The 115,343-nt window shown below is 65.9% G+C and carries 92 protein-coding genes, 2 tRNA genes, 1 pseudogene and 1 riboswitch (2 of these 96 running past the window's edge); of the genes and pseudogenes, 30 read left to right on the top strand and 65 right to left on the bottom strand.

Annotated elements, in window-relative coordinates:
• The 8 genes from alr to rnr form a co-directional block, all read right to left on the bottom strand.
• Positions 1–17: the 5' portion of an alanine racemase gene (gene alr / locus ACQ5BL_RS14250; protein ID WP_243804427.1), read on the bottom strand. 1,060 nt of this gene lie to the left of the window's left edge; only the first 17 of its 1,077 coding nucleotides appear in the window; its start codon is at positions 15–17; the stop codon falls past the left edge of the window.
• 68 nt (positions 18–85) lie between these two features.
• A complete protein-coding gene (gene dnaB, locus ACQ5BL_RS14245) occupies positions 86–1,480 on the bottom strand; it encodes a replicative DNA helicase (protein WP_207882325.1) in 1,395 nt (464 codons plus the stop codon).
• Positions 1,481–1,607: 127 nt separating this feature from the next.
• A complete protein-coding gene (gene rplI / locus ACQ5BL_RS14240; RefSeq protein WP_015479134.1) occupies positions 1,608–2,054 on the bottom strand; it encodes a 50S ribosomal protein L9 in 447 nt (148 codons plus the stop codon).
• Between the two features lie 21 nt (positions 2,055–2,075).
• Positions 2,076–2,945 carry a hypothetical protein gene (locus tag ACQ5BL_RS14235; protein WP_243804425.1) on the bottom strand — a complete coding sequence of 290 codons (870 nt, stop codon included), beginning with the start codon at positions 2,943–2,945 and terminating at the stop codon, positions 2,076–2,078.
• A 34-nt stretch (positions 2,946–2,979) separates the two neighbouring features.
• A complete protein-coding gene (gene rpsR, locus ACQ5BL_RS14230; RefSeq protein ID WP_003095634.1) occupies positions 2,980–3,210 on the bottom strand; it encodes a 30S ribosomal protein S18 in 231 nt (76 codons plus the stop codon).
• Positions 3,211–3,239: 29 nt separating this feature from the next.
• Positions 3,240–3,656, bottom strand: coding sequence for a 30S ribosomal protein S6 (gene rpsF / locus ACQ5BL_RS14225; protein WP_054906367.1), 417 nt, complete (start codon positions 3,654–3,656; stop codon positions 3,240–3,242).
• 281 nt (positions 3,657–3,937) lie between these two features.
• Entirely contained in the window at positions 3,938–4,690 is a 753-nt protein-coding gene (rlmB, locus tag ACQ5BL_RS14220) for a 23S rRNA (guanosine(2251)-2'-O)-methyltransferase RlmB (protein WP_430293171.1), read from the bottom strand.
• Positions 4,687–7,452, bottom strand: coding sequence for a ribonuclease R (gene rnr, locus ACQ5BL_RS14215; RefSeq protein WP_243804423.1), 2,766 nt, complete (start codon positions 7,450–7,452; stop codon positions 4,687–4,689). Before rnr ends, rlmB begins: the two co-directional genes overlap by 4 nt.
• Before the next feature lie 205 nt (positions 7,453–7,657).
• Here rnr and ACQ5BL_RS14210 point away from each other — a divergent pair.
• Positions 7,658–7,744, top strand: a tRNA-Leu gene (locus ACQ5BL_RS14210).
• A gap of 146 nt (positions 7,745–7,890) precedes the next feature.
• Positions 7,891–7,977, top strand: a tRNA-Leu gene (locus ACQ5BL_RS14205).
• A 156-nt stretch (positions 7,978–8,133) separates the two neighbouring features.
• Here ACQ5BL_RS14205 and ACQ5BL_RS14200 read toward each other — a convergent pair.
• The 14 genes and pseudogenes from ACQ5BL_RS14200 to ACQ5BL_RS14135 form a co-directional block, all read right to left on the bottom strand.
• On the bottom strand, positions 8,134–9,018 hold the full coding sequence (locus tag ACQ5BL_RS14200; protein WP_430293182.1) for a methyl-accepting chemotaxis protein: 885 nt from the start codon (positions 9,016–9,018) through the stop codon (positions 8,134–8,136).
• Positions 8,992–9,189: pseudogene (locus ACQ5BL_RS14195) on the bottom strand (HAMP domain-containing protein); the annotation flags it as partial. The gene ACQ5BL_RS14200 and the pseudogene ACQ5BL_RS14195, both read right to left, overlap by 27 nt.
• A gap of 1,023 nt (positions 9,190–10,212) precedes the next feature.
• A complete protein-coding gene (locus ACQ5BL_RS14190) occupies positions 10,213–11,508 on the bottom strand; it encodes an adenylosuccinate synthase (protein WP_207882315.1) in 1,296 nt (431 codons plus the stop codon).
• Between the two features lie 66 nt (positions 11,509–11,574).
• Positions 11,575–12,753, bottom strand: coding sequence for an ATP phosphoribosyltransferase regulatory subunit (locus tag ACQ5BL_RS14185; protein WP_207882313.1), 1,179 nt, complete (start codon positions 12,751–12,753; stop codon positions 11,575–11,577).
• A gap of 31 nt (positions 12,754–12,784) precedes the next feature.
• Positions 12,785–12,970 (bottom strand): DUF2065 domain-containing protein, encoded by a 186-nt coding sequence (locus tag ACQ5BL_RS14180; RefSeq protein ID WP_037012084.1) that lies wholly within the window; start codon positions 12,968–12,970, stop codon positions 12,785–12,787.
• Between the two features lie 341 nt (positions 12,971–13,311).
• The gene (gene hflC / locus ACQ5BL_RS14175; protein ID WP_207882311.1) at positions 13,312–14,181 is read right to left on the bottom strand and encodes a protease modulator HflC; all 870 of its coding nucleotides are present in this window, start codon (positions 14,179–14,181) and stop codon (positions 13,312–13,314) included.
• Positions 14,181–15,353: an FtsH protease activity modulator HflK gene (gene hflK, locus ACQ5BL_RS14170; RefSeq protein ID WP_243804418.1), complete on the bottom strand. Its 1,173-nt coding sequence runs from the start codon at positions 15,351–15,353 to the stop codon at positions 14,181–14,183. Before hflK ends, hflC begins: the two co-directional genes overlap by 1 nt.
• 95 nt (positions 15,354–15,448) lie before the next feature.
• Positions 15,449–16,750 carry a ribosome rescue GTPase HflX gene (gene hflX, locus ACQ5BL_RS14165; protein WP_207882307.1) on the bottom strand — a complete coding sequence of 434 codons (1,302 nt, stop codon included), beginning with the start codon at positions 16,748–16,750 and terminating at the stop codon, positions 15,449–15,451.
• Between the two features lie 12 nt (positions 16,751–16,762).
• Positions 16,763–17,011: an RNA chaperone Hfq gene (gene hfq / locus ACQ5BL_RS14160; protein ID WP_015479145.1), complete on the bottom strand. Its 249-nt coding sequence runs from the start codon at positions 17,009–17,011 to the stop codon at positions 16,763–16,765.
• A 105-nt stretch (positions 17,012–17,116) separates the two neighbouring features.
• A complete protein-coding gene (gene miaA, locus ACQ5BL_RS14155; RefSeq protein ID WP_243804415.1) occupies positions 17,117–18,079 on the bottom strand; it encodes a tRNA (adenosine(37)-N6)-dimethylallyltransferase MiaA in 963 nt (320 codons plus the stop codon).
• Between the two features lie 78 nt (positions 18,080–18,157).
• Positions 18,158–20,077 carry a DNA mismatch repair endonuclease MutL gene (mutL, locus tag ACQ5BL_RS14150; RefSeq protein ID WP_243804413.1) on the bottom strand — a complete coding sequence of 640 codons (1,920 nt, stop codon included), beginning with the start codon at positions 20,075–20,077 and terminating at the stop codon, positions 18,158–18,160.
• Positions 20,074–21,504, bottom strand: coding sequence for an N-acetylmuramoyl-L-alanine amidase AmiB (gene amiB, locus ACQ5BL_RS14145; protein ID WP_243804411.1), 1,431 nt, complete (start codon positions 21,502–21,504; stop codon positions 20,074–20,076). The genes mutL and amiB overlap by 4 nt, the downstream gene beginning before the upstream one ends.
• Positions 21,505–21,512: 8 nt before the next feature.
• On the bottom strand, positions 21,513–21,980 hold the full coding sequence (gene tsaE / locus ACQ5BL_RS14140) for a tRNA (adenosine(37)-N6)-threonylcarbamoyltransferase complex ATPase subunit type 1 TsaE (RefSeq protein ID WP_243804409.1): 468 nt from the start codon (positions 21,978–21,980) through the stop codon (positions 21,513–21,515).
• Entirely contained in the window at positions 21,968–23,467 is a 1,500-nt protein-coding gene (locus ACQ5BL_RS14135; RefSeq protein WP_243804406.1) for an NAD(P)H-hydrate dehydratase, read from the bottom strand. Before ACQ5BL_RS14135 ends, tsaE begins: the two co-directional genes overlap by 13 nt.
• Positions 23,468–23,712: 245 nt before the next feature.
• On the opposite strand from ACQ5BL_RS14135, the gene queG reads away from it, so the two are divergent.
• Positions 23,713–24,786, top strand: a complete 1,074-nt coding sequence (gene queG, locus ACQ5BL_RS14130; protein ID WP_243804404.1) for a tRNA epoxyqueuosine(34) reductase QueG — start codon at positions 23,713–23,715, stop codon at positions 24,784–24,786.
• Between the two features lie 70 nt (positions 24,787–24,856).
• On the opposite strand, the gene orn is transcribed toward queG, so the two are convergent.
• On the bottom strand, positions 24,857–25,399 hold the full coding sequence (gene orn, locus ACQ5BL_RS14125) for an oligoribonuclease (RefSeq protein WP_243804401.1): 543 nt from the start codon (positions 25,397–25,399) through the stop codon (positions 24,857–24,859).
• 89 nt (positions 25,400–25,488) lie between these two features.
• On the opposite strand from orn, the gene rsgA reads away from it, so the two are divergent.
• Positions 25,489–26,520, top strand: a complete 1,032-nt coding sequence (gene rsgA / locus ACQ5BL_RS14120; RefSeq protein ID WP_243804399.1) for a small ribosomal subunit biogenesis GTPase RsgA — start codon at positions 25,489–25,491, stop codon at positions 26,518–26,520.
• Positions 26,521–26,666: 146 nt separating this feature from the next.
• Here the strand turns inward: rsgA and motB are convergent, their stop codons facing one another.
• Positions 26,667–27,692 (bottom strand): flagellar motor protein MotB, encoded by a 1,026-nt coding sequence (gene motB, locus ACQ5BL_RS14115; RefSeq protein ID WP_243804397.1) that lies wholly within the window; start codon positions 27,690–27,692, stop codon positions 26,667–26,669.
• 3 nt (positions 27,693–27,695) lie between these two features.
• A complete protein-coding gene (gene motA / locus ACQ5BL_RS14110) occupies positions 27,696–28,547 on the bottom strand; it encodes a flagellar motor stator protein MotA (protein WP_207882288.1) in 852 nt (283 codons plus the stop codon).
• A gap of 121 nt (positions 28,548–28,668) precedes the next feature.
• Here motA and ACQ5BL_RS14105 point away from each other — a divergent pair, with 121 nt between their 5' ends.
• The 6 genes from ACQ5BL_RS14105 to ACQ5BL_RS14080 all read left to right on the top strand — a co-directional run bounded on the left by ACQ5BL_RS14105 (position 28,669) and on the right by ACQ5BL_RS14080 (position 37,139).
• Complete coding sequence (locus ACQ5BL_RS14105) at positions 28,669–30,195, top strand: HDOD domain-containing protein (RefSeq protein WP_243804395.1); 1,527 nt, start codon at positions 28,669–28,671, stop codon at positions 30,193–30,195.
• 138 nt (positions 30,196–30,333) lie between these two features.
• Entirely contained in the window at positions 30,334–31,149 is an 816-nt protein-coding gene (gene rhdA, locus ACQ5BL_RS14100) for a thiosulfate sulfurtransferase (protein WP_243804393.1), read from the top strand.
• A gap of 3 nt (positions 31,150–31,152) precedes the next feature.
• Positions 31,153–32,022 (top strand): archaetidylserine decarboxylase, encoded by an 870-nt coding sequence (asd, locus tag ACQ5BL_RS14095; RefSeq protein ID WP_243804391.1) that lies wholly within the window; start codon positions 31,153–31,155, stop codon positions 32,020–32,022.
• Positions 32,023–32,099: 77 nt separating this feature from the next.
• On the top strand, positions 32,100–33,077 hold the full coding sequence (locus ACQ5BL_RS14090; RefSeq protein ID WP_243804388.1) for an HPP family protein: 978 nt from the start codon (positions 32,100–32,102) through the stop codon (positions 33,075–33,077).
• A 128-nt stretch (positions 33,078–33,205) separates the two neighbouring features.
• The gene (locus tag ACQ5BL_RS14085; RefSeq protein ID WP_243804386.1) at positions 33,206–35,002 is read left to right on the top strand and encodes a molecular chaperone; all 1,797 of its coding nucleotides are present in this window, start codon (positions 33,206–33,208) and stop codon (positions 35,000–35,002) included.
• A gap of 64 nt (positions 35,003–35,066) precedes the next feature.
• Positions 35,067–37,139: an EAL domain-containing response regulator gene (locus ACQ5BL_RS14080; RefSeq protein WP_207882278.1), complete on the top strand. Its 2,073-nt coding sequence runs from the start codon at positions 35,067–35,069 to the stop codon at positions 37,137–37,139.
• 164 nt (positions 37,140–37,303) lie between these two features.
• Here ACQ5BL_RS14080 and serB read toward each other — a convergent pair whose 3' ends face one another.
• Positions 37,304–38,524 carry a phosphoserine phosphatase SerB gene (serB, locus tag ACQ5BL_RS14075; protein WP_243804384.1) on the bottom strand — a complete coding sequence of 407 codons (1,221 nt, stop codon included), beginning with the start codon at positions 38,522–38,524 and terminating at the stop codon, positions 37,304–37,306.
• A 211-nt stretch (positions 38,525–38,735) separates the two neighbouring features.
• Between serB and ACQ5BL_RS14070 the strand changes: the two genes are divergently transcribed.
• Positions 38,736–40,304, top strand: a complete 1,569-nt coding sequence (locus tag ACQ5BL_RS14070) for an AhpA/YtjB family protein (RefSeq protein ID WP_243804381.1) — start codon at positions 38,736–38,738, stop codon at positions 40,302–40,304.
• 51 nt (positions 40,305–40,355) lie between these two features.
• Complete coding sequence (locus ACQ5BL_RS14065) at positions 40,356–40,892, top strand: metal-dependent hydrolase (protein ID WP_243804379.1); 537 nt, start codon at positions 40,356–40,358, stop codon at positions 40,890–40,892.
• On the opposite strand, the gene ACQ5BL_RS14060 is transcribed toward ACQ5BL_RS14065, so the two are convergent.
• The 11 genes from ACQ5BL_RS14060 to ACQ5BL_RS14010 all read right to left on the bottom strand — a co-directional run bounded on the left by ACQ5BL_RS14060 (position 40,806) and on the right by ACQ5BL_RS14010 (position 53,264).
• Positions 40,806–42,125, bottom strand: coding sequence for a calcineurin (locus ACQ5BL_RS14060; protein WP_243804377.1), 1,320 nt, complete (start codon positions 42,123–42,125; stop codon positions 40,806–40,808). The genes ACQ5BL_RS14065 and ACQ5BL_RS14060 overlap by 87 nt on opposite strands.
• Complete coding sequence (locus ACQ5BL_RS14055; RefSeq protein ID WP_243804375.1) at positions 42,122–43,723, bottom strand: ArnT family glycosyltransferase; 1,602 nt, start codon at positions 43,721–43,723, stop codon at positions 42,122–42,124. The genes ACQ5BL_RS14060 and ACQ5BL_RS14055 overlap by 4 nt, the downstream gene beginning before the upstream one ends.
• A 222-nt stretch (positions 43,724–43,945) precedes the next feature.
• On the bottom strand, positions 43,946–44,665 hold the full coding sequence (locus ACQ5BL_RS14050; protein ID WP_243804373.1) for a PqiC family protein: 720 nt from the start codon (positions 44,663–44,665) through the stop codon (positions 43,946–43,948).
• A 150-nt stretch (positions 44,666–44,815) separates the two neighbouring features.
• Positions 44,816–47,080: a DNA topoisomerase IV subunit A gene (gene parC / locus ACQ5BL_RS14045; RefSeq protein WP_243804371.1), complete on the bottom strand. Its 2,265-nt coding sequence runs from the start codon at positions 47,078–47,080 to the stop codon at positions 44,816–44,818.
• Between the two features lie 7 nt (positions 47,081–47,087).
• Complete coding sequence (locus ACQ5BL_RS14040; protein WP_243804369.1) at positions 47,088–47,612, bottom strand: retropepsin-like aspartic protease family protein; 525 nt, start codon at positions 47,610–47,612, stop codon at positions 47,088–47,090.
• Complete coding sequence (locus ACQ5BL_RS14035) at positions 47,609–48,613, bottom strand: esterase-like activity of phytase family protein (RefSeq protein ID WP_243804367.1); 1,005 nt, start codon at positions 48,611–48,613, stop codon at positions 47,609–47,611. Before ACQ5BL_RS14035 ends, ACQ5BL_RS14040 begins: the two co-directional genes overlap by 4 nt.
• Complete coding sequence (parE, locus tag ACQ5BL_RS14030; RefSeq protein WP_243804365.1) at positions 48,613–50,508, bottom strand: DNA topoisomerase IV subunit B; 1,896 nt, start codon at positions 50,506–50,508, stop codon at positions 48,613–48,615. Before parE ends, ACQ5BL_RS14035 begins: the two co-directional genes overlap by 1 nt.
• Positions 50,509–50,519: 11 nt before the next feature.
• The gene (locus ACQ5BL_RS14025; RefSeq protein ID WP_243804363.1) at positions 50,520–51,143 is read right to left on the bottom strand and encodes a YqiA/YcfP family alpha/beta fold hydrolase; all 624 of its coding nucleotides are present in this window, start codon (positions 51,141–51,143) and stop codon (positions 50,520–50,522) included.
• A gap of 79 nt (positions 51,144–51,222) precedes the next feature.
• Positions 51,223–52,041, bottom strand: a complete 819-nt coding sequence (gene cpdA / locus ACQ5BL_RS14020; protein ID WP_279577147.1) for a 3',5'-cyclic-AMP phosphodiesterase — start codon at positions 52,039–52,041, stop codon at positions 51,223–51,225.
• 156 nt (positions 52,042–52,197) lie between these two features.
• Positions 52,198–52,656, bottom strand: coding sequence for a DUF1249 domain-containing protein (locus tag ACQ5BL_RS14015; RefSeq protein ID WP_207882254.1), 459 nt, complete (start codon positions 52,654–52,656; stop codon positions 52,198–52,200).
• Positions 52,647–53,264 carry an NUDIX domain-containing protein gene (locus tag ACQ5BL_RS14010; protein WP_243804361.1) on the bottom strand — a complete coding sequence of 206 codons (618 nt, stop codon included), beginning with the start codon at positions 53,262–53,264 and terminating at the stop codon, positions 52,647–52,649. Before ACQ5BL_RS14010 ends, ACQ5BL_RS14015 begins: the two co-directional genes overlap by 10 nt.
• Before the next feature lie 207 nt (positions 53,265–53,471).
• Between ACQ5BL_RS14010 and ACQ5BL_RS14005 the strand changes: the two genes are divergently transcribed.
• Positions 53,472–54,224 (top strand): RsiV family protein, encoded by a 753-nt coding sequence (locus tag ACQ5BL_RS14005; protein WP_243804359.1) that lies wholly within the window; start codon positions 53,472–53,474, stop codon positions 54,222–54,224.
• Between the two features lie 212 nt (positions 54,225–54,436).
• Here the strand turns inward: ACQ5BL_RS14005 and cytX are convergent, their stop codons facing one another.
• Together cytX and thiC are read right to left on the bottom strand one after the other, a co-directional pair.
• The gene (cytX, locus tag ACQ5BL_RS14000) at positions 54,437–55,723 is read right to left on the bottom strand and encodes a putative hydroxymethylpyrimidine transporter CytX (RefSeq protein WP_243804357.1); all 1,287 of its coding nucleotides are present in this window, start codon (positions 55,721–55,723) and stop codon (positions 54,437–54,439) included.
• Between the two features lie 159 nt (positions 55,724–55,882).
• Positions 55,883–57,763: a phosphomethylpyrimidine synthase ThiC gene (thiC, locus tag ACQ5BL_RS13995; RefSeq protein ID WP_243804355.1), complete on the bottom strand. Its 1,881-nt coding sequence runs from the start codon at positions 57,761–57,763 to the stop codon at positions 55,883–55,885.
• 112 nt (positions 57,764–57,875) lie between these two features.
• A riboswitch (TPP riboswitch) is annotated at positions 57,876–57,982 on the bottom strand.
• Positions 57,983–58,155: 173 nt separating this feature from the next.
• Between thiC and ACQ5BL_RS13990 the strand changes: the two genes are divergently transcribed.
• A complete protein-coding gene (locus ACQ5BL_RS13990) occupies positions 58,156–59,613 on the top strand; it encodes a TolC family outer membrane protein (protein WP_207882247.1) in 1,458 nt (485 codons plus the stop codon).
• A gap of 585 nt (positions 59,614–60,198) precedes the next feature.
• On the opposite strand, the gene ACQ5BL_RS13985 is transcribed toward ACQ5BL_RS13990, so the two are convergent.
• Entirely contained in the window at positions 60,199–60,996 is a 798-nt protein-coding gene (locus tag ACQ5BL_RS13985) for a class II aldolase/adducin family protein (RefSeq protein WP_243804353.1), read from the bottom strand.
• 70 nt (positions 60,997–61,066) lie between these two features.
• A complete protein-coding gene (locus ACQ5BL_RS13980) occupies positions 61,067–62,110 on the bottom strand; it encodes an ABC transporter substrate-binding protein (RefSeq protein ID WP_243804351.1) in 1,044 nt (347 codons plus the stop codon).
• A 318-nt stretch (positions 62,111–62,428) separates the two neighbouring features.
• On the opposite strand from ACQ5BL_RS13980, the gene ACQ5BL_RS13975 reads away from it, so the two are divergent.
• The 3 genes from ACQ5BL_RS13975 (at position 62,429) to ACQ5BL_RS13965 (ending at position 65,513) form a co-directional block, all read left to right on the top strand.
• Complete coding sequence (locus ACQ5BL_RS13975) at positions 62,429–62,779, top strand: AraC family ligand binding domain-containing protein (RefSeq protein ID WP_243804348.1); 351 nt, start codon at positions 62,429–62,431, stop codon at positions 62,777–62,779.
• A gap of 39 nt (positions 62,780–62,818) precedes the next feature.
• Positions 62,819–64,768: an FAD-dependent oxidoreductase gene (locus ACQ5BL_RS13970; RefSeq protein WP_430293170.1), complete on the top strand. Its 1,950-nt coding sequence runs from the start codon at positions 62,819–62,821 to the stop codon at positions 64,766–64,768.
• 151 nt (positions 64,769–64,919) lie between these two features.
• Positions 64,920–65,513 carry a helix-turn-helix domain-containing protein gene (locus ACQ5BL_RS13965; RefSeq protein WP_207882239.1) on the top strand — a complete coding sequence of 198 codons (594 nt, stop codon included), beginning with the start codon at positions 64,920–64,922 and terminating at the stop codon, positions 65,511–65,513.
• Between the two features lie 327 nt (positions 65,514–65,840).
• On the opposite strand, the gene waaA is transcribed toward ACQ5BL_RS13965, so the two are convergent.
• Together waaA and ACQ5BL_RS13955 are read right to left on the bottom strand one after the other, a co-directional pair.
• Complete coding sequence (gene waaA, locus ACQ5BL_RS13960; protein WP_243804344.1) at positions 65,841–67,112, bottom strand: lipid IV(A) 3-deoxy-D-manno-octulosonic acid transferase; 1,272 nt, start codon at positions 67,110–67,112, stop codon at positions 65,841–65,843.
• Positions 67,113–67,266: 154 nt separating this feature from the next.
• Positions 67,267–68,151, bottom strand: coding sequence for a LysR family transcriptional regulator (locus ACQ5BL_RS13955; RefSeq protein ID WP_243804341.1), 885 nt, complete (start codon positions 68,149–68,151; stop codon positions 67,267–67,269).
• A gap of 136 nt (positions 68,152–68,287) precedes the next feature.
• Between ACQ5BL_RS13955 and ACQ5BL_RS13950 the strand changes: the two genes are divergently transcribed.
• From ACQ5BL_RS13950 to ACQ5BL_RS13935, 4 genes are all read left to right on the top strand, one after another.
• On the top strand, positions 68,288–68,620 hold the full coding sequence (locus tag ACQ5BL_RS13950; RefSeq protein WP_207882235.1) for a DMT family transporter: 333 nt from the start codon (positions 68,288–68,290) through the stop codon (positions 68,618–68,620).
• Between the two features lie 177 nt (positions 68,621–68,797).
• The gene (locus tag ACQ5BL_RS13945; RefSeq protein WP_243804338.1) at positions 68,798–69,973 is read left to right on the top strand and encodes an NAD(P)/FAD-dependent oxidoreductase; all 1,176 of its coding nucleotides are present in this window, start codon (positions 68,798–68,800) and stop codon (positions 69,971–69,973) included.
• Positions 69,970–70,773, top strand: a complete 804-nt coding sequence (locus ACQ5BL_RS13940) for an aldo/keto reductase (protein WP_243804336.1) — start codon at positions 69,970–69,972, stop codon at positions 70,771–70,773. Before ACQ5BL_RS13945 ends, ACQ5BL_RS13940 begins: the two co-directional genes overlap by 4 nt.
• A gap of 301 nt (positions 70,774–71,074) precedes the next feature.
• Positions 71,075–71,986: a metal ABC transporter ATPase gene (locus ACQ5BL_RS13935; RefSeq protein ID WP_243804334.1), complete on the top strand. Its 912-nt coding sequence runs from the start codon at positions 71,075–71,077 to the stop codon at positions 71,984–71,986.
• 116 nt (positions 71,987–72,102) lie between these two features.
• Here the strand turns inward: ACQ5BL_RS13935 and ACQ5BL_RS13930 are convergent, their stop codons facing one another.
• The 6 genes from ACQ5BL_RS13930 to msbA all read right to left on the bottom strand — a co-directional run bounded on the left by ACQ5BL_RS13930 (position 72,103) and on the right by msbA (position 80,675).
• On the bottom strand, positions 72,103–73,308 hold the full coding sequence (locus tag ACQ5BL_RS13930) for an acyl-CoA dehydrogenase family protein (protein ID WP_243804332.1): 1,206 nt from the start codon (positions 73,306–73,308) through the stop codon (positions 72,103–72,105).
• A gap of 10 nt (positions 73,309–73,318) precedes the next feature.
• Complete coding sequence (locus ACQ5BL_RS13925; protein WP_243804330.1) at positions 73,319–74,602, bottom strand: acyl-CoA dehydrogenase family protein; 1,284 nt, start codon at positions 74,600–74,602, stop codon at positions 73,319–73,321.
• Between the two features lie 267 nt (positions 74,603–74,869).
• Positions 74,870–76,294, bottom strand: coding sequence for a bifunctional D-glycero-beta-D-manno-heptose-7-phosphate kinase/D-glycero-beta-D-manno-heptose 1-phosphate adenylyltransferase HldE (gene hldE, locus ACQ5BL_RS13920; RefSeq protein ID WP_243804328.1), 1,425 nt, complete (start codon positions 76,292–76,294; stop codon positions 74,870–74,872).
• 75 nt (positions 76,295–76,369) lie between these two features.
• Positions 76,370–77,782, bottom strand: coding sequence for a PIG-L deacetylase family protein (locus tag ACQ5BL_RS13915; protein ID WP_243804326.1), 1,413 nt, complete (start codon positions 77,780–77,782; stop codon positions 76,370–76,372).
• A 153-nt stretch (positions 77,783–77,935) separates the two neighbouring features.
• Positions 77,936–78,832, bottom strand: a complete 897-nt coding sequence (locus ACQ5BL_RS13910) for a GNAT family N-acetyltransferase (protein ID WP_243804324.1) — start codon at positions 78,830–78,832, stop codon at positions 77,936–77,938.
• Between the two features lie 10 nt (positions 78,833–78,842).
• Positions 78,843–80,675, bottom strand: a complete 1,833-nt coding sequence (msbA, locus tag ACQ5BL_RS13905; RefSeq protein ID WP_243804322.1) for a lipid A export permease/ATP-binding protein MsbA — start codon at positions 80,673–80,675, stop codon at positions 78,843–78,845.
• Between the two features lie 271 nt (positions 80,676–80,946).
• Here msbA and ACQ5BL_RS13900 point away from each other — a divergent pair, with 271 nt between their 5' ends.
• A complete protein-coding gene (locus ACQ5BL_RS13900) occupies positions 80,947–81,597 on the top strand; it encodes a lipopolysaccharide kinase InaA family protein (RefSeq protein ID WP_243804320.1) in 651 nt (216 codons plus the stop codon).
• On the opposite strand, the gene ACQ5BL_RS13895 is transcribed toward ACQ5BL_RS13900, so the two are convergent.
• From ACQ5BL_RS13895 to glnE, 15 genes are all read right to left on the bottom strand, one after another.
• Positions 81,598–82,740 (bottom strand): O-antigen ligase family protein, encoded by a 1,143-nt coding sequence (locus ACQ5BL_RS13895; RefSeq protein WP_243804318.1) that lies wholly within the window; start codon positions 82,738–82,740, stop codon positions 81,598–81,600.
• A 51-nt stretch (positions 82,741–82,791) separates the two neighbouring features.
• Positions 82,792–83,925 (bottom strand): glycosyltransferase, encoded by a 1,134-nt coding sequence (locus ACQ5BL_RS13890; RefSeq protein WP_243804316.1) that lies wholly within the window; start codon positions 83,923–83,925, stop codon positions 82,792–82,794.
• 61 nt (positions 83,926–83,986) lie between these two features.
• On the bottom strand, positions 83,987–84,943 hold the full coding sequence (locus ACQ5BL_RS13885; RefSeq protein WP_243804314.1) for a glycosyltransferase family protein: 957 nt from the start codon (positions 84,941–84,943) through the stop codon (positions 83,987–83,989).
• Between the two features lie 175 nt (positions 84,944–85,118).
• Positions 85,119–85,673 (bottom strand): serine acetyltransferase, encoded by a 555-nt coding sequence (locus ACQ5BL_RS13880; protein ID WP_243804312.1) that lies wholly within the window; start codon positions 85,671–85,673, stop codon positions 85,119–85,121.
• Positions 85,673–86,569, bottom strand: coding sequence for a lipopolysaccharide core biosynthesis protein (locus ACQ5BL_RS13875; RefSeq protein WP_430293169.1), 897 nt, complete (start codon positions 86,567–86,569; stop codon positions 85,673–85,675). Before ACQ5BL_RS13875 ends, ACQ5BL_RS13880 begins: the two co-directional genes overlap by 1 nt.
• An 80-nt stretch (positions 86,570–86,649) precedes the next feature.
• The gene (locus ACQ5BL_RS13870; RefSeq protein ID WP_243804308.1) at positions 86,650–87,783 is read right to left on the bottom strand and encodes a glycosyltransferase; all 1,134 of its coding nucleotides are present in this window, start codon (positions 87,781–87,783) and stop codon (positions 86,650–86,652) included.
• Entirely contained in the window at positions 87,767–89,524 is a 1,758-nt protein-coding gene (locus ACQ5BL_RS13865; RefSeq protein ID WP_017520455.1) for a carbamoyltransferase family protein, read from the bottom strand. Before ACQ5BL_RS13865 ends, ACQ5BL_RS13870 begins: the two co-directional genes overlap by 17 nt.
• 5 nt (positions 89,525–89,529) lie before the next feature.
• Positions 89,530–91,017: a lipopolysaccharide kinase InaA family protein gene (locus tag ACQ5BL_RS13860; protein ID WP_243804306.1), complete on the bottom strand. Its 1,488-nt coding sequence runs from the start codon at positions 91,015–91,017 to the stop codon at positions 89,530–89,532.
• Positions 91,014–91,769: a lipopolysaccharide kinase InaA family protein gene (locus tag ACQ5BL_RS13855; protein ID WP_243804303.1), complete on the bottom strand. Its 756-nt coding sequence runs from the start codon at positions 91,767–91,769 to the stop codon at positions 91,014–91,016. Before ACQ5BL_RS13855 ends, ACQ5BL_RS13860 begins: the two co-directional genes overlap by 4 nt.
• Entirely contained in the window at positions 91,766–92,500 is a 735-nt protein-coding gene (locus tag ACQ5BL_RS13850) for a lipopolysaccharide kinase InaA family protein (RefSeq protein WP_243804301.1), read from the bottom strand. The genes ACQ5BL_RS13855 and ACQ5BL_RS13850 overlap by 4 nt, the downstream gene beginning before the upstream one ends.
• The gene (gene rfaP / locus ACQ5BL_RS13845) at positions 92,500–93,306 is read right to left on the bottom strand and encodes a lipopolysaccharide core heptose(I) kinase RfaP (protein ID WP_243804298.1); all 807 of its coding nucleotides are present in this window, start codon (positions 93,304–93,306) and stop codon (positions 92,500–92,502) included. Before rfaP ends, ACQ5BL_RS13850 begins: the two co-directional genes overlap by 1 nt.
• Before the next feature lie 100 nt (positions 93,307–93,406).
• Positions 93,407–94,528: a glycosyltransferase family 4 protein gene (locus ACQ5BL_RS13840; protein ID WP_243804296.1), complete on the bottom strand. Its 1,122-nt coding sequence runs from the start codon at positions 94,526–94,528 to the stop codon at positions 93,407–93,409.
• On the bottom strand, positions 94,525–95,595 hold the full coding sequence (waaC, locus tag ACQ5BL_RS13835; protein WP_243804294.1) for a lipopolysaccharide heptosyltransferase I: 1,071 nt from the start codon (positions 95,593–95,595) through the stop codon (positions 94,525–94,527). The genes ACQ5BL_RS13840 and waaC overlap by 4 nt, the downstream gene beginning before the upstream one ends.
• On the bottom strand, positions 95,592–96,635 hold the full coding sequence (gene waaF / locus ACQ5BL_RS13830; protein ID WP_243804292.1) for a lipopolysaccharide heptosyltransferase II: 1,044 nt from the start codon (positions 96,633–96,635) through the stop codon (positions 95,592–95,594). The genes waaC and waaF overlap by 4 nt, the downstream gene beginning before the upstream one ends.
• Before the next feature lie 272 nt (positions 96,636–96,907).
• Positions 96,908–99,853 carry a bifunctional [glutamate--ammonia ligase]-adenylyl-L-tyrosine phosphorylase/[glutamate--ammonia-ligase] adenylyltransferase gene (glnE, locus tag ACQ5BL_RS13825; protein ID WP_243804290.1) on the bottom strand — a complete coding sequence of 982 codons (2,946 nt, stop codon included), beginning with the start codon at positions 99,851–99,853 and terminating at the stop codon, positions 96,908–96,910.
• A gap of 244 nt (positions 99,854–100,097) precedes the next feature.
• Here glnE and aceE point away from each other — a divergent pair, with 244 nt between their 5' ends.
• From aceE to msrA, 4 genes are all read left to right on the top strand, one after another.
• A complete protein-coding gene (gene aceE, locus ACQ5BL_RS13820) occupies positions 100,098–102,746 on the top strand; it encodes a pyruvate dehydrogenase (acetyl-transferring), homodimeric type (protein ID WP_207882184.1) in 2,649 nt (882 codons plus the stop codon).
• 11 nt (positions 102,747–102,757) lie between these two features.
• A complete protein-coding gene (gene aceF, locus ACQ5BL_RS13815) occupies positions 102,758–104,404 on the top strand; it encodes a dihydrolipoyllysine-residue acetyltransferase (protein WP_243804288.1) in 1,647 nt (548 codons plus the stop codon).
• 286 nt (positions 104,405–104,690) lie between these two features.
• Positions 104,691–107,390 carry a putative bifunctional diguanylate cyclase/phosphodiesterase gene (locus tag ACQ5BL_RS13810; RefSeq protein ID WP_243804286.1) on the top strand — a complete coding sequence of 900 codons (2,700 nt, stop codon included), beginning with the start codon at positions 104,691–104,693 and terminating at the stop codon, positions 107,388–107,390.
• Positions 107,391–107,472: 82 nt separating this feature from the next.
• Positions 107,473–108,120 (top strand): peptide-methionine (S)-S-oxide reductase MsrA, encoded by a 648-nt coding sequence (gene msrA, locus ACQ5BL_RS13805; RefSeq protein WP_243804283.1) that lies wholly within the window; start codon positions 107,473–107,475, stop codon positions 108,118–108,120.
• Between the two features lie 168 nt (positions 108,121–108,288).
• Here the strand turns inward: msrA and ACQ5BL_RS13800 are convergent, their stop codons facing one another.
• Positions 108,289–109,125 carry a 23S rRNA (adenine(2030)-N(6))-methyltransferase RlmJ gene (locus ACQ5BL_RS13800; protein ID WP_243804281.1) on the bottom strand — a complete coding sequence of 279 codons (837 nt, stop codon included), beginning with the start codon at positions 109,123–109,125 and terminating at the stop codon, positions 108,289–108,291.
• Between the two features lie 132 nt (positions 109,126–109,257).
• Between ACQ5BL_RS13800 and ACQ5BL_RS13795 the strand changes: the two genes are divergently transcribed.
• The 4 genes from ACQ5BL_RS13795 to mscK form a co-directional block, all read left to right on the top strand.
• Positions 109,258–111,060: an acyl-CoA dehydrogenase gene (locus ACQ5BL_RS13795; protein ID WP_243804279.1), complete on the top strand. Its 1,803-nt coding sequence runs from the start codon at positions 109,258–109,260 to the stop codon at positions 111,058–111,060.
• A 161-nt stretch (positions 111,061–111,221) separates the two neighbouring features.
• The gene (locus tag ACQ5BL_RS13790; protein WP_243804277.1) at positions 111,222–111,878 is read left to right on the top strand and encodes a hypothetical protein; all 657 of its coding nucleotides are present in this window, start codon (positions 111,222–111,224) and stop codon (positions 111,876–111,878) included.
• Between the two features lie 100 nt (positions 111,879–111,978).
• A complete protein-coding gene (locus tag ACQ5BL_RS13785; protein ID WP_243804275.1) occupies positions 111,979–113,721 on the top strand; it encodes a potassium/proton antiporter in 1,743 nt (580 codons plus the stop codon).
• A gap of 83 nt (positions 113,722–113,804) precedes the next feature.
• Positions 113,805–115,343 carry the start of a mechanosensitive channel MscK gene (gene mscK, locus ACQ5BL_RS13780; protein WP_243804273.1) on the top strand. 1,818 nt of this gene lie beyond the right edge of the window, so 1,539 of the gene's 3,357 nt are visible here — the first part of the coding sequence; the start codon lies at positions 113,805–113,807; its stop codon lies beyond the right edge, outside the window.

Genomic DNA, 115,343 nt, shown 5'->3' with positions numbered 1-115,343 from the left:
GCGACGAGCGGGCGCATGGCGGACTCTGAAAAAGAAACGGGCGTCCATTTTAAGACGCCCGTCCGTCATGCGATATGTGGCCAGGTCACTCGTCTTCGAAGTTGTACATGCCGGGCGCGAGGTTCTCGAAGCGGCTGTAGCGACCGAGGAAGGCCACGCGCACGGTGCCGATGGGACCGTTACGCTGCTTGCCGATGATGATTTCGGCGACGCCCTTGAACTCGGTCTCCGGGTGATACACCTCGTCGCGGTAGACGAACATGATCACGTCGGCGTCCTGCTCGATCGCTCCGGATTCACGCAGGTCCGAGTTCACCGGGCGTTTGTTGGGACGCTGTTCCAGCGAGCGGTTGAGCTGCGAGAGCGCCACCACCGGGCAGTTGAATTCCTTTGCCAGCGCCTTGAGCGAGCGGGAAATCTCGGAAATCTCGTTGGTACGGTTGTCGCCGGCGGAACCGGGAATCTGCATCAGCTGCAGGTAGTCGACCATGATCAGGCCGATCTCGCCGTGTTCGCGGGCCAGGCGGCGGGTCCGCGCACGCATTTCCGAGGGCGAGATACCGGCGGTATCGTCGATGAACAGCTTGCGGTCGTTGAGCAGGTTCACCGCCGAGGTCAGGCGCGGCCAATCCTCGTCATCCAGCTTGCCCGCACGCACCTTGGTCTGGTCGATGCGGCCGAGCGACGCGAGCATACGCATCACGATGGAGTCGGAGGGCATCTCCAGGGAGTACACCAGGATCGCCTTGTCGGTGCGCATCAGGGCGTTCTCCACCAGGTTCATGGCGAAGGTGGTCTTACCCATGGACGGACGGCCAGCGACGATCACCAGGTCGGCGGGCTGCAGGCCGCTGGTCTTTTCATCGAGGTCGGTGAAGCCGGTGGAAATCCCGGTCAGCGCCTCGCTGGTGTTGAACAGGTAGTCGATGCGATCGATGGTCTTGACCAGGATGTCGCTGATCCCCACCGGGCCGCCGGTCTTGGGTCGCGCTTCGGCGATCTCGAAGATCTTGCGCTCGGCTTCGTCGAGCACTTCGTTGGCGCTGCGCCCTTCCGGGTTGAAGGCGCTGTCGGCGATATCGCTGCTGATGCCGATCAGCTGCCGCAGCGTGGCGCGCTCGCGGATGATGTTCGCGTACGCCTTGATGTTGGCCACCGAAGGAGTGTTCTTCGCCAGTTCGGCGAGGTAGGCAAGGCCGCCCACCTGGGACAGCTGGCCCTCGCGTTCGAGCATCTCGGAGAGGGTCACCACGTCGATCGGCTGGTTGCCCTCGGCGAGCTTGTACACGGCACGGAAGATCAGGCGATGGTCATGGCGGTAGAAGTCGCCGTCGGATACGGCGTCCGACACCCGCTCCCACGCATTGTTGTCGAGCATCAGGCCACCCAGCACCGCCTGTTCGGCTTCGATCGAGTGCGGCGGCACCTTGAGGGAAGCGGTCTGCAGGTCGTATTGCTCGGGGACGGTGATGTCGTTCATGGGCTCTTCGTATTGAGTGAAACGGCGGAAAAAACAAAGGGCACGGACCGAGGATCGGCACCGTGCCCATTGTTAGCGGACAGCTTCGCACAGGCAAGCCGTGCGAAACGTCCTAGCGACGGATCGCTTACTCGGCGACTACAACCACGTGCAGGGTTGCATCAACATCCATGTGCAGTTGCACTTCGATGTTGTATTCGCCTACAGCGCGCAGGGCGCCGTCGGGCAGGCGAACTTCGCTCTTTTCCAGCGGGTAGCCGGCAGCCGAAACGGCGTCGGCGATGTCGCGGGTGCCGATCGAACCGAACAGTTTGCCTTCGTCGCCAGCGTGGGCGCCGATGGTCACGATCAGTTCGGCCAGTTGGGCAGCACGAGCTTCAGCAGCGGCTTTCTTCTCAGCAGCGGCTTTTTCCAGCTCTGCACGGCGCTCTTCGAAAGCAGCGACGTTGGCAGCGGTGGCAGCGGTGGCTTTGCCCTGCGGCAGCAGGTAGTTACGGGCGTAACCGCCCTTTACGTTCAGCTTGTCGCCCAGGTTGCCCAGTTTGGCGATCTTTTCCAGCAGGATGACTTCCATTTGAGTCTTACCTCTTAACTTTTAACCTTCACCGTTCGCAGCTTTCTGGCGCTTCGCCAGACGACCGCGAAAATCAAACAGACTGTCGACCACGGCGACAAGACAGATCACATTGCCCAGTACGAATACCAGCAGGTACAGCGGTGCCAGCCAGAAGCCCGGAAGCTTCTTCAGCGCAACCAGCCCGTGGCCCAGTGCGATCCCGGCGAACAGCAGCGGGATCATGCACAGCGGCGCCAGCATGGTGGCTGCGGGACCTGCGAAGGGCAGAGCCACGACGCCGACCAGCAGCGCGATAGCCGTGCCCGGCGACAGGCGCAGTGCGCGGAACTCGCGGCCAAACCCTTCCGGGTTGTACAGCACTGCTTGCCAATAACGCGCCAGCATCAGGCACATCAGGCTGATCGTCTGCAGCGAGGCAGCCATCAGGCCGGTGATGGTCGGAACCATCTCCGCCTGCAGGGCGGCCAACTGTTCCGGCGAAAGCTTGGCTTCGGCCAGAATCTGCGGCAGTGCCTTGCCGAACGCTTCGGCAAGAGCAGAGACCAACCCGGCCGACACCGTGCTGAGCAGCAGCACGAACACCGCACCGAGCACAACGCTCGCCAGCATCACCTGGTTCCAGGACACCTTGCTGCGCAGAACCTGCGCCAGCACGGCACTACCCACCAGAACCAGACTCACGCTGGGGTCACCCAGGTACCACCAGGCCAGTGCCGGAAGCAGCGCCCAGCCCAGGATGCCAAAGGCATCGCTGGCGCCACGGCGCAACAGCACCAGACTGCCTGCTGCGGCACCGAGCCAGAACAACGGCTGCAGTACCGCGGCTGCGACGACCACCAGGGTCGCCTGCATGCGGCCTCGCATGACAAATTCAGCCAATGCGCGCATGCGATCTATCCATCAATCCCAGTCGACTGCCCGATCAACGGCCGTGGCTGTCGGTGTAGGGAAGCAGGGCCAGGTAGCGGGCGCGCTTGATAGCGGTCGCCAGCTGACGCTGGTACTTGGCCTTGGTGCCGGTGATGCGGCTCGGAACGATCTTGCCGGTTTCGGAAACGTAGGCCTTCAGGGTGTTGAGATCCTTGTAATCGATCTCTTTCACGCCTTCAGCGGTGAAACGGCAGAACTTACGACGACGGAAGAAACGTGCCATGTGTGTGGCTCCTCAATACTGGTCCGGGATTACTCGTCAGCGCTGTCGCGGCTATCTTCGCCGTCAGCGGACTCGCCCTCGTTCGATTCGGGACGCTCACGGCGCTCGCGGCGCTCGTTGCGGCTCTCTTCGGCCTTCAGCATTTCGGACTGGCCGGTAACGGCTTCGTCGCGACGGATGACCATGTTACGGATCACGGCGTCGTTGTAGCGGAAGTTGTCTTCCAGCTCTGCCAGGGCCTTGGCGGTGCACTCGACGTTCATCAGAACGTAGTGAGCCTTGTGCACGTTGTTGATGGCGTAAGCCAGCTGACGACGGCCCCAGTCTTCCAGACGGTGGACTTTGCCGCCGTCTTCTTCGATGGCCTTGGTGTAACGCTCGACCATGCCACCGACTTGTTCGCTCTGGTCCGGGTGAACCAGGAACACGATTTCGTAATGACGCATAAATGCTCCTTACGGATTGCAGCCTGCCGACGAAGCGGTCAGGCAAGGAGTGAATGATTTTTACCTTGCCGCTCGGAAGGACGCGCAAACGCCTGCCCGGACGACAAGGGCCGACATTCTAGAGAAGGGGGGAAGGTGGCGCAAGGAAATTGACGATTATTTGAACAGCAGGCGCAACGACAGGCCTGCAGGAGCGAGCTTGCTCGCGAACCGGGCAAGCTCGGAGCCGGCACCGTTCGCGAGCAAGAACTGGGCATCCCCCTCGCTCCTACGAAAAGAAGCTAGGCGCCGGCCTTGAGCTGGCGCTGGCGGACGATCTCGAACAGGCACACGCCGGTGGCCACCGAGACGTTCAGGCTGCTGACGCTACCCTGCATCGGCAGCTTGGCCAGGTAGTCGCAATGCTCGCGGGTCAGGCGGCGCATGCCCTTGCCCTCGGCGCCCATCACCAGCACGGTCGGCCCGGTGAGGTCGAGTTCATAGAGCATCTGGGTCGCCTCGCCGGCAGTGCCGACGATCCACAGGCCACGCTGCTGGAGTTTCTCCAGGGTGCGCGCGAGGTTGGTCACGGCCACCAGCGGGATCACCTCGGCGGCACCGCAGGCGACTTTACGCACGGTGGCGTTGAGGGTGGCGGACTTGTCCTTCGGCACGATGACCGCCAGCGCGCCCGCCGCATCGGCGGTGCGCAGGCAAGCGCCGAGGTTGAGCGGGTCGGTCACGCCGTCCAGCGCCAGCAGCAGCGCCGGACCGGAAGAGCGCTCCAGCAGCTCCTCCAGCATGTTCTCGCCCCACACCTGGCTCGGGCTGACCTCGGCGACCACCCCCTGGTGCACCCCTTCAGCCCACTCGTCCAGCTCCTTGCGGTCGCGCGTGCCCACCGGCACGCGCACCTGACCGGCCAGCTCAACCAGCGCCTGGACGCGCGGGTCATGCCGGCCTTCAGCCAGCCACAGCTGCTTGACCCGCTTGGGGTGATGGCGCAGCAACGCTTCTACGGCATGAACCCCGTAGACCTTTTCCCACTGACTCATTTCTTCGCCTTACGCTTGCTGGCCGGAGCGCCGCCAGTACCGCCCGCCTTGGGCGCGGAGGAGCCCTTGCGATGCTTGGTCGGCTTGGCAGACCGGGCTTTCTGTTTCGAAGGATTGCGCGGCTTGCCGGCGGCGGGTGCCCCTTTGCCGTTACCCTTGCCTTGGCCGGCGACCGGTTTCTTGCCACCGACCTTGGCTTCGTCGAGCAGCGCCTTCTTCACCTCGCGGCTCTTGCGCACATCGGTATTGCCGAGCAGCTCATCCGCCTTGGCCAGCATTTCCGGCGCGACCGAGGGCAACGCCTGGACTACGCCGACCTTGCGCTTGCGCGGCTGGCTGGAGGGCGCCACGGCCACGTCGGGCGCGAAGAACGGATCGTCGGCGAAATCGCGCTTGGGCTTGGCCGGTCGTTCCTGCACCGGAGCGCCACGACCCACCTTGCCTTTGCCTGCCTTGCCGCCCGCCACCTTACCCTTCACGGGCTCGGCTTTTTCGCCGCGTTTCTTGCGGCCGATGGGCGCGCTGAGCACGTTGTCGGACAGCTCGAAGTCGATCTTGCGCTCGTCCAGGTCGACGCGTGCCACCACGACTTCCACGGTATCGCCGAGACGGAAGCTGCGGCCGGTACGCTCGCCAGCGAGGCGGTGATGTACGGCGTCGAAGTGGTAGTAGTCACCCGGTAGCGCAGTGACGTGGACCAGGCCTTCGACATAGATGTCAGTCAACTCGACGAAGATGCCGAAGCCGGTCACCGCCGTGATCACGCCGGGGAAGGTCTCGCCCACGCGCTCGCGCATGAACTCGCACTTCAGCCAGTTGGTGACATCGCGGGTCGCCTCGTCGGCGCGGCGCTCGGTCATCGAGCACTGCTCGCCCAGCTGGGCAAGGCGGGCTTCGTCATACGGATAGATGCGCGCCTTCGGCATGCTGGCGGCGCCGACGCGCTGCACGTGCTCGGAGGCCGCCTTGGAGCGGATCAGGCCACGGATGGCGCGGTGAGTCAGCAGGTCCGGATAACGGCGGATCGGCGAAGTGAAGTGGGTATACGCCTCGTAGTTCAGGCCGAAGTGGCCGGCGTTCTCCGGGCTGTACACCGCCTGGCTCAGGGAGCGCAGCATCACGGTCTGGATCAGTTGCAGGTCCGGTCGGCCCTGGATGGACTCCAGCAGTTTCTGGTAGTCCGCCGGGGTCGGATCGCCCTTGCCGCGATACAGCGTCAGCCCCAGTTCGCCGAGGAACTGGCGCAGGTTGTTCAGCTTCTCCTGCGGCGGACCATCGTGGACGCGGTACAGCGCCGGGATCGCATGCTTCTCCAGGAACTTCGCAGTGGCGACGTTGGCCGCCAGCATGCACTCCTCGATCAGCTTGTGCGCATCGTTGCGCTGGGTCGGGCGGATTTCCGAGATCTTGCGGTCCGCGCCGAAGACGATGCGGGTTTCCTGGGTCTCGAAATCAATCGCCCCACGTACGTGGCGCGCGCCAACGAGAACCTTGTACAGGTCATAAAGGGTGTTCAGGTGCGGCACCACCGCCGGCAGCTGCTCCTTCAGGCGCTGGCCTTCTGGGCTGTCCGGGGTTTCCAGGTACTGGCTGACCTTGGTGTAGGTCAGGCGCGCATGGGAATGAATGACCGCCTCGTAGAACTGGTAGTCGGTCATCTTGCCGGCCTTGGAGAGATTCATCTCGCAGACCATGGCCAGGCGATCGACCAGCGGATTCAGGGAGCACAGGCCGTTGGAGAGGATCTCCGGCAGCATCGGGATGACGCGCTCGGGGAAGTACACCGAGTTGCCGCGCTTGGCCGCCTCTTCATCCAGGGCCGAACCGACCTTCACATAATGAGAGACGTCGGCGATGGCGACGAACAGCTTCCAGCCGCCGCCCTTGCGCTTCTCGGCGTAGACCGCATCGTCGAAGTCGCGGGCATCCTCGCCGTCGATGGTGACGAAAGGCAGGGCGCGCAGGTCGACGCGCTTCTCCTTGTCCTTCTCCAGCACTTCGGGCTTGAGCTTGGCCGCTTCCTTCTCCACTGCCTCGGGCCAGGTGTGGGGAATATCGTAGCTGCGCAGCGCGACTTCGATCTCCATGCCCGGCGCCATGTAGTCGCCGAGCACTTCCACCACCTCACCCTGGGCCTGGCGATGCACGTTCGGCCAGACGTCGATGCGCACCTGGACGAACTGGTTGTGCTTGGCCTTGCCAGCCTTCCCCGGCGGGATCAGCACTTCCTGCTGGATCTTCGGGTTGTCGGCGACCACTGTGCCAATGCCGCTCTCGTCGAAGTAGCGCCCCACGATGGTCTCGTGGGCGCGTTCGACCACTTCTACTATGGCGCCTTCGCGGCGACCCCGGCGATCGAAGCCCGACACGCGCGCCAGGGCGCGGTCGCCGTCGAACACCAGGCGCATCTGCGTCGGGCTGAGGAACAGGTCGTCACTGCCGTCATCGGGAATCAGGAAGCCGAAGCCGTCGCGGTGGCCGGCGATGCGGCCGAGGATCAGGTCGAGCTTGTCCACCGGCGCGTAGGCGCCACGGCGGGTATAGATAAGCTGGCCGTCGCGCTCCATGGCGCGCAGTCGGCGGCGCAATGCTTCTTCCGGTTCTTCGCCGGAGAGGCCGAGTTCGTCCATCAACTGGGACCGCGTCGCGGGTGCACCGCGCTCGGCAAGGTGCGCCAGGATGAGTTCACGGCTGGGGATGGGGTTGTCGTATTTTTCCGCCTCGCGGGCGGCCTCGGGATCGAGGTTTTGCCAATCGGCCATTAAAGTGAGGTCACCTTATCTATATAGGGATGGTTCGCCATCTGCTTATTGAAGCGCGAAATCCGCTCGTCGGTCAGCTTTGGGCACGAATAAATTTTTTATCGCATCAGGGGTTTACAAGCGAAACCTGGCTCCGTATAGTTCGCGCCCACAGCGTCAGACAGACGTTGTAACACGGAAGCGATGAGCGATCATCACATCCAGTGCCCAGGTGGCGGAATTGGTAGACGCACTAGGTTCAGGTCCTAGCGGTGGCAACACCGTGGAAGTTCGAGTCTTCTCCTGGGCACCACTTATTCAAGGGTAAAGTCAGTCGATGACAGGCTTTATCACGGCGGGTTCGGAACCCTGATAACCGAACGATAGACCGCCCGATGCAACCAAGGGTTGCATCACCGCAAGACGATGAGCGATCATCGCACCCATGCTGAAAAGCATGCCCAGGTGGCGGAATTGGTAGACGCACTAGGTTCAGGTCCTAGCGGTGGCAACACCGTGGAAGTTCGAGTCTTCTCCTGGGCACCATCTTCAACGAAAAAGCCGAGCACTGCTCGGCTTTTTCGTTTTCGGCTTTCCGCCTTTCCAGGGACGTCAAACCTGGCGTAGTCCGCGATGGTATCCGGCGCGATGCGGACCTATCGCGGACGGAGTCCGCTCCTACGAAAAATTTCCAGCGCTCCTTCAGGCCTTGAACTGCCCCAGGCTGGCGCGCAACTGGCCGGCCAGGCCATCGAGCACCCGCCCGCTGCTGGCGGTCGCACTCACCGCTTCCGCTGCGCGGCTCGCCTCGGCATGGATCACCTCGACCCGCCCGCGCACTGCCGCGGCGCCGGCCGCCTGCTGTTGCGCCGAATGGGTTGCCGCCTCGATGGCGCCGTGCACCTCCTCCACCGCGCTCTGCACTTCGCGCTGTAGCCGCTCGCTATCCTGCAGCGCCGCCAGTCCCTGCACCGCCTGCTCGCGAGCCTGCCCGATGGCGGACACCGCCTCACGCGCACCCTCCTGCAGTGCACCGATGTGCGACTGGATATCGCCGGTGGATTGCTGGGTCTTGCTGGCCAGCGCACGCACTTCATCCGCCACCACGGCGAAGCCACGCCCGCTTTCGCCCGCACGCGCCGCCTCGATGGCTGCGTTCAGCGCCAGCAGGTTGGTCTGCTCGGCGATGCCATGGATCACCGAGAGCACCACTTCGATCTGCTCGCTCTGCCGCGCCAGGCGCTCGATCACGGCGGCGCCGTTCTGCACGCGGGACTCCAGGGCTTCGATCAGGCCGCCCACCTTGCGGGCAATGGCGGCATTATCCTGCGCCGCTTTGCGGATCTCGCCGACCCGCGCCAGCGCCGCCTGCATGGAGCGGCTTTCCAGTTCCGCTTCCGCCGCCATCCCGGAGAGCGCTTCCAGGCTGCCGGCCACTTCATTGCGCTGGCGATCCGCCGCCGCTTCGGCACTGGCGCTACGGCTGGCCAGCGCGGCGATTTCGCTGCCGGTCCGCTGCGCCACCTGTCCGGCCTCACGGACGATGGGCTGCAGTTTGTCGACGAAGCGGTTCACCGCCGTCGCCATCTCGCCCAACTCGTCACGGCTATCCAGTTGCACGCGGCGGGTCAGATCGCCCTCCCCGGCTGCCAGGTCATTCAGCGCATCGATCAGCAGGCGCAGGCGATTCACCACACGCCGCCCCAGCACCACCGCGAGGCACAGCAAGACGCCGAGGCCAACCAACAGAAGCCCCATGCCGATACGCCAGCGCAATGTTCCTGCCGCCTCTTCGATGGAGGTTTTGGCACCCTGGCTCATGCCGTCCGCCGCCTGCTTCGCCGATTGCAGGCGCGCCGTGAGCGCTTTGGTGCTGTCGGCCGCGGCGCCGGCCAGGCTATCGCCCACCAACTGGTCACCACTGGCGACCAGGGCGGAGAAGCGCTGATCCAGTGCGGCGATCTGCTTCTCGATGACATCGGTGGAAACGCCCAGGCGCACCGTACCAATGACCACGCCATTGGGGCTGATCGGCACCTCGACGAGGAACACCGAAGCATCATGGCTAGCCGCCTCCAGCACCTTGTCCAGCGCGCGCTCGCCCTTGCCCTTTTCCAGCAGCGCATTGATCCGCACGTCTTCGCGATTGAGATAGCGGGTCAGGTGCTGCCCCTGCGGGTCGTCATAGACCACGAACAGCACATTGGGATTGGCCTGGGCGCGGCGGGCATAGTCGGAGAGCAACGGCACGTCGTTGTCCCACATCGCCCTGGGCGCCACGGCAGCGAGCAACTGCGCCAATTCGGTGGCGGACTGGCGCAGGCTCTGCTCCAGACTCTGGCGCAACTGACCCTGCTCCTCCTCCAGCCGCGCGGAGAGCGCCGAGCCCAGGCGCTCGCGAGTGCGCGCGGAAAGATCGTTCAGCCCGGAGGTCACTTCCCGACCCGCCTGCTCCAGCTCACCGGCCAGACGTTGCGATTCGTTACCCAGGTGCGTGCCGAGGTCGCCGACCAGAGCATCGACGGTGCTGCGGGTGAGCCACAGAGCAATCACCAACTGCACCAGCAGCGCGATCCCCAGGGCAATGAAAGCGGGGCGCAGCAGGCGGCTGCGCAACAGGGACAGGACGGCGGACACGGCGGGCTTCCTCCGGACGTAACGGATGTCTGGCGCGAAAGGCGCCGATCCGATTCACCAGCAAAGCGCGTGCCGCCGCGCAGCGTCGATCCCCTGAAACGACAACGGGCCGCATGAGCGGCCCGTTGCAATGCACAACGCGGATCAGGCGAACGGGTGGCGCAGGACGATGGTCTCGGCGCGATCCGGGCCGGTGGAGATGATGTCGATGGGCGCACCGACCAGCTCCTCGACGCGCTTGATGTAAGCACGAGCATTGGCCGGCAGGCCCTCGAGGGTCTGAACACCCACGGTGGATTCGCTCCAGCCCGGCAGGTCCTCGTAGATCGGCTGCAGGCCGATGTAGCTGTCGGCATCGGTCGGCGCGTCGGTCAGCAGTTCGCCGGCGGCATTCTTGTAGCCGGTACAGATGCGCACGGTTTCCAGGCCGTCGAGAACGTCCAGCTTGGTCAGGCACAGGCCGGACAGGCTGTTGATCTCGATGGCACGACGCAGGATGACGGCGTCGAACCAGCCGCAACGACGGGCACGGCCGGTGGTGGCGCCGAACTCGTGACCAACCTTGGCCAGGTGCGCACCGACGTCATCGAACAGCTCGGTCGGGAACGGGCCGGAACCCACGCGGGTGGTGTAGGCCTTGGTGATACCCAGGATGTAATCCAGGTACAGCGGACCGAAGCCCGAACCGGTAGCGGTGCCGCCAGCGGTGGTGTTGGAGCTGGTGACGAACGGGTAGGTACCGTGGTCGATGTCCAGCAGCGAGCCCTGGGCGCCTTCGAACATGATGTTCTCGCCGCCGCGACGCAGGTCGTGCAGGGTCGAGGTCACGTCGGCCATCAGCGGACGCAGCTCCTCGGCGTAGGCCATGCACTCGTCCAGGGTCTTCTGGAAGTCGACGGCCGGCTCCTTGTAATAGTTCTGCAGGACGAAGTTGTGGTAGTCCAGCAACTCGCCCAGCTTGGCAGCGAAACGCTCACGATGGAACAGGTCGCCCACGCGCAGGCCGCGACGGGCCACTTTATCTTCGTAAGCCGGGCCGATGCCGCGACCGGTGGTGCCGATCTTGGCGTCGCCACGGGCCTTCTCGCGAGCCTGGTCCAGGGCGACGTGGAAGGACAGGATCAGCGGGCAGGACGGGCTGATGCGCAGGCGCTCGCGCACCGGTACACCTTTCTCTTCCAGCTTGGCGATTTCGCGCATCAGCGCATCGGGCGCCAGCACCACGCCGTTGCCGATCAGGCACTGCACGCCTTCGCGCAGGATGCCCGACGGAATCAGGTGCAGAACGGTTTTCTCGCCAGCGACTACCAGGGTGTGACCGGCGTTGTGGCCGCCCTGGTAACGCACCACGGCAGCAGCCTGGTCGGTCAGCAGGTCGACGATCTTGCCTTTGCCCTCATCACCCCACTGGGTGCCCAGGACTACGACATTCTTACCCATAACACTTGTCCCCATCGTGGATGTTCGGTGCCGGCCTCGGCCGGCGGAAACTCGAAGTGGCGCGCCTCAGAGCGCAACCACCTGCCAATTGCCATCGCGAGCCAGCAGTTGCTGGTCGCAGCCCGCTTCGGTAGCCGAAGCCGCATCCTGCCCGGGCAGCGCCTGTACCACGCGCACGCCCTGACGGCGCAGCTGCTGCACCGCCTGCCACAAGCCAGCCCCATCGGCCGGCGCCCAGACTCCGGTGCGCGGCTCGTCGAGCTGGGCGCGGCCGAGAGTGACCAGGGTCTTGAGGTCGGTGGAGAAACCGGTCGCCGGACGTGCGCGGCCGAAGTCGGCGCCGATGTGGTCGTAACGGCCGCCCTGGGCGATGGACTCGCCAACCCCGGGGACGAACGCGGCGAACACCACGCCGGTGTGATAGTGATAGCCGCGCAGCTCGCCGAGATCGAAGTACAGCGGCAGCTGCGGGAAGCGCGCCGCCAGCGAATCGGCGATGGCGGTCAGGTCGGCCAGCGCGGCCTGCACCGGAGCCGGGGCGCCGGCAAGCACTGCACGCGCCTGGTCCAGCACTTCGCGGCTGCCGCACAGCTCGGCCAGCGCACGCAGCATGCCGGAAAGCTCGCCCGGCAGACCCTCGGTCAGCGCGGCGACTTCATCCACGGCCTTGCGTTGCAGGGCGTCGAACAGCAACTGCTCGACTTCGCCGGACAGGCCGGCGGCCTGCGCCAGACCACGGTAGATGCCGACATGGCCGAGGTCCATGTGCACATCCGGCACCTGGGCCATTTCCAGCATGTCGAGCATCAGGCTGATGACTTCGACGTCACCGGCGGAACCGGTATCGCCATAAAGCTCCGCACCCAACTGGATCGGGCTGCGCGAAGTGGCCAGTGCACGCGGGCGGGCATGCAGCACGCTGCCGGCGTAGCACAGCCGGTTCGGGCCTTCGCGACGCAGACTGTGGGCGTCCATGCGGGCGACCTGCGGGGTGATGTCCGCGCGGAAGCCCATCAGGCGGCCGGACGCCGGATCAGTGACCTTGAAGGTACGCAGGTCCAGATCCTGGCCGGCACCGGTCAGCAGGGATTCCAGGTATTCGATATGCGGGGTGACGACGAACTCGTAACCCCAGCGCTGGAACAGATCCAGCACCTGACGGCGGGCTGCTTCAACGCGCGCCGCCTCCGGTGGCAGCACTTCTTCGATCCCATCTGGCAGCAGCCAGCGGTCTACCGTTGCCATGTCGCCTCTCCCCTTTCAGCCGGGCGGCACTTCAATGAATGCAGTAAAGAAGGACGGTGCCGAGCAGCATGCTGCCCAGCCCGATGAGTCTCAGACTGCGGTCGCCCAAACGACCGAGCCCGCTCACGGCGTCGCGCCAACCACGCGGATACAGGAACGGAAGGATGCCTTCCAGCACCAGCAATAGACAGAATGCTTTGCCGAATTCCTGCCACATGGCTCTCGTACATGAATCTAGCGGACGCAAAAAAGCCGGGATTTCCCGGCTGACCCATGATAACACGATTTCTCCGGCGGGCGCTGCCGCCCGCCGGAGAGTTAAAAGGGTCCGTTGATGTTTCGGCGTGAATCGCGTTGCCGCGTCAAATCACGCCAGGCTAGACGAGGGACGACGGTAATGGCCGGCCCTTGCCTAGTCCCGCAACGACGCATGGCGTGATTTGACGCGCAACCCGAAGGGACGAACCCCGTGTTGCGCGGCGCCCGCGCCTCAACATGGCATCGGGACAACTCGCAACACGGGGTTCGGCGCGGTCACGACGAAGCGTCGACGGACCCTTACGGTTTAGCTTTTTCCAGATAACGGAAGAAGTCGTTGCTCGGATCGAGCACCAGCACGTCCTTCTTGTCCGCGAAGCTCTCGCGATAGGCCTTGAGGCTACGGGTGAAGGCATAGAACTCCGGATCGGCGGTGTAGGCCTTGGCGTAGATCGACGCCGCCTTGGCATCGCCGTCACCACGGGTTTCTTCCGCTTCACGATAGGCTTCGGCCAGCAGCACGCGGCGCTGACGGTCGGCGTCGGCACGAATGCCTTCGGCCAGCTCGCGACCCTTGGCACGGTGCTCGCGGGCTTCCCGCTCACGCTCGGTGCTCATGCGCTCGAACACGCTGCGGTTCACTTCCTTCGGCAGGTCGATGGCCTTGACGCGAACATCGATGACCTCGATACCCAACTCCTTCTGCGCCATGCGGTTCAGCGAAGCGGTGATGTCGCCCATCAGCGCATCGCGCTCACCGGAGACCACCTCATGCAGGGTGCGCTTGCCGAACTGGTCACGCAGGCCGGCTTCCAGACGGCGGGACAGACGCTCGTCGGCGATCTGCTTCATGCCGGACGTCGCGGTATAGAAGCGCTCGGCATCGGAGACACGCCACTTGGCGTAGGCGTCGACCATCACCGCTTTCTTCTCCAGCGTCAGGAAGCGCTGGGTCGGCGAATCCAGGGTCAACAGGCGGCCGTCGAACTTGCGCACCTGGTTGACGTACGGAATCTTGAAGTGCAGGCCCGGCTTCACGTCGGCGTCGACCACGCGACCGAAGCGCAGCAGCACGGCGCGCTCGGTCTGCTGGACGACGTAGACGGTGCTCCACAGCGCAACCGCGGCAACGACGGCAGCGATCAGGGCAATCAGAGACTTGTTACTCATCAGCGGCTCTCCCTGGTACGCATGTCACGCTGCTGCAGGTCGTTGGCCACCCGCGAACCGATGTCTTGCGCGCTGCTGGTAGTACTCGGCGTACTGCTCGGGGTTGCCGAACCACGGCCGTCCATCATCTTGTCCAGCGGCAGGTAGATCAGGTTGTTCTGACCCTGCTGGCCGGTTACCAGCACTTTGCTGCTCTGGCTGAGGACATCCTGCATGGTGTCCAGGTACAGACGCTGGCGAGTGACCTCCGGCGCCTTGTGGTATTCGCCGGCCAGCTTGGTGAAGCGATCCGCCTCACCCTGGGCGCGGGCGACCACCTCATCGCGGTAGCCGTTAGCCTCCTCGATGATGCGCTGAGCCTGACCACGAGCCTCGGGCACCACGCCATTGGCATAGGCTTCGGCCTGATTCTTCTCGCGCTGCTCGTCTTCGCGGGCACGGATCACGTCGTCGAACGCTTCCTGCACCTCACGCGGCGCCGCCGCGCTCTGGATGTTCACCTGGGTCACGGAGATGCCGGTCTTGTAGGTGTCCATGAAGCGCTGCAGACGCTCACGCACCTCGGTAGCCATCTGCTCGCGGCCCTCGGTGAGGATCTGGTCCATGGTGGTCGAGCCGGCCACGTGGCGCAGGGCGCTCTCGGTGGCATGCTGCAGGCTGACCTCCGGCTGGTCGACGTTGAGCACGAAGTCCTGCAGGTTGCTGACCTTGTACTGCACGGTCAGCGGAACCTCGACGATGTTCTCGTCCTCGGTGAGCATCTGACCCTGCTTGCTGTAGGCACGCTCGCGGGTGACGTTCTCCTGGAACTTCTTGTCGATCGGCGGGAAGTAGATGTTCAGGCCGGGGCCCACGGTTTCGTGGTACTTGCCGAAGCGCAGGATCACCGCCTGCTCCTGTTCATCCACCACGTAGATGGCGTTGTACAGCCACAGCACGGCGAGGATGCCCAGGCCGATGCCGAACAGCCCCAGGCTGCCGCCCCTGCCGTTACCACCACCGCCGGTACCACTACCACGCTTGGGCTTGCCGAAGATTCCGTTCAGGCTGTCCTGCAGCTTGCGGAAGGCTTCATCCAGATCAGGCGGGCCCTGGCGACCGCCACCACGGCGTCCACCCCAAGGGTCCTGATCGTTCTTGTTCGAGTTGTCACCCGGCTCGTTCCAAGCCATAGCGCTCTCCATCTGATAACGCGAAAACGCGCCTACGGCGCGCCCACCCATGCTACCGAATGCCTCCGCCGCTGCCAAAAGCAGCGTTCCAGGCTTTATTGCAAAGTGTGTTGCGCAATGAACTCCGCCGGCTGCCAGCCTTCACGGCTGACCAGACGGTTCAACTCGACACGCGGCAGGCGAACCTGCAACACGGCGCGTCCTTGCTCGTCATGCCCCTCGGACTGTACCGCACCCAGCTCGAAGAACTGAGCACGAAGCCGCCCCAGGCGCTGCGGAAGGCAGAGCGTTCCCACGAACATGTCCTCCCCCAGCAATTCGGCGATCGCCTGTTCCACCAGCTCCAGTCCGAGCGAATCGCGCGCCGACACCCAGACCCGGACGGGCTTGCCGAGTTCGTCGCGCTGAATCATCGGCTGCATGTCCGGCAGCAGGTCGATCTTGTTGTATACCTCGAGCATCGGCAGCTCATTGGCGCCGATTTCCTGCAGCACCGCCAGCACCTGCTCGATCTGTGCATCGCGTTCGGGCTCGTGGGAGTCGATCACGTGCAGGAGCAGGTCAGAGTTGCTGGATTCTTCCAAGGTAGCCCGAAACGCCTCCACCAGCTTGTGCGGCAGGTGGCGAATGAAGCCCACGGTGTCGGCCAGCACGATCGGCCCGACGTCATCCAGCTCCAGGCGGCGCAGGGTCGGGTCGAGGGTGGCGAACAACTGGTTGGCGGCATAGACCTCGGAGGTGGTCAATGCGTTGAACAGCGTGGACTTGCCGGCGTTGGTGTACCCCACCAGGGACACCGCGGGAATCTCCGCGCGACGACGGCCGCGACGGGCCTGCTCGCGCTGGCTGCGGACCTTTTCCAGGCGCGACTTGATCTGGCGGATACGCCCACGCAGCAAACGGCGGTCGGTTTCCAGCTGGGTTTCACCCGGGCCGCGCAGGCCGATACCGCCCTTCTGGCGCTCAAGGTGAGTCCAGCCGCGCACCAGGCGCGTGCTCATGTGCTCGAGCTGGGCGAGCTCCACCTGCAACTTACCCTCGTGGGTACGTGCACGCTGGGCGAAGATATCGAGGATCAACCCCGTCCGGTCGAGCACGCGACATTCGAGCGCTCGCTCGAGGTTGCGCTCCTGGCTCGGCGTAAGGGTGTGGTTGAAGATGATCAGCTCGACCTTCTCGGCATGGACGAGGTCGTGCAACTCTTCGACCTTGCCGCTGCCGATCAGGTACTTGGCTGAAGGCTGGTGGCGCGAAATGTTGACGAAGGCAACCGATTCCGCACCCGCCGAACGTGCCAGCTCCTGGAACTCCTGCGGGTCTTCGCGCGCCTCGGGGTCCTGACCTTCCAGATGGACCAGAATGGCCCGTTCCCCACCACCCGGGCGCTCAAAGAACAAGGCGGACTCCCGTCAAACGTTGCCCGGCTCGGCCGGCTGGTCACCGCTGGGCAGACGCACCGGACGGCTGGGAACAACAGTGGAAATGGCGTGCTTGTAGACCATCTGGCTGACAGTGTTTTTCAGCAGAATCACGAACTGGTCGAAGGATTCGATCTGGCCCTGCAGCTTGATGCCGTTGACGAGGTAGATGGAAACCGGGACGCGTTCTTTGCGCAGGGTATTGAGGTAAGGGTCTTGTAGCGAATGCCCTTTTGACATATGCCGCACTCCTTGTAAGGGTAAAAAACTGATTTAGTAGTAGTGAATTTGGCTTAGCGCCGTCCTGAACCCCAAGGATAGACGGCCGGAATTAAGGTCTCGAGCCTATATGGAGACCGCCTCAAGGTATTTCAAGGCACGCGGCAAATTGTCGCCTGCCTGGCTGTCCAACCAGTGTAGATGGCTCCAGCTACGCAGCCAGGTGAACTGGCGCTTGGCCAGTTGCCGCGTGGCGATGACGCCGCGCTCCACCATCTCAGCGTAGGACAGTTTGCCCTCGAGGTAATCCCATACCTGTCGGTAACCCACCGCTCGTATGGACGGCAGCCCCGCGTGCAAGTCACCTCTTGCGCGAAGCCGTTCGACCTCGGCGATGAAGCCCTGTTCCAGCATCTGGTCAAAACGTTGCGCGATACGCGCGTGCAGTACCTGGCGCTGCAGAGGCGCAATTGCCAGATGGGCGACAGTATACGGCAATTGCCCGCCGCCTTGCGCGCTGAAACCCGCATTTTCACTCGCCTGGCGCTGGCGATGTGCAGTCATGGACATACCGCTTACGCGGTATACCTCCAGCGCTCGCGTCAGGCGTTGTGGATCGTTCGGATGGATGCGCGCGGCCGACTCCGGGTCAACCCGCGCCAACTCCGCGTGCAGGGCGCCCCAGCCTTCGGCCTCGGCCCAGGCTTCCAGTTCGGCGCGCACCGCCGGGTCGGCGCTGGGCATATCGGCCAGGCCTTCCAGCAATGCCTTGAAATACAACATGGTGCCGCCAACCAGCAGCGGGATCTTCCCGGCCGCAGTGATCTCGGCCATCGCCGCCAGGGCGTCGGCGCGGAACTCCGCCGCCGAATAGGCTTCGCTGGGGTCACGGATATCGATCAGGCGGTGCGGGAACTCGGCCAACACATCGCGGGGCGGCTTGGCGGTGCCGATGTCCATGTCGCGGTAGATCAGCGCCGAGTCCACGCTGATCAGCTCCACCGGCAGCAGGCGCGCCAGCTCCAGCGCCAGGTCGGTCTTGCCGGCGGCGGTGGGGCCCATGAGGAAAATCGCGGGAGGCAGGGACATCGGGAGCTCGTAATTGCGCACTGCTGAATCGTTTGGCGCGCAGTTTACTGCACTTTCCTGAACGCAGGCTTACGAAAATCAACGTCCGCGCAGGAACAGCTTGTCCAGTTCGTCGAGCCCCAGCTGGGTCCAGGTCGGCCGGCCGTGATTGCACTGGCCGCTGCGCTCGGTGATTTCCATGTCGCGCAGCAGGCCGTTCATCTCCGGCAGCGTCAACCGGCGATTGGCGCGCACGGCTCCGTGGCAGGCCATGGTGCCGAGCAGCTCGTTGAGGTGCGCCTGGATGCGGTCGCTGGTGCCGTATTCCAGCAGGTCGGCGAGTACGTCGCGCACCAACTGGGTCGCTTCGGCCTGCTTGAGCAGGGCCGGAATCTGGCGAATCGCCAGGGTTTCCGGGCCGAGCCGCTGCAATTCGAAGCCGAGCCTGGAGAACCAGCTCGCATGCTCCTCGGCGCAATCCGCCTCGCGCTCGCTGACAGCGATGGACTCCGGCACCAGCAGCGGCTGGCCGCGCAGACCTTCGCTGGCCATGGCGGTCTTCAGGCGCTCGTACATGATGCGTTCGTGTGCGGCGTGCATATCCACCAGCACCAGGCCGTGGGCGTTCTCCGAGAGGATGTAGATACCCCTGAGCTGCGCCAGGGCGTAGCCCAGCGGCGGCACGTCCTGGCTGCTTTCCGGCAGGGCTTGCGGCGCCTGGTCGGGCAGCGGAGCGAAGTAAGCCTTGTAGGCGCCCTGGGCTTCCTGGATCGGCGGGATTTCCGGGCGCGTCGGTTGATAGCTGTAGCCACCACCGCCACCACCGCCGGAACCGCCGGAACCGCCAGAAGACGGGCTCGGCTGCCAGGCTCGCGCGGCGGCCGGAGCCTCCAGCACGGTCTCGGACAGACGCATCTCGCCCTGCGGGCCGAACTCGCCGGCTTCTGCGCCGGTGGGGCGCGGCACGGTGAGGGTGGTCGCCCCCGGCGGCGCCAGCTGATCATCCGGACGCACCTCGGCCAGCGCCCGGTGCAGGGTGCCGTAGAGGAAGTCATGGACCATGCGACTGTCGCGGAAGCGCACTTCATGCTTGGTCGGGTGCACGTTGACGTCCACTACCGACGGATCGACCTCGAAGAACAGCACGAAGGTCGGGTGCCGACCGTTGTAAAGCACGTCGCGGTAGGCCTGGCGCACGGCATGAGCGACCAGCTTGTCGCGCACCATGCGGCCGTTCACGTAGAAGTACTGCAGGTCCGGCTGGCTGCGGGAGAAGGTCGGCAAGCCGACCCAGCCCCACAGGTGCAGGCCGTTGCGCTCCACCTCGATGGGCAGAGCCTGCTCGAGGAAGCCGGTGCTGCACACGGCGCCGACGCGACGGGCGCGGGAGGCCTCGTCCTTGGCTTCATGCAGCGAGAGGATGGTCTTGCCGTTGTGGCGCAGGTGGAAAGCCACGTCGAAGCGCGCCAGGGCCAGGCGCTTGATGACTTCCTGCAGGTGATCGAATTCGGTCTTCTCGGCGCGCAGGAACTTGCGCCGCGCCGGGGTATTGAAGAACAGGTCGCGCACTTCGATGCTGGTGCCCACCGGGTGAGCCGCCGGCTTCACGGTGGACTCCATGTCGCGGCCCTCGACTTCCACCTGCCAGGCCTGGTCGGCGTCGGCGGTGCGCGAAGTCAGGGTCAGGCGCGAGACGGAGCTGATCGAGGCCAGCGCTTCGCCACGGAAGCCCAGGCTCATCACCCGTTCCAGGTCTTCCAGTTCACGGATCTTGCTGGTGGCGTGGCGCGCCAGGGCCAGCGGCAGGTCCTCGGCGGGAATGCCGCTGCCGTCGTCGCGCACCCGCAGCAACTTTACGCCGCCCTGCTCGACCTCGACGTCGATGCGCCTGGCGCCGGCGTCGAGGCAGTTTTCCAGCAGCTCCTTGATGACCGAGGCGGGGCGTTCGACCACCTCGCCCGCGGCAATCTGGTTGGCCAGCCGCGGTGTCAGCAGCTGGATGCGGCGCACCTCGCTCATTGCTGGGACGCCAGGGAAGTGCCGGGAATCTTCAGCACCTGACCGACCTTCAGCTCGTCGCTCTTGAGCGAGTTGGCACTGCGGATGGAGGCCGTGCTGACGTCATAGCGGCTGGCGATCATCGCCAGGCTGTCGCCGCTGCGCACAATGTGCTCGCGCGGGCCGGTGGGCAGTTGGCCGCCGTCGCGCAGCGAGGCGATATAGGTACCCGGCGGCGGCGTCTGCACGAAGTACTGGCGAACGCCGCCGGCAATGGAACGCGCCAGCGCCTGTTGATGCGAGCTGCTGGAGAGCTTCTGCGACTCGTTCGGGTTGGAGATGAACCCGGTTTCCACGAGGATCGACGGAATGTCCGGGGACTTCAGCACCATGAAGCCCGCCTGTTCCACGCGCCGCTTGTGCAGCGAGGTCACCCGGCCGACGTTGGTCAGTACCTTATGGCCGACGTCGAGACTGGACGACATGGTGGCGGTCATCGACAGGTCGAGCAGCACGCCGGCGAGCATCTTGTCCTTGTCGTCCAGGTTCACGCCGCCGTCACCGCCGATCAGGTCGGAACGGTTTTCGCTGTCGGCCAGCCAGCGCGCGGTCTCGGAGGTCGCACCACGGTCGGACAGGGCGAATACCGAAGCACCGAAGGCGCTGCGGCTGGGCGCGGCGTCGGCATGGATGGAGACGAACAGGTCTGCGCCCTTCTTGCGCGCGATGGCGGTACGCCCACGCAGCGGAATGAAGTAGTCGCCGGTACGGGTCAGTTCCGCACGGAAGCCTTTCATCTGGTTGATCTGGCGCTGCAGCTCGCGGGCGATCGCCAGTGTGATGTTCTTCTCGTGCAGGCCATTCGGACCGAGGGCGCCCGGGTCTTCACCGCCGTGACCGGCGTCGATGGCGATGACGATGTCACGCTTGCCGCTACTGCTGGGCGCGGGAATCTTGGTCACCGACTGCACAGGACTGACCGGCGCGGCGGGCACGTTCGGCGTCGGCGTGGCTGGAACGTCCGGCGCGATATCGGCGCCCTGGTCGTACAGGTCGACGACAAGGCGGTTGCCGTACTGCTGGTTAGGCGCCAGCACGAAGCTCTTGGGCGTGACCGGGTTCTTCAGGTCCAGCACCAGGCGCAGATCGGTGGGCGAGCGCTGGGCGGCACGCACGGAGGTGATCGGCGTGTTGTTGAGCTTGAGCTTGTCCAGTGCGGTGGACATCTGCGCGCCGTTGATATCGACAACGATGCGGTTGGGCGCGCTCAGCGTGAACAGGCTGTGCTGCACCGGACCGGAAAGATCGAACACCAGCCGGGTGTTGTCTGGAGCCCGCCAGATGCGGACGCTCTTGATTTGCGTGGCGGCAAAAGCCTCGCCGGCAATCATTGCCAGCAAAACAGTCATCCCCGTGAACAGCGCCCGCAGGCGCAACCCCCAACCCATCTTTTTTCTCATGCTCCCGTGGCCAGGGCGGCACACCAGGCTTCGCCCCGCGTACCTTGCGGTATCAGGCGCAGCATACGACCGCCCGCATGCGGACTAATGGTAATGTCCATGTCGGCCTTTGGCAAAATGCCTGTGCCCCGTTCAGCCCATTCGATCAGGCACAGGGTGTCGCCTTCGAAGTAATCGCGGATGCCGAGAAACTCCAGCTCCTCCGGGTCGGCCAGGCGGTACAGGTCGAAGTGGAAGGCGCGGACCGGGCCGATCTCGTAGGGCTCCACCAGGGTGAAGGTCGGACTTTTTACCGCCCCGCCGTGCCCCAATCCCCGCAGGATGCCGCGCGACAGCGTGGTCTTGCCCGCCCCCAGGTCGCCGTGCAGGTAGATGACGCCGCGCCCGCCGGTCGCCGTGGCGATCTTCCGTCCGAGGTCGTACATGGCCTCTTCGCCCTCGGCGAACAGATTCAGTTCAGGCATGGGCTGTGCTCCTCGAGCAACTGACGAACGGCAGGGACCAGATCGCTGGCAGCCAGCCCCCGGCCCTGCGGACCGAGCGACTCGCCAGCGCGGGCGTGGAGCCAGACGGCCAGGCCAGCCGCATCGAATGAGGACATTCCCTGCGCCAGCAAGGCGCCGAGAATGCCGGAAAGGACATCGCCAAGCCCGGCGCCGGCCATGGCCGGATGGCCGTGGCTGCAAAGCGCCAATCGGCCGTCCGGCGCGGCCACCAGGCTACCGACGCCCTTGAGCACCACCACCGCCTGGTAGCGCTGCGCCAGCGCGTGGGCCGCCTTCGGCCGGTCGGCCTGGACTTCAGCGGTGGAGATACCGAGCAATCGCGCAGCCTCGGCGGGATGCGGCGTCATCACCCAGTCACCGGAGGGACGTGACACCAGGCCCTCCGCGAGCAGATTGAGCGCGTCGGCGTCCCACACCTGGGCGCGCTCCAGGCTGGCCGCCGCGCTGACCAGCACGCGCCCCCAGCCCTCACGCCCCACGCCCGGTCCCACCACCAGCACATCCGCCCGTTCGGCCAGGCGCAGCAGTTCGGCGGACGAGGAAACACCCCGCGCCATCAGTTCAGGATGACGCGCCAGCGCGGCGGGCACATGGGCCGCGCGGGTCGCCAGGGAAACCAGGCCGGCGCCACAGCGCAGCGCGCTTTCGGCAGCCAGCAGGACCGCCCCGCCCATGCCGGTGTCGCCGCCAATTACCAGCGCGTGGCCGAACAGGCCCTTGTGCGCAGCTTTCGGGCGCGCAGCCAGGCGAACCAGGGATGCTGGAGCCAGCCGACGGGCAACACAATCATCGGGAATCAGCGCCGGATCGGCGTCGAGGCCATCGAACACCAGTTCGCCGCACTGGTCAGGCCCGTTCGCGGTGAACAACCCCAGTTTGAGGCCGATAAAGGTCACGGTCAGATCGGCGCGAACGGCCACGCCCAGCACCTGGCCGGTATCCGAGCTCAGCCCGGACGGGATATCCACCGCCAGCACGGGCAGGCCGCTGGCGTTGATCGCCGTAACGGCCGAGGCGTAGGGCTCGCGCACCGTGCCGCCGAGGCCAGTGCCCAGCAGAGCGTCGACCAGCACGCCGCGCAAGTGCGCGCGGTCGCTCCAGAGATCGATATCCACACCCGCCGCCCGCGCCTCGCCGTAGGCGGACGCGGCATCGCCGGTCAGGCGCGAGGTGTCGCCCACCGCCAATACCCGCACGCGCCAGCCGGCGCGCAGGGCCAGGGCGGCGATCAGGTAGCCGTCGCCGGCATTGTTGCCATGGCCGGCCAGCACGGTGATTTCGCCCGCGTCCGGCCAGTGCCGGCGCAGGGCGCGCCAGGCGGCATGGGCGGCGCGGCGCATCAGCTCGAAGCCGGGGGTGCCGGCGGCGATCAGGCGTGCGTCCAGGTCGCGTACCTGTTGGGCGCTGTAGAGATGTACGGGAAGATCATCGTGGGGATGCGTCATGATGTTTCCGGGCGGCAAAAAGTGTCGCCTTAGAGCCTGTTCGAAACCTCGCGAGCTAGAGCAGAACAAGGCAAAAGCAGGCGAGGAAGCGGAGTTTACGTTCTGTAAATGAGCATTCCGAGCCTGCTTTTAACGCAGTCATGCCGACGCGCAGCAGGTTTTGAGCGGCTCTTGGCGTACGGACGGGCCGACGCCGGCTAGGTCTGGCAGAATTATACCTACCCGGACTCCGCTTTCCCGCCCCCATGCATGATTCGACGCTCGACTATGAAGATCTCGCCCGCTCCATCAAGGACTGGGGGCGCGAACTCGGCTTCCAGCAGGTCGGCATCGCCGGGCTGGACCTCGAGGAGCACGGCGCACATCTGCAACGCTGGCTGGAAGCGGGCTACCACGGCGAGATGGACTACATGGGCGCCCATGGCAGCAAGCGCTGGCGGCCGGAAGAACTGGTGCCCGGCACGCTGCGGGTGGTCTCGCTGCGCATGGACTACCTCCCCGGCGACACCCGCATGGCACAGGTGCTGGGCAATCCGGAGAAAGCCTACGTATCGCGCTACGCCCTGGGCCGCGACTACCACAAGCTGATCCGCAAGCGCCTGCAGCAACTGGCCGAGCGCATCCAGCAGCAGATCGGCCCGTTCGGCTTCCGCGCCTTCGTCGACAGCGCGCCGGTACTCGAGAAAGCCATCGCCGAGCAGTCGGGCCTGGGCTGGATCGGCAAGAATACCCTGGTGCTCAATCGCAAGGCCGGCAGCTACTTCTTTCTGGGCGAGCTGTTCACCGACCTGCCGCTACCGGTCGATCCGCCCCACGGCACCGAACATTGCGGGCGCTGCTCGGCCTGCCTGGACATCTGCCCCACCGCCGCCTTCGTCGCGCCTTACGTACTGGATGCGCGGCGCTGCATTTCCTACCTGACCATCGAGCTGAAGGGCCCGATCCCCGAGGAGCTGCGCCCACTGATCGGCAACCGCGTGTTCGGCTGCGATGACTGCCAGATGGTCTGCCCGTGGAACCGCTTCGCTCGCGCCACCGACCAGGGCGACTTCCAGCCGCGCCACAGCCTGGACAACGCCGCGCTGGCGGAGCTGTTCCTGTGGACGGAAGAGGAATTTCTCAGCCGCACCGAGGGTTCGCCGCTAAGGCGCGCCGGGTATGAACGCTGGCTGCGGAACCTGGCCGTCGGCCTGGGCAACGCGCCGTCGACCATTCCAGTGATCGAAGCGCTGCGCGCGCGGCGGGAGTTCCCGTCGGAACTGGTGCGCGAGCATGTGGAGTGGGCGCTGGCACGCCACAACGCCGGGATATCCCTGTAGGAGCGGGCCATGCCCGCGATCGCGCCCATGGGGCGCTCCTACAGGTATTCGCCTGGCGACACCCTCTGGATCAGACCTTGATGAAATGCTCGCGGTAGTAGCGCAGCTCGGCGATGGACTCGCGGATGTCGTCCAGCGCCAGGTGGGTATTGCCCTTCTTGAAGCCGTCGCGCACCGCCGGGGCCCAGCGCGCCGCCAGTTCCTTGAGGGTGGAGACATCCAGGTTGCGGTAGTGGAAGTAGCCTTCCAGCTTCGGCATGTACCGGTAGAGGAAGCGGCGGTCCTGGCAGATGCTGTTGCCGCAGATCGGCGAACTGCGCTTGGGCACCCACTTCTCCAGGAAGGCGATGGTCATGGCTTCGGCCTCGGCGGCGGAGATGGTGCTTTCGCGCACGCGCTGGGTCAGGCCTGACTGGCCGTGCTGGCGGGTATTCCATTCGTCCATGCCGGCGAGCAGTTCTTCGCTCTGGTGTACGGCGATCACCGGGCCTTCCTCGAGGATGTTGAGGTTGCTGTCGGTGACGATGGTCGCCATCTCGATGATGACATCCTTGTCCGGGTCCAGACCGGTCATTTCCAGGTCGATCCAGATCAGGTTCTGTGGGTTCTGCATGATGGGGCTCCTCAGCTCAGCCCTCTAGTTTAGCGGGAAGCGGGCGCGCGCATGCTAAACTCCGCGGCGATTTTCCCTGTGGATACCCTATGGCCAAGCGTCACCTCACCCGCCGGCAGAGCTGGCGGATCGAAAAAGTCCAGGAAGAACGTGCTGCCCGCGCGGCCAAGCGCGAATCGCGCGTCCTGGAAGAACTGGAAGGCGGCGACCTCGGACCGGAACAGACCGGCCAGGTGATCGCCCACTTCGGGGTGCAGGTAGAAGTCGAGGCGCAGGAAGGCGACCACGCGGGCCAGGTGTTCCGCTGCCACCTGCGCGCCAACCTGCCAACGCTGGTGACCGGCGACCAGGTGGTCTGGCGCCCCGGCAACCAGGGCATCGGCGTGATCGTCGCGCAGTTGCCGCGCAGCTCCGAGCTGTGCCGCCCGGACATGCGCGGCGTGCTCAAGCCGGTGGCGGCCAACGTCGACCGCATCGTGATCGTCTTCGCCCCGCGCCCGGAACCCCACGCCAACCTCATCGACCGCTACCTGGTGGCCGCCGAGCACGCCGGCATCAAGCCGCTGCTGCTGATGAACAAGGCCGACCTGATCGACGAGGAAAACGCCGCCTTCATCGACTCCCTGCTCGGCACCTACCGCGAGCTGGGCTATCCGCTGCTGGAAGTTTCTGCCTTCAACGGCCTGGCGATGGACGCCCTGCGCGCTGCGCTGAACGAGCATGTCAGCGTGTTCGTCGGCCAGTCCGGCGTGGGCAAGTCCTCGCTGGTGAACGCGCTGCTGCCGGGCGTCGACACCCGCGTCGGCGACCTCTCGGAAGTCACCGGCAAGGGCACCCACACCACCACCACCGCGCGGCTGTTCCACTTCCCCGCTGGCGGTGACCTGATCGACTCCCCCGGCATCCGCGAATTCGGCCTCGTCCACGTCAGCCGCGACGACGTGGAAGCCGGCTTCATCGAATTCCACGACCTGCTCGGCCACTGCCGCTTCCGCGACTGCAAGCACGACCGCGAGCCGGGCTGTGCGCTGCTCAAGGCGCTGGAAGACGGACGCGTCTCGCCGCAGCGGATGGCCAGCTACCGGCATATCCTCGCCAGCCTGCCGGAAGACGAGTACTGACCGAGCATGCCGAAGTGCGGGACCTGTAGGAGCGAGCTTGCTCGCGAACGGCATCGCAGCGGGGCTTGTTCGCGAGCAAGCTCGCTCCTACAAGCTCAATGAAAAGGCCAGCTTTCCAGCTGGCCTTTTTCATTGCGCAGCGGGTTTCACTGCTGCTTGTTCAGCTCATCAAGCTTCAGCGTGCCGCCGTCGTCGAACAGGTTGAGCTTCTCCTTCAACTGGTCCGGCGGCACTGGCTCACCCTGCCCGGCTGCCGGGCCGGGCGCAGCGGCCCCCGGAGCGGCGCCGTCAGCGGGCTTGGCGTCGCTGCCGTCCTGCCCTTCGATGGCGCGCTGGGCCTTCTTGGTCAGGACGATGATGTCGATGCGACGGTTCACCGGGTTTAGCGGCTTGTCGCGGTCGAACAGTGCCGAAGAGGCGTAGCCCACCACGCGGGCGATCTGCTCCTGCGGATAGCCGCCGGCCTCCAGCGTGCGCCGCGCGGCGTTGGCGCGGTTGGCGGACAGCTCCCAGTTGCCGAAATCGCCGTTGCCCGCATAGGGCTTGGCATCGGTGTGACCACTGATGCTGATCTTGTTCGGCACCTGCTTGATGGTCTCGGCCAGCGCCAGCAGGATGTCCTCGAAGTACGGCTGCAGGCGCGCGCTGCCCAGGTCGAACATCGGCCGGTTGTCCGAGTCGACGATCTGGATGCGCAGGCCGTCCTGGGTGATCTCGAACAGGATCTGGTCCTTGAAGCGCTTGAGGGTCGGGTTTTCGTCGACCTTGTTCTGCAATTCCTGCAGCAGCAGCTCCAGGCGCTCCTTCTCCAGCTTCTCGGCAATGTTCTCCGCCTGCTCGGCGTCGACCTTGGCCCCCTCCTTCGGACTGACGCTCGCCTCGGGCTGCGCCTCGACCTGCGGATTCAAGGTCTTGTCCGGCGCCGGCGTCGGCGTGCCGCCCAGGTCGATCACATAGGGGCTGGCGCTTTCGGTAAAGCCGATCGGGTCCTGGAAGTAGCCGGAGATGGCCTTCTTCTGTTCCGGCGTGGCCGAAGACAGCAGCCAGAGCACGAGGAAGAACGCCATCATGGCGGTGGCGAAGTCCGCGAAGGCGATCTTCCACGAACCGCCATGGTGGCCCGCGGCGTAGCGCTTGACGCGCTTGACGATGATCGGCTGGTTGTTATCCATCGTTTAGCGACCGCGCACAGCCTGCTCGAGCTCGGCAAAGCTCGGACGATGCGCCGGCAGCAGCACCTTGCGACCGAACTCCACGGCCAGCGACGGCGGCATGCCCGAGGCGGAGGCGACCAGGCAGGCCTTGATGGCTTCGTACAGGTTCAGCTCTTCCTTGGCGTCATGCTCCAGGGCGTTGGACAACGGGCCGACGAAACCGTAGGCAGCGAGAATACCGAGGAAGGTACCCACCAGTGCGGCGGCGACGTGGTGGCCGATCTCGGCCTGGCTGCCCTGGCCGAGCAGGGCCATGGTGATCACGATGCCCAGCACCGCGGCGACGATACCGAAACCCGGCAGGGCGTCGGCGACGCGGGTCACGGCATGGGCGGGATGCTCGAAGTCTTCCTTGAGGCTGCCCAGTTCCATGTCGAACAGGCCTTCGAGTTCGTGGGGCGCCATGTTGCCGGAGGACATGATGCGCAGGTAATCGCAGATGTACGCGGTCATGCGGTCGTCCTTGAGCACCGCCGGGTACTTGCTGAAGATCGGACTGGCGCCCGGGTCCTCGACGTCCGCCTCGATCGCCATCATGCCCTCGCGGCGGCTCTTGTTGAGCACCTCGTAGAGCATGCCCAGCACTTCCAGGTAGAAGGTGTGGGTGAAGCGGTTGCTGAACATCTTCGGTGCTTTCTTGAGCACCGTCATGAAGGTGCTGCCCGGGTTCGCCTGAAGGAAGGCACCCAGCGCCGCGCCGCCGATGATCAGCACTTCGAACGGCTGGATGATGGCCGCGATCTTGCCGCCGGAGAGCAGATATCCGCCGAGTACGCTGCCCAGGATGACGATGATGCCGATGATTTTTGACATGGGGACCGGACTGAAACTGTGAACAGAATGAGAGGCATGATTCCCGCCTCCCTGTTGTTATCGGAGATTTCGGGCAAGACTATAGGCCGAAAACACTAAAAACCAGTTCGGCGCCTCACGCATGCCCAAACCCGTGCCTACCCCAGAGCGTCTCGCGGACTGGCTCTCCCTGCTGGAAGAGCTGCCGCTGCCCGTCCCCCAGGAGCACCGCGACGAGATTCGCCGGGCGCTGAACGACAGCCGCCGCTCGATCCGCGACATCTCCGACCTGCTGCAGGACTGCCCGACCCTGGCCTTCGCCATCCTGCGCGAGGCCAATCGCGCCGAGAGTGCCCGCGACAATCCGGCGGAAAGCCTGGAAGTCGCCCTCAACCGCCTGGGCCTGGCACGCGTCATCCATTTGCTCGACCGCCTGCCGTCGATGCCCGAGGCGCAGATGCCCCGCGCGCTGAGCCAACTGCTGCTGATCAGCCGCCACGCCATGCAGCAGGCCAGCGGCCTGTTTGCCAACCGCCTGGCGCGGCTCTGGCAGGAAATCCACTGGGGCAGCCTGTTCACCCTCGCCCCGCTCTGGGCGCTGGCCACGGCCAAGCCGGAACTGCTGGAGACCTGGCAACGCCAGGTCTACGGCCTGGGGCGCTGCAGCAGCGAAGTCGAGCAGGAGCTGCTCGGCACCCGCCTGCTGCCGCTGTGCCAGGCCCTGGCAGAGCGCTGGCGGCTGCCGGACTGGGTCGCCCAGGGCTACGCGCTGCTCAGCGACGACAAGCGCCTGCTGGTGCGCGCCCTGCACGTGGCCCACACCGAAACCCAGCCGCTCGGCCAGCAACAGCGCCTGGACGCTGACCCGGAGTTGCAGCGCTGGCTGACCCGCCCGGCCAATACCATCCTGCTGGCCAACAGCCTGGCCACTGCGGCCCACCAATCCTGGGGCGGCGTGCACATGCTGCGCTGGCAGCGCCTGACCAGCCTCTACCTGCAAATGCCGCTGGAAGAGCTGCAACAAACCGTCCACGGCCTGGCCGCGCAGAGCGCCCGCCGGCACGCCCGGCCGCTGCTCTGGCACCCGGCCGAGGCCCTGCTCTGGCCCTGGGAGGCCCGCCGCTGGCTGAATGGTCCCAAGCCCGAGGAGCCGGCCAAGGCGCCCGACACCCTCGCCCAATGGCGCCAGCACTGTGCGCGTCTGCTGCAGACGCCCAGCCCGTTCGGCAACGCCGTGCAATTGCTCGACTGCGCCGAATCGGCCCTGCAGGCCTGCGGGCTGCAACGCGGCCTGATCCTGCTCGCCGACAAGGGCGGCAGCTGGCTGCAGGCACGCCGGCAGTTCGGGCTCGCCGCAGAAGCCAGTGAACTCAAGCTGGAGGTCGCCGCCAGCCCGCTGCTGCGCAAACTCCTGCAACAACCCGGACAGCTGCGCCTGAGCCCGGCGAACATGGCCGACTTTTCCGCCGTGCTGCCCGGCGCGCTAAAGGCGCTGCTGCCCAGCGAACACCTGCTGCTGCGCTCGCTGGGCAATGGCAGCCGGGTGGTCATGCTGCTGGCCGCCGACCGCGACGGCCAGCCGTTGAGCGACCTGCACGCCCAGGCCTTCGGCCGCACCGCGCAGTGCATCGAACACGCTGTCCGGCAGATGTCCCGCGGCGCCTCCTGAGCCGCGCGGCGTTCGCCGGGATTTCCGGTACACTGGCGCCCCTTTAGACTATCGCCCCTCAATGGGCAGCCCAGGGCCGCCAGCTCACGCCGCCTCCACCATCACGGTGGGCCGACCGCCGTACCGGGAGACTCCGACATGTCCGCCTTCTCCGCTCTGCCCCTGGTGATCGAACCGGCTGACCTCGCCAGCCGCCTCGACGCCGCCGACCTGATCCTGGTCGACCTGACCAGCGCCGCACGCTACGCCGAAGGCCACATCCCCGGCGCCCGCTTCGTCGCCCCGGCGCGCACCCAACTGGGCGGCACTCCGGCGCCGGGCCTGCTGCCGGCCAAGTCCGACCTCGAAGCGCTGTTCGGCGAGCTGGGCCACAATCCCGATGCCGTCTACGTGGTCTACGACGACGAAGGTGGCGGCTGGGCCGGCCGCTTCATCTGGCTGCTGGATGTGATCGGTCACCACAAATACCACTACGTCGACGGCGGCCTGCACGCCTGGCTCGCCGATGGCCTGCCGCTGAGCCAGGAGGTCCCGGCGCCGGCCGGCGGCCCGTTGCCGCTGACCCTGCACGACGAGCCCACCGCCACTCGCGAATACCTGCAGAGCCGCCTGGGCGCCGCCGACCTGGCCATCTGGGATGCCCGCAACCCCAGCGAATACAGCGGCCAGAAAGTCCTCGCCGCCAAGGGCGGGCACGTACCGGGCGCCGTCAATTTCGAATGGACCGCCGGCATGGACCCGGCCCGCGCCCTGCGCATCCGTACCGATATGCCGCAGATTCTCCAGAGCCTGGGCATCACCCCGGACAAGGAAGTGATCACCCACTGCCAGACCCACCACCGCTCCGGCTTCACCTACCTGGTGGCCAAGGCCCTCGGCTATCCGCGGGTCAAGGGCTACGCCGGCTCCTGGTCGGAATGGGGCAACCACCCCGACACCCCTGTAGAGGTTTAAGGAATGTCGTTCAAAGATCGTCTGTTCATCCTCGCCCAGTACCTGCTGCCGCATCACCTGCTGTCGCGCCTGATCGGCTGCGCCGCCGAGTGCCGCGCGCCCTGGTTCAAGGACCGCCTGATTCCCTGGTTCGCCCGTCGCTACCAGGTGGACATGCGTGAAGCCCAGGTCGAGGACCTGCGTGCCTACGAGCACTTCAACGCCTTCTTCACCCGCGCCCTGAAAGACGGCGCCCGTCCGCTGGACGAGAGCGCAGACAGCGTGCTCAGCCCCGCCGACGGCGCCATCAGCCAGCTCGGCCCGATCGAGCACGGCCGCGTGTTCCAGGCCAAGGGCCAAAGCTACAGCCTGATGGAACTGCTGGGCGGCGACGCCGAGCGCGCCGCGCCCTTCATGGGCGGCGAATTCGCCACCGTCTACCTGTCGCCCAAGGACTACCACCGCGTGCACATGCCGCTGGCCGGCACCCTGCGCGAGATGGTCTACGTCCCGGGCCGGCTGTTCTCGGTGAACCAGCTCACCGCCGAGCAGGTACCGGAGCTCTTCGCCCGCAACGAACGCGTGGTGTGCATCTTCGACACCGAGCGCGGGCCGATGGCCGTGGTGCTGGTGGGCGCGATGATCGTCGCCTCCATCGAAACCGTCTGGGCCGGGCTGGTCACGCCGCCCAAACGCGAGCTGAAGACCTTCGCCTACGACGAAGCCGCCCGCGCGCCGATCCACCTGGAGAAAGGCGCCGAACTGGGCCGCTTCAAGCTGGGCTCCACCGCCATCGTGCTGTTCGGGCCGCAGCAGGTCAGCTGGGCCGAGAACCTGGCGGCCACCAGCCCGGTCCGCATGGGCCAGCGCCTGGGTGGCGCGCGCCAGGGCTGACGCCCGCTTCACCATAAGGCGGGCGGCCAACGAGCCGCCCGCCACTGCTTTCCGCCTCATCGTGCTAGTTCCCTGCCATGAAACGCTTCCTGCATCTCATGGGATGGCGTGCCAACGCCACCAGCCATCTTGAAAAATGGCTCTCCGCTCTCGGAGCGCTGTGCGGCATCGCCGTCATATACGCCGTCACCCACTGGGTGCTGCCCAGCGAAGCGGCCATCTGGGTCGTCGCCTCAATGGGCGCCAGCGCCGTGCTGCTGTTCGCCGTGCCCCACGGTGCGCTGTCCCAGCCCTGGGCCGTGCTCGGCGGCCAGGTGCTGTCGGCGCTTGTCGGGGTGATCTGCCAGAAGCTCTTCCCCGATCAGGCCTTCACCCCGGCCCTGGCCGTCGGCCTGGCGATCCTGGTCATGCACTATGCCCGCTGCATCCATCCCCCGGGCGGCGCCACCGCCCTGGCGGCGGTATCCGGCGGACCGGCCATCACCGCCCTGGGCTTCCACTACGTGCTCAGCCCGGTACTGCTCAATGTGGTGCTGATCCTCGTGGTCGCCGTGGCCTTCAACGGCCTGTTCGCCTGGCGCCGCTATCCCGCACCGTTGGCACGCCTGCCGGCGACGCCCAGGCTGCCCGCCGGGCCCGCGCCGGAAGACCTCTACCACGCACTGCGCAAGATGGATTCGTTCATCGACGTGCAGTTCGACGACCTGCTGAAGATCCTCCAGCTGGCCCAGGAACACGCCCAGGCGCAACGCCTGGGTCCTGAAGACATCCTCCTCGGCGCCTGCTACAGCAATGCCCTGAGCGGCAATGCCTGGGCGGTGCGCCAGGTGATCGACGACCATCCCGGCAAGCGCACACCCCAGGACCAGCTGGTCTACAAGGTGGTCGCCGGCGCCGGCAAGGGCAACACCGGCGCCTGCCGCCGCCAGGACCTGCTCGACTGGGCCGCCCATGCGGTGATTCCGCAGGGTGATGGTTGGGTTCGAGCCACCCCGCAAGCCTCCGCCAGCGACGCCTTGCAGCGCCAGATCAAAGGCGAGACGCCGCTCGCGTAACCCGTCGGCGCGCCCATCCAGCGATGGGCTGCGGGGCGCAGCGGATACTGCTAGAGTTCGGAAAAAGCCGAATGTGGCGACCGAACGGTCCGTGAATCGGCCCAGATTGTGGAGAATCCGATCCAACCATGGACAACAGTCCCCAGCAGTTTCTACGTGTTCCCACCCCGACACTCGAGAGCCTGAGCTTCTGCAACGCCACCGCGCGCGACCTGAAATACTGGCTGGATCACCTGCCCAAGGCCAATCTGGGCGAAACCGCCCGCCAGCTCTACCAGGGGCTTATCGAGCTGAACCAGCTCAAATTGCCGGTGGAAACGCGCCTGCAGTTGCTGGAGTTGTTCCGCCCGGAAGTGCAGTTCGTCTGCCAGCACCTGGAGCGCCACTTCCTCAACCAGTCCATCGTCCTCGATGAACGCCCGCGCAAGGTCGCCAACCTCTGCCAGGCCCTGCAGAACCACCTGGCCATCGGCTACAAGCTGATCGTCGTGCGCGAGGCGAGCCGCGTGTCCCGCGAGCGCGCGCAACTGCTGGCAGCCTCCATCCAGCGCGCCATCCGCGCCCTCTGCGGGCCACTGATCCGCGCCTCGCAGCTGTATTGCCCGGTGCCGGAAGGACTGTGGCTGGAACTGCACCAGCTGTACCAGCTGGCCCGCCAGCACGGCCTGCAGAAACTGAGCATCCGCGACAGCCTGGCCCTGGATCCCCAGGGCCTGACCATCGAGCAGGCCTATCTGGTGGCGCTGATGCTCGGTTCGGCACGCTGCAACCAGATGCGCCAGCACAACATCGCCCGCCTGGCGGAAGTGCTGGAAGGCTGGAGCGCGCAGGTTCACGTACAGCCCGCCAGCCTGCCGTCGAGCCTGTTCGTCGTCGCCCCCCTGGTGGACGGCCCGCCGCGCTACCGCACCCTGTTCGCGGAAAGCGACCTTCCGGGTGGTATGGGCATCGACCCGCAACCGCTGGTCGACCTGATCAAGGAATACCTCCTGCTGCTCCCGGAGAACCGCAAGCTGGCACGTCTTAAAGTGCCCGAAGGCGTCTCCGTCGATCTGCTGCAGCACCTCGCTGCCGCCTGGGGCGATATCGCCGAGCGGACCTTCCAGCGCACCGCCGGCCACGGCCAGCTCACCGTCTGCATCGGCATGAGCGCCCTGCACTACTTCCTCGCCGGCTGCCAACCGTTCGCCGAAGTGCTCAAGCACAGCCAGACGCCGGACTTCACGGCCAAGGCCAAGGCCGAGGTCAAGGACGCCTGGGCCAACGCCTTCGACGCGCAGCAGGTGAAGGACTGGCAACCCGGCATGTCGCTGGAAGAAATCGAGTACACGCCCACCACCCCAGCCGAAGGCGGTCGTGCCGCACCCGAGCCGGCCAGAGAGAATTACCCGGTCTTCACCCTGCCAATCGTCAACCACAGCCCGGGCGGTTACTGCCTGACCTGGCCGAAGGAGATTCCCAGCCAGCTGCAGGCCGGCGAGCTGCTGGGCATCCAGGACGCCCCGGACCAAGGCTGGAGCATTGCCGTGGTGCGCTGGATTCGCCAGGTACGTGGCGGCGGCACCCAGATGGGCATCGAGCTTATCGCGCCGCTCGCCCAGCCGTGCGGCCTGCAACTGCTGCGCAAGACCGACCAGGGCAGCCAGTACCTGCGCGCCCTGTTGCTGCCGGAAATCGCCGCGATCTCGCGGCCGGCCACGGTGATCACCCCGCGCCTGCCCTTCCAGGAAGGCAACAAAGTGCAGATCAACCTGCACGGCGACGAGCGGCGCGCCACCCTCACTCGCAAGGTCACCGCGACCGGCAGCTTCACCCAGTTCGAATACCAGGCGCACGACACCCGCACCGCACCGAACGATAAGCCGGTCACAGCACCGGGCCCCCGCGGGGAGGAAGACTTTGACTCACTCTGGAAGTCGCTGTAGATTCCGGCGAACCCCATTCATCGCCCATTTGCTGCCGTCCAGTGCGGTATAAGCAGCCTCATCCATGGCCAATGAAAAGAAGACCGTCCGCCTGCTGATCCTGGAAGACTCCCAGAACGAAGCCGAGCGCCTGGTCAGCCTGTTCCGCAATGCCGGCCGCGCCACCCGCGTCCACCGCATCACGTCCAGCGAAGACCTCCTGGAAGTCCTCCCCCAGGGCTGGGACCTGCTGATCGCCGCGCCTGACAGCAGCGCCATGGCTCCCAGCGAGGCGCTGAACAGCATTCGCCGCCAGGCCAAGGACATCCCCTTCATCCAGCTGATCACCGGCAACGACTCCGATGCGGTGACCGAAGCCCTCGCCCTGGGAGCCCAGGACGCCCTGCCGCAAGGCGAGGACGAACGCCTGATCCTGGTCGCCAAGCGCGAACTGGCCAACCTCGAGGAGCGTCGTGCCCGCCGCGCCGCCGAAGTTGCCCTGCGGGAAACGGAAAAGCGCTGCCAGCTGCTGCTGGACAGCTCGGTGGACGCCATCACCTACGTCCATGACGGCATGCACATCTATGCCAACCGCGCCTACGTCGACCTGTTCGGCTACGACGACGCGGAAGAGCTGGAAGGCATGCCGATGATCGACCTGATCGCCGGCAGCGACCAGGCGACCTTCAAGGACTTCCTCAAGGGTTATCAGACCACCGAGGACAACGCCGACCTGGCCTGCAGCGGGATCAAGGTCGACGGCCAGGCCTTCGGTGCGCGCATGACCTTCTCCCCGGCCACCTATGACGGCGAGCCGTGCATCCAGGTGGTGATCCGTGCCGAGACCGACAACGCCCAGCTCGAAGAGAAACTGCGCGAGGTCAGCAGCCAGGACCTGGTTACCGGCCTGTACAACCGTGGCCACTTCCTCGACCTGATGGACAGCGCCGTGGAGCGCGCGGTGACCGCCAGCCAGCCGGCCAGCTTCGCCTACATGCTGCTCGACCGCGCCCAGACCCTGCAGCTGAACCTCGGCGTCGCCAGCATCGACCTGCTGCTGGCCGACCTCGGCAACCTGCTGCGCGCCCACTTCCCGCAGGAAGCCCAGCTCGCCCGCTTCAGCGACGACGTGTTCGCCGTGCTGCTGCCAGGACATGCTCCGGAACAGAGCAAACCGCTGTTCGCCAGCCTGGTGAAGAAGATCGAGGGCTATCTGTTCGACATCCACGGCCGCACCGCCCAGGTGACCCTGTCCGTCGGCGTTGCCGGACTGGACGAGAAGACCACCCGGGCACAGGACGTCATCGAACGTGCGCACCGCAGCGCCGACGAAATCGCCCAGAGCGAAGGCAATGGCCTGAAACTCTACGACCCGGCCGACGAACTGGCCGCCGCCGCCAACCGCGGCGACACCCTGGCGATCATCCGCCAGGCCCTGGAGCAGAACAGTTTCCGCCTGCTGTTCCAGCCGATCATCAGCCTGCGCGGCGACACCCACGAGCACTACGAAGTGCTGCTACGCCTGCTCAATCCGCAGGGCGAGGAAGTGCCGCCGGCGGACTTCCTCGCCGCCGCCAAGTCGGGCGGCCTGGCCGAGAAGATCGACCGCTGGGTCCTGCTCAACTCGATCAAGTTGCTGTCCGAACACCGCGCCAAGGGCCACGACACCAAGCTGTTCGTGCACCTCTCCAGCTCAAGCCTGCAGGATGCCGAGCTGCTGCCCTGGCTGAACGTGGCGCTGAAAGCCTCGCGCCTGCCCGCCGACGCCCTGATCATCCAGATCAGCGAACCCGATGCGATCAGCTACCTCAAGCAGGCCAAGGCGCTCAGCCAGGGGCTCGCCGAGCTGCACTGCCAGGTCGCCCTGTGCCAGTTCGGTTGCGCGCTCAACCCGTTCAATACGCTCAAGCACATGAACGTCGACTTCGTGAAGGTCGATGGCTCCTACGTGCAGGAGCTGGGCAAGGCGGAGAACCAGGAGACCCTCAAGACCCTGATGGCCAGCCTGCACGCCCAGGCCAAGCTGACCATAGTGCCGATGGTGGAGAGCGCCAGCGCCCTGGCGACGCTCTGGCAGGCCGGCGCCAACTACATCCAGGGCCACTACCTGCAAGGCCCGAGTCAGGCGATGGATTACGACTTCGCCTCGGACGAATAGTCACGGCGCAGTTCCGGCATTGGGGTTAATCGATCGCGGACAGAGTCCGCTCCTACGCCCAATCTGAACGTAGGAGCGGACTCTGTCCGCGATCGGGTTCGCTTCACACGGAACCCCTGCAAAAAAAGCCGCCCCAAGGGGCGGCTTTTCTTTGCGCAGACGAATCAGCGGCCATCGGCCCCTTCACGATCGCGGAAACCGAGCAGGTAGAGGATGCCATCCAGCCCGAGGGTGGAGATCGCCTGCTTGGCCGACTGCTTGACCAGCGGCTTGGCGCGGAAGGCCACGCCCAGGCCGGCCAGGCCGAGCATCGGCAGGTCGTTGGCACCGTCGCCCACGGCGATGGTCTGTTCCAGTTGCAGACCCTCTTTCGCCGCCAGTTCACGCAGCAGGTCGGCCTTGCGCTGGGCGTCGACGATGGGCTCGATGGCCACGCCGGTCAGCTTGCCGTCGACGATCTGCAGTTCGTTGGCGAACACGTAGTCGATGCCCAGCTTGGCCTGCAGCTGCTTGGCGAAGTAGCTGAAGCCACCGGAGAGGATGGCGGTCTTGTAGCCCAGGCGCTTGAGCTCGGCGAACAGGGTTTCGGCGCCCTCGGTCAGGCGCAACGAGGCGCCGATCTCTTCCAGCACGTCCTCGGACAATCCCTGCAGCAGCGCCAGACGCTCCTTGAAGCTGGCGCGGAAATCCAGCTCGCCGCGCATCGCGCGCTCGGTGATCTCGGAAACCTGCTCGCCCACGCCGGCCGCCTTGGCCAGCTCGTCGATGACCTCGGCTTCGATCAGGGTGGAGTCCATGTCGAACACCGCCAGGCGGCGGTTGCGACGGAACACCGAGTCCTGCTGGAAGGCGATGTCGACGTTCAGCTCCTGGGCCACGCTGAGGAACTCCGCGCGCAGCGCCACCGGATCGGCCGGCTCGCCGCGCACCGAGAACTCGATGCAGCCCTTGCCCTGGTCGGCCGGCACATCCAGCGCCATGCGCCCGGACAGGCGGTCGATCTGATCAATGTTCAGACCGTACTTGGCGGTGATCGAGCTGACCCGCTGCAACTGCTCCGCGGTTACCCGACGGGTCAGCAGGGTCACAATGTGGCGCGGCTTGCCCTGGCCACCGACCCACTGCCGGTAGTCGTCTTCCGAGACCGGGGTGAAACGCACCTGCTGGTCGAGCTTGTAGGCCGTGAACAGCACATCCTTGAGCACCGAGGATGCCTGTTCGGTATCCGGAATCTCGACCAGGATGCCGAAGGACAGGGTGTCGTGGATCACCGCCTGGCCGATGTCGAGGATGTTCACTCCACCCTGGGCCAGCACGCCGGTGATGGCTGCGGTGAGACCGGGGCGGTCTTCCCCGGTGATGTTGATCAGGACGATTTCGCGCAAGGCGCTGTCTCCGCCGTGTAAAAAAGGCCGACATTCTACCTGCTTTCCGCCGCGCCCGCCCGGTTGACGGGCTGCGCCGCCGATCGGATTGACAGGCCCGATCGCCACCCATCTCGGCCTCCGTCGTATTGACAAGGCCTGCGGCGCTTTGCCCCTCCGGAGGCGCTCGTTATACTGGCCCGTATCTGCCCTACTGAAGACCGAGCCCGCTGTGACCCGGCCCACCTCCGTCAAGCCCGACAATTTCTTCCTGCTGCTCTTCCACGCCCTGCGCCAGCGCCGTGTGCCGATCGCCCTGCGAATCGCCATCCACACGCTGTTGCTGGTGGCCGCCGCCCTGGTGATCTACGCCTGGGTCATGGGCATGCAGTTCAAACAGGCCATGCAGCAACAGGCCGATGCCCTGGGCCAGAGCCTGACCACCCAGACGGCGCAGTCCGCTACCGAGCTGCTGGTGTCCAACGACATCCTCAGCCTCAACGTGCTGCTCAATAACCTGACGAAGAACCCGCTGGTCGCCCACGCGGCGATCTACAGCGTGGACAACCGCATCCTCGCCGAGTCCGGCACCCGCCCCAAGCAGGGCCTGCTGGGCGATACCGAGGGGCTGTACTCCACGCCCATCACCTTCCAGGAAGTGATCGCCGGCCACCTGCGCATCAGCCTCGACATGCACCAGTTCGAGCAGCCGATGACCGTCAGCCTGCAGAGCATGGGGCTGATCAGCCTGATCCTGCTGTTGCTCACCCTGACGTTCGGCCTGCGCCTGGGCCGGCAGATTTCCACCCCCTTGTTGCAGCTTCGTGTCTGGTTGCGCGATCCGGACGACCCCGCGCCCGGCGCCGGGCTGCAGAACGAGATCGGCGACCTGGCCCGCCAGCTGCAAGCGCGCCTGGTGCCGGAGAAACCGCCAGCCCCCGAGCCGGTAGTGGCCGCACCAGCGCCACGCCCGAAAGCCACGGCGAAGGCCGCCGCCAAGGAGCCCGTGCTGGAAGAAGCCGGCGCCAGAGACGAGCACGAGTTCGACGAGAATATCTTCTCCGAGGATGAACTCCCCGCGCCGAAAGCCCGTCGTTCCGCAGAATCCGAAGGCGACGAAGAGTTCCCCGAGGATGAGTTCGACACCCTGGCGGAAGAGGAAGCCGAGGACGAAATCGGCGTCGACGCCGAAGAAGAGCCCGAAGCCGAGCCGGAACCGCTGTCCAGCGGCACCAGCGCGGTCCTCGCCGTCCAGCTCGGCGCCCAGGAGCAACTGCGCCGCCTGCCGCGCGCGCGCCTGGTCGACCTGCTGCAACGCTACCGCGACTGCCTGGAACAGGCTGCGCGCCTGTACAAGGGCACGCTCTACACCCTCAACGACGGCGGCAGCCTGATCCTCTTCCACAGCCGCGACCAGGACGAGGAGTTCCTCACCAACGCCCTGTGCTGCGGCGAGCTGATGCGCGCCCTGGGCCACGCCCTGCAGATCGAGGTGGCCGACAGCGGCATCACCCTGCAACTGCAGCTGGGCCTGGTGCTGGGCGAAGACGTTGCCGACCTGGAGCAGGCCGAACTGCTGCAGGATTCCGCCGCACAGAACGCCCTCGCCCTCAGCCAGCACAGCCGCAACCTGCTACTGGTGGAGAAAAACATCGGTGATGACGAGAAAGTTCGCGAACGTGCGCGTATCCGCCCGATCGCCAGCCCGGAAAACGCCTCCTGCGTGGAATGGCTGAAGGAGCCCTATCCGTCGATGCTGGAACGCCAGCTCTCGCGCATGCGCGCCCTGCGCACCAGCTGACTCTCAATAGCAAGAGAGGGGGGCCGCCAGGCCCCTCGTGGAAAGGATTCCATGACCACGCTGATCACCCATCCCCTGCCGGCTCTGGCCGTCGGCCTTGCGCTCGGCTCACGAGCGATCCCGCCACGCCTGCTGCTGGCCGGCATGCTCGCCGCCTGCCTGCCCGACCTCGACGTGGTCGCCTTCAAGCTCGGCATCGCCTACAGCGACGCCTTCGGTCATCGCGGCTTCAGTCACTCGTTGCTGTTCGCCGCCCTGGTCGGGGCGCTCGGCGCCATGGCGTGTCGACTGCTGGACTGCGGCCCGCTGAGAGCCGGCCTGTGGATTGGCCTCGCCACCGCTTCGCACAGCGTGCTCGATGCCATGACCGATGGCGGGTTGGGTGTGGCCTGGTTCTGGCCCTGGAGCGATCAGCGCTACTTCCTGCCGCTGCACCCCATCGAGGTTTCGCCTATCGGCCTGTCGCGCTTCCTCAGCCCGCGCGGCGCGCAGGTGCTGCTGTCAGAGGCGCGTTGGGTCGGGATACCCTGCCTGGCCGTCGCCCTTGGCGGCATCGCGCTGCGCCGCCTGCTGCGCCTGCGCGACTGACTCGAACTGCATCCGGATCTGCTGCAACAGCGAAGGTCCTTCCTCGGCACCCTCCGGTAACTGCGCGGTATAACCCTGGAAACTGGCGAAACGCGCACGAAAGTCGAGGTCGATGCGGAAGCGGTTATCCCAGCCCGCCGAAGGCGCCGGCAGCAACTGGTCGCAACCTTTGAGCATCTGTTGCGACGGGCAGTCCCTGAAGGCCCGCGGATAGAACTGCCGCTTCCACAACACCCAGGGAGACAGCGACAGGGCATCGATACGGTTGCGCCGCAGGTCCAGCTCCAGCAATTGCAGCAGCCCGTTGCCGCCCAGGTACTCGTCCTGATAGTCCACCATCACCATGTCCACGCTGTGCCCCTGGTCGTTGAGCATGCGCGCGTGGGCCGAGCCCTCGACATGCCCACTCAGGGTCAGGAATATCTGGTCGTTGCGGCGGATCAGCTGCTCCCAGAGCAGGGGGCCACTGTCGCTGCCCTCGCGGGACAGCTGCGGGGCCTCGCCGGCCTTGTGGTAGAGGATGTTGTGCGAGACCAGGATCACCGGAATGTGCGGGTGCGCATCGATGACCTGCTGCGCCCAGTCGAGCGTTGCCTTCGACGGACTCCAGTCCAGCGCCAGCAGGAGGAAGGACTGGCCGTACCTGCGGAACAGATGGTACTGGCTCAGGCCCAACGGATCGCTGCCGCCATAGGTGCTCTGCCAGGCCGCGCGCTGCGGGCCGAAGTGATCCTTGAAGCGGTCGCGGAACGAGCGCTGGTCATCGGGCGTGACGGCGCCATGGATATCCCGGTCGCCGCTCATGATGCTGTAGGGCACACCGCCCTCCTCCAGTACCCGCATCGCCCCACTGGCGACCTGCCATTGGCTCAGAGTGCCGGCGTTCTGCACCACGTCGCCCAGGTGCACCACCATCGGCACCTGCAACACTTCGGCATTCTTCGCCAGCCACGAGGTCTGGGCAAAGAACGCCAGCGCCGGTTCGTAGGGCAAGCCCTCGAAGCGTTCCTTGCTGCGGAACAGACGCAGCTCGCGATGATTGTTCTCGGCGTAGAACTGCGTATCCGGCAACAGCGGCAGGATGAAGCTCCCCGACGGCGCAGTCACCTGCAGCGGCGGCATCGGGTGCTGGCGGAAGAAGGCCTGGTCGTGAGCGACGTGCTCGTAGCTGTCAGAGCCCTGGCAGCCGCATAGCAGCAAGCCGAGCCCGAGGGCGAATAACAGCGACTTCATCGCGCAGCACCGAACAGGCTGGCGTCGTTCACGCGCAGCAGGCAGAAGGGGTTGTAGTCGAAGCTCCCGCTGAGCAGCGGAGCCTCCAACGCCGGGTACTCGGCTTTCAGGCGCGCGGCACTCTCCGCCCCCAGCATCAGGTAGTACCGCCCGTGCAGCGCGGCGAGCTGTTCAGGGCTATCGGCGAACAGCGGTTGCATATCGCGGTCGAGGTTGACCATGAACTTGATCGCCTGCGCATCGCGCCCCATGCCGTAAAGCACCAGCGGCGCCGGATCCTTGAGCACTGCGGCGTCCACCGCCAGGGAAAACGCCCGGCTGTCATACAACTGCCGTTGCGCCGGCTCGATTACCAGCAGATAGCTGCCCCACAGCGCCAGCACCGCGCAGAGCGCCAACCACTCCGCACGGCGCTCGCGGCGCAACAGTCGGTGCAGGGCGAACAGCTGCAGGACGAGCAGAGCACCCAGGCATAGCCAGAGTTGCAGGCCAAGCCCTTGCAACGCCTGCGGGTAGCGTCGCCAGCCCAACCACACCGCCAGCAGCATGATCGCCGGCAGCAGCAGCCAGAGCGCCTGGGACAGGCCCCGCAGGAACACGGCCAGACGCTGACCGGCCACCTGGAACGGATAGGTCGCGACAATCGCCGCCAAGGGCGCCATCGCCACGATGTAGCGAGCCTTCTTCGCCTGCGGCAGCGACAGACCGATCATCACCACTAGTGCCGCCAGCGCACAGCCGATGACCAGCCGCGCCGCCGGATCGTTCCGGCGCCGCCACAGCAACGCCAGGGCCGGCACCGCCAGCGGGAATGCCAGGGCATAGTTGCCCAGCGAGCTATGGAAGTAATACAGCGCATCGCTGGCGCCGGCGCTGCCATCCAGGCGGCCGGTCACCTGCATGTGCAGCACATCCTGGGCGAAAGCCTCGCCGCCAACCCCTCGCGCCACGGACAGCAGCAGGACAGTGCACGCCCCCAGGAGCAGCAGCGCCGTCAGGGAGAAAGCCAGCAGGCGACGCCATTGCCGGTCCACCAGCAACTGGCTGCAGACCATGCCGGCCGGCACCACCAGCCCCAGCGGGCCACGCAGCGCGAAGCCGGCGAGCAACAGCGGTAGCAGGCGTGCCAGCAGCCCGATGCTGGAATAACGCTCGCCGCGCACCGCGAAGAAGAACGCCAGCATTCCCACCGCCGCCACCTGCAGATCGAGCGACACCGCCCGCGTCTCGCCGAGAAAGGTCAGGGTGAGCAGCAGCATTGCCACGCTGAGCAGGGCCCAGCGCTGGGAAAAGGGGACAACCAGGCGATAGGTCAGGCCGACGATCACGGCGGCCGCCAGGGCGCTTGGCAGCCAGGCGCTGAACAGGTCGACGCGCCCCAACGGCAGCGACAGCAGGTAGATCAGGAAGGTCGAGGTCGCCGGATAGTCCGGATAGGGCTCGCCATAGGTGGTCGGGAACAGGCTGGGGCCGTGGCGCAGCATTTCCTTGGCGAAGAGTACGAAGCGCGAGTCGAAGCCCACTACCGAGGCGCCATGTGCGCCCAGCAGAAACAGACCGAACGCCGCCAGGGCGACGCACAGCGTCTGTCGGGTCAAGGCGGTAGCCGCCTGACCGGAATGGGAAAGTGGAAGTGACGACGACACGTCGAGCCCCTGGCAGGCACGCTACGGAAGGATTTCCACGCGATCGAGACCTGCGAACGGCGACTTTGATACCACTTTGGGCGTCAAGAAGATGTCAAGCAGAGAGCGGCGTGCCGGGAAACCGGCCGCGATGCGAAACGGCCCGGAAAATCAGATTTTCCGGGCCATTTTCGGTCAGAAACGGTAGACCTCGACATCGGTGCGGATCGGCACCACCAGCGGGATTTTCGGCCCCTCTTCCTTGGGCTTGGCCTTCTCGGTATTGGCCACCGCCGGCTTGCGCGCCGGCGCAGCAGTCTGCTCGGCCACGGCCGCAGCCACCGGACGCACATCCTTGGCCAACTGCACCGAGAGCTTGCGCAACAGGTCGCCCTGCGCCCGAACCTGGTCCTGGATGCTGCCCGAATGTTCCTCTTCTTCGTGGAACACACGGCTATCGCGCAGCTCGCCCTTCTGATCGAGCAAGCGCCAACGCGCCTCCAGAACCGCGGGCTCCTTTGGGCCGGAGTCCAGGCGACTGATGGTCAGCATGACCTGCACCTGCGGGGTGAAACCGGGTTTCTCCGGGAACAGGGCCAGGCGGGTACTGTCGAGCTGGCTCGACAGCAGGCGCAGCAGTTGCTGGCTGACGTTGGTTTCCAGGCTCCCCGCCCAGCGGGCATCGGTGGACAGACTGAGAATGCCATCGGCCTGACGCTGGACCATGGTCTCACGTTTCAGATAGTCGGCCAGGGAGACCGGACCGAGGAGCACAGCGACACCATTTTCGCGGGTCGGAACCGACGCGGCACCTGCATCCAGTTGATACAGCTGGGTCGGTCGATTCACTGTGCAGCCCGCCAGCCCGAGGAGGCTGACGAGGGAAAGACATGCCAGGACGCGCAGAGCGCTCATCGTGAATCACCGTCATTCGCCGAGAATCGGCGCTACTTCCAACATTTCAAGTAACTTCAGGACAACGCGCCACGGCGCCGGTTGTCAAAGGGACCTATCATCCCTCAACCGGCGCCATAGCTCCAGCAGCAGAATGTATCGTGCTGCGTTTCAGTCCTGAGACAGCGATTCTACCAGCAGACTGTCCACTCGCTGGAAACCGCGTGGCAATTTATTGCCTCGACGACCCCTTTCGCCCTTGTAGTGCTCCAGGTCGTCACCCTTGAGGGAGAGCGTCCGCTTGCCTGCCTGCAGCACCAGAGTCGCGCCCGTCGGAAGAACGGCGAGGTCCGTCAGATACTCCTCGCGGCTCGCCACGCGGTCGCCCGGCACGCTGATGATCTTGTTGCCCTTGCCCTTGGCCAGTTGCGGCAGGTCGGAAACCTTGAACAGCAGCAGGCGGCCTTCGGTGGTGACGGCGGCCAGCCAGTCCTGCTCGACGTCCGCAACCGGACGCGGCGCCATGACCTGCGCGCCATTGGGCAGGCTGAGCAATGCCTTGCCGGCCTTGTTCTTGGCCTGCATGTCCTCGCCCTTGACCACGAAGCCGTAGCCGGCGTCGGAGGCCAGCACGTACAGCGCGTTGTCTTCGGGCAGCAGCACGCGGTCGAAGGTGGCGCCCGGCGGCGGTGTCAGGCGACCGGTCAGCGGCTCACCCTGGCCTCGGGCGGACGGCAGGCTATGGGCGGCCAGCGAGTAACTGCGGCCGGTGGAGTCGATGAACACCGCATACTGGTTCGAGCGGCCCGGCGCGGCCACCTTGAAGCCGTCGCCGGCCTTGTAGGACAGCCCGGTGGCATCGATGTCGTGCCCCTTGGCGCAACGCACCCAACCCTTCTCGGACAGCACCACGGTCACCGGCTCGGTCGGCATCAGCTCGGTTTCCGACAAGGCGCGGGCCTCGGCGCGGGCGACGATGGGCGAGCGGCGGTCGTCGCCGTAGGTTTCGGCGTCGGCGATCAGCTCGTCGCGCACCAGTTTGCGCAGCTTGGCATTGGAACCCAGGATCGCCAGGAGCTTGGCGCGCTCCTTGGCCAGCTCGTCCTGCTCGCCGCGGATCTTCATCTCTTCCAGGCGCGCCAGCTGACGCAGACGGGTGTCGAGGATGTAGTCGGCCTGCAGCTCGGAGAGCTCGAAACGCTGCATCAGGACCGGCTTGGGCTGGTCCTCGGTGCGGATGATGTGGATGACTTCGTCGAGGTTGAGGAAGGCGACCAGCAAGCCCTCCAACAGGTGCAGGCGCTTCTCGACCTTGTCCAGGCGGAACTGCAGGCGGCGGCGCACGGTGTCGGTGCGGTAGGTCAGCCACTCGCTCAGCACCTGGCGCAGGTCCTTGACCTGGGGTTTGCCGTCCAGGCCGATGACGTTCATGTTCACCCGGTACGAGCTTTCCAGGTCGGTGGTGGCGAACAGGTGGGTCATCAGCTCTTCGGCGTCCACGCGGTTGGAGCGCGGGATGATGACGATGCGGGTCGGGTTCTCGTGGTCCGACTCGTCGCGCAGGTCGGCGACCATCGGCAGCTTCTTGGCCTGCATCTGTCCGGCGATCTGCTCCAGCACCTTGGCCCCGGAGACCTGGTGCGGCAGCGCGGTGACCACGATGTCGCCATCCTCGACGCGGTACACGGCGCGCATGCGCACCGAGCCACGGCCGGTTTCGTAGATCTTCTGCAGGTCGGCGCGCGGGGTGATGATTTCCGCCTCGGTGGGGAAATCCGGGCCCGGCACGTGCTCGATCAGGTCGGCGACGGTAGAGCCCGGGTTATCCAGCAGATGCACGCAGGCGGCGGCCACTTCGCGCAGGTTGTGCGGCGGAATGTCGGTGGCCATGCCCACGGCGATGCCGGTGGTGCCATTCAACAAGAGGTTGGGCAGGCGCGCCGGCAGCACGGCCGGCTCTTCCAGGGTACCGTCGAAGTTCGGCACCCAGTCCGCGGTGCCCTGGCCCAGTTCGGACAGCAGGGTCTCGGCGTAGCGCGACAGGCGGGCCTCGGTGTAACGCATGGCGGCGAAGGACTTGGGATCGTCCGGCGCACCCCAGTTGCCCTGGCCGTCTACCAGCGGGTAGCGGTAGGAGAACGGCTGGGCCATCAGCACCATGGCTTCGTAGCAGGCCGAATCGCCGTGGGGGTGGTATTTACCCAGCACGTCGCCGACGGTGCGCGCCGACTTCTTGTGCTTGGCGTCGGCGTCCAGGCCCAGCTCGCTCATGGCGTAGACGATGCGCCGCTGTACGGGCTTGAGGCCGTCGCCGATGTGCGGCAGGGCGCGGTCCATGATCACGTACATGGAATAGTTCAGGTAAGCCTGTTCGGTGAAGTCGGCCAGTGACCGGCGCTCCACGCCCTCCAGACTCAGATCGAGGGTTTCGCTCATGCGTGCCTCACGGTGAAGATTGCTGGCGCAGCACCAGGGTGCCGTCCTGCTGGGTGAAATCGAGTTGCTTGAGGGCGCTCATGCCGAGCAGCACCTCGTCGCCTTCCATGCCCGGCGCGATCAGCGCGGACACGTCGTTCAAGCGGATGTCGCCAAGCTGCAGCGAAGACAGGCGCGTACGCCAGCCCTCGCTGCGGCCGTTGGCGGTGTTCAGGGTGATCGGAGCCCCCAGCGGCAGCCCCAGGCGCCGGGCCAGCGGCTGCGGGATGGCAACCTGGGTGGCGCCGGTATCGAGCATGAAGGTCACCGGCATGCCGTTGATCGTGCCGTCGACCACGTAGTGGCCGGCACGGTTGCCGAGCAGGCGCACTTCCACGTAGCCATTGCCCTTCACCGACTGCGGTTGCGCGTTCGGGTTGTGCTGGCGGTCTTCCCAGGCGCCGAAATAGCGGGTGGCGAGCAGGATGCCCGCGCCCCAGGCGAGGAACATCATGACCTTGCCGATCCGCCGTCCCGGCACTGCTTCGCTCATTTGCCACCAAGCCAACCGCCGCTCGGCGCGGCGAAGCGCAGCACGTAGGGCCGCGAATCACCGTCGGCGCGCGCGTGCTCGCCGTTGTCCAGGCCGATCCAGGCGCCCTTGTCGTCGATCAGCAGCGCCTCGGCCACGCCATAGGGCAGGTCATAGCGCCGCTGCGGCGCCAGGGCTCCAGCGGCGAACGACCAGCATTGCTCCTGCGCGCCGGTATTCACATCGCGACGGCAGATCTGGTGCGCCAGGCGTTCGAGGGTGAACAGCTTGTCCTTGTACAGCGCAAGGTCGGAGAAATCGATGGACAACGGTCGGTCACTGCCCAGTTCCGGCGGTGGCAGCATCGTGCCGCCCTCGCTGAGCAGCACGCAGTTGCCGTCGCACTTCCAGGTGCCGTTGTCGTTGCGCACCCGCAGCAGCCCCCGGCGCTGGCGCTCGGCCGCCAGCCACAGGCGCTTGCCGTCGGGGGCGACCACCAGCCCTTCGTAGAGCGCGTTGTAGCTCATCAGCAGGCCGCTGGCCCGGGCCTGGCGCAGCAGGGCCTTGGGCAGCGGCAGCCAGGACGCCTCGCCGGCCACCGGCAACAACAGGACGGCCGCGTAGCCTTCGCTGACCACGTAGCGGTTGCCCGCCTGATCGCAGGTGATGCCTTCGAAGTCCATCGCACCGCCGCGCACCAGGCTGCCCACGCTGACGCGCGCGCGCATGCCCCAGGACAGCCCGCTGTCCGGCACGCCGGGCGAGACGAAGGGCTCGGCGGTGGCCTGCCAGGCCTTGCCCGGTTGCTCGTCGGGCAGCAGGCGGTAGACGCGGTCGTCGTCACGGTCGGACACCGCCCACACCTCGCTGCCACAGTTCGCCAGCCCCGAGAGGTTGCCCTTGGGCATGCCCTCCACCGGATGCTCGGAGACGAACTGCAGGGTGTTGGACACCACCGCAGGCGCGGTATCGGCCAATGCAACGCCGGCGCACAGGCCGAAGGCGGCCAGCAGCCAGCGCATCAGGCGAAGTCCGCCAGGTTGCCCTTGGTTTCCAGCCAGGACTTGCGGTCGCCGGCGCGCTTCTTGGCCAGCAGCATGTCCATGACTTCCACGGTACCCTCGGCATCCTCCAGGGTCAGTTGCACCAGACGACGGGTGTTCGGGTCCATGGTGGTCTCGCGCAGCTGCGGCGGGTTCATTTCGCCCAGGCCCTTGAATCGAGTGACCTGCGGCTTGCCACGACGCTTCTCGGCGGCCAGGCGGTCGAGGATGCCATCGCGCTCGGCTTCGTCCAGGGCGTAGAAGACTTCCTTGCCCAGGTCGATCCGGAACAGCGGCGGCATGGCGACGTAGACGTGGCCGGCCTCCACCAGCGGGCGGAAGTGGCGGACGAACAGCGCGCACAGCAGGGTGGCGATGTGCAGGCCGTCAGAGTCGGCGTCGGCGAGGATGCAGATCTTGCCGTAGCGCAGCTGGGTCAGGTCGGCCGCGCCCGGGTCGACACCGATGGCCACGGCGATGTCGTGGACTTCCTGGCTGGCGAGCACTTCGCCGCCGTCCACTTCCCAGGTGTTCAGGATCTTCCCGCGCAGCGGCATGATCGCCTGGAACTCCTTGTCCCGCGCCTGCTTGGCCGAGCCGCCGGCGGAGTCGCCTTCCACCAGGAACAGCTCGGCGCGCATCGGGTCCTGCCCTGCGCAGTCGGCCAGCTTGCCGGGCAGCGCCGGGCCCTGGGTGATCTTCTTGCGCTCGACCTTCTTGCCCGCCTTGAGACGGCGGCCGGCGTTGTTGATGGCCAGTTCCGCCAGTTGCAGGCCCAGCTCGGGGTGGGCGTTGAGCCAGAGGCTGAAGGCGTCTTTCACCACGCCGGAGACGAAGGCCGCCGCCTCGCGGGAGGACAGGCGCTCCTTGGTCTGGCCGGAGAACTGCGGCTCCTGCAGCTTCATCGAGAGGACGAAGGCGATGCGCTCCCAGACGTCTTCCGGCGCCAGCTTCACACCGCGCGGCAGCAGGTTGCGGAATTCGCAGAACTCGCGCATGGCATCCAGCAGGCCCTGGCGCAAGCCGTTGACGTGGGTGCCGCCCTGGGCGGTGGGAATCAGGTTGACGTAGCTTTCCTGCAGCGATTCGCCGCCCTCGGGCAGCCACAGCAGGGCCCAGTCCACCGCTTCCTTGTTGCCGGCCAGCGCGCCGCAGAACGGCTCGTCGGGCAGGCGCAGGTACTCGGAGACCGAGTCGACCAGGTAGGAACGCAGGCCATCCTCGTAATGCCATTCGACGCGCTCGCCGCTGGACTTGTCCTCAAAGGTGACCAGCAGGCCGGGGCACAGCACGGCCTTGGCCTTGAGCACGTGCTTCAGGCGGCTGACCGAGAACTTGTGCGAATCGAAGTATTTGGCGTCGGGCCAGAAGCGCACGGTGGTACCGGTGTTGCGCTTGCCGACGCTGCCGACGACTTCCAGGTCGCTGGACTTGAAGCCGTCGGCGAAGGTCATGCGGTATTCGCTGCCATCACGCTTCACACGCACTTCGACCAGGGTCGACAGCGCGTTCACCACCGAGATGCCCACGCCGTGCAGGCCGCCGGAGAACTGGTAGTTCTTGTTGGAGAACTTGCCGCCAGCGTGCAGCTTGGTAAGGATCAGCTCGACACCCGGCACGCCCTCTTCGGGGTGGATGTCCACCGGCATGCCACGGCCGTCGTCGATCACTTCCAGCGAGTTGTCCTCGTGGAGGATCACCTGCACGCTTTTCGCGTGGCCGGCCAGCGCTTCGTCGACGCTGTTGTCGATGACTTCCTGGGCCAGGTGGTTGGGACGGGTGGTGTCGGTGTACATGCCCGGGCGCTTGCGCACCGGATCGAGGCCGGAGAGGACTTCGATGGCGTCTGCGTTATAGGCGTTCTGCTGGGCCATGGGGTCCCTACTTAATCAGAGGAAATTGGTTCAAAGGTCGAGAAGTCTACGTCGCGCCACAGGCCGGAGGGTATACCGGCGAAGGCCAGCAGCGCCGGCAGGTGGCTGACGAAGCGCTGGAAGCCGTGGTCGCCGCCCGCCTCGATGCGCAGGGCGCAGGCCCGGTAGTAACGCTCGGCGGCGCGGTAATCGAGGGTTTCGTCGGCGGTCTGCAGCCACACCTGGTAGCGCGAGCCATCGACCGGCGCCGGCACTTCCAGTTCGGCCAGGGCCTGGACGTGATCGTGCGTCAGCTCCCAGGTCTCGCCGCTGTAGTAGTTGGTCTGCGGGCCGAGTTGGCCATCGAACAGCCGGTGCGGCGCCACTGCCGGGTTGACCAGCACGGCCTTCAGGCCATGCCGCTCGGCCAGGTGGGTCGCGTAGTAGCCGCCCAGGGAGCTGCCGATCAGCAGCGGCTGGCCGAGTTCGGTGATTGCCGCTTCCAGCTGCGCCATGGCCTGGCGCGGATGGTGGTGCAGCGCGGGAACCCGCACCTGCCCGCCCAGCCCCAGGTGCTGCAGCGCGGCCACGAACTGGCGCGCCTTCTGCGAGGCGGGCGAGCTGTTGAAGCCGTGGATATAGAGGAATGCAGTCATGGGCCGGGAGGCTACAAGCTGCAAGCGCCATGCCGCAAGTGGGTCGCACCGAGGATGGCGACTGGTACGAGCCCCGGCCTCAATAGCCCTTGATGCTGTAGTCGACTTCGAAGTCGATGCCGGTCACCCGCGACACGCCGGTTTCCAGCGAACCATCGGGATGCAGGCGCAGCCAGCGGTAGCCCGGAGCGGGACTGTCGACACAGAAATCCTCGCTGCCCGGCGTGAACTGCACGCAGGTGGACGGCGAGGCCAGCAGGCGGACGTCGCCGCGCATCCGGTCGATCTCCTGGTGCACGTGGCCCCAGAGCAGGCAGCGGACATTCGGGTAACGGTCGATCACCGCGAACAACCGCTCGGGATTGTGGATGCCGATGCGATCCATCCACTGGCTGCCGATGGGCACCGGATGGTGGTGGAAGCTGATCAGCAGGTGCTTGTCCGGCGCGGCCTGGATGGCGCGTTCGAGCAAGTCGAGTTGCTCATCGTTCATCTGTCCCGGCACGGCGCCCGGGATGGTGGAATCGAGCAGGATGACGCGCCAGGTGCCCAGGTCGATCACCGGCTCCAGCAGGTCGGTGCCCGCCGTCGCTTCGCGCATCATTTCGAGTTCGTCATGGTTGCCGGGGAACCAGCGGATCGGCGCGGCAAGCGGCGCGGTGATCTCACGGAAGCGCTGGTAGGACGCCAGGCTGCCATCCTGCGACAGGTCGCCGGTGGCCAGCACCAGGTCGACGTCCGGCTGCTCGTCACGGACGAGGCGGACCACCTGGTTCAGGCTGTCGGCGGTATCCATGCCCAGCAGGCGACCATCGGGTTCAGCGAACAGATGGCTGTCGGATAGCTGGACCAGCAGGACCGGTGCGGTAGCGGAGGGATGTGCGGGCACTGGAGGCAAAGCGCCTTCTCCTGTGAGGCGGGCGTCCACGATGGGATGAGTATGGTGACAGTCACGCCCTCCGGCAAACCGGGAAAGCGTCACAGATCACATTTAGGGACACGCGGCGGACGACGGGCGGACAGCATATCATGGCGCAATGCCATCATGACGATATCAGCGCTGCAGCACCGGCTCCAGCTCATGGCCGCAGGACAGGCAGTGGCTCAGCCATTCGCCGAGGAACAGGTTGAGCTGGTTCTTCTCGTCTGGCTGGTGCATCGCCTGGTTCGGGTAGGGGTAGATCGCCAGCAGACGCCGCGCCTGCTCCGCGCCAACCACTTCGGCCATGCGCGCGTCGTGGTACACCCGCACTTCCAGCCTGGGCGCCGGCAGCCAGGGCAAGCCCAGCTCCTGGCGCACCTGCAGCACGGTGGTGTAGGGGCAGGCTTCCACCACGTCCAGCGCCAGCACGCCGAGCAGGCGCTCGCCTTCGCTGAGCGCCACGCGGCGCGAGACCTGGGTTTCACGCATTTCGGGCAACAGGCGCATCAGGCGCAAGTAGTTCGCCTCGCAGGTCGCCTGCAATCCGGCCAGGTCGACGCGATAGCGCTCGCGCAACAGATTCACACCCATAACCCCCTTACCTCGGCGCGATTCAGCGCCAGCCATTGCAGGGCGAGCATGCTCGCCGCGTTGTTGATGCGTCCATCGCGCACGGCCTGCAGCGCCTCCTCGAAGGGCAGCACGTGCACACGGATATCCTCGCCCTCTTCCGCCAGGCCATGAATGCCCGCCGCGCCGCTGCTGTCGCAACGGCCAACGAACAGGTGCACCAGCTCGTTGCTGCCACCGGGCGACGGCAGGTACTGGGCGATCGGCCAGAGCGCGCCGAGGGTCAGCCCGGCTTCTTCAATCGCCTCGCGGCGGGCGACTTCTTCGGGTTCCTCGTCCCGGTCGATCAGTCCGGCGACCAGCTCCATCAGCCAGGGGTTGACCCCGGCTTCCATAGCTCCGACGCGGAACTGCTCGATCAACACCACTTCATCGCGCTGCGGATCATAGGGCAGCACGCAGACAGCGTCGTGACGCACGAACAATTCGCGGGTCACGACCGGCCCCATACCACCGGCGAACTGGCGATGCCGCAGGTGCAGCCGGTCGAGTTTGTAGAAACCCTTGAAGCACTGCTCGCGCTTCTGGATCTCGACATCCTGGGGGCCTGGTTTGAACGTATCCGACATCCCGTTCCACTCACTGATCGATTGAACTTCGCGCCATCCTATCGCGCCGCCCGGCATGGCGCAGCCTCTTTCTCGGACCGCCCGGCGGGCCGCGCAAGCGTGCGCCCGTCACCTGCCACCAAGCCGCGGAGTGGTTCATACTGCCGGCCGAACCTGCGGCCGCCATGACGGTCCAACCCGCCCATGTCCGCGACGACAAGGAATCCCATGCGTCTTCTGAAACTCGCTGCCCTCGGCAGCCTCTGCCTGTTACTGGGGGCCTGCCAGAGCCTGTTCAAACCCGGTCTCGACGAACCGCTGAGCGCCCGTCACACCAGCTTCGAGCACCTCAAGCCCGGTTGCCAGGGCGAGCAGTGCCCGCTGTTCAACCTCGACACCCTGAGCTTCGACGACGAGCCGGCGCTCAACGCGGAGATCGACCGCCAGCTGCTGGAGCTCGCACGCAGTCCCGACGGCGCCGTGCCGGCCAGTCTCGATGTCTACGAGAAGCGCTTCCTGGACAGCGCCGAGCCGGGCTGGAGCAGCTACCTGCAAGCCAAGATCCGCGAACAGCATGACGGTCTGGTGATCATCGAGCTGTCCAGCTATCGCTTCACCGGCGGCGAGTACGGCCAGCCGGGACGCGCCTTCATCAATTATGACCGTCGTCTGCACAAGGTGTTGGCTTTGCAGGACATTCTTCTGCCCGGTCAGGAGGAAGCCTTCTGGAAGACCGCGCGCCTGGCGCACCAGGCGTGGATTCTGCAGAACAAGCTGGATGAGCAGGACCCGAACTTCTCCAAGGACTGGCCGTTCCAGACCACGCCGCACTTCGCCCTGACCTTCGGCGCGCTGACGCTCAAGTACGACATCGACCGTATCGCGCCGCACTCGGTCGGGCATCCGGAGTTGAAGATTCCGTATCCGCGCCTGAATGGCATCGTGAAGCCGTATTACTTCCCGGGGCGTGGGGCGCAGTAGATCAGCGCCGGAGTTGCCGGTGAATCATCGCGGACGAAGTCCGCTCCTACGTCAGGACTCAGCACGTGCGTAGGAGCGGATTCATCCGCTATCAGCCGGCAACGCCGGCATTGGGCGGGTTCGCGAGCAATAACGATGGCGTCCCCCTCGCTCCTACAAAAACCGTTGCGCCGGCGTTGAGCCTGTAGGAGCGAGCTTGCTCGCGAACCGCCTCAGGCCGAAGCCAACTCCTTGGCGCCAATCCGCCCCAGCAGCAGCTGCAGCACACCCGCCACCACTAGCGCCGGCAGGGTCGCGCCCAGGTCTGGCTGGTAGTTCGCCAGCAGGTGATAGACCACCACGCCACCGCCCCAGGCCAGCAGCGAGCCCCAGCGCAGGCCGTGGGGAATTGCGGCCGGCGCACGGCGACGCAGGACGAAGTGGTCGACCAGCACCACACCGAACAGCGGGGCGAATACCGAGCCGATCAGCAGCAGGAAGTTCTGGTACTGCGCCAGCGGCGCGAACCAGGCGATCAGGGTGCAGATCACGCCGATCGCCAGCGCCAGCTGCTCGACCTTCAGCGGCAGCAGGATGCCGCTGGAAACCGCCGCCGAGTGGATGTCGGCGAAGGCCTTCTCCGACTCGTCCAGCAGGATCAGCAGCAGCGGGATGCCCATGCCGGCACCGGCCAGCGCCAGTAGCAGCGCGTTGGCGTCGCTGCCTTCGGCGAACGCCAGGGTATAGGCCACGCCCAGGCCCATCAGCCAGAAGCAACCGATGAAGAAGCCCAGCGCGGCACCGCCGAAGGTGTGCCCGGCCCGTTTGCCGAAGCGCGAGTAGTCGGCGATCAGCGGCAGCCACGACAGCGGCATGGCAATGGCGATGTCGAAGCCCACGGCGAACGGCAGCGAACCGTCGCCGGCCTTGGCCCAGAGCGCGGCCAGGTCGGCGCGCTTGAACAGGTCGAAGGTCAGCCAGATACAGGCGGCGATCAGCAGCCAGATGCCCCAACGGCGCAGCACGCGCCGCACGAAGGCGAGCGGGCCGCTGACGGCCAGCAGGGTCGCCAGTGCGCCGAACACCAGGGTCCAGAGCGCCGGGTTGGCCCATGCACTCCCTTCACCGAAGGCACGACCCGCCAGCAGGCTGGCGGCATCGCGCATGACGATGATCTCGAAGGCACCCCAGCCCACCAGTTGCAGCAGGTTGAGCACGGCCGGCAACGCGGCGCCGTGGCTGCCCAGGCTGAGCTTGAGCGAGGCCATGGCGGCCAGGCCGGTGTCGGTGCCGATCACCCCGGCGCTGGCCAGCAGCAGCACGCCCACCAGGGTGCCGAGCAGGATCGCGCCGAGCGCGCCAGCAAGACCCAGGCCGGGCGCCAGCAGCGCACCGGTCTGCAGCACCATCAGGCCGATGCCGAGGGAGAACCACAGGGAAAATACGTCGCGCAGGCCGAGCACACGCTGGGCGCTGTCGACGGCGACGGTGGGGGAATAGTTGGTGGCGGTAGTGGTCACGATGCGTGCAGGGCTCAATGGTTGGGATTGTTTTTTGTTTTTCGTAGGAGCGAGCTTGCTCGCGAACAGCCCAGCCGCAGAGTCGCCAGCGAGCATGGTTCGCGAGCAAGCTCGCTCCTACAGGCATCCCATCCTCGACGATGAGGATGGGGATACCGGTCACACCTGCTTGTAGATCACCGAGCCTTCTTCCTTGAAGCGCGCGGACTGCTGCTGGAAGCCGGCCTCGATGGCTTTCTGCTCATCGGTCAGGCCGTTTTCCTTGGCGTAGTCGCGGACTTCCTGGGTGATCTTCATGGAGCAGAACTTCGGGCCGCACATGGAGCAGAAGTGCGCGACCTTGGCCGAGTCCTTGGGCAGGGTCTCGTCGTGGAAGGCACGGGCGGTATCCGGGTCCAGGCCAAGGTTGAACTGGTCTTCCCAGCGGAACTCGAAGCGCGCCTTGGACAGCGCATTGTCGCGAATCTGCGCGCCGGGATGCCCCTTGGCCAGATCGGCGGCATGGGCGGCGATCTTGTAGGTGATGATGCCGGTCTTCACGTCATCCTTGTTCGGCAGGCCCAGGTGCTCCTTGGGCGTGACGTAGCAGAGCATGGCGCAACCGTACCAGCCGATCATCGCCGCGCCGATGCCGGAGGTGATGTGGTCGTAGCCCGGCGCGATGTCGGTGGTCAGCGGGCCGAGGGTGTAGAACGGCGCCTCGTCGCAGCACTCCAGCTGCTTCTCCATGTTTTCCTTGATCAGGTGCATCGGCACGTGGCCGGGGCCTTCGATCAGCACCTGGACATCGTGTTTCCAGGCAATGCGGGTCAGCTCGCCGAGGGTCTCCAGCTCGCCGAACTGCGCGGCGTCGTTGGCGTCGGCCACCGAACCCGGACGCAGGCCATCGCCCAGCGAGAAGCTGACGTCGTAGGCCTTCATGATTTCGCAGATTTCCTCGAAGTGCGTATAGAGGAAGTTCTCCTGGTGATGCGCCAGGCACCACTTGGCCATGATCGAGCCGCCACGGGAGACGATGCCGGTGACGCGCTTGGCGGTCAGCGGCACGTAGCGCAGCAGCACGCCGGCGTGGATGGTGAAGTAATCCACGCCCTGCTCGGCCTGTTCGATCAGGGTGTCGCGGAAGATTTCCCAGGTCAGGTCCTCGGCGATGCCGTTGACCTTCTCCAGCGCCTGGTAGATCGGCACGGTGCCGATGGGCACCGGGCTGTTGCGCAGGATCCACTCGCGGGTCTCGTGGATGTGCTTGCCGGTGGACAGGTCCATCACCGTGTCGGCGCCCCAGCGGATGCCCCAGGTGAGCTTCTCCACTTCTTCCTCGATGGAGGAGCCCAGCGCGCTGTTGCCGATGTTGCCGTTGATCTTCACCAGGAAGTTGCGGCCGATGATCATCGGTTCCAGTTCGGTGTGGTTGATGTTCGCCGGGATGATCGCGCGGCCGCGGGCCACTTCGTCACGGACGAATTCGGGGGTGATTTCCTTGGGGATGCTGGCGCCGAAGCTCTGGCCCGGATGTTGCGCATCGAGCAGGCCGGCGGCGCGGGCTTCCTGCAGCTTCATGTTCTCGCGGATGGCGATGTATTCCATCTCCGGCGTGATGATGCCCTGGCGCGCGTAGTGCATCTGCGTGACGTTCTTCCCGGCCTTGGCGCGGCGCGGGGTGCGCACGTGGGCGAAGCGCAGGGCGTCGAGACTGGCGTCGGCCAGACGCGACTGGCCGAATTCGGAGGTCAGGCCCGGGAGGATTTCGGTGTCGCCGCGCTCGTCGATCCAGCGCGAACGGACGTCCGGCAGGCCCTTGCGCAGGTCGATGCGCACATCCGGATCGGTGTAAGGGCCGGAGGTGTCGTAGACCATCACCGGGGCGTTCTTCTCGCCGCCGAAGGCGGTGGGCGTATCGGCGAGGGAAATTTCCCGCACGGGGACGCGGATGTCCGGGCGAGAGCCGGTGAGGTAGACCTTTTTCGAATTCGGGAAGGGCTGGGTCGACTGGCGGTCCAGCTGTTCAAGGCGGGTGACGTTGTTTTTCTGGTTGCTCATCCTGGCTCTCCTGGGGGTGATTGCCGGGGAGAACCTGGGACGAGAGGAGCTGCTTGCCGCAGCGAAGGGACGCACCCCGGGAAGGGCTGGGGCCGGGGCGGAATGCGCCGCGGGATGCGTACTTCTTGTTCCCTACGCGGGTATTAACCCGATCAGGTTCAACGGGATCCGGAACTATCCGATCTCAGCCCTTCGCATGGGGCACCCCGACAAGAACGCCCGCAGTCTAATCAAGTGGGCAGCGATTAGCCAATGCCGTCTGACCGAAAACTACGCAGCTGCCTACAGACAGCTACACTCCTGCCTCGGAAGGCTCGTACGAACGTGCCTTGACCGCCATCGGCGGCGACCGTAGCCTTGCCCCACCTCGCATCACTTTCTAGGACGAACGAATGCTGCGCAGACTCTCCCTGGCTGTCGCCGTGGCCGCTTCGACAGGCTTTGCCTGGGCCGCACAGCCCGCTCCGGCGGCTTCTTCTCTGCCGACCAAGACGGACCTGATCAGCGTCTACAAGGACGCCGTCGACAACAACGCCGACCTCGCCGCTGCGCAGGCCGACTATATGGCCCGCAAGGAAGCCGTGCCGCAGGCACGTTCCGGCCTGCTGCCGCAGATCAACGCCGGCGCCAATGTGGGTAGCACCCGCACGTCCCTGGACGAGCCCAACACTACGTTCAACCGCAACAGCCAGGTGATCCAGGCGACCCTGAGCCAACCGCTGTTCCGCGCCGACCGCTGGTTCCAGCTCAAGGCCGCGAAGGACACCACCGAACAGGCCCAGCTGGAATTCTCCTCGACCCAGCAGCAGTTGATCCTGAAGAGCGCCGAAACCTACTTCGGCGTGCTCCGCGCCCAGGATAACCTGGCCGCCAGCAAGGCCGAGGAAGCAGCCTTCAAGCGCCAGCTCGACCAGTCCAACGAACGCTTCGATGTCGGCCTGTCGGACAAGACCGACGTGCTCGAATCCCAGGCCAGCTACGACACCGCGCGGGCCAACCGCCTGGTCGCCGAGCAGCAGGTGGAGGACGCCTTCCAGGCCCTGGTCACCCTGACCAACCGCGAGTACAGCGCCATCGAGGGCATCCTCCACTCGATGCCGGTCGTGGCCCCGATGCCCAACGACGCCAAGGCCTGGGTGGACACCTCGGTGCAGCAGAACCTGGCACTGCAGGCCAGCAACTACGCCGTCAACGCCGCCGAAGAAACCCTGCGCCAGCGCAAGGCCGGCCACCTGCCGACCGTCGACGCCGTGGCGCAGTACCAGAAGGGCGACAACGATTCCCTGGGCTTCGCCAACTCCGGCATTCCCGGCGATCCGCACTACGGCAAGTGGGTCGACGAGAGCAGCATCGGCCTGCAGCTCAACGTACCGATCTACAGCGGCGGCCTGACCAGCTCCCAGGTGCGCGAGGCCTACCAGCGCCTGAACCAGAGCGAGCAACTGCGCGAAAGCCAGCGCCGCCAGGTGGTGCAGGATGCCCGCAACCAGCACCGCGCGGTGAACACCGACGTGGAACAGGTGAAGGCGCGCCGCCAGGCGATCATCTCCAACCAGAGTTCGCTGGAAGCCACCGAGATCGGCTACCAGGTCGGTACCCGCAACATCGTAGACGTACTGGACGCCCAGCGTTCGCTGTACAACTCGGTGCGCGACTACAACAACACCCGCTACGACTACATCATCGACAACCTGCGCCTGAAGCAGACTGCCGGCACCCTGGCGCCGAGCGACCTGCAGGCCCTGACCGCCTACCTGAAGCCGGACTACAACCCGGACAAGGACTTCCTGCCGCCGGACCTGGCCAAGGCTGCGGAAGCCCAGCTCAAGGCCGGCACCAAGCAGCAGTAACCGAGCCCCATGGAAAAGCCCCGCGATGCGGGGCTTTTTCTTTGGAGCGCCGCAACGCCATCGCCAGACCGCAGGAGCGGACTCCGTCCGCGATGGGTTCGCTTCCTGCCGGCATCCCCCGGGATTACGTTGCCCACCCTTTCGCGGACAAGGTCCGCTCCTACGGGAGCAAGACGCTCTGCCTTTGCTCTTGAAGACTTCCAGCGAAACATCCGCGAGCGCCGGAGCGCCCCTTCAGGAGGCCGAGTGGAATCGGAGTTTCAGGGGTTGAGCGGCATGGATGCCGCGAGAGCGTCGTCGGGCCAGGGATGGCCCGTCGACGCGGGCCCCTGAAACTCCGATGGAGCGAGGGAACCCCGGCGAAGCCGGGGCCGGATGATGGGGCAAGACCTTTGGTTACTTTCTGTCGTTTGAGAAAGTAACTCGCCCGAGGGGGCGAAACAAAATCCCTCAGCCCACGCCGAAGCGGCGCTGAAACACGGACGAAAAGCATCGCGGACGGAGTCCGCTCCTACGCTCGGGTCGGGTGTAGGAGCGGACTCCGTCCGCGATCGCTCAACGTCAACGCCGGAACTTCGCCGGGCCTCAGTCCCGATACCCCGGCGCCACCCGATCCAGCATCCGCAGCAGCGCCCCCCAAGCCAGGTCATTGCCATCCGGATCGCTCAGCTCGCCCTCGGCCAGCGGCCGCTGCGGCGCGTTGAACTGCTGCTCGGTATAGCGGCAGACCTCCTCCGACGGAATCACCAGCTCGCCGCCGGCCTGCGCCGCCAGCTGGATGTCGCAGGCCTTCTCCAAGTAGTACATGCGCAGGAACGCCTGCTGCACGGTCCGGCCCACAGTAAGCAGCCCATGGTTGCGCAGCATCAGGCCGATGTGGTCGTTGCCCAGGTCGCGCACCAGGCGCTCCTGCTCGTCCATTGACAGGGCGATGCCCTCGTATTCGTGATAACCGAGCCGCCCATAGAACTCCATGGACATCTGGTTCAGCGGCAGCAGCCCGCAGGCCTGCGCGGCCACCGCGCAACCGGCGCGGGTGTGGGTGTGCAGCACGCACTGCGCATCCTCGCGGGCGCCGTGGATGGCGCTGTGGATGACGAAGCCGGCCGGGTTGACCTTGTACGGCGTCGGTTCCACCGGGTTGCCGGAAAGGTCGATCTTCACCAGGCTCGACGCGGTGATCTCGTCGAACATCAGCCCATAGGGGTTGATCAGGAATTGGTGCTCGGGGCCGGGGATGCGCACCGAGATGTGGGTGAAGATCAGGTCGCTCATGCGGAAGTGGGCGATCAGCCGGTAACAGGCCGCCAGCTCCTCGCGCAGTTTCCACTCCTCCGGCGGACAGGTGGCGCGGCTCACGGCCTGCGCCGACATCGACGTCATGGTGCTTTCCTCCTCACACGGCTCTCTTCTCATGGAGAAACGCCGGGGAATCGCTTCCCCGGCGTCACGCTCACTGGGCGGCCCAGGCGTTGAAGCGCTCTTCCAGCTCCTCGCCATGGTCAACCCAGAACTCATCGTCCATCGCCAGCCCCTGGGGCAGGTTCTGCGGCGAGGTCGGCACCCAGCCGGCCAGGTCCGACGGCAACCGCTCGGCGGCCTGCTTGTTGGTCGGACCATAGGGGATGTGCTTCACATAATCCACCTGGGCATCGGACTGGTTGGCAAAAGCGATGAAACGCTTGGCCGCGTCGACATGCTGCGAGCCCTTGATGATCGCCCAGTAGTCCATGCCGTACAGGCTGCCCGGCCAGACCAGCTGCAGATTGCGCCCGCCCTTGAAGGCATCGGCGATGCGCCCGGTGTAGGTGGTGGTCATCACCACGTCACCGGCAGCCAGCCACTGCGCGGGTTGCGCGCCGGCTTCCCACCACTGCACGTAGGGCTTGATCTGGTCGAGCTTGGCGAAGGCGCGGTCGACGCCGGCCTTGGTGCCCAGCTCCTTGTACACATCGGCCGGTTTCACTCCGTCGGCCATCAGGGCAAATTCCAGGTTGTAGATGGCGCGCTTGCGCAGGCCGCGCTTGCCGGGGAATTTCTTCACGTCCCAGAAGTCGGTCCAGGACTGCGGCGCCGGCTTCAGCTTGTCGGCGTCATAGGCGATTGCCACACCCCAGACCAGCGCGGCGGAACCGCAGTCCTTGGCGGCATTGGGGATCAGCTGGTCCTTGCCGCCAATCTGCTGCCAGTCCAGCGGCACGAACAATCCTTCGTCGCAGCCGCGAGCCAGGTCAGGGCCCTCGATCTGCACCACGTCCCAGTCGGCGTGGCCGGTGTCGGCCATCACCTTGATGCGGGCCATTTCCCCGTTGTACTCGCTCTGGGTCACCCCGACCCCGGACTGCTTGCTGAAAGGCTGGAAGAAGGCCGCATCCTGGGCCTTCTGGCCGGCGCCGCCATAGCCGACCACCACCATGTTCTCGTTGGCCTGGGCAGCGGCGCAGCAGAGTCCGAGGGCGAGCAGCAACGAATGCACAGCGTTCTTGCGGAAAGTCATTGAGCATACCCCATGTCATAGGAGGTCACGGGCGCAGCGCAAAGCGCCACGCGCACGCTGGATGGGCGCGCCGGAACAACGGGCAGAGGTGGAACGGTGGCCTGCGGACAAGCCCGCAAAGCGAGGGGGGACCGTGCGGGACGGTTCATGCGCCTCTCCTCTTGTAGTTGTTGTGGAGCACGTCGCGGTTGAGCCCGAAAGACCGGGCCGGGAATGAAACTACCCAGTCACTTTTAAAAAAACAAGTTGATTTTTTACTGGCGGTAAATTTCCATAGGCTCAGCTTAGATGACCTATCCCGACTTCAGGAGAACCCCCGTGTCCGAGGTCCGCCACTTCCAGCAGTCCGCCCTGCAGTTCCAGTCCTATGCTGGCGAACCGGTCGACAGCGCCGCCATCTGCCGCCTGATCGGCCCGACCGACAGCCAGACCATGGGTGCGGGCCTGGCGCGCTTCGATGGCGTCTCCATCGAATGGACGGTGCTCTACGACGAACTGATCGTGGTACTCGAAGGCCACTTTCGCCTGCGCCTGGCCGACCGCGTGATCGACGCCGCGCCGGGCGACGTGATCTGGGTACCCGAACGTACCCCGCTGGCCTATGAAGGCGAGAAAGCCTGCGTGTTCTACGCCCTCTATCCGGTGGATTGGCAGGTGCGCAACGCCTGATCCGCCAACCGCACAACAACAAGAATCCGGAGTTGCCCGATGAGCCAGTTCCCCCACCTGTTCAGCCCCTTGAGCATTCGCGGCAAGACGCTGAAGAACCGCATCATGTCCACCGGGCACGACACCTCGATGCCCACCGACAACCTGGTCAACGACCAGCTGGTGGCCTACCACACCGCCCGCGCCAAGGGCGGCGTCGGCCTGATCGTGCTGCAGGTCGCCGGCGTACACGACAGCGCCCGCTACACCTCCCACGTGCTGATGGCCACCGACGACGCCTGCATTCCCGGCTACCGGCGCATCGCCGAGGCGTGCCATGCCGAGGGCACCGTGGTGCTGTCCCAGGTGTTCCACCCCGGCCGCGAGATCATGGAGTCCAGCGATGGCCTGCTGGCCGTGGCCTACTCCGCCTCCGCCTCGCCGAACGAGCGCTTCCGCGTGATGCCCCGCGAGCTGAGCCAGGCGATGATCGACGAGATCATCGAGGGCTACGCCAACGCCGCGCGCCGCCTGCACGCCGCCGGCATCGACGGCGTGGAAGTGGTGGCCAGCCACGGCTACCTGCCCGCACAGTTCCTCAACCCGCGGGTGAACCGCCGCAGCGACGGCTACAACGGCGACCTCGACGCGCGCCTGCGCTTCACCCGCGAAGTGATCGCCGCCGTGCGTGCCGCCACCGACGAAAACTTCATCATCGGCCTGCGCATCTCCGCCGACGAGCGCGACCCGGAAGGCCTCACCGAGGACGAATCGCTGCAGGCAGTGAAGTCCCTGCAGAACGAGCTGGACTACGTGCACATCGTCGCCGGCACCTCGGCCTCCCTCGGCGGCGCCATCCACATCGTGCCGCCGATGGCCGTCGAAGCGGCCTACCTGGCCAACGAGGCCGGCACTTTCAAGCGCAGCCTGGAGATCCCGCTGTTCGTCACCGGGCGCATCAACCAGCCGCAGGAAGCCGAGCTGATCGTCGCCCGCGGCCAGGCCGACGTCTGCGGCATGACCCGCGCGCTGATCTGCGACCCGCAGATGCCGAGCAAGACCGAAAGCGGCCACGTCGAGGACGTGCGCGCCTGCATCGCCTGCAACCAGGCGTGCATCGGCCACTTCCACCGGGGCTACCCGATCTCCTGCATCCAGCACCCGGAAACCGGCCGCGAGCTGATCTACGCCGAACGCCAGATGGCCGCCCAGCGCAAGCGCGTGCTGGTGGTCGGCGGCGGGCCGGCCGGGATGAAGGCAGCTGCCGTGGCGGCCCAGCGCGGCCATGAGGTCACCCTCTGCGAAGCCAGTGGCCAGCTCGGCGGACAGGTCAACCTCGCCCAGCTGCTGCCGCGTCGCGCCGAGTTCGGCGGCGCCTCCACCAACCTGCAGCGCGAGATGCAGCTGGCCGGCGTCGAAGTACGCCGCAACACCCGCGTCGACCGCGCACTGGTCGAGCAGGAGCGCCCTGACGTGGTGATAGTCGCCACCGGCGCCAAGCCCTATCGCCCGCCTTACGAAGAGGCCGGCGACCTGCAGGTGGTCGACGCCTGGCAGGTGCTGCGTGGCGAAGTGAAGATCGGCCGCTCGGTGCTGGTCACCGACTGGCGCGCCGACTGGATCGCCCCCGGCATCGCCGAGCGCCTGGTGCGCGAGGGTCACCAGGTACAACTGGCGGTGAACGGCACCCACGTCGGCGAGAACCTGCCGCTCTACGTGCGCGACCACCTGGCTGGCGAGCTGCACCGCCTGGGCATCGCCATCACCACCTACGCCCGCCTGTACGGCGTCGACGACAGCACCGTCTACCTGCAGCACAGCGCCAGCGGCGAGCCGATGCTGGTGGAAGGCATCGACACCCTGGTCCTGTGCCAGGGCCACCAGCCGGTGGACGAGCTGGCCGACGAGATCGCCGATCTCGCCGAAGTGCGCCGCATCGGTGACTGCCTGGCGCCGCGCACGGCGGAGGAAGCGATCTACGAGGGGCTCAAGGCAGGTTGGGCGATCTGAGTGCCTCCTGTAGGAGCGCGCCATGCGCGCGATCGCGGGCATGGCCCGCTCCTACAGGTCAATTCCGGCGTCAGATGGCAAACCGGCGGTCCACAGCTCCGGCGCATTGTTTAGAATGCCCCACGACGACCATCGCCAGGACCCTCGCCGCATGAGCCAGAAAGCCCCGCAGGAAGCACCCGCCAACGCCGAAGCGCAGTTCCTCGGCACCCGCATCCGCGGCCTCCGCAAGCGGCGCGGCATGACCCTGGCGGAGCTGGCCGAGCAGAGCGGGCTGACCGCCGGCTACATCAGCCAGCTCGAACGCAACCTGGCCTACCCGTCGATTCCCGCGCTGTTCAACATCGCCCGCAGCCTGGGCGTGACCATCCAGTGGTTCTTCGCCAGCGAAGTGCAGGTCGACCCGGCCGATGCCGGCTACGTGGTGCGGCGCAACGCCCGCACCAGCGTGCATTACGAGGACGGCATCGTCGACGAACTGCTCAGCCCGCAGCCCAGCCGCCAGCTGGAAATCCTCCACTCGCGCTTCCCGCCGGGCACTTACAGCCAGCAGAGCTACAGCCACGACGGCGAGGAAGCCGGCTACCTGCTCAGCGGCACCTTCGAGCTGTGGGTGGGCGAGCGGCATTTCCTGCTCAGCGAAGGCGACAGCTTCAGCTATTCCAGCCAGGAGCCGCACCGCTACGGCAATCCGGGGGATGTGGATGCGGTGGTGATCTGGGTGATTACGCCGCCGACGTTCTGATGCGGCGTAGACGGATACCTGTAGGAGCGAGCTTGCTCGCGAACCTGCCTGATGCCGATGCTGCCGGAAGAGCGTTCGCGAGCAAGCTCGCTCCTACAACAGCCGAGGTACCAGGAAGTTCGGGGACGCGCGCCGCCCCTCACCCCAGCCCTCTGCCGGCGGGAGAGGGAGCAGATCGGCGCAGACGCCAGGCCCCGGCGCCTGCCTGCACGCTTTTTTGAAAGACACAGTATCCAGCTAACTTGGTCGCACGCTTCACACCTTACGGTCCCCTCTCCCCCTGGGAGAGGGCTAGGGTGAGGGAAACCCGCCCACGCCGAAGCCCGATCAGCCGTTGATCAACCGCCCCAACCCATCGAGCAACCGCCCCAACGCCCCCTGGTTGGCCTTCATCACGCCCAATCCCGCCTCCGCCATGCGCTCGGCAGAAACCGGCTCATCCCACAACGCCGCCACGGCCACCGCCAGCGAAGGCGCATCCGCCACCTCACGCAGCGCACCGACGTCACGCAGCTGCGCGGCGATCTCCAGGAAGTTGAACAGGTGCGGCCCGGACAGCACCGGCTTGCCCAGCGCCGCCGGCTCCAGCAGGTTGTGTCCGCCGTTGGGCACCAGGCTGCCGCCGACGAAGGCGACATCGGCCAGCGCATAGAGGAACAGCAGCTCACCCATGGTGTCGCCGAGCAGCACCTGGGTGTCCGCCGTGACCAGCGCGCCGGTGGAGCGCCGCAGGGTGCGGAATCCTTCGCGGGTGCACAGCTCGAACATCGGGTTGAAGCGCTCCGGGTGACGCGGCACCAGGATCAGCAGCGCGTCCGGGTGCCTCTCCAGCAACTGGCGATGGGCGGCAAGGACGATCTCGTCCTCACCGGCATGGGTGCTGGCGGCGATCCAGACCGGCCGCTGCTGCGCCTGCCACTGGCCGCGCAGCTCATTGGCACGGGCCAGCAGTTCCGGATCGATGGTCAGGTCGAACTTGATCGAGCCGGTGACGCTCACGCAGTCCGGACGCGCACCCAGCTGGCGGAAGCGTTCGGCCTCGGCCTCGGTCTGCACGGCAATCCAACTCATCTCTTCGAGCATCGGCCGGGTCAGCCCGCCGAAGCGCGCATAGCCCCGCGCCGAGCGCTCGGACAATCGCGCATTGGCCAGCGCCACCGGAATGCCGCGCTTGGCGCACTGGTGGATGTGGTTCGGCCACAGCTCGGTTTCCATGATCACGCCCAGCACCGGCCGCGCACGGTCGAGGAAGCGCGCCGCCGCCCAGGGCAGGTCGTAGGGCAGATAGCAGTGCTGTACCTGGTCGCCGAACAGTGCGCGGATGCGCTCGGAGCCGGTGGGCGTCATGCAGGTGACGGTGATCGGCAGATCGGGATGGCGCTGCATCAGCGCGCGGATCATCGGCGCGGCGGCGATGCTCTCGCCCACCGACACCGCGTGCACCCAGATGCCGCCGGGCTTGAGCGCCGGCAGGCCGAGGGCGAAGCGCTCGCCGACGCGCTGGGCATAGGCCGGCGCCTTGCGCGAACGCAGGAACAGGCGCAGCGCGACCAGCGGCAGGCCCAGGTGGAACAGCAGGGTATAGAGGGTCCGGTTCATGGCGGCGGAGAGTAGCAAATTCCAGCGGCCTGCCGCTGCACAGGCACCCCCATGGGAGCGGCTTTTGACTTTGTAGGAGCGGACTCCGTCCGCGATTGGCCATCGGCGCGCGCGGGCATCATCGCGGACGGAGTCCGCTCCTACGACAAGCTCGTCATACGGGCAACGCGAGGTGTTCGGCGAAACACTCGCCCAACCACTGCGCCGCCGGCCCCAGCGGCTCGTCGCGGCGCCAGACCAGTTCCACCACCAGCGGCGGCGGCGTCCAGTCGCTGGCCAGCTCCACCAGCAGCGGCTGATAGGCCGGGTACTGCGCCACGTGAGTCGGCAGCCAGGCCCAGCCCAGGTCGCGCATCAGCAGTTCGGCCATGGCGTAGAAACTGTCGGCACGCCACACCAGCGGGCTGATCTGCTCGCCGCCGGGGTAATGGCTGTCCTGCGGGGCCATCAGCAATTGGCGATGCCGCGCCAGCTCCCGTCGATCCGCGTAGTCCAGCTTCGCCAGCTCATGCCCGGCACCGCATACCGTGACCATTTCGATGGTGCCCAGGCGCTGGCGCTCCAGCGCCGCCGGCATGCCCTCATGGTGGAACAGCAGGCCAAGGTCAGCGCGACGCTCCAGCAGCTTGCGCGCCACGTCGCCCTGGGCGCCGCTGGCCAGCTGCACTTCTAGCGAGGGAAATTCCCGCGCCAGCGCCTGAAGGCCCGAGAGCACCGGCTGGTAGGGCATCGCCTCGTCCTGCGCCAGGCGCAGCAACGGCTCGGTGCCGCGCACCAGCGCCAGCGCGCGGCTTTCCAGACGTTCGCACTGGCGCAGCACCTCCCGCGCCTCATCCAGCAGCGCCCTGCCCTCGGCGGTCAGCACCGGCTGGCGGCCGCTGCTGCGGTCGAACAGGGTTACCCCCAGGTCGCTTTCCAGCAGGGCGATGGACGAGCTCACCGCCGACTGCACGCGCTTGAGCTGACGTGCCGCCGCCGAGAAGGACGATTGATCGGCAGCGCTGACGAAAAGCCGCAACTGGTCCAGATTCCACTGCATGCCCCCTCCCCAGCCTATCTCCAATCAAGATAGGTAATGACTTTATCCCATCATCCAGATGACTAGAATGCCCACCAGACCGAACGCAACCCACGCGCCGCACACCGCGGCGCGTCGCTTCCGGGGAGGACCTGTCATGCCCGGCTATCTCTACCTCGCCATCGCCATCGTCGCCGAAGTCATCGCCACCGCCTCGCTGAAGTCGGTGAAGGGCCTGTCCACTCCCCTGCCGCTGCTGCTGGTCATCGTCGGCTACGCCATCTCCTTCTGGATGCTGACGATCGTGGTGCGCAGCATCCCGGTGGGCATCGCCTACGCCATCTGGGCCGGCCTGGGCATCGTGCTGGTCAGCATTGCCGCCCTGGTGCTCTACCAGCAGAAGCTCGACACCCCGGCCATTCTCGGCATGGGCATGATCGTCAGCGGCGTGGTGGTCATCCAGCTGTTCTCCCGCACCGCCGGCCACTAGGTACTGATCGGCTGCGCGTCGGCCAGGCGGCGTTGGAAGTGAATTCGGCCTGCTCATTGACTGCAGTCAACTCCGCGGCCTCATCCCCTTCCGCCTAGCCTGGCTCTAGCTCGCGCGATCAGCAGTCAGGCCGAGAAGGTTATACTGCGCCCTTCGTTTTCCCCTCGAGGCGCTTTCATGTCCGAATCCCTGAGCACCGACATCCTCATCGTCGGCGGCGGCATCGCCGGTCTCTGGCTCAATGCCCGCCTGCGGCGCGCCGGCTTCTCCACCGTGCTGGTGGAGAACACCGCGCTGGGCGGCGTGCAGAGCATGCGCTCGCAAGGGATCATCCATGGCGGCACCAAGTACGCCCTGCACGGCGCGCTGACCGGCGCATCCGAAGCCATCGCCGACATGCCGGCGCTCTGGCGCGACTGCCTGGCTGGCACCGGCGAAGTGGACCTGCGCGGCGTGCGCGTGCTCTCCGATGCCCACTACCTCTGGTCGCCCGGCGGCTTGGCCGGCAACCTCACCAGCTTCTTCGCCAGCAAGGCGGTACGCAGCCGTGTCGCCCAGGTGAAAGGCGCGGAACTGCCGCCCGCGCTGCAGGACAAAGCCTTCAAGGGCAAGGCCTACCGCCTCACCGAACTGGTGCTGGACGTGCCCAGCCTGATCGCCCGCCTCGCTGAGCTGGCCGGCGACAGCCTGTTGGCCGGCGAGCGCATCGAAGCACTGCGCGAGGGTGGTCAACTGGCCGGCCTGCGCGTGGATGGCCGCGAGATCCGCGCCCAGCGCGTGGTGCTCAGTGCCGGCGCCGGCAACGAGGCCCTGCTGCGCGAACTGGGCGTGGAGCGTCCGGAGATGCAGCGCCGCCCGCTGCACATGGTGCTGGTCACCGCGCCGACGCTGAAACCCTTGTATGCCCATTGTGTCGGCGGCGGCCCCAAGCCGCGCGTCACCGTCACCACCCATCCCCTGAGCAACGGCGACTGGGTCTGGTACCTGGGCGGCGATATTGCCGAAGCCGGCGGCGTGGCGCGCAACGAGGCCGAACAGATCGCCGAGGCGCAGCGTGAACTGCACAAGCTGGTGCCCTGGATCGACCTCTCCGCCGCGCGCTGGGCCACCTTGCGCGTGGACCGCGCCGAGCCCTCGCAGAACAACCTGCTCCGCCCGGACAGTGCCTTCCTCGCCGAAGACGGCGCGCTGCTGGTCGGCTGGCCGACAAAGCTGGCCCTGGCGCCGAACTTCGCCGATCGCGTACTGGAATCCCTGGAAAAGAGCGGCATCCGCCCGCAAGCCAGCGCCGCTCTGCCCGAGCTGCCGCGTCCGCCCATGGCCCGCCCGGTCTGGGAGGAGCTGCTCGGATGAAAACCCTCCACCACCTGCACCGCCCACTGGGCAGCACTGGCCTCTCCATTTCGCCGCTGGGCCTGGGCACCGTGAAACTGGGCCGCGACCAGGGCGTGAAGTATCCCGAAGGCTTCCGCATCCCCGATGACCGCGAGGCCGCCGACCTGATCGCACTGGCCCGCGACCTGGGCATCAACCTGATCGACACCGCGCCGGCCTACGGCCGCAGCGAGGAGCGCCTCGGTCCGCTGCTGCGCGGCCAGCGCGATGCGTGGGTGATCGTCAGCAAGACCGGCGAGGAATTCGACGCCGGCCAGTCGCACTTCGACTTCAGCGCCGCCCACACGCGCCGCTCCGTGGAGCGCAGCCTCAGGCGCCTGGAAACCGACTACATCGACCTGGTGCTGGTGCACTCGGACGGCAACGACCTGGACATCCTGCAGGGCACCGAGGTCTATGCAACCCTGGAGCGTCTCAAGAAAGAAGGCCTGATCCGCGGCTTCGGCTTCTCCGGCAAGACCGTCGATGGCGGCCTGCTGGCCCTGGAGCGCGGCGACTGCGCGATGGTCACCTACAATCTCAGGGAGCAGGCGGAAAAGGCCGTGATCGACCGTGCCCAGGCCATGGGTCGCGGCATCCTGATCAAGAAGGCCCTGGCCAGCGGCCACGCCGCCCTCGCCCCCGGCGTCGACCCGGTACGCGCCAGCTTCGAGCTGGTGCTGGGGCATCCGGGCGTGGCCGGCGCCATCGTCGGTACCATCAATCCGCTGCACCTCGCGCACAACGTGAGCATCGCCGCCGAGGTCCTCGACCACTGATCGGCGGTCATGTGGATTACCCATTCCTGTGCCATGCTCAGATTCCCCGGTGAAAACCGGGGACATGGAAACTGTCGTCATCCAGTGATCCCCGCGCAATAACCTCGGAATCATCCAGCCTTTCAGGGAAAATCTCGGAAATCCTCTGGATTTTCGATGGCGCCAGGATCGGCGTCAGGCTGTCTGGACTGTAGCGACCCCGAAATCGATCGGCCGGACCGTCCCCGCAGACGGTCAGTGTTGCTGTCGGCGCGGCCTTGCCAGGCACGCGCGGCGGCGCCCTGTACGAGAAGGAGCCCACATGCCCCGTACGCTCGCCCGCAAGGACCCGACCGCCTTCAAGACCCTGCCCCTGCTGGTGGAAGCCGGCAAGGACGGGCTCACCTACCAGACTCTGGGCAAGCCCCTGAACTTCGCCCAGGTGCTGGAGCGCCGCCGTGCCATCCAGCTCGGCGACAACGAACACTTCGTCGCCGAGCTCGCCAACCTCGGCGTCTCGGTGCGCCTGACCCTGAACTTCCAGGGCCGCGACCACTGGCTGCTGGTGCGCCAGCGCCGTCTGGACCGCGGCGACACCGTGCTCAAGCTGATTTCCGGCTATGTGCCGGCCCATGAGCTGAACCTGCCACTGCTCACCGCGATCCAGGAAGTGGCCGAGGAATGCCTGGTGGAGACCGCCGACGGCTGGCTCGGCGGGCGCTTCGGCGACACCTGGCTGCCAACGCCCTATGAAGGCACCCTGCACTACCGCGAAGACAGCCACTTCTCCCTGACCCCGCTGTCCGGCGCCTCGCGCCCGGTGCAGGCCGGCGCCCTGCGCCTGCTGGAGCGCCCGCAGGCCTACGTGCATCTGCCGACCGCCTCGCTGCAGCTGGTCTATGACCTGCGCATGGAGCTGCCCCGGGACGCCCGTGACGTCAGCCTGTTCCACGTCGACGAAAAACTCGAAAGCGGCCCGCTGGTGGCTCGCCTGGACCGTCGGCGCCCGGACCTTTACCTGCTGCCGCTGGACCATGGCCAGCCGACCGGCGAGCTCTACACCCTGAGCAAGGGCGAACTGTGCAAGGCGAGCACCCGCGGCGTCTGGCTGTCGGAGAGCTTTGCCGAGCAGGATGGCTGGCTGGTGCGCGACGAGCGCGTCCGTTTCCGCGACTGGATGGAGCAGTGGCCGCCCGCCGCCGGCAATGCCGGCAGCGGGCGGCGCACGGCCTGACTCCCCCGACGTGAACCCGCCGGCCTGACGGCCGGTTCGCGGGCATGGCCCGCTCCTACAAAACCGGTCTCACCCGTAGGAGCGGGCCACGCCCGCGATGAGCGGCCGAAGACCGCTCACTTCAACTGACTCGAACTCTTGCCCAGCAGCCGCCGCGCCACGATCAGCAACTGGATCTGCTGGGTGCCCTCGAAGATGTCGAGGATCTTCGAATCCCGCGCCCACTTCTCCAGCAGCTCCTCCTCCCCGTAGCCCAGCGCTCCCGCCAGCTCGACACACTTGAGCGTCACCTCGTTGGCCACCCGCCCGGCCTTGGCCTTGGCGATGGACGCCTCCTTGGAGTTGGGCAGGCGGTTGTCGGCCATCCAGGCGGCCTTCAGGGTCAGCAGGCGTGCCGCTTCCCATTCGGCTTCCAGGCGATACAGCGTGGCTTCGGCATGACTGGCACTGAGCAGCGGCTGGCGATAATCGAAGCGGCAGCCGGCCTTCTTCAGCAGCTCGCGGGTGCGATCCAGCGAAGCCTTGGCCACGCCGATGGCCATGGCGGCCACCAGCGGGCGGGTGTTGTCGAAGGTTTCCATCACCCCGGCAAAACCTTTCTGCACGTCGATCTCGGCATTGCCCAGCAGGTTGGCCGCCGGCACGCGGCAGTCGCTGAAGCTGATGGATGCGGTGTCCGAGGCCTTGATGCCGAGCTTCTTCTCCAGGCGGGTGACGGTCATGCCCGGCGTGCCCTTCTCCACCACGAAGGACTTGATCGCCGCGCGGCCCAGGCTCTTGTCCAGGGTCGCCCAGACCACCACCGCGTCGGCGCGGGCGCCGGAGGTGACGAAGATCTTCTCGCCGTTGAGCACATAGTGATCGCCCTCGCGGGTGGCAGTGGTGCGGATCGCCGCCGAGTCCGAGCCGCAGCCCGGCTCGGTGATGGCCATGGCCGCCCAGGTGCCGGCGAAGCGCTTGAGTTGCTCCTCGTTGGCCACCGCGGCGATGGCGGCGTTACCCAGCCCCTGGCGCGGCATGGCCAGCAGCAGGCCGGTGTCGCCCCAGCACATTTCCATCACGCCCAGGCAGGCGGAGAGGTTGCCGCCGTTCTTCACGCCCTCTTCCATGCCGGCCTTGCGTTTGCTGGCGGAGGTGGCGCCCACGGCATCCGGCGAGCCGGCGTTCATGCCGTCCAGCAGCGCGGCCAGCAGGTCCAGCTCCTTGGGATAGGCATGCTCGGCCTTGTCGTACTTGCGCGAAATCGGCCGCAGGTAGTTCTCCGCCACCTGGCGGGCCTGGTTCTGCAGGGTGCGGAATTTCTTCGGCGTCTCGAGGTACATGGAAAACTCCTTAGAGATGCAGCCCGCCAGCTATCAGGCTGACGGCGCGCAGGTCGCGGTACCAGCGCTCGGCCGGGTGTTCCTGGGTGAAACCGTGGCCGCCCAGCAGTTGCACCGCGTCGGTGCCGATCTTCATCGCCTTCTCGGCGCAGAGCAGCTTCGCCAGGTAGGCCTCGCGGTGGAACGCCTGACCGCGCTCGGCCAGCGCGCAAGCGCGCCAGACCATCAGGCGCATGGCGTCCAGTTCGACGGCGATGTCCGCGATCATGAAGGCCACGCCCTGGCGATGGCTGATCGGCTCGCCGAAGGCCTCGCGCTCGTTGCAGTAGGTGATCACGTAATCCAGCGCGGCCTGGCCGGTACCCACCGCCAGCGCGCACCAGGCCAGCGCGGTGTAATCGAGGAAGGCCTGGTAGTCGAAGCGCTCTGCCGCCAGCTTCTGCTCGGCCGGGACCTTCACACTCTTGAAACGAACCCGCGCGGTACCAGTGGCCTTCAGGCCCATGGCCGGTTCGGCGCGTACTTCCACGCCCTTGGCGCGGGCGTCGACGAGGAACAGCGCCGGGCCATCGCCGGCCTCCGCCGCGACGATCAATTTCTGCGCATCCACGCCGCGCACCACCAGGCACTTCTCACCGGACAGTGTGTAGCTCGAACCGCGCTTGCGCGCCTTGGTGGACAGGCGCAGCGGATCGGCCATCAACTGCGGCTCGCTCACCGCGATGGCGATCAGCGGCGCAGCTTCTTCTCCGACGAAGGCCGGCAGCCAGCGCGCCTGCTGTTCCGAGGAGGCCCAGCGGCGAATGCAGTTGGCCGCCGACAGCGGCACCAGCAGCGCAGCGGCCAGGCTCAGGTCGCCACGGGCGAGGGATTCGGCGATCAGCGCATTGGTCACGACGGTGCGTTCGCCGGCCATGCCGCCGTGCACTTCGCTGACGCCGTAATGGGTCAGGCCCAGCTCCTGCGCCTGGGCCAAAAGCTCCAGGCTCAGGTTGGCACTGGCGTCGGCCTCATGGGCGGCCGGGCGCAGCACCTCGGCGGCGAAGCCTTCGAGCATCTCCACCAGCATCTGCTGCTCGTCGGACAGGGACAGGTCGAACAGCCCATCCGGGTCGGCCTTGCGCGGGGTCTTGGGTTGCTTGGCGGCGCGCTCGCTGGCCAGCCGGAAGCCGGTGCGGCTGCTGCTGTAGAGCAGTCGCTCGAAGGGTTTGCGCAGCTTGAGTCGGTCCGGCCAGTCGGCCTGGGCGACACGGTTGAGCACGGCCAGGGCGCGGCCCTGCACGTCGGTGGTCATGGCATCTCGCTCCGCGGAGGGTGGATGACCCGATCATGCGCTGCAAAATGCCACAGGGACCATGACCGCTTTGCCGCCGGTCACTGGCAGAGCGGTCAGTGCGGACAACCGGAGAGAATGTGCCTGGGCTTCCCCCTCACCCCAGCCCTCTCCCTCAGGAGAGGGAGCAGATTGTGCCGGCTGAGGTCATGGTTTCATCCTGCACCGGACGGTTCCCTCTCCCCCTGGGAGAGGGCTAGGGTGAGGGGAATCCGCAGGAACGAAGAGTCAGCCCTGGTGGCGAATCTTTTCGACGATGGCGGTGGTGGAGCTGTTTTCCACCAGCCCCAGCACGCGGACTTCGCCGCCGTAGGCTCTGACGATGTCGGCGCCGACCACCTGCTCGACACCGTAGTCGCCGCCCTTCACCAGCACGTCCGGGCGGACTTCGGTGAGCAGGTGCTCGGGGGTGTCTTCGGCGAAGCTGACCACCCAGTCCACCGCGCCGAGGCCGGCGAGAACGGCCATGCGGCGGTCGACGCTGTTGATCGGGCGGCCCGGGCCTTTCAGGCGGTTCACCGAGGCGTCGTCGTTGGTAGCGACGATCAGGCGATCGCCCTGGGCGCGCGCCTGTTCCAGGTAGGTCACGTGGCCGGCGTGGAGGATATCGAAGCAGCCGTTGGTGAAGACGATCTTCTCACCGTGGGCGCGGGCGTCCTCGATGGCCAGCAGCAGCTGGTCGAGGCTCAGCACGCCACGCTCGGAGCCCTGCTCGCGCTGCACGGCGCGGCGCAGTTCCGGGGCGCTGATGGCGGCGGTACCGAGCTTGCCGACGACGATGCCGGCAGCCAGGTTGGCCAGGGCCACGGCCTGCGGCAGCTCCTCGCCGGCAGCGATGGCGCCGGCCAGGGTGGAAATCACGGTGTCACCGGCGCCGGTGACGTCGAACACTTCGCGGGCACGGGCCGGCAGGTGCAGGGCGTTGTGGCCCGGACGCAGCAGGGTCATGCCGTGTTCGCCACGGGTCACCAGCAGCGCGCCGAGTTCCAGCTCTGTCATCAGCTGCTGGCCCTTGGCGACCAGGTCGGCTTCGTCGGTGCAGCGACCGACGATGGCTTCGAATTCGGAGAGGTTCGGGGTGATCAGGCTGGCGCCACGGTAGATGGCGAAGTCCTTGCCCTTGGGGTCGGCCAGCACCGGGATGCCGCGCTGGCGGGCGGCCTGGATCAGTTGCTGGTGGTTCTTCAGCGCGCCCTTGCCGTAGTCGGAGAGCACCAGCACGCGGACGTTGTCCAGCAGCGCCTCGACGTCGGCGGACAGGGCCACGGCGTCGGTGCGGAAGGCTTCTTCAAAGTCCACGCGCAGCAGTTGCTGGTGGCGGCTCATGACCCGCAGCTTGACGATGGTCGGCTGGCCGGCGATGCGCTGGAAACGGGTGGTCACACCCACCGCCTGCAGGCTATCGCTCAGGCTGTCGGCGGCCTCGTCGACGCCGGTGACGCCAACCAGGAAAGCCGGGGCGCCGAGGGCGGCGAGGTTCAGCGCGACGTTGGCGGCGCCACCGGGACGGTCCTCATGCTGCTCGACCCGCACCACGGGCACCGGCGCCTCGGGCGAGATGCGCGAGGTCGCGCCGTGCCAGTAGCGGTCGAGCATCACGTCGCCTACCACCAGCACGGGGGCCTGATCGAATCGGGGCATGGTCAGTTTCATGGGAACTCCGCAGGTCGAAATCGCCGCGGATAATACCATAGCCGCCCGCTGCGACTTGCGCCGGGCACCGGCCGGTCAGTCGACTTTGCGCACCCAGAACAGCTCGTGGCGGCGCACCGCCTTGCGGAAGAACTCGTCGTCGCCGGTGGCCGGCCACTGGCGCCCGGCGAGCAGGCGCTGGATCAGCCGGCGCAGGCGTTTCTTGCCGGTGAGCGGGGTCTGCAGGTCGTGCTGCAGGGCCAGGGCCTGAGCCTTGTCGATGCGGGTCGCGGCATCCAGCGCCGGGCTCCACAGCGGGTCGGCCGGCAATGCCTCGATACAAGGCGGCAGGGCGATGCCGCCGTCGGCCGGGCCCATGGGCCAGCGGTCGTTGTCGTGCAGGTGGTTGGCATAGAGCAGCAGGGTCTGCGGCTTCCAGCTGCTGCGCCCGATGGCCTCCAGCGTCGCACGGGTGGCGTGGACGTGGTCGGCGTGGGGGTCCAGTTCCGGGTGGGCGGTGAGGATGACCTCAGGGCGGACGTATTCGATCAGCGTGGTCAGGTCGGCCACCAGGTTCAGCCAGGTCGGCGCGCCGTCACGGTCGGCCGGCAACGGTAGCGAATTGAAGCCGCGCGCGCTGCGCACATCGCTTTCGCCGGACTCGCGCGAGCCGAAGGCCTGGCTCGGCTCGGCGGCCATCGCCGGCAGTTGCAGGCAGTAGTAGCCCAGCTGCACGCAGCGCTCGGCCGGGATTCCGCCCCAGAGCGGCGCGGCGATGCTGTCCCAGGTGCGCAGGCGGCCCTTCAGGCGGGCGGCGGCGGCCTTGTCCAGGCCCAGGCGCTGGTAGTGCTCGGCCTCGATTTCGCCCTGGGTCAGGGTGACGATCCAGACATCCTGGCAACGGCTGTACTGGCCGAAGGCGGCCAGTTCGGCGTCATCCGCGTGGGGTGCGATGATCAGCAAGCGCTGGCGGGCGTAATCGGGGTTGTGGAAGGCGTGCAGGACGCCCTGTTGCCCTAGGCGGCAATGGCGGCCATGGACGCGCAGATGGCCGGCGCGCAGGGCGTCGCCCTGGCCGGACAGGTTGATATAGCGCTTACCGCTCACGCCGCGCTCGAAGTCCTGGCGGTCATGTTCAGCGCCCTCGATGAGCACCTGGGGGTCGAGCCAGCGGCCAAGCAGCGACGCCTTGACCTCGACCTCCAGCACCAGGGTCTCCGCGTCCACCGGCAATGCGCCATCGGCGATATGCAGACCATGCGGACCAAGGGATACCGGCAAGGCCACGGAGCCTTGCGGGAAGTCGTAGCGGTAGTCGTCGCGCGGCGAATAGAACAGGTGGTCGGCGAACCAGGCTTCGTGGGCGACCCAGCCGAGGATCACCGCCAGCGGCACGCTCCACCAGGGCGCGAAGACGCCGAGCAGGATCAGCGCCAGCAGGGCAATGAGCAGGACCACACGCTTCTTGCGGCGGTGCTGTTTGAGCAGTTGCTGCTTGCGGGCGCTCATGGTCGATCTCCGTTAGAGCCAATTGCGGACGGAGTCCGCTCCTACGCACAGGCCAGGACGCCGTGCGCGAACTGTAGGAGCGGGCTTGCTCGCGAACAACCTCCGCAGCGGGATTGGTTCGCGAGCAGGCTCGCTCCTACGAAGAGCCTGAAGTCAGACCTGGAACACCGGCACGCGGTGGCACCAGCGATCCTTGTATTCGCGGTCGGCACGGCCGAAGGAATAGCGCAATGGTTTGCCCGCCGCCTCGGCGTCGGCCCAGGCCTCCTGCGTGTTGACGAAGCTGAGCACGCTGCCGGGGCTGAAGTCGCGATTTTCCGGCGCCACGCCGCCATTGATGTATTCGACGCTGATCCACTTCGGCGCCTCGACCCGGTAGAGAATCTGGATCGCCACCGGCTCGCCGTCCAGGCGCACCAGGGAGCCACGCATGAATTCACGCATCAGGCTGAATACTTCGACGAGCCGCGCCTTGCCCGGCACTTCGAACTCCCAGCGGCGCTGGAACAGGTCGGCATAGATCCGCGCCTGCTCCTCGGGGCTAAGTTCGCTCATGGGTTGCAGCACGCCGCCCGCCTCTTCCAGCAGGCGCTGTTCGCGGCGCTGGTTGTAGCGGAATTTCTTCGAGAAATCCGCCGGCGCTCGGTTCATCGCCAACTGCTCGGGTTGCTCGCGGGCATCGCTGACCTGCTCGCGGTTCAGCTCGGAGAGGTAGCGCACCTTGTGCCGCAACTCGATGCGCGCGCCTTCGGCGATGGGCAGGATGATCTCGGCATTGCCCAGGTCGAACAGGGCCTTCTTGCCCTCGCGCTTGAGCACGTCCTTGGACAGCGCCAGGTTGTGCCCCCAGGTCGGTACGGCGGCGCGCAGCTCGTCGCCCTCGAACCAGCCGAGGTAGCGCACCGGGATGCCCGCCAGCGCGGCCAGGCGCTCGACCACATCCGGGTGGGTGGCGACGCTGCCGCCGAAGGTGTGCCAGGCAGCGGCGTAGTCGGCCGCCGCGATGGGCGTCCAGCCGCGTTCGCGGAAAAGGCGCAGTCGGTTCAGCATGTCAGCAACGTCACACTGACTGCTCGGCGCCAGAGCCTGCCTCGACCGGGTCGTCAGCGAACTGCCGCGCGTGCAGGCGAGCGTAGTACCCGTTCTGCGCGATCAGCTGGTCGTGACTGCCACGTTCGACGATGTGTCCCTGGTCCATCACCAGGATCAGGTCCGCCGCCTCGATGGTGCTCAGGCGGTGGGCGATCACCAGGGTGGTGCGGCCTTCCATAACCTTCTCCAGGGCGGCCTGGATGTGCCGCTCGGACTCAGTGTCCAGCGCCGAGGTGGCCTCGTCGAGGATCAGCACCGGGGCGTCCTTGAGCAGCGCGCGGGCAATCGCCAGGCGCTGGCGCTGGCCGCCGGAGAGCATCACGCCGTTCTCGCCGACCTCGGTGTCGAAGCCCTCGGGCAGGCGGTCGATGAACTCGCGGGCGAAGGCATCGTCGGCGGCCCTCTCCACTGCCTCACGCGGCTTGCTGGCCAGGTCGCCGTAGGCAATGTTGTTCAGCACGCTGTCGTTGAACAGGTTGACCTGCTGGGTCACCAGCGAGATGTGCCGGCGCAGGTTGGTCAGCTTGTAGTCTTCGACGTCCACGCCATCGAGCAGGATCTGCCCGTCGCTGTGGTCGTAGAAGCGCGGTATCAGGTTGGCCAGGGTCGATTTGCCGCTGCCGGAGCGGCCGACCAGCGCCACCATCTGGCCCGGCTCGACGCTGAAGTTCAGATCCTTGAGCACCTGCTTCTCGGTGCCCGGGTAGGTGAAACTGAGGTTCTTCACCTCCAGGCGACCGCTCACGCGTTCGCGCTCGACGGTGCCAATGTCCACCTCGGGCGCTTCGTCGAGCTGCTCGAAGATACTCTCGGCGCCGGCCACGCCCTTCTGGATGGTCGAGCTGACCTCGGAGAGCTGGCGGATCGGCTTGGGCAGCAGGCCGGCCATGGAGATGTAGGCCACCAGGTCGCCGACGGTGGCGTCGCCACGCAGCAGCAGCACCAGGTACAGCAGCACGGCCATGGCGCTGTAGATCACCAGTTGCAGCATCGGCGTATAGATCGCCGAGGTCTTGTTCATGCGCAGGTTCTTGCTGGTGTTCTCGTCCGTCACGTTCTGGAAACGCTGGCGCTCATAAGCCTCGCCACCGAAACTGCGAACCACGCGGTAACCCTGGATGGTCTCGGAGGAAACATGGGTCACATCGCCCATGGCCACCTGGATCTTCTTGCTCTGCTTGCGGAACTTGCGGCTGGCACTGGTCACCATCAAGGCGATGACCGGCAGGATCGCCAGCATCACCAGGGTCAGCTTCCAGTTCATGTACAGCAGCGAGAGGAACAGGAAGACCACGGTCATGCCTTCGCGGATCACCACCTTGATGGCATCGGTGGCGGCACCGGTGACCATGGTCACGTTGAAGGTGATGCGCGAGATCAGGTGCCCGGAGTTGTGGCTGTCGAAATAGCGGTTGGGCAGGGTCAACAGGTTGTTGAACAGCGCGATGCGCAGGTCCTGCACCAGGCCCAGGGAGACCTTGGCGATGAAGTAGTTGCCCAGGAACGAGCCGACGCCCTGCCAGACCGCGATCGCCACCACCAGCAGCGGCACGGCGTACAGCAGTTGCAGGTCGCGCAACCAGGCCCAGGGGGCCGTGGGGAACAGCTTGGCGTCCGGATGGGCCAGGCCGTCGACGAAATACTTGAGGATGCCCGCCAGCATGGGCTGGGTAGCGGCAAAGATCAGGAAACCGACGATGCTGAGCAGGAACATCCCCACGTACGGGCGCACGTAGGAGAGCAGTCGGAAGTAGATCTTCAGGCTCGAAGGTTGGGAGCCCTTTTCGGCGATGTCGCTCATCACGTTCTCGACACATAAACAAGTGGCGCATATTACCACTACCGGGGTTTACCACTAGGCCGCCGCCTTTAGCATATCGACCGAGAACTCAGCTTGGTGCCAGCATCAATGGCACGCAGCCGCCGTGAAAGAACCATCCTGGCAGCCGGTACAGGTCGGATGCTCTTCTGACAATGGGCTTCGATGCCCTCAAAATGGCAGACACGTCCGCGCGAGGTTCGCCGCTTATCGCTTTGGGATACTATTACCCGCTCTCGCTCTGGAATCCGTCATGCAAGCACTCGACCACGCCACCTATGAAGACCTGCGCCAAGGAGCCTCCGTGCTTGAGGCTGACAGATTCGGTGACAAGGTACTGCGCCTGGCCGATGGCAACTTTCTCAAACTGTTTCGCCGTAAACGCCTGATCTCTTCCGCGCTGTTCTACCCTTACGCGCAACGCTTCGCAGACAATGCACGCACCTTGCGCCGGCGCGGTGTTCCATGCCCGGAAATCATTGGTGTCTATCGCGTTCCCAGCATCGAGCGCGACGTCGTGCACTACCAGCCGCTACCAGGGCAGACACTGCGCCAGCTGATTGCCAGCGACCAGGACAAGCCGACGCTGCGCGGCGATCTGGGCGCGCTCATCTCGGCAATGCACAACAACGGGATCTACTTCCGCTCGCTGCACCTGGGCAATGTCGTCGAGACGCCAGAGGGCACGCTCGGCCTGATCGACATCTCCGACATGCGAACCCAGGCGCGCCCACTCGGCAAGCAGCAGCGGCAGCGCAATTTTCGCCACCTGCTGCGCTACGCCCAGGACCGCGACTGGCTACTGGGCGATGATGGCGCGGCTTTCGTTAGGCAGTACGTGCAGGGCTCACCGACCTTGTGGGAGCCCGACAGCCTGACGCAACTCCTGCACCAGGACGTCTAGTCAGGCAAGTTTGCGCGGCGCCGCAGAAGCGCCGCTCAACGTCAAGCAGAGCACCAGCGGCAGCCAGGTCAGCAGCCAGAACGGACCAGGTGCGTCCCACAGCCTCGCCCCGTCGAATTGCAGGGCGATGGTGGAGAAAAACCAGAGTCCGATCAGGGCCTGTCCCAGCGGCGCATGCCGGTTACGCCAGCCGCGCACAAGGATTAATGCCCATAGAGTCAGCAGCACCAGCAGCGCGCCCACTCCCAGCTCGATACCGATGTGGGTGAACAGGTTGTGGCTATGGGGCCAGACCCGACCCGCGGCGACAAGACTGTAGTCCGTCCCCTTGCCGACGCCCAGCCAGGGGTGCTCGGCAATCTTTGCCAAAGCGCCCTTGAATATCTCCGGCCGGTAGGAAACCCCGCGTTCAAGCAGATGGTCGTGGAATCCGATGACGACGACGAGCGCGCCGACGATGGTAGCCAGGGATATCCACTTGGAAAGCCAATGCCGGTTCAGCAGAGGCATGAGCACCAGGCAGACCACCAGCGCGAAGATCGCGCCGCGACTCCAGGTGAGCACGACGAACAACGCCAGGATCACGATCGCTGCCAGCCAGAGCCCCTTGCCGAGCCGCCCGGCCGGCATGCAACTGAGCAGCCAGACAGCCGCTGCGCCCATCGCATACCCGGCGAAAATCGGATGGTTCAGAGCACAGAATGCCGTCATCCGACCCCAGAAGACTGGCGTGCGCCAGGGCCAAAGGGCCATCGCCAGGAAGGCGCAAACGGCCAGCGCGCAGCCCCCAATCAGGAGAGTACGCACCACACGTGCCGGGTCTCTCCTACTCCACAGCGCCCCGCCAGCGACAAACAGCAGGATGAACAGCAATCGCCGGCTCTCACGATCAACATCGATACCCACACTCCAGGACATCGAGACCGCCGCCCAGAGAAACAATAGCGTGAATAGCTTGAACTCGGGGCTTTCGCGCAGAAGCTGCCAGAGATCCTGGCCTCTGGAAGCGATCAGGTACAGCGCCGGAAGATAGAGCAGAGGGATCAGGAGCTGAAAGTACAGCTTCTGGCTCGGAGCGATCGCCATTCCGAAGATCAACCAGACGATGCCGATACCCAGCACGCGATCAGCGAAGCGAGACACACGTGACTCCACGGCCAACCTACTCACGTATAAATTGTTCAACATGCAAACCTATCGAGCACCCATGCAGAGGCGATAAGCCTCGGCAAACGCCTTCCATCGACCATCGAAATCAAAAGCCTGAACCTGTGCGGCATATATCTGCTCGCGCTGGCCGGCATCAAGCTCCAGAGCGCCAGCCAATTCTCTTTGCCAAGCCTGGGCATCGTTTACTTGCGCATAGCGTCCAGCATCACCGAGTTGCTCACGGAAAACCCCGAGGTCACTGACAATGACCGGAACACCCGCCATCAGCGACTCGCCAATGACCAGCCCAAACCCTTCGTAGAGCGAGGGGCAGACCAGCCAGTCGAACGCTCCGTAGAGCGACATGGCGTCCTCCCTGAAACCCACCAGATGGACTTGTCGCTCCACCCCTAGCTCGCGGATGCACTGCTCCAGTTCCGCTCGCTGCTCACCTTCGCCCAGGATGACAAGATGAGCGCAGGGATTATCCCGACCGACCGCGGCGAAACAGCGCACCAAAAACTGGAAGTTCTTGACCTTGTTCAGGCGGCCGACGGCACCGAGCACCAGATCACCCTCGCCGACCCCCAGCCCCGCCCTCTTCGCCTGCCGATTGCTCAAGTCCAGACAGCGCTCGACAGGGTCATTCGCGCTAGCGATGCCTACCAGCCAACCCTGCAGCAATGGATGCTTCTGTAGCATTTGTCGAGCCGCATCGGGAGATACCGCCACGACCTGAAGGCGATCTGGCGGTACGCTGCGCAGTAGATCGACATCCGACTTCGTGATGCGCACCAGGCTATGCAGCACGACAGCGATTCGGGTAGAAGAGCCCAGGCGCTCCCTGATTAAAGGCAGGATAAGCCGCGCCGCGCGCAGGCCGTCGATAAGAATGGCATCGGGCTGCAGGTCGTCCAGCATTTTCCTGACTCGCTGGCGCACGGCATACCGGAAAAGCAAGGCCAGCCCGCTACCCTTGATCTGCCTCACGCTCAGCTGCAGGAAAACCGGACTATCCAGCGAATGGCCCAGCAGGTCGCGATCGTCGCCTTGCAGGAACCAGTGCGAAACCTCGGGAAAATCCTCCTGCAGCACCTTGGCGATACGCCCGTGGACCTTGTGAATGGAAACGAAGTCCGCACCAGCGCTGTACATCACGTTAAGCAAACGACCACTCACGCTGGGACCTCGCTGAAGTCTTCAACCTTGTTACCCAGCGGCGACACAGCGCTGCGCTTCATCAGCGACCGATCATCGAACGAAGTCGGTCCGCCCATGAATCCGGCTGCCTGGTGCGCAACGGTGGCGCCATGACTTCCACGATCTGTCGGCCCACTGCAGCGAAGCTGTAGCGTTGTAGTGCAAGCTGCCGCCCGGTTAGCGCTATGCGCTGCGCCAGATCCGGATCCTGACGCAGAACGGCAAGTTTCTTGCGCAACTCGTCCACCGTGCGGTAAAGCACCACATTCTGCATGTCCTGCAAGCCAAGCGCTCGAGTCTCTGCCTCGCCCTGGTCATACGCCAGCAAAACGCAGCCGCAGGCCATGGCCTCGAAATTCTTGATCATATACTCGCCCATGCCGACATCCGCGCTGACGAAGAAGCGAATGCGGTTGAGGGTGTTCAGGTAGTCCTCGCCCGAATTGGTCTTGGTGACCAGCAGATTTTCCACCTTGCCCAGCTCATCCAGCAGCGCCTTACGGCCGCTGTAGGCAACACTACCGGTGCTGCCGACGAACGCCAGCTCGATATCGCGCTCCCGCCCCAGGTCATGGAGCAGGTCCTGGTCGTAGCCCTTGGGCACGAAGACCGCATCAAAGCCTTCCTGGCGCAGCCGCTCGCTGACCATGAAGCCCGAGCTGATAACCCGCGCCCAGGGCAGGCGACGATAGTGTGCACTAAACTTCCCCGTGTACTTGCAGGGGATGTAGTTCTGGTAGGCATCATGCTCGAGGACGACCAGATTGGGCACGCTGCGAATGAAGGCGGTCTGGCGCATTTCCTTCTTGAAGCGCAGGAAGAACAGGATGCGATCGTACTTCGAGACATCCACGTGTTCACGGAAGTAACGGCGCAAGTTGGCCTGCTCGTCGCTGGCCAGCCAGCGCAAGTCGCAATCGCAGTGCTCGGCGATGCCGTCGTACAGACGATCGAGGATGGCGCGTTGTTCTTTCTGTACCAGGAACAGAACTTTCAAGACTCACCTTTACATCCCGGAGTGCGGGCAATCGAATTAGCGTGCATCCCGGGCCGGAGTCGGCTTTCGCCCATGCGTCCCGCCCTGTCATTAACCGCGAAACGGGCCACCGATAAGGACAATGCGCCGCGAAGAGTAGGGGACGCTAAACAACCCGGTCAAGGCGATGGCCATCTCAGGTGGTGGCATGGAGAGTATGGCTTTGACGGACGTTGTAGTAAGTGCAACCCGCAGGAATATTCTTGTTGACGAATGACATAGCCCCAATCGTGACGCCGCTACCGATCTCGATCTCATCGGCGATGATGCAGCTATGTGCCCCCAGGCTGACGTCATCACCGATCATGAGGGAGTAGCTGGGGAGCCCCAATGTCTTGATGCCCACGGTCGAATTCTGCCGGATGAAGAAATTCCTGCCGATCTGCACATAGCCGGAGATGACCACCCCCGGCAGGTGCGCAATACGAAAGCCCGGGCCGATCTGCGCGGCAACGCTGATATCCACAGCATAGCGCCGATTCAACTTGCGCTGCATCCGCAGCGCATAGCGACGCCGCAGCCCACCTTTGGCGTAAAGGAACTGGGCCAGGCGGAATTGCAATAGATAGCGCAGCACATTGCTTTTGTAGGCTCGCTTGAGAATGTTGCTGAGCAGTCCGATGCGACTGCCAGGCTTCTTCTTGTTCGAGACTTCGCACTTCCAGCACTCGATCAGTTGCTGCAGATCCATCACGACCTCACTTGAAAACGCTTTCCGCCCGGGGCAGCCATCTCCCCCGCAAGCAAGGCATCCAGTTCGGTCGGCTCGACCTTCGGTACCACGCTTGCCGGCAGCCGGCTGTCCTGCGACAGGTTGAAAAGCCTCAGCGAAAACCGGGGCATGACTTTCTCGGCCAGAATCCGGAAACTGGGCAGGATATAGTCGTCGAAATCCTCGTCCAGGCTGCTGGGCAAGGCCGCCGCTCCGGTTTCATAGAATCGGCCGATGCTCGTGTTCAAGTCCATTCCAACAATGAAGATCTGGTTGAAGCCCAGGTGACAGGCCAACTGCACCGCGGCATAGGGGATGGTGCGGGCACCAAAATAGCCCTTGCTCAAATCGCGACTGAAGCCGATGCGATTGGCCTTGCGGCGCCACAGGGAAAACCCGCAGATCAGGTCGGGGTCATTGCGGACGGACCATGCATAGGCGCGATCCGAGCGCACAGCCAGGCCATGGATGCGATTGACCCGTTCCAGCAGCATTACCTCGGTTCTTTGCGGCAACACCGATGGATCGTACCGATGCAGCGCCTGGAAGCAGTCCAGGCTCATGGCCAGGTGGACAGCGCTGCGCGCGCCCAGGCATGCGAGATCCGGACGATCACGCACGAAGCCGGGATCATCGCAGATATAGAAGAACGGGCTGATGTGTTGATCGGCACAACGGACGATGGAGCCGTTCATGGCGATGACCGGCCAGTCCGCATAGCGGGAAAGTGGAAACTTACTGGCTGAGGGCCCGGAAGCCAACAGGAACACACTGCCATGGTGGCATGCGCGGCAAGTCCCGAACTCTGCGATGGGAATGCGCACGTCCCCTTCGCTCAGCCAGCGCCGACCACTTTCCAGCTCCAATTCCAGCATATGCAAATCGCAGGTTCGTCAATGAAATCGCCGGAGATCGCGGCGTCCATGCCAAGCAAAAGTGAGGGTCGGAGCGTCCGCTAGCGAGGTTCGGCAACCAACGCCTTCACCAGCGGCAGACTCCAGAACTCCCGTCGCACCGCCTCATCGGAGAAGCGCGTCTGCAGGCGCTGCTCCATCTGCTGCGCACAGGCCTCGCGCTGGCCGCGATCAAGCGCTGCCATGTGGCCGAGGCCTTCGGCGAGGGCTTTTTCATCACGCAGCGGGAACAGGATGCCGACGCCTTCGACCACCTCACCGCCACCGCCACCGGCGGTCGCGATCAGCGGCACGCCGGCGGACATCGCCTCCAGCAGGACCATGCCGAACGGCTCGTGGTCGGAGCTCAGGGCGAACACGTCGAACGCCTTGAAATAGCGCTTGGCGTCAGGAACCTGGCCGAGGAACAGCACGCGCTCGGCGATACCCAGCTCGCGGGCCAGGTCCTTGAGATCCTCTTCCAGGCGCCCCTTGCCGAGGATCGCCAGCAGGCTGTTGTGCGGCAGCCGCGGCAACGCCTGGGCAAAGCCACGCAGCAGGGTGGCCTGGTCCTTGTCCGGATGCAGGCGGCCGACGTTGCCGACCACCCAGGCGTTGTCCGCCAGCCCCAGGTGCTGGCGCGCCGGATAGCGGTCGAGCTGCTCGGCTTGCAGGGCATCGACGTCGACGCGGTTGTACAACGTCTCGATACGCTCGCGCGGCCAGGCAGGCAGGCAGGTACGGATCTCGTCGCGCACGGCGTTGGAGACGCCGAGCAGACTCAGGCGCTCGGCGAAGACGCGCGCGAACAGCTTGCGTCCCAGCCGCTGGAAGTCGCCGAAACCATGGTGCACGCCAATGATCTGCAGTTTGGTGCCGAGCATGGCGATCCAGGTCGGCTTGAAGCGGTGCGCGATGCAGAAGCGGAAATCGCGGGAACGGGCAATCTCGCGCAGGTCGCGGATCGCCTTGAGCTTCAGCCCGCGGATATCCCGCGAGCTGTAGTCGAGGAACAGCACTTCGTCGCTGGCGCAGCCGGAGGCTACTTCGGCGTCGGGCGCACCGGTGAGGAACACCGTGGTCACCCGGTAGCCGGTGCCGGCGAACAGGCTGGCGTACTGACGGGCGCAGTCGAGGAACGGCCCGTCATAGCCGTGGCAGAACTGCAGGACGCGCGGTTCAGCCGAGCGAGTCATAGGCCGCCGCGCCATCCTTGACGACCAGGATGTCCTGCATGATCAGGTATTGCAGATCCGAGCCGTAGAACATGTTCAGGGCGTCGGTCGGCGAGCAGATCATCGGCTCGCCACGGCGGTTCAGCGAGGTGTTGAGCGCCACGCCGTTGCCGGTGAGCTTCTCCAGCTCCTTCATCATGTCGTAGTAGCGCGGGTTGAATTCGCGCTTCAAGACCTGGGCGCGGGAAGTGCCGTCTTCATGGACGACTTCCGGCACGCGGGTCTTCCACTCTTCGTTGACTTCGAAGGTGAAGGTCATGAACGGCGCCGGGTGGTCGATCTTGAACATCTGCGGGCCGACGGTATCCAGCATCGACGGGCAGAAGGGCCTCCAGCGCTCGCGGAACTTGATCTGCGCGTTGATGCGGTCAGCCACGCCCGGCACGCTCGGGCAACCGATGATCGAGCGGCCACCGAGGGCGCGCGGACCGAACTCCATGCGGCCCTGGAACCAGGCCACCGGGTTGCCGTCCACCAGCACCTTGGCGATCAGCTCGGGCACGTTGTCGATCTTGCGCCACACCGGCTTGGCCTCATGGCGGGCGCAGGCGGCGATGACGTCTTCGTTGCTGTATTCCGGGCCGAGGTAGACGTGTTCCATCTTCTCGACCGGCACGCCACGCTCCCAGGAGACGTAGGCCGCCGCGCCAACCGCGGTGCCGGCGTCGCTGGCCGCGGGCTGCACGTACAGCTCCTTGACCTCGGGGCGAGCGATGATCTTCTGGTTGAGCTTGACGTTCAGCGCGCAGCCGCCGGCGAAGGCAATCTTGCCGGTCTCGCGGATGATGTCGCCCAGGTAGTAATCCATCATCTCCAGCGCCAGCTTCTCGAACAGCGCCTGGATGCTGGCGGCATAGTGGATGTAGGGATCGTCGGCGATGTCGCCTTCACGCTTCGGACCGAGCCACTCGATCAGCTTGGGCGAGAAGTAGTAGCCCTTGCCCTTTTCCTTGTAGCGACGGAAGCCGATGACGTTGGCGTAGTCGGTGTTGATGATCAGCTCGCCGTTCTCGAACTTGGCGAGACGGGAGAAATCGTACTTGCTGGCGTCGCCGTAGGGCGCCATGCCCATGACCTTGAACTCGCCGTCGAGCATGTCGAAGCCGAGGTACTCGGTCAGCGCGCCGTACAGGCCGCCCAGGGAGTCCGGATCGTAGAACTCCTTGATCTTGTGGATCTTGCCGTTCTCGCCGTAGCCGAAGAAGGTGGTGGCGTATTCGCCCTTGCCGTCGATCCCGAGGATCGCCGTCTTCTCCTTGAAGCCCGAGCAGTGGTAGGCGCTGGAGGCGTGGGCCAGGTGGTGCTCGACCGGCTGGATCTTGGTCTTCTTCAGGTCGAAGCCCAGCTGCTGCAGGCACCACTGGATGCGCTTGTAGTAGCGGTGGTAGCGGCGGTTGCCGAGCAGGATGGCGTCCAGCGCGCGGTCCGGCGCGTAGGCGTAGCGCTTGGCGTAGTGCCAGCGGGCCTTGTCGAAGATGCTGATGGGGGCGAAGGGAATGGCCACCACGTCAACGTCCGACGGCTTGATCCCGGCCTGCTCCAGGCAGAACTTGGCCGACTCGTAGGGCATGCGGTTCTTCGCGTGCTTGTCGCGGACGAAGCGCTCTTCTTCGACGGCCGCGACCAGCTTGCCGTCGATGTACAGGGCGGCGGAAGGGTCATGGCTTACGGCGCCGGACAGGCCGAGGATGGTCAATGCCACAGGGTCTAGCCTCTTTCATCTGAGCGGGTGCCAGGCACCCGCGGTAAACGTTCGTCGAGCAGCTGGTGCAGTGCGCTATCCGTCGGCCAGTTGCGCAGGAAGCGCGCACGGTCGCGGGCATAGGCGCGGGCGAAGCTCGCGTCTCGCGAGTGGCGTTGCATGGCATCGAGGTCGATCAACGACCATTGCCCACCGTCGCCCTGCTCCTGCCAGAACAGGTTGTGCCCCTTCAGGTCGCCATGGCTGATGCGCTCATGCACCAGCGCCGCGAACAGTCTGTCCAGGGCCACAAGATCCGATTCCGGCGGCAGGCCGCCCCCCTCCGGTTGGTCCAGGTAGGGTTTGAAACGGGCGATTATATCCTGACCCGCCAGGTAATCGGTAATCAGGAAGGCCGGGCCGCGCAGCCACAGCCAGCGACGCTCGATCACCGCCAGCGGCTTGGGCGTGGCGATGCCGAGGAAGTCCAGGCGATTGCCCTCGCGCCATGAAGCCCAGGCGCGGCTGGGGCGCCAGAAGCGCTTGAACCAGTGCAGCAGGTTCTTGATGTTGTAACGTTTGATGACCAGAGGCCGGCCGTTCAGCTCAACCCTGGCGACGGTGGCCGCGCCGCCGGTCTTGTAGACATGTCCGCGATTTATGTAGGAATCCGGATCGGCCAGCAGCGGCTGCAACCCCTCCTCTTCCTCGCGACGCACCGCGCGCAGGCCGAACGGGCCCTTGAACACGCTGAACAGGCTGCAGTCGCGGGCGATCTTCTTCATCAGGTCGCCGACGCGCCAGCGTCGAATCTTCGCGATTTCCTTCTGCAGAGCTTCCAGCGGCAGCGCGTGCTCGCCATTGGCCAGCAGATAGTGGAGCAGCAGTTCTTCAAGATGAGGATCGAGACTGGCCGGCAGTTGGGCGAAGAACACCCCGAGATTTTCCAGCACCTGCTTGCGCGACAGCGGCTGGCCAGGCATTTCCGCACGAATACCGGCGCCGTCGATGAGGTACAGCTGGCCGCCGTGGCGCAGCAGGTTGTCCAGGTGCAGGTCTTCCTGCCACAGGCCCTTGGCGTGCATCTGCGCGATGGCGGTCAACGCCTCGGCGATGACTGCGGTCTGCCCGTCGGACAACGGCGGCTCGCCTTCCACGGCGCGCCAGGCATCCCAGAGGCTCTGCGCACCGTCGAGGAACTCGAAGAGCAGCCAGCCGCCCTCGCCATCCTTCAGGCCGTCGGCCAGCAACTGCGGTGTGGTCAGGCCCTGCTCGGCGAGCAGGCGCACGCCTTCGCGCTCGCGCTTGAAGTGCCGCGCGGCCTTGCCGCCGACCAGCAGCTTGGCCAGTACCGGACGGCCACGCCAATTGGCCGCGCCGACATAGCGCTGTCCGGGCAACACGCGCAGCAGGCTGTCCAGGCGCAGTTCGGCGGCGCCGGCGCCATCCTCCAGCTCGACGCGCAGCGGCAGCGCAGGTGTGCGACCGGCAGCGCGCAGGGCGGACAACCTCATGCGCGGCCTTCCTTCTTCTTGCGGCGGGCGCCGAGGCGACGGTACCAGTCGTCGACCTCCCGGCCACTGGCCGAGGTACCGAGGTAGGCCGCCAGCAGGTTGCGCACGTCGGTCTCGTTCCAGTCCGGCGCGCGGCGCAGCAGCGGTTCGAGGTCGCGCACGCGGTCGCGCTGGCCGAACCACAGCGGACGGGTCTTCTCCAGGTCGATCAGGGTCGCCTCGAAGGCATCGTCCGTCTCGCGCAGGAAGATGTGCTTGGGATAGAAGCAGCCGTGCATCTGCCCGGCCTCGTGCAGGCGGCGGGCAAGCATGCCGCAGGCGTGCAGGATGGCCTGGCGCCGCTCTGCGGAGAGGTTCGACCAGCCCTGCAACAGGCTGTCCAGGTCGCGCCAGCCATCCAGGGCACGAGTCATCAGGATCGCCCGGCGCTCGCTGCCCACCTGCCGCGCGCCGAAGAAGGCCGCCTGCATGGAGGGGATGCCGAGCTGGTGGTAGCGCTGAATATTGCGGAACTCGCGGCTGAAGGTCGGCTCGCCCATGGGCTTGCGGACGCTGCGGGTCAGGTGGTTGCTCTGGCGCTTGAGGTAGTAGGCGGTGCCGTCCAGCTCCAGGCGATAGACACTGCTCCAGCCACCGCGCTCGGTGTTGGGCTCGTCCACGGCTTCCAGCTGCAGGTCCCACAGGGCATCGAAATCGGCCAGGGCGTTGCGCTCGAGCAGCGCCTGATCGCCCTCAGCAATGAAATCCTTCACTCGCGTCCCTCGAAGAAATGGACGATCTGCCGGACACGCTTCTTGTCCGACGCGTTCAATCGTTCGCGGCGCCGGTAGAGCAGGTAGAACTGCAGGCGCTGCGTGTAGGAAAGGTGGTACTTGGCGACCTTGTCGAGGGTGGCCAGGTCCTTGGTGATGCGGTAGCGCAGCATGAAGCTGACCCAGAAATCGCCAATCGGGCAATCGATGAAGTACACCGTGCCCTCCCCGTCCACCAGGATGTTGCGCCACTTCAGGTCGTTGTGGGTGAAGTGGTTGTCATGCATGGTCCGCGTGTAGCTGGCCAGCTGGCGCATGACATGCTCGACCCAGGTGCGATCCTTCAGGCGCGGGTCGTCGCGCTTGGCCAGGGCATGCAGGTCTTCGGTCCCGACCAGTTCGCGGGTGATGATAGCGCCACGGGAGAAACCGCCGTTGACGCGCTCCAGCCCGTAGGCCACCACTTTCGCGGTCGGTATGCCCCACTTGGCGAACTGCTTGAGGTTCTGCCACTCGGCCTTCACCCGCGGACGCGGCAGATAGCGGCGAAAACCCTTGCCCGGCTTGCGGTAGCGTTTGACGTAGTAGCGCACGCCGTCCCGCTCCACGCGGACGACATCGGACATCGCATCCTTGGTGATGCGCTCGCCGTCGAGGGCGAACACGGCATCCAGGCTGCCGAAATCGGCGGCGAGATGCTGGTAGTCGGCTTCAAGTGCCCAGCCGGCCATCAGAGCAGGTCTCCATAACGTTGCTTGCGGTCGTACAGCTTGGCCGCCTTGCGCTCCATCCACGCCAGCAGCGCAGCCTCCTCGCGCAGGATGTCACGCAGATTCTTACCGAAGTAATCACGCAGGAAGCGCAGCTTGTCGCGGCGCGTCAGGCCGATGTCCAGCGCGGAGAAGTACAGCGCCGCCAGGTCCTTGTTGCGCCAGCGGCGCGGCGTGGCGGCGCGGGTCTGGGCGCGGTGCAGGTCGATCACCGACAGGCGCAGGTCATCGGCGCTGACCGGTCGATCGGTGTGCAGCAGGAAATGGCATATATAGCAGTCGCGGTGGTTGACCCCGGCGCGGTGCATGGCGCCCACCATCTTCGCCACTTCGACGATCAGCGCACGCTTCAGGCGCGGCTCGGGCGGCTGCTGCCGCCAATCCAGCGACAAGACCTCAAGGTCCGTGGTCGGCGCCAGTTCTTCGGTGATGATGAAGGAGTGCTGCGCGGCCGGATTGCCGCCGCGCTCGCCGTAGGCCACCGAGGTCATGGTTGCCACGCCCGTCCGGTGCAGGCGCTCCAGGGCACGCTGCTCCTGGCCCGCGCCGAGCACCGGCAGCTTGACGCTGAAGAGATTCTTGACGATCTCGCCCCAGCCGATGCCGCGGTGGATCTTGACGAAGTAGCCGCGCCCGTCGACCTCGGTGCGCAGGGTACGGCGGCCTTCCAGTTCACGGTAGACCTTGCCTTGCAGGCGCTCGACCTCGACGAAGGGGTCCTTGCCGGCCCACAGGGTCTTGAAGGGTTCATTTAGAACGAGCTTCACTGCACATCCTCCCCTGTAGGAGCGAGCTTGCTCGCGAACGGGGTGGCACGGTGCATCCAGCTATTCGCGAGCAAGCTCGCTCCTATGAGAGCAAAAACGTTCATGCGCGCTCCCGCAGGATCAGGTCGGCGGCATGCTGCGGCATGCTGTAGAGGTCGGCGGTGTCGGCGAAGGCCAGACCGTTGCGCGACCACTCGGCACGTGCGGCGTCATCCTCCAGCATTTCCTTGAGCAGGCTATTGAAGTGCTCCTGATCGAAAGGCGACGGCACCACCCGACCGGCCTTGGCCTCGTCGATGTAGTGGGCGTAGCCGCAGACGTCGGTGACCAGCACCGGCAGCCCCGCCACCACCGCCTCCAGCAGCACGGTGCCGGTGTTTTCGTTGTAGGCCGGGTGGACCAGCAGGTCGGCGCCGAGCAGGAAGCGCGGGATGTCGCTGCGACCCTTGAGGATCTGCACGTTGTCCGACAGCCCCAGCGCCTTGACCTGCAGCAGGAAGGGCTTGGGGTCGTCCTGGCCGATGGCGATCAGCCGGGTGCGCTTGCGCAAGCTGCGCGGCAGCGCGGCCAGCGCCTTCAGGCTGCGGTCCAGGCCCTTGGTCTTGAAGCCCGAGCCGATCTGCACCAGCAGCAGGTCATCGTCGGCCAGCTTGAACTCGCGGCGGAACTCGGCGCGGATCTCCGCAGCATTGGCCGGCGCGCGGCGATCCTGGGCGATGCCAGGCGGCAGCAGGTGGAAGCGCGACGCAGGCGTCTGATAATGCTTGATGAACAACGGCTGCTGCACCTCGGAGATCATCAGGATCTCGGTTTTCGACTCCGGCGCGAACACCGCGCGTTCGTAGTCGGCGAAATGCTTGTAACGGCCCCAGCGGCGGTAGAACGAATTGCGCAGGGTCTGCGCCTTGTCCTCGAAGCAGCCGTCAGCGGCGTAATACACATCCAGGCCCGGCATCTTGTTGAAGCCTATCACCCGGTCCACTGGCGAGCGCGCAAGGTCCGCGGCCAACCAGGCGCTGAATTTCTCGTTGCGGCGATGATTGAACAGCGACTTGACCGGCGCCACGCGCACGTCGAAGCCGGGCGGCACCTCGCCCTCCCAGATCGGCGTGTAGACGCGGATGGCGTGGCCGCGCTGCTGGCACTCCAGGGCGATGCGCATGAAGTCGCGCTGCAATCCACCGAACGGGAAGTATTTGTAGAGGACGAAAGCCAGGGTCATCGCAGCGTCTCCGGAGCCAGCAGCAGTGCCTCCAGCTGGGTCGCCACGCGCTGCGGGTTCAGGCGCGTGAAGCACAGAGGTTGTTCATACCGCAGGTCGAACTGGCGCTTGTCTTCGGCCGTCGGCTGGTAGGTGCAGGTCTTCTGCAGACAGGGTGCGCAGGACCAGTCGCTGGCCAGGTGCACCTGGGAACGCCCGTAGGCGCCGGTCAGGCCTGGATTGGTCGGACCGAACAGCGAGAGGGTCGGCACATCCAGTGCGGCCGCCAGGTGTCCGAGCCCGGTGTCGACCGCCACGCAGGCGGAAGCACCGGCCAGTACCTTGGCCATGCCTGCGAGGCTTAATCTGGGGAGCACCGAGGCATTTTCCAAGCCCTGGGCCAGGCGCTCGGCGCGCTGGCGCTCGGCATCGTTGCCCCAGGGCAGGCGCACCGACCAGCCGCGCTCGCCCATGCGCTCGGCCAGCTCGCGCCAGTAGGCCTCGGGCCAGTGCTTGGTGACCCAGGTGGTGCCGTGCAGGAACACCAGGTAGGGCTCGGTTTCCACCGAATCCAGCAGGCGGCTGCGATCCAGGCCGTAGTCGCCGGTGCCGCTGGGCAGCGGGTAGTCCAGCGCCTGGGCGAACAGCTGGCGCACGCGCTCGACGGCGTGCTGCCCCCAGGCAACCGGGTAGGTGCGGCGATAGAAGCGGCTGGCGGCCGGCTCGCGGGCGGACTCGCGATCCAGTCCCGCAACCGGGGTGCGACGGCGCACATAGCGGGTCAGCCAGGCACTCTTGAGCAGGCCCTGGGCATCGATGACGAGGTCATAGTCGACCTCCTTCAGGCGCCGCTTGAATCGGCTCCACTCGCCGCTCTTGAGGGTCTGCCAGAGGTTCTTGCGCCAGCGGCGGATCGCCACCGGAATGACCTGGGCTACCGCCGGGTGCCAGGCGGGAATCTCGGCGAAGCCTTCCTCGACCACCCAGTCGAACTGGATGCCGGGAATGGCGCGGGCGGCGTCGGTGAGCGCCGGCAGGGTATGGATGACGTCGCCCAGGGACGACGTCTTGATCAGCAACACCCTCATTCAGCGCTTTCCACATCCACCGGGTCGCCGACCAGACGGTCCAGCGCTTCGAGCACCGGCGCCGGCTTGAGTTCGCGCAGGCAATTGTAGTGGCCGAAGCGGCACACGCGGTCGAAGCAGGGGCTGCATTCCAGGCCGAGGCGGACAATTTCCACGTGCTCGGCCAGCGGCGGGGTGAATTGCGGCGAAGTGGAACCGTAGACCGCCACCAGCGGGCGGTTCAGCGCGGCGGCCACGTGCATCAGGCCGGAATCGTTGGTGACCACGGCGCCGGCGCAGGACATCAGGTCGATGGCCTCGGCCAGGGCGGTCTCGCCGGCCAGGTTCACCGATTCCTCGCGCAGGCCGGGGATCAGCCGCGAGCGGATGTCCTCCCCACCCGGGTGGTCGTTCTTCGAGCCGAAGATCCACACCTGCCAGCCGGCGCGGATCTTGGCCTCGGCGACCTTGGCGTAGTACTCGGCCGGCCAGCGCTTGGCCTCGCCGAACTCGGCGCCAGGGCACAGCGCCAGCACCGGGCGGTCCAGGCTCAGGCCGAATTTGGCCAGGGCGGCATCGCGGCTCTGCGCCTCGATGGACAGGCGCGGCTGTGGATAAGGTTGCGCCAGCTCGGCGTCCGGCTCGTAGGCCAGGGCCATGAAGCGCTCGATCATCAGCGGATAGCGCTCTTTATCCAGCGTGCGGATGTCGTTGAGCAGGCCGTAGCGCATTTCGCCCTTCCAGCCGGTGCGCGTGGGAATGCCGGCGAAATACGGCACCAGCGCCGACTTGAGCGAGTTCGGCAGCAGGATGGCCTGGTCGTATTGTCCCTTGAGGGATTTGCCGATGCGCCGGCGCGCGGCGATATCCAGCACACCGTGGCCGAGCGGGAAGCTCAGGGCCTGGCGGACTTCGGGCATGCGCTCGAGGATCGGCCGGCTCCAGTCGGGCGCCAGCACGTCGATCACACAGTCGGGATGGCGCTGCTTGAGGCAGTAGAACAGCGTCTGCGCCATCACCATGTCGCCCACCCAGGAGGGGCCTACGATCAGAATTCTCATGCGTTTTCCAGAAACGACCAGGGAGGCTCTCGCCTCCCCGTACTCCATTCATCCAGCCGCGCGGCGCAGGCCGTTACGGTCGGGTGCCAGGCATCGAATGCCCGCAGTCTAGCCCAGCCAGCGCGCCGGCCGGGCGGATTTCGTCACTCCCTGTGACCTGGCGCAGCGCCAGAACCGACCGGTCCCGGTCAGGTTTCAACCCCCGCCGACCTGGCGGCCATCATCCTGTCCGCCAGTTCTTCAGGGGAAATTTACGGAGGAAGCCGGGTGACTCAGGTCAGCTCGAAGGCCTTCCACATCGCCATCACCATGCGGCGTTCGGAATGGAAGTGGTCGCCGCTCACCACGCCCGGCTGCTTCTGCAGGGACAGCCGGTGGGCCGCCGCGCGGTACGCCCGGTAGGCGTCCTGCAGGCGAAGGACATCCTCACCGGACATCAGGCCAACTCGCTCAAGCCCGTCCAGAATGCGGATGTTGTCGGTGAACTCCAGCAGTTCCGGGTGCTGCCACGACCAGGCCAGGGCCGCGTATTGCACCATAAATTCGATATCGACGATACCACCGGCATCCTGCTTGAGATCGAACGAGGCCGTGGCTTCGAAGGCATTTTTCGCGGTGCCGGCGGCTGTGGCGGGAGTCCCCAGGTTGTCGCGCATCTTGGCGCGCATCTCGCTGACCTCCTTGCGCAGCTCCGCCAGGTCGCGCTGCTGGCCGAGCACTTTCGCGCGAATCGCCTCGAAGGCGCCGGCGACGCGCTTGCAGCCGGCCAGCACGCGAGCGCGCACCAGGGCCTGGTGCTCCCAGGTCCAGGCCTCACCCATCTGGTAGGCCTCGAAGGCGCGCAACGAGCTGACCAGCAGGCCAGAGGCACCACTGGGGCGCAGGCGCATGTCCACCTCATATAGAGTGCCGGACGGCGTCTGCGCGGTGAGGAAGTGGATGATCTTCTGCCCCAGTCGCGTGTAGAACTGCGCGCCATCGATGGACTTCTCGCCGTCGGTTTCGCTCTGCGGGTCGCCGTCGTGGATGAACACCAGGTCCAGGTCCGAGCCATGGCCCAGCTCCAACCCACCGGACTTGCCGTAGCCGATGATGATGAAGTCCGGATCGCAGGGCGTGCCGTCGGCGCGGGCCGGCCGGCCGTGGCGCTGCACCAGTTGCTCCCAGGCCAGCGCCAGCACCTGCTCGAGGATCGCCTCGGCCAGCCAGGTCAGGTAGTCGCTGACTTTCATCAGCGGCAGCGTCCCGGCGATCTCCGACGCCACCACGCGCAGAGCGTGGGCCAGCTTGAAGTGGCGCAGGGTTTCCATCTGCTGTTCGAGGTCGTCCGCGGGGATGCGCATCAGCCGCTCGCGCAGCTCGGCGCCCAGCTCGGCGGCCTGGGGCGGGCGGAACAGCCGCCCTTCATTCAATAGTTCGTCGAGCAGGATGGGGAACTTGGCAATCTGTTCGGCCACCATCGGGCTGGCCGCGCAAAGGGTCAGCAGACGCTCCAGCGCGCCGGGGTTCTCGGTGAGCAGCACGAGATAGGCCGAGCGCCGCGCCACCGCCTCGATCAGCGGCAGCGTGCGCTCCAGCAGCACGTCCGCCGGACCGCGCTCGGCGATCATGTTCAACAGGCGCGGCATGAAGGCATCCAGCCGCTCCCGCCCCAGGCGCTGCATGGCGCGCACCTGCGGACCATTGCGCAGGTCGGTCAGGCGCTTCCAGGCGGCCGCCGGCTGGGTGAACCCGGCATCGGCGAATTGCCGGCAGGCGGACTCCTCGTCCACCGCCTCTTCCCAGATCGGAATCCACTCGCCACCAATAGTCGTGTCGACCTTGCCGTCCTCGTCTTCGTCCGGGTCGGCGATGACCTGGTGGAAATGCCAGTCGATGCGCTCGCGCCAATGATTGATGGCCTCATGGAAGGCCGACCAGTTGGCGAAGCCCATGATGAAGGCCACGCGGATACGCTCCAGCTCGTCCTCCGGCAGCATCTGCGTCTGCCGGTCGGCGATGGCCTGCAGGGCGTGCTCGGCGTAGCGCAGGAATTCGTAGCCCTCGCGCAGTTCGGCGACCACCTGCGGCGGCAGGTAGCCCTGCCCTTCGAGGATCGCCAGCACCCGCAGCAGCGGCCGCTGTTGCAGGCTCAGATCGCGGCCGCCGTGGATCAGTTGGAAGGCCTGGGCGATGAACTCCACCTCGCGGATACCGCCGGCACCCAGCTTGATGTTCTCGCTCATGCCCTTGCGCCGGACTTCCTGCTGGATCAGCTGCTTCATGGTGCGCAGCGCCTCGATGGCGGAGAAGTCCAGGTAGCGGCGGTAGACGAACGGCCGCAGCATCTCCAGCAGGCGCTGGCCGGCCTCCTGGTCACCGCCGACCACCCGCGCCTTGATCATCGCGTAGCGTTCCCAGTCGCGGCCCTGGTCCTGGTAGTACTGTTCCAGCGCGGCGAAGCTGTACACCAGCGGGCCGCTTGAGCCATAGGGACGCAGGCGCATGTCGACGCGGAAGGCGAAGCCCTCGACGGTGATGGCGTCCAGCGCCTTGATCAGCTTCTGCCCCAGACGGGTGAAGAACTCCTGATTGTCCAGCGCGCGCTTGGCACCCTGGGTCTCGCCGCCTTCGGGATAGCCGAAGATCAGGTCGATGTCCGAGGACAGGTTCAGCTCCCCCGCCCCCAGCTTGCCCATGCCCAGCACGATCAGGTGCTGCGGCAGCCCGGAGCGATTGCCGATGGGCGTGCCGAACTGCTGGCAATGGCGCACGTACAGCCATTGATAGGCCTGGTCGATGCAGGCATCGGCCAGGTCGGACAGGTCACGGCAGGTGCCGGCCAGATCGCTGCGGCGGGTCAGATCGCGCCAGATGATGCGCACCTGCTGGCGCCGACGGAAGCGACGCAGGCGGCGACCCAGCTCATCCTCGTCGGCGCACTCGTGCAGCAGCGCTTCCAGCTGGGCGTGCATCTCGCCCGGCTGCAGGCCGCGCTCCAGTTCTCCGGTCGCGGCCAGCGCCAATAGAAAGGCAGGATCGCGCTGAACCTGCTCGGCGACGAAGTCACTACCGGCCGTGACACGGGCGAAATCGGCATGCCGCTCGTCGGACCACGAGTCGAAACTGGCGATCTGTTCGGGGGAAAGCAGGGAAACGGCGGAGCGGAAATTCTGCTCGGCTCGCTCGGCGAGGGGCTTCAGCGTGGCCGGCACAGCGGCCAGGGACGGCAGGCTCATGTTCTATCCTGAGGGGTCGGCGAGGCGCCGGCATTCCTGTCTTTTCGCGCCCCTGTAGTTTTACTACTAACTTTTTCTGGCAGAGGGATGTAACTGCCGGCGATTTGTAGTAAAACTACAACCCGCCGGACGCACCCCCGGTGTACTTCCAAGAATTCGCCGCGTCGCCCACGAGGTTGATGCAGCTATCGGCAACGATCTACTGGCTTCCGATTCTGGAAGCCTTTCCGCCCTGGAGCAAGCCATGCAAGACCTTGATCCCGTCGAAACCCAGGAATGGCTGGACGCCCTGGAATCGGTCCTGGACCGTGAAGGTGAAGACCGCGCCCATTACCTGATGACCCGTATGGGCGAGCTGGCCAGCCGGTCCGGCACCCAACTGCCCTACGCCATCACCACGCCGTATCGCAACACCATTCCGGTCACCCACGAAGCCCGCATGCCCGGCGACCTGTTCATGGAACGCCGCATCCGCTCCCTGGTGCGCTGGAACGCCCTGGCGATGGTGATGAAGGCCAACAAGAACGACCCGGATCTGGGCGGCCACATCTCCTCCTTCGCGTCCTCGGCGACCCTGTACGACGTTGGCTTCAACTACTTCTTCCAGGCCCCGACCGACGAACACGGCGGCGACCTGGTGTTCTTCCAGGGCCATGCCTCCCCCGGCGTCTATGCCCGCGCCTTCCTCGAAGGCCGCATCACCGAAGACCAGCTGAACAACTTCCGCCAGGAAGTGGACGGCAACGGCCTGTCCTCCTACCCGCACCCCTGGCTGATGCCGGACTTCTGGCAGTTCCCGACCGTATCCATGGGTCTGGGCCCGATCCAGGCGATCTACCAGGCGCGCTTCATGAAGTACCTGGAAAGCCGCGGCTTCATCCCTGCCGGCAAGCAGAAGGTCTGGTGCTTCATGGGCGACGGCGAGTGCGACGAGCCCGAATCCCTGGGCGCGATCTCCCTGGCCGGCCGCGAGAAGCTGGACAACCTGATCTTCGTCATCAACTGCAACCTGCAGCGCCTCGACGGCCCGGTTCGCGGCAACGGCAAGATTATCCAGGAACTCGAAGGCGTGTTCCGTGGCGCCGAGTGGAACGTCAACAAGGTGGTCTGGGGCCGTTTCTGGGACCCGCTGTTCGCCAAGGACGAAGCCGGCCTGCTGCAAGCGCGCATGGACGAGGTCATCGACGGCGAATACCAGAACTACAAGGCCAAGGACGGCGCCTACGTGCGCGAGCACTTCTTCGGTGCGCGTCCGGAGCTGCTGGAGATGGTCAAGGACCTCTCCGACGAAGAGATCTGGAAACTCAACCGTGGCGGCCACGACCCCTACAAGGTCTATGCGGCCTACCACCAGGCGGTCAACCACAAGGGCCAGCCGACCGTCATCCTGGCCAAGACCATCAAGGGCTACGGTACCGGTTCGGGCGAAGCGAAGAACATCGCGCACAACGTCAAGAAGGTCGACGTCGAGTCCCTGAAGTCGTTCCGCGACAAGTTCGACATCCCGATCAAGGATGCCGACCTGGAAAACCTGCCGTTCTACCGCCCCGAAGAAGGCAGCGCCGAGGCCAAGTACCTGGCCAACCGCCGTGCCGCCCTGGGTGGCGTGATGCCGGTTCGCCGCGAGAAGAGCTTCCAGGTCCCGGTTCCCCCGCTGGAAACCCTCAAGGCCATCCTCGACGGCTCGGGCGACCGCGAAATCTCCACCACCATGGCCTTCGTGCGGATCATCTCGCAGCTGGTCAAGGACAAGGAACTCGGCCCGCGCATCGTCCCGATCGTGCCGGACGAAGCCCGTACCTTCGGTATGGAAGGCATGTTCCGTCAGCTGGGTATCTACTCCTCCGTCGGCCAGCTGTACGAGCCGGTGGATAAAGACCAGGTGATGTTCTACCGCGAGGACAAGAAAGGTCAGATCCTCGAGGAAGGCATCAACGAAGCCGGCGCCATGTCCAGCTGGATCGCCGCGGGTACCTCGTACTCCACGCACAACCAGCCGATGCTGCCGTTCTACATCTTCTACTCGATGTTCGGCTTCCAGCGTATCGGCGACCTGGCCTGGGCCGCTGGCGACAGCCGCGCGCACGGCTTCCTGATCGGCGGCACCGCCGGCCGCACCACCCTGAACGGTGAAGGCCTGCAGCACGAAGACGGTCACAGCCACCTGCTGGCGGCGACCATCCCGAACTGCCGCACCTACGATCCGACCTACGCCTACGAGCTGGCGGTGATCATCCGCGAAGGCTCGCGCCAGATGATCGAAGAGCAGCAGGACATCTTCTATTACATCACCGTGATGAACGAGAACTACGTTCAGCCGGCCATGCCCAAGGGCGTGGAAGAAGGCATCATCAAGGGCATGTACCTCCTCGACGAGGACAAGAAGGCCGCCGCGCACCATGTGCAGCTGCTGGGCTCGGGCACCATCCTGCGCGAAGTCGAGGAAGCCGCGAAGATCCTGCGCAACGACTTCGGCATCGGCGCCGACGTCTGGTCGGTACCCAGCTTCAACGAACTGCGTCGCGACGGCCTGGCCGTGGAGCGCTGGAACCGCCTGCACCCGGGCCAGAAGCCCAAGCAGAGCTACGTCGAAGAGTGCCTGGCCGGCCGCAAGGGCCCGGTGATCGCCTCCACCGACTACATGAAGCTCTATGCCGAGCAGATCCGTCAGTGGGTGCCGAGCAAGGAGTACAAGGTGCTGGGCACCGACGGCTTCGGCCGCAGCGACAGCCGCCGCAAGCTGCGCGACTTCTTCGAAGTGGACCGTCACTGGGTCGTTCTGGCCGCGCTGGAAGCCCTGGCCGACCGTGGTGATATCGAACCCAAAGTGGTGGCCGAAGCCATCGCCAAGTTCGGCATCAACCCCGAAAAACGCAACCCGCTGGACTGCTGAGGAGAGGCACGATGAGCGAACTGATTCGTGTACCCGACATCGGCAATGGTCAGGGTGAAGTCATCGAACTGCTGGTCAAGGTCGGCGACACCGTCGAGGCCGACCAGAGCCTGCTGACCCTGGAGTCGGACAAGGCCAGCATGGAGATCCCCTCGCCGAAAGCCGGCGTGGTGAAGAGCCTGAAGGTCAAGGTGGGTGACACCCTGAAGGAGGGCGACGAGATCCTCGAGCTGGAAGTCGAGGGTGGTTCGGCTGCCGCCGAAGCGCCCAAGGCCGAAGCTCCGGCACCGGCTCCGGAAGCACCGAAGGCAGAGGCTCCGGCCGCTGCCCCGGCTCCGGCTGCCGCGCCCGCCGCTGGCGCCAGCGTCCAGGACATCCATGTCCCGGACATCGGCTCGGCCGGCAAGGCCAACGTCATCGAAGTCATGGTGAAAGCCGGCGACACGGTCGAAGCCGACCAGTCGCTGATCACCCTGGAATCGGACAAGGCCAGCATGGAAATCCCCTCGCCGGTTGCCGGCGTGGTGGAAAGCGTGTCGATCAAGATCGGTGACGAAGTCGGCACCGGCGACCTGATCCTCAAGCTCAAGGTGGCAGGCGCGGCTGCTCCTGCCGCCGCGCAAGCTCCGGCTGCCGCTCCGGCCCCGGCCGCTGCTGCACCGGCTGCGGCTCCCGCACCGGCTGCCGCCGCGCCGGCCAAGGCCGCGGAAGTCGCCCCGGTGGGCGCGCCCAGCCGTGACGGCACCAAGGTTCACGCAGGCCCGGCCGTACGCATGGTTGCCCGCGAGTTCGGCGTCGAGCTGTCCGAAGTGAAAGGCACCGGTCCGAAGGGCCGCATCCTCAAGGAAGACGTGCAGGCGTTCGTGAAAGAACAACTGCAACGCGCCAAATCCGGTGCGCCGGCAGGCGCCAGCGGTGGCGCGGGCATCCCGCCGATTCCGGAAATCGACTTCAGCAAGTTCGGCGAAGTGGAAGAAGTGGCGATGACCCGCCTGATGCAGGTCGGCGCCGCCAACCTGCATCGCAGCTGGCTGAACGTGCCGCACGTGACCCAGTTCGACTCGGCCGACATCACTGAGATGGAAGCCTTCCGCGTGGCCCAGAAAGCCGTCGCGGAAAAGGCCGGCGTCAAGCTGACCGTGCTGCCGATCCTGCTCAAGGCCTGTGCCCACCTGCTCAAGGAAATGCCGGACTTCAACAGCTCCCTGGCCCCCAGCGGCAAGGCGCTGATCCGCAAGAAGTACGTGCACATCGGCTTTGCCGTGGACACCCCGGATGGCCTGCTGGTCCCGGTGATCAAGAACGTCGACCAGAAGAGCCTCCTGCAACTCGCCGCCGAAGCCGCCGAACTGGCCGAGAAAGCGCGCACCAAGAAGCTCTCCGCCGACGCGATGCAGGGCGCCTGCTTCACCATCTCCAGCCTCGGGCACATTGGCGGCACCGGCTTCACGCCGATCGTCAACGCGCCGGAAGTGGCGATCCTGGGTGTCAGCAAGGCAACCATGCAGCCGGTGTGGGACGGCAAGGCCTTCCAGCCGCGCCTGATGCTGCCGCTGTCGCTGTCCTACGATCACCGCGTGATCAACGGGGCGGCTGCCGCGCGCTACACCAAGCGCCTGTCCGACCTGCTGGGTGATATCCGCACCCTGCTGCTGTAAGTGTCGCGGTTGTAAGTGTTGTAAAAGGCCGGCCCTGTGCCGGCCTTCCTCTCGACGAGCACGCCACGCTCGTTCTCTCCAGCCCTGCCGGATGGCGGGGCTTCTTTTTGTCCGCAGGCTTCAGGCCGGCGGCTTGATGCCGCATCCGCCCTCGACTTAACTTCCCTGCGTGACGGCCGATAAAGTCCTGGCTTGTCAGCGGCCCACGCGGCATGCAAATCTTGCAGCGCCCATATTATTCGGCCGAGGCGATGCACCTCGCCAGCACCTGGAAATCAAGCCGCGCATGAAGAGTCATCCCGATGCTGCCAGCCGTTCGGTGGCCGAGGTTGTCACGCAGCTCCCCGTCCCTTCGCGGCTGGGGTTGTTGCGCTTCGAGCGCTTGAACGAAGCCAGCTGGACCCTGCTGTTCCTCGACCCGGGCTGCGAACGCCAGATCGGCGTGCCCGCCCAGGACCTCTGCGGCATCCTCGACGCCCCCTATGCCAGCCTGATGGAGCCCGAGGCGCGCCATCGCCTGCATGAGCATGTCCAGCAGCAACTGCTGCAGGATGGCCGCTACCAGGTGCGCTACTGCCTGCACTCGCCGCGCGGCACGCTGAACATCCTGGAGGTCGGCGAAGCCTTCCAGCAGCACGGCCGGCAACTGCTGCACGGCTACCTGCTGCAGGACGAGGGTGACGCCCAGGACGTCGAGCTGGACCCGCGCCTCCTGGACCTGGAAGCCCAGAACCTGCGCCTGAAGATGTCGCTGGAGATGTACCAGCGCTCCCAGGACGAACACCTGCAGCACCTGGTGCGCTCACGCACCCAGCAGAACCTGATCGTGCGCCTGGCGCGGCACCGCTATCTGTCCAGCGACCCGCTGCTGGAGGCCGCGCAACTGATCGCCCAGGCCGCCTGCGAAGCCTATGACGTAGCCCGCGCCGGCATCTGGCGCCTGCATGCGGACAATCGCCTGGAAGCGGTCACCGTGTACCGCCGCGACACCGACCAGTACGAAAAGCCGCCGGACATCGACGCCAGCAACTTCCCCCACTACCTCGACGCGGTCCACAGCGGCCGCGCCATCGACGCCCACAACGCCCTCCAGGATCCGCGCACCCAGGAGCTGGCCAAGCGTCATCTGCGCCCCCTGGGCATCAGCGCGTTGCTCGACGCCACCATCCGCATCGGCGGCGAAGTGGTCGGCGTGCTGTGCCTGGAGCACATCGGCGAGGTGCGCATGTGGCAGAGCGACGAGATCGCCTTCGCCGGCGAACTGGCCGACCAGTATGCCCAGGTCCTGATGAACCATGAGCGGCGCAACGCCTCCAGCGCCCTGCATCTGTTCCAACGCGCCGTCGAACAGAGCGCCAGCGCCTTCCTGCTGATCGACCGCGAGGGACTGGTGGAGTACGTCAACCCGAGCTTCACCGCCATCACCCAGTACGGCGCCGATGAAGTGCGCGGCCGCCGCCTGCCGGAGCTTCCCGCACTGACCAACCTGGGCGATCTGCTGTTCGACGCGCGCTCCACCCTGGTCAGCCAGAACAGCTGGCAGGGCGAGTTCCGCAGCCGGCGCAAGAACCTGGAGCCCTACTGGGGCCAGCTGTCGCTGTCGAAAGTTCACGACGACAAGGGCGAGCTGACCCACTACATCGGCATCTACGAAGACATCACCCAGAGCAAGCTGGCCCAGCAGCATATCGAGAAGCTCGCCTACCGCGACAACCTCACCGGGCTGGCCAACCGGCACTTCTTCATCAGCGCCCTGGAAGAGCGCCTGCAGGCCGGCAGCAAGCATTCGCTGGGCCTGGTGCTGGTGGACATCGACAACTTCAAGCGGATCAACGACAGCCTCGGTCACCAGACCGGCGACAAGCTGCTGGCCAACCTGGCCCGGCGCCTGCGCAGCAGCCTCAGCGACAACACCACCCTGGCGCGCTTTGCCAGCAACGAATTCGCCGTGCTGCTGGAAGAGTCGGTGGTCGACCGCGGCGAGCAGATCGCCGAGCAGATCCTCGATGTGCTCGACAAGCCGTTGTTCGTGGACAACCAACTGATCAACGTTACCGGCTCCATCGGCATCGCCTACGCGCCGCAGCACGGCCACGACCCGCAGACCCTGATGAAGAACGCCGGCCTCGCCCTGCACAAGGCCAAGGCCAACGGCAAGCACCAGGTACAAACCTTCACCGAGGCGATGACCGCCGAAGCCAGCTACAAGCTGTTCGTCGAGAGCAACCTGCGCCGCGCGCTGGTGCAGGACGAACTGGCGGTGCACTACCAGCCCAAGCTGTGCCTGCGCAGCGGCCAGCTGCTCGGCCTGGAGGCGCTGCTGCGCTGGCAGCACCCGGAAAAGGGCATGATCCGCCCCGACCAGTTCATCAGCGTCGCCGAGGAAACCGGCCTGATCATCCCCATCGGCAAATGGGTGATCCGCCAGGCCTGTCGCCAGGTGCGCGACCTGGCGGCCAAGGGCCTGGGCGAACTGCACATCGCGATCAACCTGTCGCCCAAGCAGTTCAGCGACCCCGACCTGGTCGGCTCGATCGCCGCGATCCTCCAGGAAGAAGGCATCCCCGCCGACCAGATGGAGCTGGAGCTCACCGAAAGCCTGCTGCTTGACGCCACCGACGACACCCGCCAGCAACTGGAAAACCTGAAGAGCCTCGGCCTGACCCTTGCCATGGACGACTTCGGCACCGGCTACTCGTCGCTGAGCTATCTGAAGAAATTCCCCATCGACGTGATCAAGATCGATCGCAGCTTCATCAAGGACATTCCCGACAACCAGGACGACATGGAAATCACCTCGGCAGTGATCGCCATGGCCCACAACCTCAAGCTGCAGGTGGTCGCCGAAGGCGTGGAAACCGCCGCCCAGCTGGCCTTCCTGCGGCGCAACCGCTGCGACATCGGCCAGGGTTACCTGTTCGACAAGCCGATCCCCGGCATCGATCTCTCCTCCAGCCTCCAGCGCTATCCCTGCCGCCCGAATTGAGCCCCGCAGCGAGGGCGAAACGCTGTAATCTTCCGTGAGTACCCGAGTCTATTGCCGCCCCTATTCAGAGGAGACGAATGCCATGACCCTGCGCTCGCAAATACTTGCCCACAAGCTGGAACTGCCCAGCTCCGCCCAAGCCCTGCCGGGCCGGGAAAGCCCGATGCCAGTGCCGGAAACGCATTACGTCAACGGCCGCCCGCTGAGCGCGCCCTTCCCCGCCGGCCTGCAGCAGATCGTCGTCGGCCTCGGCTGCTTCTGGGGCGCCGAGCGGCGCTTCTGGCAACAGCCGGGCGTGTGGGTGACCGCGGTGGGTTACGCCGGCGGCCTGACCCCGAATCCGACCTACGACGAAGTCTGCTCCGGCCTGACCGGCCACACCGAAGTGGTGCTGGTGGTCTTCGACCCGCGCGAAACCAGCATCGAGGCACTGCTCAAGGTGTTCTGGGAATCCCACGACCCGACCCAGGGCATGCGCCAGGGCAACGATACCGGCACCCAGTACCGTTCGGCGGTCTACTGGTTCGACCAGGCGCAGAAAGCTGCCATCGAAGCCAGCCGCGCTGCGTTCCAGAAGGAACTGAGCGCCAAGGGCTACGGCGAGATCACCACGGAAATCCGCGAGGTGCCGCCGTTCTACTATGCCGAGGCCTACCACCAGCAGTACCTGGCGAAGAACCCCAACGGCTACTGCGGCCTGGGCGGCACCGGCGTTTGCCTGCCGGCGTGAGCCTGCTCTTGCAGGAGCGCCCCATGGGCGCGATCGCGGGCATGGCCCGCTCCTACAGGGAGCACTGTGCTACCCGGTGACGTAGGAGCGGACTCCGTCCGCGATCGGCCCGCCCACGCACCAGCACACCGCACCACGAAAAAGCCCCGGCACTTGCCGGGGCTTTTTTCATTCCGCGATCAGCCAGTCCAGCTGCCAGCCGCCTTCGCTCTGCGCCAGCGTGTCCGCCAACCACGGCAGCAGGCCGCGCAGCTCTTCATCCAGCGGCCACGGCGGGTTGGCGATGACCAGGCCGGAGCCGTTCAGGCGCTCGGCGGTATCCGCCGGATGCACGCACAGTTCGGCACGCAGCAGCTTGGGCGCCGAGCACTTCTCCAGGCGCTGGTAGAAGCGCTTGAGCTGGCGACGGTCCTTGATCGGGTACCAGATGGCGACCACGGTCTGGCGCATGCGACCGATGGCCTCGTCCAGCGCGGCCACGCAGCGCTCCAGGTCGTCCGGCTGCTCGAAGGGCGGGTCGATCAGCAGCACGCCGCGCTTCTCCGACACCGGCAGGAAGGCGCGCGGCAGCAGCCAGCCGTCGCCCTGATGCACGGCGATGCGGCGTTCGCCGCCCATGTTGGCCTTGAGCAGGCGGCCATCCTCGGGATGCAGCTCGTTGAGCAGCACCCGGTCCTGCGACCGGGTCAGGCGGCGCGCCAACTCCGGCGAACCGGGATAGAACTCCAGCTCGCCGTCGGGATTGAGCGCCCGCACCACCTCCAGGTAGTCCTGCACCAGCTCCGGCAGGTCCTCGCGTTCCCACAGGCGACCGATACCCGACTCCCATTCGCCGGTACGGCTGGCTTCGTCACCCAGCAGGTCGTACAGGCCAACGCCCGAGTGGCTATCGAGGTAGGCGAAGGGCGTGTCCTTGCGCGCCATCAGCGCGAAGATGCGCGCCAGGGCGATGTGTTTGAACACGTCGGCATGGTTGCCGGCGTGGTAGGCGTGGCGGTAGTTCATGGATGGCAGACTCCTCAAGGCGCGCAGTGTAGCCGTAGTCGAGGTGTTTTAGCCCTTTATCACGCTCATGGATGATTCTGTGAGGACTTCATTCACCAGACTAGACTGCGGCGATTCCCACGGAGATCGACCATGTCCGAGACCCTGCTCAGCTCCCGCAACCTCGCTTTCGAACTCTACGAAGTGCTCGACGCCGAGGCACTGACCCAGCGCGAACGCTTCGCCGACCACAACCGCGAGACCTTCGACGCCGCCCTGGGCACCGCCCGTGGTATCGCCGAGGAGCTGTTCGCCCCGCACAACCGCAAGAACGACGAGAACGAACCGCAGTACGTCGACGGCGGCGCGGTACTGATCCCGGAGGTGAAGCCGGCGGTGGACGCCTTCAACGAGGCCGGTTTCCAGAATGCCTCGCGCAGCTTCGAACAGGGCGGCATGCAGCTGCCGCACCTGCTCTCGCGGGCCTGCTTCGCGCACTTCCAGTCGGCCAACATCGCCACCTCGTCCTACCCGATGCTGAGCATGGGCGCCAGCCACCTGATCGAGACCTTCGGCAGCGAGGAGCAGAAGCGCCTGTTCCTGCAGCCTATGATCGAGGGCCGCTACTTCGGCACCATGGCGCTGACCGAGCCCCATGCCGGCTCCTCCCTGGCGGACATCCGCACCCGCGCGGAACCGGCCGCCGACGGCAGCTACCATATCCGCGGCAACAAGATCTTCATCTCCGGCGGCGATCACCCTCTGTCGGACAACATTGTGCACATGGTGCTGGCCAAGCTGCCGGACGCGCCCGCCGGGGTGAAAGGCATCAGCCTGTTCATCGTGCCGAAATTCCTGGTCAACGCCGACGGCTCCCTCGGCGCACGCAACGACGTGACCCTGGCCGGCCTGTTCCACAAGATGGGCTGGCGCGGCACCACCTCCACCGCCCTGAACTTCGGTGACAAGGGCGAATGCGTCGGCTACCTGGTCGGCAAGCCGCACCACGGCCTGGCCTACATGTTCCAGATGATGAACGAGGCACGCATCGGCGTCGGCATGGGCGCGATCATGCTCGGCTACGCCGGCTACCTGTATTCCCTGGAATACGCCCGCGAACGTCCGCAGGGCCGCCCGGTGGATGCCAAGGACCCGACCTCCGCGCCGGTGTCGATCATCGAGCACACCGACGTGCGCCGCATGCTGCTGACCCAGAAGGCCTACGTCGAAGGCGCCTTCGACCTCGGCCTGTACGCCGCGCGCCTGGTGGACGACTGCGAAACGCTGGCCACCGAAGAAGAACGCAGGCAGGCCCACGAGCTGCTCGACCTGCTCACCCCGATCGTCAAGTCCTGGCCCTCGGAGTTCTGCCTGAAGGCCAACGAACTGGCGATCCAGATCCTCGGCGGCCACGGCTACACCCGCGAATACCCGGTGGAGCAGTACTACCGCGACAATCGCCTGAACCCGATTCACGAAGGCACCCATGGCATCCAGTCGCTGGACCTGCTGGGGCGCAAGCTGGCGCAGAACAACGGCGCCGGCCTCAAGCAACTGACCCGCCTGATCAACCAGTGCTGCGCGCGCGCCCAGGCGCACCCGACGCTGGACAGGCTGCGCGAGCCGCTGGAGCAGCTGATGGCGCGCCTGTCGGCAACCACCTTGAGCCTGCTCGGCGACCTGATGCAGGGCCGTGTGGCGCAAGGGCTGGCGAACTCCGCGCTGTACCTCAAGGTATTCGGCCACGCCGTGATCGGCTGGCGCTGGCTGGAGCAGGCGATTCGAGCCGAGGAAGGCCTGGCGCGCGGCAATCCTTCGGACACCGACTTCTACCGCGGCAAGCTCCAGGCCGCGCGCTACTTCCTGACCTGGGAAGTGCCGTCCTGCCACCACGAACTGGGCCTGCTCGAAGCCCGCGACGACACCTGTTCCACCATGCAGGACGCCTGGTTCTAGTCCTGCATGTCCCTCCAGCCCCGGCCACGTCCGGGGCTTTTTTATGCCGCTCACTCATCAATTACGGAAAAAACTGACAAGTACCATCAAATCAACCGGCAGAAAAACCGGGGTTCCATGACGTTGAATAGCGCCCGCGCACCGTCACGTCAGTCATGCCCATGGCCACCTACCTTCCGACGCTCCCCCGCCTGTCCCACAACCTGCCCGTTCTGCTGCCCCTGCTCGCCATCGCAGTCGGGCTGACCTGCATGGTTTTCCTGCTGACCCCGAACTCGGTGGACGCACTCCCCGGCGATAGCCCATTGCGCCCCCCGGCACAGACGCTGAACGCCGCGCCCATCTACAACGAGCCCAGCGCCGAAGCCTTCGAACACGCCGACGTCTACCTGAAGACCATCGACAAGGCGATGACCGACGGACTGGCCGTGCTGCGTGGCGGCGATGGTCAATCCATCGCCTCGCAGAGCCGCTACTTCAATGCGCTGGTCAATGCCGGCTACGCCCAGTTCGGCTCGTCCTACTACGAGCCGCTGGGCAGCTGCGGCGTCGCCGGCAGTTCGGCGCGGAGCCTCTGGCACACGCAGGTCCGCGCTGTCAGTGGCAGCCGTCAGGCCAACCTGTCCGGCGAAGTGCACAAGGCCCTCGTCACACTGCAACACGACCGGGAAGCCTGCCTCTCGGCGGTCCGTCTCGTTCCCGACGAACCGCTGAGCTGGGCGCCCGCCGCACTCGCCACCCTCAACCCGGTTCCCGCCTGGAGCGACGCCGCGTCCTGGCCGGAAATCGTCGTCGAACGAACCTCAACTAACCTTTGACAGCCTTGCAAATCCGCAGGTTAGAATCGCCTGGCATGCGGCCTGCATCCTGATCCCCAGTAGCGTCGCCACTCCCCACTACCCTGGAGGTCGATACACTGTGGATGCCGTGGCCATCAACAGCTATTTCCTGATCGCTGCTGTCCTGATCGGCATGAGCATCCTGGTCAGCTCGCTGTCTTCGCGACTGGGCATCCCGATCCTGGTGATCTTCCTCGCCGTGGGAATGGTCGCGGGTACCGACGGCCCCGGCGGCATCGGCTTCTCCAACTATCCCATTGCCTACCTGGTGGGCAACCTGGCACTCGCGGTCATCCTCCTCGATGGCGGCTTGCGCACCCGGGTAGCGAGCTTCCGCGTAGCGCTCTGGCCCGCGCTGTCCCTGGCCACCGCCGGGGTTCTGATCACCGCCGGGCTGACCGGCATCGCCGCCGCCTGGCTGTTCAAGCTGAGCTGGATGGAGGGCCTGCTGATCGGCGCCATCGTCGGTTCCACCGACGCCGCGGCGGTGTTCTCACTGCTCGGCGGCAAGGGCCTTAACGAGCGGGTCACCGCCACCCTGGAAATCGAGTCGGGCAGCAACGACCCGATGGCAGTGTTCCTCACCGTCACCCTGATCGACATGCTTGCCCACGGCGAAAGCGGGATGAGCTGGAGCTTCCTCTGGCACTTCCTGCGCGAGTTCGGCATCGGCTCGCTGCTCGGCCTGGGCGGCGGCTGGCTGCTGCTGCAGGTGATCAACCGCATCCACCTGGCCAGCGGCCTCTACCCACTGCTGGTGATCAGCGGCGGGCTGCTGATCTTCGCCGTGTCCAACGCGGTGCACGGCAGCGGCATCCTTGCCATCTATCTGTGCGGCCTGATGCTGGGCAACCAGCCGATCCGCTCCCGCCACGGCATCCTGCACATGCTCGACGGCATGGCCTGGCTGGCGCAGATCGGCATGTTCCTGGTCCTCGGCCTGCTGGTCACGCCCCACGATCTCTGGCCCATCGCCCTGCCGGCGCTGGGGCTGGCGCTATGGATGATCCTCTTCGCCCGCCCGCTGTCGGTGCTGGTCGGCCTGATTCCGTTCCGCGCCTTCCATACCCGCGAAAAGGCCTTCATCGCCTGGGTCGGCCTGCGCGGCGCGGTACCGATCATCCTCGCGGTGTTCCCGCTGATGGCCGGACTGCCCAACGCCCAGCTGTTCTTCAACGTGGCCTTCTTCATCGTGCTGGTTTCCCTGCTGGTGCAGGGCACCAGCCTGCCCTGGGCGGCCAAGCTGCTGCGGGTCATCGTGCCGCCGGACCCGGCGCCGATCTCCCGCGCCGGCCTGGAAGTGCACCCCACCAGCGAATGGGAGCTGTTCGTCTACCACCTGAGCAAGGAAAAGTGGTGCATCGGCGCCGCCCTGCGCGAGCTGAAGATGCCCGAAGGCACCCGTATCGCCGCCCTGTTCCGCGGCACCCAGCTGCTGCACCCGTCGGGCAGTACCATTCTCGAAGCCGATGACATTCTTTGCGTGATCGGTCACGAGCACGACCTCTCCGCCTTGGGCAAGCTGTTCAGCCAGGCGCCGGACCGTGGCCTGAGTGCGCGCTTCTTCGGCGACTTCGTCCTCGAAGGCGACGGCCAGCTCTCCGCCGTGGCCTCGCTGTACGGCCTGAAGCTGGACGGCGTGGACGGCGAGCAGACCCTGGGCCGCTTCATCGCCCACGAAATTGGCGGCCAGGCGATCATCGGCGACCAGGTGGAATGGAACGGCCTGACCTGGACCGTGGCCGCCCTGGATGGGAACAAGATCCGCAAGGTGGGGGTCAAATTCCCCGAAGGTCGCCCCGGCCCCGGCCTGTTCCTCTGACCGCCCACCGGCGCTCGCTTGCGGGCGCCGGCCTGCCAGCACTAACCTCACTCCACTTTCCGCACGAGCCGCTGATCGCGACCATGTCATTCCTGCTGCGTACCCTGCTTACCGTCGTCCTTCTGGGCGGCACGCTCACCGGCCTGCCCGCGCTGGCCGCCGACATCACTCCGCCCAGCGCCGACCAGGTGCAGCAAAGCCTCGACGGTTTGGCCGACCGCAAGCTGCCGGAGGCCGACGCCAAGCTGCTCAAGGCGAGCCTCGAGAACACCCTCAAGCTGCTGGCGAGCAAGGCTGACAGCGAGAAGCAGCTGGCCGATCTCAAGGGCCAGCTGGCCGACGCGCCCAAGATGATCAGCGAGAACCAGAAGGCCCTGAATCGCCTCAAGGGCAGCAGCGACAAGCCTGCCTCGCAGCGCTACGCCGGCTACAACGCCGTCCAGCTGGAAATGCTGCTCAACGAGCAATCCACCCAGCTGGCCGCCTGGCAGAAGGAGATGGCCGAAGCCAAGAGCGATGCGCTCACCGCGCAAACCCGCCCCGAGCGCGCCCAGGCCGACCTGAGCCGGAACCAGACACGCCTGCTGGAGATCGCCAGCCTGCTCAAGGTCGGCAAGGAAAGCGGCAAGCCGCTGGGTGACGAGCATCGCGACGAGCTGGTAGCCGAACAGGCTGCGCTCACCGCGCAGAACCAGTTGCTGCGCCAGCAACTGGCCGGCAACAACCTGCTGCTCGACCTCGCCTCCAGCCAGCGCGACCTGCTGGCCGAACGTATCGGCCGCGAGGAGCACGAAACCCTCGAACTGCAGACGATGATCAGCGAGAAGCGCCGCGAGCAGTCGGAGAAGACCGTCGCCGCGCTGTCCAAGGACGCCGACCAGGCCGCCGGCACCGACAGCCTGCTGAGCCAGGAGAGCGCCGCCAACCTCAAGCTCTCCGACTACCTGCTGCGCACCACCGATCGTCTCAACACCCTGACCCGGCGCGACCTCGAAGCCAAGCAGCAGCTCGACAACCTGACCCAGGGCGAGCAGGCGCTGGACGAGCAGATCAACGTGCTGCGCGGCAGCCTGCTGCTGGCGAAGATCCTCTACCAGCAGAAGCAATCGCTGCCGGTGATCAAGACCGACCGCGACCTGGCCGACGAGATTGCCGACCTGCGCCTGTACCAGTTCGAGCTGAACCAGAAGCGCGACGAGCTGAACAGCTCCGAGGTCTACATCGACAACCTGCTGGCCCAGCAACCGCAGGAAAGCATCACCCCGCAGCTGCGCCATGACCTGAGTGAACTGGTCAACACCCGCCTGGAATTGATGGAGCGGCTCAACCACGAGCTGAACGCGCTGCTCAACGAAGCAATCACCCTGCAGCTGAACCAGAAGCAGCTCAAGGAAACCGCCGACAAGCTGCGCGCCACCCTCGACGAGCAGATGTTCTGGATTCCCAGCAACCGCCCGCTGGACCTGTCATGGTTCAAGATGACCCCGACCCTGCTGCATCACCAGCTGGCCGAAGTGCCCTGGGGCTCGGGCGTGAAAGAGCTCGGCGCGGGCCTGATCGACCGCCCCTTCCTGTTCCTCCCGCTGCTCCTGCTGGTCGCGGCGCTCCTGTGGAAGCGCCGG

Origin of the sequence: Pseudomonas sp. B1-22 (assembly GCF_050474425.1) — a bacterium.
Lineage (GTDB): Bacteria > Pseudomonadota > Gammaproteobacteria > Pseudomonadales > Pseudomonadaceae > Pseudomonas.
Note: the sequence above shows the minus strand (reverse complement) of the source record. Positions and strands in the feature narration are given on the sequence as shown.

What these genes read in the sequence shown, in the direction of transcription:
- dnaB (WP_207882325.1), bottom strand. Translation starts at nt 1,480, where the DNA reads ATGAACGACATCACCGTCCCCGAGCAATACGACCTGCAGACCGCTTCC.
- rplI (WP_015479134.1), bottom strand. Translation starts at nt 2,054, where the DNA reads ATGGAAGTCATCCTGCTGGAAAAGATCGCCAAACTGGGCAACCTGGGC.
- ACQ5BL_RS14235 (WP_243804425.1), bottom strand. Translation starts at nt 2,945, where the DNA reads ATGCGCGCATTGGCTGAATTTGTCATGCGAGGCCGCATGCAGGCGACC.
- rpsR (WP_003095634.1), bottom strand. Translation starts at nt 3,210, where the DNA reads ATGGCACGTTTCTTCCGTCGTCGTAAGTTCTGCCGTTTCACCGCTGAA.
- rpsF (WP_054906367.1), bottom strand. Translation starts at nt 3,656, where the DNA reads ATGCGTCATTACGAAATCGTGTTCCTGGTTCACCCGGACCAGAGCGAA.
- rlmB (WP_430293171.1), bottom strand. Translation starts at nt 4,690, where the DNA reads ATGAGTCAGTGGGAAAAGGTCTACGGGGTTCATGCCGTAGAAGCGTTG.
- rnr (WP_243804423.1), bottom strand. Translation starts at nt 7,452, where the DNA reads ATGGCCGATTGGCAAAACCTCGATCCCGAGGCCGCCCGCGAGGCGGAA.
- ACQ5BL_RS14200 (WP_430293182.1), bottom strand. Translation starts at nt 9,018, where the DNA reads ATGGCGACGGCGGTGAACCGCTTCGTCGACAAACTGCAGCCCATCGTC.
- ACQ5BL_RS14190 (WP_207882315.1), bottom strand. Translation starts at nt 11,508, where the DNA reads ATGGGTAAGAATGTCGTAGTCCTGGGCACCCAGTGGGGTGATGAGGGC.
- ACQ5BL_RS14185 (WP_207882313.1), bottom strand. Translation starts at nt 12,753, where the DNA reads ATGGCAACGGTAGACCGCTGGCTGCTGCCAGATGGGATCGAAGAAGTG.
- ACQ5BL_RS14180 (WP_037012084.1), bottom strand. Translation starts at nt 12,970, where the DNA reads ATGTGGCAGGAATTCGGCAAAGCATTCTGTCTATTGCTGGTGCTGGAA.
- hflC (WP_207882311.1), bottom strand. Translation starts at nt 14,181, where the DNA reads ATGAGTAACAAGTCTCTGATTGCCCTGATCGCTGCCGTCGTTGCCGCG.
- hflK (WP_243804418.1), bottom strand. Translation starts at nt 15,353, where the DNA reads ATGGCTTGGAACGAGCCGGGTGACAACTCGAACAAGAACGATCAGGAC.
- hfq (WP_015479145.1), bottom strand. Translation starts at nt 17,011, where the DNA reads ATGTCAAAAGGGCATTCGCTACAAGACCCTTACCTCAATACCCTGCGC.
- miaA (WP_243804415.1), bottom strand. Translation starts at nt 18,079, where the DNA reads ATGTCCCTGCCTCCCGCGATTTTCCTCATGGGCCCCACCGCCGCCGGC.
- mutL (WP_243804413.1), bottom strand. Translation starts at nt 20,077, where the DNA reads ATGAGCGAGGTGCGCCGCATCCAGCTGCTGACACCGCGGCTGGCCAAC.
- amiB (WP_243804411.1), bottom strand. Translation starts at nt 21,504, where the DNA reads ATGGGTTGGGGGTTGCGCCTGCGGGCGCTGTTCACGGGGATGACTGTT.
- tsaE (WP_243804409.1), bottom strand. Translation starts at nt 21,980, where the DNA reads ATGCCTGAACTGAATCTGTTCGCCGAGGGCGAAGAGGCCATGTACGAC.
- ACQ5BL_RS14135 (WP_243804406.1), bottom strand. Translation starts at nt 23,467, where the DNA reads ATGACGCATCCCCACGATGATCTTCCCGTACATCTCTACAGCGCCCAA.
- queG (WP_243804404.1), top strand. Translation starts at nt 23,713, where the DNA reads ATGCATGATTCGACGCTCGACTATGAAGATCTCGCCCGCTCCATCAAG.
- orn (WP_243804401.1), bottom strand. Translation starts at nt 25,399, where the DNA reads ATGCAGAACCCACAGAACCTGATCTGGATCGACCTGGAAATGACCGGT.
- rsgA (WP_243804399.1), top strand. Translation starts at nt 25,489, where the DNA reads ATGGCCAAGCGTCACCTCACCCGCCGGCAGAGCTGGCGGATCGAAAAA.
- motB (WP_243804397.1), bottom strand. Translation starts at nt 27,692, where the DNA reads ATGGATAACAACCAGCCGATCATCGTCAAGCGCGTCAAGCGCTACGCC.
- motA (WP_207882288.1), bottom strand. Translation starts at nt 28,547, where the DNA reads ATGTCAAAAATCATCGGCATCATCGTCATCCTGGGCAGCGTACTCGGC.
- ACQ5BL_RS14105 (WP_243804395.1), top strand. Translation starts at nt 28,669, where the DNA reads ATGCCCAAACCCGTGCCTACCCCAGAGCGTCTCGCGGACTGGCTCTCC.
- rhdA (WP_243804393.1), top strand. Translation starts at nt 30,334, where the DNA reads ATGTCCGCCTTCTCCGCTCTGCCCCTGGTGATCGAACCGGCTGACCTC.
- asd (WP_243804391.1), top strand. Translation starts at nt 31,153, where the DNA reads ATGTCGTTCAAAGATCGTCTGTTCATCCTCGCCCAGTACCTGCTGCCG.
- ACQ5BL_RS14090 (WP_243804388.1), top strand. Translation starts at nt 32,100, where the DNA reads ATGAAACGCTTCCTGCATCTCATGGGATGGCGTGCCAACGCCACCAGC.
- ACQ5BL_RS14085 (WP_243804386.1), top strand. Translation starts at nt 33,206, where the DNA reads ATGGACAACAGTCCCCAGCAGTTTCTACGTGTTCCCACCCCGACACTC.
- ACQ5BL_RS14080 (WP_207882278.1), top strand. Translation starts at nt 35,067, where the DNA reads ATGGCCAATGAAAAGAAGACCGTCCGCCTGCTGATCCTGGAAGACTCC.
- ACQ5BL_RS14065 (WP_243804379.1), top strand. Translation starts at nt 40,356, where the DNA reads ATGACCACGCTGATCACCCATCCCCTGCCGGCTCTGGCCGTCGGCCTT.
- ACQ5BL_RS14060 (WP_243804377.1), bottom strand. Translation starts at nt 42,125, where the DNA reads ATGAAGTCGCTGTTATTCGCCCTCGGGCTCGGCTTGCTGCTATGCGGC.
- ACQ5BL_RS14050 (WP_243804373.1), bottom strand. Translation starts at nt 44,665, where the DNA reads ATGAGCGCTCTGCGCGTCCTGGCATGTCTTTCCCTCGTCAGCCTCCTC.
- parC (WP_243804371.1), bottom strand. Translation starts at nt 47,080, where the DNA reads ATGAGCGAAACCCTCGATCTGAGTCTGGAGGGCGTGGAGCGCCGGTCA.
- ACQ5BL_RS14040 (WP_243804369.1), bottom strand. Translation starts at nt 47,612, where the DNA reads ATGAGCGAAGCAGTGCCGGGACGGCGGATCGGCAAGGTCATGATGTTC.
- ACQ5BL_RS14035 (WP_243804367.1), bottom strand. Translation starts at nt 48,613, where the DNA reads ATGCGCTGGCTGCTGGCCGCCTTCGGCCTGTGCGCCGGCGTTGCATTG.
- parE (WP_243804365.1), bottom strand. Translation starts at nt 50,508, where the DNA reads ATGGCCCAGCAGAACGCCTATAACGCAGACGCCATCGAAGTCCTCTCC.
- ACQ5BL_RS14025 (WP_243804363.1), bottom strand. Translation starts at nt 51,143, where the DNA reads ATGACTGCATTCCTCTATATCCACGGCTTCAACAGCTCGCCCGCCTCG.
- ACQ5BL_RS14015 (WP_207882254.1), bottom strand. Translation starts at nt 52,656, where the DNA reads ATGGGTGTGAATCTGTTGCGCGAGCGCTATCGCGTCGACCTGGCCGGA.
- ACQ5BL_RS14010 (WP_243804361.1), bottom strand. Translation starts at nt 53,264, where the DNA reads ATGTCGGATACGTTCAAACCAGGCCCCCAGGATGTCGAGATCCAGAAG.
- ACQ5BL_RS14005 (WP_243804359.1), top strand. Translation starts at nt 53,472, where the DNA reads ATGCGTCTTCTGAAACTCGCTGCCCTCGGCAGCCTCTGCCTGTTACTG.
- thiC (WP_243804355.1), bottom strand. Translation starts at nt 57,763, where the DNA reads ATGAGCAACCAGAAAAACAACGTCACCCGCCTTGAACAGCTGGACCGC.
- ACQ5BL_RS13990 (WP_207882247.1), top strand. Translation starts at nt 58,156, where the DNA reads ATGCTGCGCAGACTCTCCCTGGCTGTCGCCGTGGCCGCTTCGACAGGC.
- ACQ5BL_RS13985 (WP_243804353.1), bottom strand. Translation starts at nt 60,996, where the DNA reads ATGACGTCGATGTCGGCGCAGGCCGTGAGCCGCGCCACCTGTCCGCCG.
- ACQ5BL_RS13980 (WP_243804351.1), bottom strand. Translation starts at nt 62,110, where the DNA reads ATGACTTTCCGCAAGAACGCTGTGCATTCGTTGCTGCTCGCCCTCGGA.
- ACQ5BL_RS13970 (WP_430293170.1), top strand. Translation starts at nt 62,819, where the DNA reads ATGAGCCAGTTCCCCCACCTGTTCAGCCCCTTGAGCATTCGCGGCAAG.
- ACQ5BL_RS13965 (WP_207882239.1), top strand. Translation starts at nt 64,920, where the DNA reads ATGAGCCAGAAAGCCCCGCAGGAAGCACCCGCCAACGCCGAAGCGCAG.
- waaA (WP_243804344.1), bottom strand. Translation starts at nt 67,112, where the DNA reads ATGAACCGGACCCTCTATACCCTGCTGTTCCACCTGGGCCTGCCGCTG.
- ACQ5BL_RS13955 (WP_243804341.1), bottom strand. Translation starts at nt 68,151, where the DNA reads ATGCAGTGGAATCTGGACCAGTTGCGGCTTTTCGTCAGCGCTGCCGAT.
- ACQ5BL_RS13950 (WP_207882235.1), top strand. Translation starts at nt 68,288, where the DNA reads ATGCCCGGCTATCTCTACCTCGCCATCGCCATCGTCGCCGAAGTCATC.
- ACQ5BL_RS13945 (WP_243804338.1), top strand. Translation starts at nt 68,798, where the DNA reads ATGTCCGAATCCCTGAGCACCGACATCCTCATCGTCGGCGGCGGCATC.
- ACQ5BL_RS13940 (WP_243804336.1), top strand. Translation starts at nt 69,970, where the DNA reads ATGAAAACCCTCCACCACCTGCACCGCCCACTGGGCAGCACTGGCCTC.
- ACQ5BL_RS13935 (WP_243804334.1), top strand. Translation starts at nt 71,075, where the DNA reads ATGCCCCGTACGCTCGCCCGCAAGGACCCGACCGCCTTCAAGACCCTG.
- ACQ5BL_RS13930 (WP_243804332.1), bottom strand. Translation starts at nt 73,308, where the DNA reads ATGTACCTCGAGACGCCGAAGAAATTCCGCACCCTGCAGAACCAGGCC.
- ACQ5BL_RS13925 (WP_243804330.1), bottom strand. Translation starts at nt 74,602, where the DNA reads ATGACCACCGACGTGCAGGGCCGCGCCCTGGCCGTGCTCAACCGTGTC.
- hldE (WP_243804328.1), bottom strand. Translation starts at nt 76,294, where the DNA reads ATGAAACTGACCATGCCCCGATTCGATCAGGCCCCCGTGCTGGTGGTA.
- ACQ5BL_RS13915 (WP_243804326.1), bottom strand. Translation starts at nt 77,782, where the DNA reads ATGAGCGCCCGCAAGCAGCAACTGCTCAAACAGCACCGCCGCAAGAAG.
- ACQ5BL_RS13910 (WP_243804324.1), bottom strand. Translation starts at nt 78,832, where the DNA reads ATGCTGAACCGACTGCGCCTTTTCCGCGAACGCGGCTGGACGCCCATC.
- msbA (WP_243804322.1), bottom strand. Translation starts at nt 80,675, where the DNA reads ATGAGCGACATCGCCGAAAAGGGCTCCCAACCTTCGAGCCTGAAGATC.
- ACQ5BL_RS13900 (WP_243804320.1), top strand. Translation starts at nt 80,947, where the DNA reads ATGCAAGCACTCGACCACGCCACCTATGAAGACCTGCGCCAAGGAGCC.
- ACQ5BL_RS13880 (WP_243804312.1), bottom strand. Translation starts at nt 85,673, where the DNA reads ATGGATCTGCAGCAACTGATCGAGTGCTGGAAGTGCGAAGTCTCGAAC.
- ACQ5BL_RS13875 (WP_430293169.1), bottom strand. Translation starts at nt 86,569, where the DNA reads ATGCTGGAATTGGAGCTGGAAAGTGGTCGGCGCTGGCTGAGCGAAGGG.
- ACQ5BL_RS13870 (WP_243804308.1), bottom strand. Translation starts at nt 87,783, where the DNA reads ATGACTCGCTCGGCTGAACCGCGCGTCCTGCAGTTCTGCCACGGCTAT.
- ACQ5BL_RS13860 (WP_243804306.1), bottom strand. Translation starts at nt 91,017, where the DNA reads ATGAGGTTGTCCGCCCTGCGCGCTGCCGGTCGCACACCTGCGCTGCCG.
- ACQ5BL_RS13850 (WP_243804301.1), bottom strand. Translation starts at nt 92,500, where the DNA reads ATGGCCGGCTGGGCACTTGAAGCCGACTACCAGCATCTCGCCGCCGAT.
- ACQ5BL_RS13840 (WP_243804296.1), bottom strand. Translation starts at nt 94,528, where the DNA reads ATGACCCTGGCTTTCGTCCTCTACAAATACTTCCCGTTCGGTGGATTG.
- waaC (WP_243804294.1), bottom strand. Translation starts at nt 95,595, where the DNA reads ATGAGGGTGTTGCTGATCAAGACGTCGTCCCTGGGCGACGTCATCCAT.
- waaF (WP_243804292.1), bottom strand. Translation starts at nt 96,635, where the DNA reads ATGAGAATTCTGATCGTAGGCCCCTCCTGGGTGGGCGACATGGTGATG.
- glnE (WP_243804290.1), bottom strand. Translation starts at nt 99,853, where the DNA reads ATGAGCCTGCCGTCCCTGGCCGCTGTGCCGGCCACGCTGAAGCCCCTC.
- aceE (WP_207882184.1), top strand. Translation starts at nt 100,098, where the DNA reads ATGCAAGACCTTGATCCCGTCGAAACCCAGGAATGGCTGGACGCCCTG.
- aceF (WP_243804288.1), top strand. Translation starts at nt 102,758, where the DNA reads ATGAGCGAACTGATTCGTGTACCCGACATCGGCAATGGTCAGGGTGAA.
- ACQ5BL_RS13810 (WP_243804286.1), top strand. Translation starts at nt 104,691, where the DNA reads ATGAAGAGTCATCCCGATGCTGCCAGCCGTTCGGTGGCCGAGGTTGTC.
- msrA (WP_243804283.1), top strand. Translation starts at nt 107,473, where the DNA reads ATGACCCTGCGCTCGCAAATACTTGCCCACAAGCTGGAACTGCCCAGC.
- ACQ5BL_RS13800 (WP_243804281.1), bottom strand. Translation starts at nt 109,125, where the DNA reads ATGAACTACCGCCACGCCTACCACGCCGGCAACCATGCCGACGTGTTC.
- ACQ5BL_RS13795 (WP_243804279.1), top strand. Translation starts at nt 109,258, where the DNA reads ATGTCCGAGACCCTGCTCAGCTCCCGCAACCTCGCTTTCGAACTCTAC.
- ACQ5BL_RS13790 (WP_243804277.1), top strand. Translation starts at nt 111,222, where the DNA reads ATGGCCACCTACCTTCCGACGCTCCCCCGCCTGTCCCACAACCTGCCC.